The following is a 113,911-nucleotide window of genomic DNA, read 5'->3' on the forward strand; positions in this document are numbered from 1 at the left end:
CTCAACGAACCATAGATGGACGGCGTCGGCAGGCGACCACAAGGACATTTTCAAACCCGAACGGGCGTCCCACAAGAGACAAACCGGCTAGCTCGCAGTTGTGGTCGTTAAAACGGATTTTGGCGACAACAAATGCGACTCAGTTGGGAGGACGTGTTACGCCCAGGGAAGCACCCGGTCCGCCGCATCCCTGGTGGCCTCGATAAGCCGGGCGTTCGCTTCGTCTGTGCCCCCGGCCCAGGCCTCAGCCGCACTTCGATCCATGCCGAACTGGATGTGCCGTTCCGTGAGGCGCGCAAGGCGCAATTCCTGTGGTGTCTCGAGGAACCAGACCTCGTCCAGCTGGGCACGTACTTCCGGCCAGGGGGCGGGATCCGCCAGCAGGTAGTTCCCCTCGGTGATGACCAGCGGAATGGCTGCAGGGATCGCGATGGACGCCGCCACCGGCTCGTCCAGGGAACGCCTGAAATCCGGCGCATACACCACGTCTTCGTCGCGAAGCGCGAGGCGCCGCAGCAGCGACAGGTACCCGCCGGCGTCGAACGTGTCTATGGCGCCCTTGCGCTGCCTCAGCGGGGTGCCATCAATGATTGCATTGCCAAGATGGAAGCCGTCCATTGGCACCACCACTGCCTGGTCGGGGCCGAAATGCTGCCGCAGGAGCTCGGAGAACGTGGACTTTCCCGAGCCGGGAGAGCCGGTGATGCCAAGCAGGACGCGTCGCCCGCCAGCCATGCGGACTTCCAAGGCAGCAATAGCCTCCCCAACCTCGGGGGCCTGGAACGCCGCTGACTCCCGCAGATCGGCGGCTGAAACGTCTGTCATCACTGCAACCTCGCCCGGAGTCCGCCTATGATCACGTCCAGGCCGAAGTCGAACGCGTGGCCGCCCCGTTCCTCGGGCGATCCGGCGTGGGCGAGGGCGCGCTTAAGGGCGGGATATCCCTCGGTCGGAGGGTCCCAGACCACCTCCGGGGCGGCCAGGTCCAGTGCCGCACCCAGGGCGAAGCTGTCGATGGTGGAGATGGCAGCCACTCCGTCCCGCCCGCGGAACCCGGCGCTTTCGAGGCACAGGGCAAGGTCCTCGTAGAGCCCGATCACCTCCGGATCAGTGATGGTCTGCAGCACCAGCAGCGGGGCGAGCCGGGGATGGCGGGCGAAGGCGTTCCGGTAGGCGCGGATCAGGATCCGGAGCCCTGCCTCCCAGTCGGCATGGTCCACTGGCGGATACGGCTCTTCTGCGATGATCCGGTGGCGCAGGAGCTCGAGGATTTCATCCCGGCCGCTGACGTGGTTGTAGATCGAGGACTGGCTGACGCCGATCTTTTTAGCGAGCTTGGGGAAGCTGAAGTCGCCGTTTTCGTCGACCAGCTCAAGCGCGGCCGTTGTAAGGGCCTCCACGGATATCAGCGGGAGGAGGGGGCGCCCCATTGGTTCTCCTGACTGCAAGTTTTGAAGTGATTCCAGCCTAGTCTGCGACCGCGGGAGCTGCCGTTTTCAAAAAAGCCTTGTGCTCTGCGACACACGCCTCCATACTTAAAACGAAAGCCTTTCGTTTAATAGGGCTCCCAAGAAAGGACGGACTCGTGCCGGAAACCCAAACCAGACCCCCCACGTCGTCCGCCGACGGCGCCCTCAAGCGCAACGCCCTCGGCACGGGCGGTATCGCCTTCCTCGTCGTTTCGGCCGCTGCGCCCCTCACCGTCATGGCCGGTGTCGCCCCGGTTGCCATCGGCGTCGGTGGAATCGGCGCCCCGGCTGGCTATCTCCTGGCAGGCATCGTGCTGACCGTCTTTGCAATGGGCTTTATGGCCATGACCCGCCACGTCAAGGCGTCGGGAGGCTTCTACACCTACATCTCCCTGGCCATGGGCAGGACCATGGGGCTCGCCTCAGCCATCCTGGCAATCGTCTCCTACAACTGCCTGCAGATCGGGGTCTACGGACTGTTCGCGGTCCAGACCCACGACATGTTCAAAGTCCTCTTCGGCCTCGACGTTCCCTGGCCGGTTATCGCGTTTGCGGCCGTCGCGGCTGTCTGGTTCCTCGGTTATCGGGGGATCGACGTCGGTGCGAAAGTCCTGGGAGTGCTGCTCGTCGCAGAGACAGGCATCCTCGCCGTCATGGGCGTCGGCATTCTCGGCAGCGGGGGAGCTGACGGCATAACACTCGGCTCCTTCAGCCCTGAGCAGGCCTTCGGTCCCGGAGTCCTGGCGATCCTGGGTATCTGCTTCGCGGCTTTCATGGGCTTCGAATCCACGGTGCTCTACCGGTCCGAGGCCCGGAACCCGGATAAGACAGTCCCTCGGGCCATGTACATCGCCGTCGGCTTTATGTCGGTGTTCTACGCCTTCATCGTCTGGACGGTGGTGCAGGCCTACGGCGAAGGCAAGGCGGTGGAAGCGGCCGGTCAGTTGACCAGCGGGATGTTCTTCCAGACCATCAACCACTACGTGGGGCCTTGGGCTGAAGTAGTCATGTACGTCCTGATCGTCACCAGCGTCTACGCGTCCCAGCTCGCCTTCCACAATGCGATCAACCGTTACGTCTATATGCTGGCACGCGACGGCGTCCTGCCCGTCTTCCTGGGCAGGACTCACCGCAAGTTCAAATCACCGCATCGCGCCGGCCAGCTGCAGACGCTCCTCGCAGCCGTGGTGATCAGCATTTGTGCCATCCTGAATGCCGATCCGTACCAGCAGCTCCTGAGCTGGGTCAACACCCCTGGCATCTTCGGCATCGTGGGACTTCAGGGGCTGGCATCTGTGGCGGCGTTCCTCTACCTGCGCCGCAACCCGGCGGCCGTGAACCACAGGCTGCTGGTCCCCCTTAGCCTCGCGTCGGGCATCCTGCTTTTCGGCGCTGTGCTCCTGATTGCCGTGAACATAGAGCTGCTCACCTTCGCCGACGCCCTCACCAACACGATCCTCATCCTTGTGACTCCGGCGGTCTTCATCGCCGGCCTCCTCATAGCCCGCTGGGTGCGCCTCCGCCGTCCGGCTACCTTCGACCGCATTGGAAGCTTCGAAACCCATGACGCCTGACCTCATCCTCCTCGCCGATACCATCCACACCATGGACGCCCAAACCACGGACGGTGGCACAAGTGGCACCGGTGGCACTGCCGTCATCGAAGCCATCGCGGTCCGGAACGGGGTGATTACCGCAGTCGGAACGCGTAAGGAAGCTGCCGGCTGGCAGGCCGACGAGGTCATCGACTTCGGCAATGCCGCCATCACACCCGGCCTGGTGGACTGTCACATCCATCCCGTCTTCGGCCTGGAACTGACCCGCGGCCGGGGCCTCTCCGGCGCGCGCAACCTGGCCGAGATGCGGGCGATGCTGCAGGACGAAGCTGCTGCCACCGGCCCGGGAGAGTGGGTGCGGGCCTGGGGCCTGGACCCCAACATCTTCGGCATGGCGCAGGCCCACCGCGAGCTCATTGACGACGTCGCCTCAGGCAAACCGTGCCTCATCCGCCTGCTTGACGGGCATTCGGCGCTTGCCGGTTCCCGCGCCCTTGAGCTGGCAGGGATCAATGGGCCGGCCGTCTTTGACCAGGCCGCCGAGGTAGTGTGCGACGGAAACGGCAGGCCAACAGGCCTGCTGCTGGAGGCCGCCGCCGTCGAACTCGTCACGCGGGTGGTGCCGCGGGAATCTTTCCAGGAGAGGAAGGCGAGGCTGGCGGAGCTGCTGGGCCGGTTTTCACGGGCGGGGCTGACGGGGGCGCACGTCATGGACCTCGGCGAAGGATCTTTCGAGCTCTACCGCGCGGTAGAGGAGGAGGCCCTGGAGAACGACGGCGGCCTGCCCCTGAAGCTCCGCATCTCGCCTTGGTGCATGCCCGGCACCGGGGAGGAGGACTGGCAGCGCCTCGCTGAGTTCATTCGCCAGGGTGGGCGCCGCTGGGAGATCGCCGGCATCAAGCTGTTCGTTGACGGCACGGTGGACAACGGTACGGCGTGGCTGTTCGAGCCCGACATCTACGGCGCGTCCACGACGTCGTTCTGGCCGCGTCCGGAGGAATATGCTGCGGCAGTGCGCTTCTTCGCAAGTCGCGGAATTCCTACCTCAACACATGCAATTGGCGATGCAGGAGTTGCCTGCGTCCTTGACGCGTTCGAAGCGCTCCCGGCTGATACGCCGCGGGCAGTTCATCGCATTGAGCACCTCGAAACAGTGCCGGACGAACTGGTTGACAGGCTGGCACGTTCGGGCCTGGTGGCCAGCATGCAGCCGACCCATTGCACGCACTATGCCAGCGCGGATCACACAGACAACTGGTCCACCCGGCTGGGCGCGGAGCGTGCCAATAATGGCTGGCGCTGTGCGGATCTCCGCTCTGCAGGCATTCCCCTGGGACTTGGCTCCGATTGGCCGATTGCGCCGTTCGAACCCCTGCCGATCATGGCGGACGCCCAGTTGCGCCGGCGGGCGGGCCACCCCGCCGAACAGCCCATTGTTCCCGGCCAGGGCCTCACGGCCATCCAAGCGCTGGAAGGCTACACCTCCCATGCGGCGAGGGCTGCCGGGGAAGAGGAGATTTCCGGCTCAATTACCGTTGGCAAGCGTGCGGACTTCACAGTGTTCGATGTCGATCCTCTCGCCGCCGATCCGGACCGGCTCGCACACGCGCAGATCCTGGCCACAGTCGTCGACGGGAAAATGCAGCATCTTGCACTAGACATTGCCCGATAACAGCTCGCCTCGCTAGCTGGCCTCGCCGGTGCGGGCGGATTCGGCGGCCGCGGCCTTACGCCGGGAATCAGCCCGCAGTTCGTGCGCGAACTGGTCAAGGAAGGCAGTGCACTGGCGGTCTTCGGCCGATTCAACGAGATCACCGGCGAGGCGTGCAAGTTTGGTGTTGGTGTTCTGGCTGCGATTGAGGAGGAGATGGAACGCGGTTTCGGAGTCGACACGGAAATAGCCCATGAGGAGGCCTATGGCCCGTTCAATGACGCCACGGCTCACCGACGAGCGCTGCACCGCTTCCCGCGATGCGGCCTCGACTTCACGCTGCAGGGTCGAAGAGAAGTCCACTACGTAGCCGTGAACGGACTCAACAGAACCACTCGGCCCCAGGACCCCCTCGCCCGAAGTCAGGATGTGGCGCTCCTTCTTTGCGGCGTCGATGATGCGGTGGTAATTGCAGAACTGGCCGCCGCTGGTGCAGGCATCTGTCCAAAGCTGGCGGCTGTGCGAAAGATCTTCGGGATGCTTGTGGGAAAGCATGAGTTCCAGGGTCGGGACGATCTCGCCACGCTGGTAGCCGTGGATTCGGAACAGGTCCTCCGACCACAACATCTTTCGGGAACGGACATCGTAGTAGAACGTTCCGGCCAGGCACGCGCTTGAGCCAAGGGCGCTTGAGTAGACGTGGACGGGCTTTGACGTCATCATTGGGCATCTCCAACAAAACGACACTGGGGGACGGCCTTTTCGTGACCACTTCTTCTCAGGGTAGCCCGGGAAAGGGCACGGCGGCGAGAGCCTGGCTCTCCACCTGCCGGCGCGTCACCACCGTACTTCAGTGAAGGATTGGTGGCAGTCCTTGATCGTATCTGTGTTCATTGAGTGCATGGGTGAGGATGAGGGTCTCGATGGAACTCAGCGGCGTGAGTCCGTGCAAGTAGCCATCCAGCTCAAGTTCCGTTGCGTTGCCGGTGATGTTGTGGCACGCCAGCCACAACTCCTGCAGCGTCAGGCCGCTCATCAGGAACGCGTCCTGAAGCAGCAGCCTTTCGAGGTTCCCCGGTTCTTGTTCCATGGCCCTGAGACCGTCCGTGCTTGTCATGCCCTGTGCGGAATCCTTGTATCCGTCTCCTAACTGTGACCCCCTTCGGGGGGACAGGTCAACGGGGAATGGCAACTTCGGGCGATGATTGCGAACCGTCCTGGCTCAACCGTCCTGGCTCAACAGCACGGACGCGTTGGGGACTCCAATGAGGGTCGATTGCTCGCCGTTTCGGCCCTCCAGCTCAAGCAGGATGAGTTCCTGTTCCTCTCTTGCGGCCACTACCCGAAAGTTGTAGTCCTTGAGCCGAACGGCATCGCCGGGCCGCACTTTCTTGAGTTTGCGTTTCATGGTCATCGTTGTTGTCTCCGGCATGGCGCTTTTCCCTGGACTCAGGCTAGTAGGAGATGAACTCCACGAGTTCTCCCACCCGCTCCTCCGGGTAGTTCCTCGCAATGTCCGCCTGGCTCAGCATGCCCACCAGGTTATGCCCGTCAATGACAGGAAGCCTGCGGACCTTGTGCTCCTGCATGGTCCGGATTGCTTCCTCCACGGTGTCATCGGCGCCGATGGTGACAGGCTTGCCTTCACCGAATTGGCCGGCTTTGGCGGTCCGTGGATCACCGCCCTCGGCTATGCACTTGACCGCAATATCCCTGTCCGTGAGCATGCCCTTGAGCCTGTTGTCCTCGCCGCAGATCGGCAGGGCTCCAACGTCAAGATCCCTCATCTTCCGTGCGGCCACCTCCAGCGTTTCGTTCGCGCCTATGCACTCGACGCCGCCGGTCATGATGTCACGAGCCAAGGTTGCCATCACCAAACACGCTCCTTGTCCATTGATACTCTGAATGTTCCGGCTTCAATAATCAGCCTACTTACTATCATCACCTTGCCGATCTGCCTTGAAAAGGCTATTCCCGGTTTGGGTCAGCCTTCCTTGGGCTTGCCTTTGCCCTTTTCGGCATTAGCGCTTCCCTTTTCAACGTTGCCAGGGGTGTCTGCGGACGGTACTGCAGGGGCAGGAGCGGCGGGAGCCGGAACAATCAGGGTCTGGACGGGACCGGGAATCTCGACAGTCTGAATCGGGGCGGGGGTAGGTTCCGGGGTGGGAGTTGGGGTTGGAGTCGGAGTCCCATCTGCTCCGCTGGTACCAATGACCGATGATCTGTCCCCGGTGTCCTGCCCAACCCCCTGGATGGTCGTGGTCATCCAGAGCATCCCGACGGCGGCGGCAATGCCGCCAACCAGAACTGCGGCAACTTTTCCAAGCCTCGATGCCGCCCGGCGTCGTGCCTGCCTTTCATGGAACCTGAGTGAAGCCGTTTCAGCCATATGCTGCGGGGGTGTCGGGACGTGGGGGAGCGCGGGAAGGGCCGCCGTCGGCACGTCGTAGTTCAGGAGGCGCTCCTCCATCGCGGCGAGTTCCGACAATTCGGTGGAAACCTGCTCAGCGGAAGGGCGGTACTCCGGCCTGATATCTGTCATGGAGGCGAGGAGTTCGGCGTAACCGGCCGACAGTCCGGGCGGAATTTCGGGAGCCCGATGAAGTCTTGCAACGGCCGACTCTACGGGAGTTCCCGGATATTCCGGCCGTCCTGTCAGGCATTCGATCAGGACCAGCCCGAGGGAGTAGATGTCGCTGGCGGGAGTCAGTGCGGATCCCGTTGCCTGTTCAGGGCTAAGGTAGGTGGCCGTACCTACCGTGCTTCCCGTGGCAGTGAGTCGGCTTCCTTCAATCAGCCGGGCGATTCCAAAGTCCGCTAGCTTCGGCCCGGCGGAAGCTTCACCGGCGGGAAGGATGATGTTAGCGGGCTTAATATCGCGGTGGATGACCCCATGGTTGTGCACATGCGCCAAGGCGTCCGCCACCGCTGCCCCCAGCAGGGCCGTTTCAACAGCCGGGATTGGCCCCTCGGAAAGCCGTTGGCGAAGGTCCGGGCCATCTACCAGTTCCATGACCAGGAAGGTGTGGGGCGACGCCGGGTCGCGGTAATCAAGCCCGGCGTCGTAGAGCCGGACCAGGCCGGGGTGGTCGAAGACGGAGAGTATCTGGATTTCGGTCTGCTGCCGGAGGGTATGCTCCTCGTCGGCAGGGCCCGAGGAGAATAGTTTGACGGCAACTTCTCGGCCTAGAACCTCGTCACGGGCACGGTAGACCACCGCCATTGCCCCGCGGCCAATAACCTCACCTAGGGCATAACGTTCGCCCAGTGGGCCGTTGCTGTCCGGGTCTCCTTGGAGGCTATGCGGCAGTTCATTCGTGTCCATCAAATCCGCTTCCTCCACGCCATGGCTGAGGTCATCTGTTGCTCAACCCATAGCAGGCGCTATAGCTTGTCAGCACCATTCTCCCTTGTGGCAATACTTGACTATACCTAACTGTAAGCATGCTTAGTAGTTCTGTGGGATGAAAAATGGCACTTCTGATCGAGCGTAGACAAGAAGCCCGGCTCGGAATAGATTCGAAGAAGGACCGGGTACTTTTCTACACCGGATTTCGAATTTTGGGCTCGCCGAATGGCTGGCGTGCCCAGGCTGCTGAGGCAGACCGGCGGCAACAGGACGTCGAGCTTGAAGGGGCAGCCATGAGCCAATCACGCTTTAGAAAGTTTCTTGCGGACTGCATCGAGAAGGACGGGGATCCTTCTGTAGGACTGACGCCTGATGAACTGTATGGGGTCTATACCAGCTGGTGCCTGATTCAGAGGCTGGAGCCGGAATCGGCCAAGGCGTTTTGGGCCGGGATGAGGGCTAACGGCATCGGCCCCCACCAGGTAAATCACCGCATCGTCTGCCCCACCCTGCGCATGAGGGGGCCCGCGGCGGCGGACTATATCCTGGCCAGCCAGCCGGACCTGATCTGAGGGGTTCATCCAAGCATGACGCAGGCGCGGATGTTGGGCGCGCCAAATGGTGGAGGGGGAAGCAGTGAACGAACAGCCGCAGCCGAGAGACCCGGGCAGTGAGGAGCCCGCGCGCCGGGGCTCCGACGTCGAAAACGGGAGTGTCGAAAACGGGAGCGTCGAAAACGGGCGGTCCGGGGCCGAAAGCCCGGAGGACCTGTCCACCAAGCTGGACCCGGACTTCGTGCCGCAGGACAGCGAGCCGCCCGAGGAAAAGAAGGCGCGCGAGCACCCGGAAGAGACCGGAAGCTAGGCCGCAGAGGGCCCTAACTTCCGGTCTCTCGCTCCGGATTAGTCTTTTCCGAGACCGGCCGCAGAGACCTTCTTTCCGGTCGCCTCATTGAGGGCCGAGAGATCGAAAATCCCGCTGATATCGGCGGACTTCGTCGTGCCGGCGGTCACGCCTTCCTCAAGGAGCTTCTTGTAGCTTCCCGCCAGCGGATCAACCGTGAAGACGATGTTCTTGAGCGACCGCTCAATGACGTCTGCGCTGAGGGCTGCACCGGACGCTTCCTTGAGGGCTGCATTGATTGCCTCGGCCTTATCGCCGGCGGAGGCGGAATTCAGCCAATCCACGGCTTCTGCATGGCCCTTGAGGAGGGCCTCGACCGTGGCCGGGTGCTCTGCCGCGAATGTCTTGCTCACAATGAGGATCGTGGTTGGGAACTCCCCGGGTTTGCCGGTCTGGGAGCCGTCCCACAGGTCTTTTTCGTCCACCAGGACTTTGGCTCCGGCCTGTAGTACCAGCCGCGAGGCCCACGGCTCGGGCAGCCACGCGCCGTCGAGCTTTCCGTCCTGGAAGAGTTTGAACGTCTGCGCGTTCTCAGTGGGGTTGACGGCGACATCGCCGCCGCCGTCGGTTGTGGTCTTGTACCCCTGGGACGAAAGCCAGGCGCGCAACGCCACATCCTGGGTCCCACCCAATTGCGGCGACGCCAGCGTCTTGCCCCTGAGGTCGGCGGCGGAGGAGATCTCAGGCTTCACCACGAGCTGCGCACCGCCGGCAGCAGCTCCGGCGATGATGCTGATGGACTCGCCCTTGCTCTTGACGAACGAGTTGATGGCCGGGTTGGGGCCAATGTAGGCGGCATCGATTGCTCCGGCATTGAGGGCTTCGATGGCAGCGGGTCCGGCGTTGAAGACCTGGGTGCTCAATTTGGTGTCGCCCAGGCTCTTCGCGATGGTGCCCTTGCTGATGCCGATCAGGGCCGGGGCGTGGGTGACGTTGCCGAAGTAGCCCAGCTTCAGCTCTGCGGCGGGGCTGCCTTGGGCCGCAACCTGGGCATTGGTGTCATTGGCGGAGCCGACGGCGGTGCCCGCCACGACGGCTCCCGCCACGACGACGGCTGCTGCGCCACCGAACCAGAGGATCCGACGGCGGCTGGGTTTGGGACGTTCTCCCGCGACGATACGGGTGCTTCCTGGATTATTGGGAGGAGTCGACATGCATATTCCTTGGGATGCGGGCCTTTTGGACGGCCGGAGAAGATGGCGGCGGCCCGGGTAGTCCGGACGATTCCGGGTCGATGGCTCGACACTACGGAGCGGATAGGACGACCCACAACGAGAATGAAACGTGGGGTAGCCGGACGTCGCCGGAGGCAATCAGGGCGTCACGCAGCGCCATCTTTTTTCGCAAAAGGAAAAGTCCGGCCTCCTTCCAATGAATGGGATAGGGGCTGGCGGGAAGCGAGCACTTCTCCTAGGATGTTCGTATGATGAACAAGCGTGCAGTACTCGAACTTTTGGTATAGCCTAACTCACATAGCTTGAGTTCTCGTCGATGCGAGCAAGTTTGTGCGGACCCTAGGAGCAGGAATGAGCAATCGCTCGGAGTCTTATCTGATCGGCCTGATTGGAGATGGTGTAACCCCCTCCCTCACCCCATCCATGCATGAGCGGGAAGGCGATGTCCAAGGTCTTCGCTACCTGTACCGGCCCATCGACCTTGCCGAACTCGGGCTTCCCGCATCCTCGATCGGTGAACTCCTGCAGTCCGCCTACCGTCTGGGCTATAACGGCTTGAACATCACCCATCCCTGCAAGCAGCTGATCCTGGAGCACCTGGATGAAGTCTCGGCGGATGCGCGACGCCTCGGAGCCGTCAACACTGTGGTCATCAAGGACGCGCGCTTCATCGGCTACAACACCGACTTCTCCGGATTTGGTAGGGCCTTTGAGGCGGGCCTCCCCGGCGCCGCCCGGGACCGCGTCGTCCAGCTGGGTGCCGGCGGTGCCGGTTCAGCAGTGGCCTATGCCCTCCTCAGCTCCGGTGTGAAGACCCTGGACCTTGTGGACATGGACCCGGACCGGGCAGTGGCCAGGGCTGCCGAACTCGCCGGGCTGTTTCCGGACCGCACCATTACGGGCCAGTCGACGGCGGAGCTGGCCAGGATCGTGCCGCTCGCCGACGGCGTCGTCCATTGCACGCCTGTTGGCATGGCCGCGCACCCCGGACTGCCGCTGGACATGGAGCTCGTGGAACCGCGGCATTGGGTTGCGGACATCGTCTACCGTCCCATCGAAACGCAGCTGGTCCGCGAGGCCCGCGCCAAGGGTTGCCAGGTGCTCGACGGGGGCCGCATGGCAGTAGGGCAGGCCGTGGATGCCTTCAGGATCTTCACCGGGATGGAGCCCGACCGGGAGCGGATGCGCGCCCATTTCCTCGAACTCATCGCCGCCGAGGATGCTGCCAGGGATGAATCCCCGGCGGCGCAAGGAGCCGGAAAATAATGCGCACTGGCACCGCCACTGTGTGCCTCTCCGGCACTTTGAAGGAGAAGATGCAGGCATGCGCGGCTGCGGGCTTTGACGGCATCGAGATCTTCGAGCAGGACCTTGTCACTTCCCCGCTGAGTCCCGATGACGTTCGCACGATGGCGGCGGACCTGGGCCTGGGCCTTGACCTCTACCAGCCCTTCAGGGATTTCGACGGCGTTGAGCCGGGCCTGCTGCAGGCCAACCTCCGCCGGGCCGAGGCGAAGTTCCAGCTCATGTCCCGCCTCGGCATGGACACTGTCCTTGTCTGCTCCAACGTGGCTACGGCCACCATCGATGATGACCAGCTTCGAGCGGAACAGTTGAACCGCCTGGCTGAGCTGGCCAAGGACCACGGCGTCAAAGTGGCCTATGAGGCCCTGGCCTGGGGAAAATACGTCAGCGACTACGAGCACGCCTACCGGCTGGTGGACATGGTGGACCATCCAAACCTGGGGACCTGCCTGGACTCCTTCCACATCCTCTCGCGCGATTGGGACACCGCGCCCATCGAAGGCCTTAAAGCGGAGAAGATCTTCTTCGTCCAGGTGGCGGATGCCCCGAGGCTGTCCATGGACGTACTGTCCTGGAGTCGCCACTATCGCGTCTTTCCTGGCGAGGGGCAGTTCGAGCTCGCCAAGTTCATGGGCCATGTGGTTCGTGCGGGCTACTCCGGGCCCGTCTCCCTGGAGGTCTTCAACGACGTCTTCCGTCAGTCCGACGTCCACCGCACCGCTGTGGACGCGATGCGCTCGCTCATCTGGCTGGAGGACCAGAGTGCGCGCTGGCTCGCCGAAAATCCCGCCGCGCCGGGCAGACCTGCCGCCGGCTCCGACGCCGCCGCCCGCCGTCGTTATCCCATGGAACTGGCCACGCTGCCAAAAGTGTCCGAGCCCGGCGGATTCAACTTTGCCGAGGTCAAGGCGGACGACACGGCCCGGCTGGAAACCCTGCTGGGCCAGCTCGGCTTCGCCTTCGAGGGCCGCCACCGCACCAAGGACGTGCAGCTCTGGACCATGGGCAAGGCCCGTGTGATCATCAACGAGCAGGCCGCGTCACACTCGGAGCCCGCCATCGCGGCGCTGGGATTCGACGTCGATTCTCCCGTGATTGCCTCCGCCCGCGCCCAGCAACTCAAAGCCCCCGTGGTGCCGCGGAAGGTGCAGGCAGACGAGGAAGTGTTCCAGGGGATTGCTGCGCCGGATTCCACTGAGATCTTCCTGTGCCAGGGCAGTCCGGACGGGACGGCAGCGTGGACTCGTGAGTTCGGTGAGGGCCTGGAACATTCTGCAGCGACGACTGGCTCAGCCGTGATTGACCATGTGAACCTGGCCCAGCCCTGGCAGCACTTCGACGAAGCCGTCCTCTTCTACACCAGCGCCCTGGCCCTCGAGCCGCAGCCCTTTGCCGAGGTACCGAGCCCCAGCGGGCTGGTCCGGTCCCAGGTGATGCAGACGTCCGACCGCGCCGTACGGCTGGTGCTGAACCTGGCCCCCGTCATCCAGCAGGAGGGCATCCAGCACGGAAGCCGCAAGACCTACCAGGAGCACATTGCCTTTGCTGTAGACGACCTCGTCGGCACGGCCCGCGCCGCAAAGAAGCGTGGCCTGGATTTCCTGCAGATCCCGGCCAACTACTACGAGGACCTGGCAGCCCGCTTTGACCTGGAGCCCGGCTTCCTGGCCACGCTCAGGGAACTGAACCTGCTCTACGATCGCGACGCCGATGGCGAATTCCTCCACTTCTACACCGCCACCGTAGGCAGCGTGTTCTTCGAAATGGTGGAACGCCGCGGCAACTACGACGGCTACGCGGCGCCGAACGCCCCGGTACGGCACGCCGTGCAGTATGACTCCCTCCACCCGCACTTGAGCCCTGCACCAAGGGCCTAAGAAACTGCCAGACCCGCACACAGCAAACACGAAAGGAGCCAGCCGTGCTGCAAGAAGTTAATCCTGAGAACGCCGGGCAGATCGAAGCAGATGAGCTCGTGTCCGCAGCCGAGCCGCAGGCCGCGCATTCAAGGCCGGACAAGGCCGTGGAAACGCAGCAGGACCTGAGCAACGAGATCCAGGCAATCGGCGAGGCGTATCGTCGCGCCCTCAAGGACGGGGCGAAGCCGGAGACCCAGCCGCGCCTGGACTATGCGCCGTACCGCAGCAGCATCCTGCGCCACCCCACCAAGAGCTTGCATCATGCGGACCCGGAAACCATCGAGCTGTACTCCCCGGCGTTCGGGCACCAGGACGTGCACGCCTTGGAGTCCGACCTCACCATCCAGCACAACGGTGAGCCGCAGGGTGAGCGGATGATTGTCCAGGGCCGGGTGCTCGACGGCGATGGCCGCCCCGTGGCCGGGCAACTGGTAGAGATCTGGCAGGCAAACGCCGCCGGCCGCTACATCCACAAGCGGGACCAGCACCCCGCGCCGCTCGACCCGAACTTCACCGGCGTCGGACGCTGCATCACCGGCCCGGACGGTACTTACCGGTTCACCACCATCAAGCCCGGCGCCTATCCGTGGAAGAACCACCTCAACGCCTGGCGGCCTGCACACATCCACTTTTCCCTGTTCGGCACGGAGTTCACGCAGCGCATCGTCACCCAGATGTACTTCCCGGGCGACCAGCTCTTCCCGCTGGATCCCATCTACCAGTCGATCGTGGACCAGGACGCCCGGGACCGCCTCGTGGCGCAGTACGACCACAGCCTCACCAGCCCCGAATGGGCCCTTGGCTACAACTGGGACATCATCCTGACCGGGTCGAAGCGGACCTGGACCGAAAACGAAGCCTTTGCCGCTTCAGGCGACGACGAGGAGTAGGCAACAATGAGCAAGCTGACAGCAACACCTGGCCAGACGGTCGGCCCGTTCTACGGCTACGCCCTGCCTTATCCCAAGGACAATGAGCTCCTGGCCCCAGGCAGCCCCGGCAGCATCCGGCTCCAGGGCACGGTGTATGACGGTGCCGGCCACACCATCCCGGACGCCATCCTGGAAATCTGGCAGCCCGACTCAGAGGGCAACATCGTCCAGAAGACCGGATCGCTGGTCCGCGACGGCTACACCTTCACCGGCTGGGGCCGCGCATCTGTAGGGAACTCCGGTGTGTACACGTTCACCACGGTCAACCCAGGCCCCACAACAGCCGGTGCGGCACCCTTCATCTCTGTCGCTGTTTTCGCCCGCGGCCTCATGAACCGCCTGTTCACGCGTGTCTACCTGCCTGAGAACGAGGAAGCGCTGGCCAAGGACCCGTTGCTGAGCTCGCTTGATCCCGAGCGCCGCAAGACCGTGATCGCCCGCCGCGATCCTGACGGCGGACTGACCTGGGATGTGCGCCTGCAGGGCGAAGGCGAGACCGTGTTCCTTGACTTCCACGGCGAAGACGCCGACGGCAACGCCCAGGGTGACGAGGCCGGAGGCGCATCCAAGTGACCCCCTCCGATGGCGACTTCGGGCTGCTGAGCCCCGTGTCGGCGTCGCCCCTGGTGGCGGCGCTGACCGGGGATCATGCAGTCATAGCGGCAATCCTGGCCGTTGAGGCCGCGTGGGCTTCAGTCCTGGAGGACGCCGGCCTCGTCCCCGACGGGGCTGCCGCTGTAGTGGCCCATGCCGCCGATCCCGCGCGCTACGACGTCGCCGCCATCGCCGAGCGGGCCCAGGGCGGCGCCAATCCTGTCATCCCGCTCCTCGCGGAACTCAGGAAGAACGTCAACGCCGCCGATGCCGACCGCGCCGACGGGCCCCTGGACGCCGGTGCCGCAGTGCATACCTCCCTGACCAGCCAGGACGTGCTGGACACGGCGCTCATGCTGCTGGCCCGCAACGTCCGCACTACGCTTCTCGCCGAGGTGAGGAGCACGACGACGGCGCTCGCCGCCTTGGCTCGCGGGCATGCGGACACGCTGTGCGTTGGTCGGAGCCTGACACAGCACGCCCTCCCGTACACGTTTGGCCTGAAGGCCTCCCAGTGGTTCCACGGCCTTGCCGCCGCTGCCCGCCGGCTGGAAGCACTCGAGCTTCCAGTGCAGTTCGGCGGAGCGTCGGGGACCCTGGCAGCAGGCTCCGTCCTCAGCGTGCGGGCTCTGACCGCGCAAATTCCAACCGCGCGAGCGGACGGGGCCAGGGACATTACGCCTTTCAGCCTGGCCGATGGTCTTTCCATAAAGCTGGGCCTCGCGCCGGCTCCCGCACCCTGGCATACTAATCGGCTGGCAGTCACGGCACTGGGCGACGCCGTCGCGGCCGTGGTTGACGCAATGGGCAAGATGGCCTCGGATGTCCTCTTCCTCAGTCGCCCGGAAGTGGCCGAACTCGCCGAACCGCGGGCCGCCGGACGAGGCGTTTCCTCGGCCATGCCGCAGAAACAAAACCCGGTCCTGTCGGTCCTGGTCCGCAGCGCCGCCTTGCAGGCGCCCGGACTGGCCGCCCAGCTCCACGTGGCCGCCGCCAACTTCAATGACGAACGGCCCGACGGCGCCTGGCACAGTGAATGGCCGGCACTGCGCCAGCTGCTGCGACTGGGCCTCGGGGCCGCCATGCAGCTGAAGGAGCTCGCCCATGGGTTGCAGGTGTTCCCCGAAGCAATGCGCCGCAACCTGGATCTCTCCGGCCCGCTGCTGCTCAGCGAGGGCGTGATGGCCGCCGTCGCGCCCCTGATCAGTGCCAGCAAAGACAGTGGACTGGCGGAGGCGAAAGCCCGCCTGCAGGACGTGGTGGACCGGACGCTGCAGGCTCCGGCGGGCGAGCAGTCGCGCATTTACGCCAAGCTGCTGCTCGAGGCAATTCTCAAGGACAAGCTGTCCGATGAAAAGCTCACGCAATTGCTGGACCCTGCCAATTACGTCGGCGAGGCGAGGGAAATCAGCCGGCGCATCCTTGCTGCCTACCCGGACTATGCAACTCCCGACGCATACAACACTGAGGCCTCAGACATCGATCCGAAGGGAGCCCACCGTGGCTAGACCAGGCATCAAGGCGGTCCTGCTTTCCCCGCCGCGCCCGCTCGGGGAGAAGCCCCTGCTGGTGGCAGGACCGTCACTGGGCACCTCCACAGTTCTGTGGACTGAGACCGGTGCGCTCCTCGGAACCGATTTCGACGTCGTTGCCTGGGACCTGCCAGGCCACGGCGTTTCCCCGGCGGCCACTGAGGGTTTCGACGTCGCCGAACTGGCGGACGCCGTGGTCGACCTCGTTGATTCGATCGCCCCCGGCGCCACCTTCCACTACGCCGGCGTTTCGCTCGGCGGCGCTACCGGCCTGCAGTTGGGCATCAAGCACGGCGAACGGCTCAAGAGCCTGTCCGTTCAGTGTTCGGGCGCCAAGCTCGGGACGCCGGATGGCTGGCTGGAACGCGCCGAGTCCGTTCGCGCCCAAGGCACGCCAGTGATGATCCAGGGCTCGGCCCAGCGCTGGTTCGCGCCGGGGTTCATGGACCGCCAGCCTGAAATCAGCAGCCGCCTGCTGCATGCGCTCCGTGACGCCGACCGCTTCAGCTACGCGTTCTGCTGCGAAGCCCTTGCAGCCTTCGACGTGCGCTCCGAACTCGGCAGCATCACAGTCCCCACGCAGGCCATTGCCGGGGTCGAGGATGGCGTGGCACCGCCGTCGTTCGCGGAGGAGATCGCCGCAGGCATCAATGCAGGAAGCAATGCCGGTGGCGGGAAGGCCACCCTGGTGACGCTCGACGGCGTCGCGCACCTGGCGCCCGCCGAGGCGCCTGGCCTGGTCGCGGACCTCATGCGGAAATTTATCGCGGAGGTGGGGGAATGACCGTCGAAGAAAATGGCGCAGAGCGCAACGGTGCGGTGCAGCCTGGCGCCAGTGCCCAGGAAATCTACGACGCAGGCATGGCGGTCCGCCGCGAAGTTCTCGGCGACGCCCACGTGGACCGGGCCAACGGCGCCAAGGATGCCTTCACCGAGGACTACCAGGACATGATCACCAGGATCGCCTGGGGCGGGATCTGGACGCGGCCGGGGCTCACCCGTCAGATGCGCTCAGCTGTCACCCTCACGGCCCTGGTGGCGCATGGCCATTGGGAGGAGCTCGCCATGCACATCCGGGCGGCCCTGAATAACGGGCTCGGCAGGGAGGAAATCAAGGAAATCCTGCTGCAGACCGCCATCTACTGCAGCGTCCCGTCGGCCAACTCGGCCTTCAAGATCGCCCAGAAAGTCTTTGCGGACATCGACCAAGCGGCAGAAGCCGAACCCCACGCCGCTGAGCAGACCACTTTTGACCAGGAAAAAGAGGAAACCCCATGAACCAGGCCTTTGTGTACGACGCCGTGCGAACGCCCTTTGGCAAGTTCGGCTCCGGCCTTGCCGCCGTCCGCCCCGACGACCTCGCCGCCCATGTGGTGCGTGAGTCCGTGAAGCGGGCTCCGAAGCTCGACGTTGAGCGTATCGACGAGGTGGTGTTCGGTAACGCGAACGGCGCGGGTGAGGAAAACCGGAACGTGGCCCGGATGGCCACGCTGCTGGCGGGACTTCCGACGTCGATCCCGGGCACCACAGTCAACCGCCTCTGCGGCTCCTCCCTGGACGCAGCCATCATTGCCTCCCGCCAGATCAACGCCGGCGACGCCGAGCTCATGCTCGTCGGCGGCGCCGAGTCCATGAGCCGGGCCCCGTGGGTGCTGCCTAAGACGGAGAAGCCCTACCCTGCCGGCGACCTGAACCTGGCTTCCACCACGCTGGGCTGGCGGCTGGTGAATCCGGCCATGAACAAGGACTGGACCATCTCCCTGGGCGAGGCCACCGAACGCCTGCGCGAGAAGTACGGCGTCACCCGCGAACGCCAGGACCAGTTCGCCGCTGACTCCCACAACCTGTCGGCCGCCGCCTGGGATGAGGGCTTCTACGACAACCTTGTGGCCCCCGTTCCGGGCACGGACCTGGTCCGTGACGAGGGCATCCGCCCGGGGTCTACAGCCGAGAAGCTGGCCGCGCTGAAGACTGTGTTCCGCCCGGAATCCACCGGTTCTGAGGGCGGTACGGTGACGGCCGGGAACGCCTCCCCGCTGTCCGACGGGGCCTCCGCGGCCTGGATCGGCAGCGAGAACGCCGCCGACATCCTTGGCCTGGAGCCGCTGGCTCGGATTGCCGGGCGCGGAGCGCACGGCAACGACCCCCAGTACTTTGGCTACGCTCCGGTCGAGGCCGCCAACAAGGCCCTCGCTAAGGCGCGCATCGGCTGGGACCAGGTGGGCGCCGTCGAGCTCAACGAAGCCTTCGCCGCCCAGTCCCTGGCATGCATGGGCGCCTGGGGGATTGATCCCACGATCGTCAACCAGCATGGAGGAGCAATTGCGATGGGTCATCCGCTCGGCGCCTCCGGAACACGCATCCTGGGCACTCTGGCACGCAGCCTCCAGGCCTCCGGGCAGCGCTGGGGCGTTGCCGCCATCTGCATCGGCGTCGGGCAGGGCCTGGCCGTGGTGCTTGAAAACGTGACCACATCCCGTAACACCGCCGGAACCAAAGGCTAAGGCAGATGCTGAATTTCATTGACACAGTCGGCGAGGCAGTCGCCGGTATCCAGGACGGCTCCACGGTGATGATCGGCGGCTTCGGCAACGCTGGCCAGCCGTTCGAGCTCATTGACGCACTGCTCGACGGCGGAGCCACCGACCTCACTGTGGTGAATAACAACGCCGGGCAGGGCGACCAGGGCCTGGCCTTGCTGATTAAGGAAGGCCGGGTCCGCAAAATGATCTGCTCCTTCCCGCGGCAATCAGATTCCTGGCACTTCGATGCCAAATACCATGCGGGAGAGATCGAACTGGAACTCGTCCCGCAAGGCAACCTTGCCGAGCGCATCCGTGCTGCCGGCGCCGGCATCGGCGGCTTCTTCACACCTACCGGATACGGCACCATGCTGGCCGAGGGCAAGGAAACACGCATCATCGACGGCCGGGGACAGGTCTTCGAGACCCCCATCCACGCCGACGTTGCCCTCATCAAGGCGCTCAAGGCCGACGGCAAGGGCAACCTTGTCTACCGCAAGACCGCCCGGAACTTCGGACCCATCATGGCCGCGGCGGCGAAGCACACCATCGCCCAGGTTTCCGAGATCGTCCCCATCGGCGGCCTCGACCCGGAAAACATCGTGACCCCCGGCATCTACGTCAACAGCATTGTGAAGGTGGCCTGAAAATGAGCCTGCAGTCAACGTCCCTCCAGACCCGTGATATGCCGCTGGGTCGCGACGATCTCGCCCGCCTGGTAGCCCGCGACATCGCCCCGGGTTCATTCGTGAACCTCGGCATCGGCCAGCCCACGCTCGTGTCCAACTACCTCACGGAAGAGCAGAACATCACGCTGCACACCGAGAACGGGATGCTGGGCATGGGACCGGAGGCGAAGGGCGACGAGATCGACGAGGACCTTATCAACGCGGGAAAAATTCCAGTCACCGAGCTGCCTGGCGCATCCTACTTCCACCATGCCGATTCGTTCGCGATCATGCGCGGCGGGCACCTGGACATCTGCGTACTGGGCGCCTTCCAGGTTTCCGCGACGGGGGATCTCGCCAACTGGCACACCGGGGCTCCGGGCGCAATCCCGGCCGTTGGCGGTGCAATGGACCTGGCCAGCGGGGCCAAGGACGTCTTCGTGATGATGACGCTCCTCACCCGTGACGGCGCCTCAAAGCTCGTGGAACACTGCACATATCCGCTCACCGGAGTCGGCTGCGTGACCCGCGTCTACACAGACAAGGCCGTGTTCCTGACAGGGCCCGACGGCGTCATCGTCCGCGAGACCTTCGGCTGCACCCTGGAGGAACTCCAGGAACTGGTGCCGCTGCCGCTACAGTCCGCGGCCGCCGTCGGCGTCTAAGAACAGCGGCGTCTGATATCAGCGGAGTCTGGGGTAGCAGGAGCCCGATTAGGATAGAGAGTCGTACCGACGGGGGTAGAAATGAGTGAAGCAGCAGTAGCCGGGCCGCCACAGGCGAGCGACCAGTATGTGCAGTCGCTGGCGCGTGGCCTGGCTGTGATTCGCGCCTTTGACGCCCAAAATCCCGTCATGACGCTGACCGAGGTGGCGGCCCGCACTGGGCTGACAAGGGCCACCGCGCGGCGGTTCCTGCACACGCTCGTAGAGCTGGGCTATGTGCGTACCGACGGCAAAACCTTCGCGCTGACAGCCATGGTCCTGCAGCTCGGCTACGCGTACCTGTCCGGATTGTCCCTGCCGCAGCTCGCCCAGCCCCACCTTGAAGAACTGTCGCTCAAACTGGGACAGTCGACGTCGGCCGCAGTGCTGGACGGCACGGACATCGTGTACGTCGCGCGCGTGACAACACGACGCATCATGAACGTGGGCATCACTGTAGGCACCCGGTTCCCGGCGTATGCCACCTCCATGGGCCGCATCCTCCTGGCCGGGCTGCCCCAGGACAAGCTCGACGAATACCTGGCTAAGGCGGAAATCAGGAAGATCACGCCACGGACAGTGTCGTCGGCTGAGGAGCTGCTTGCCATCCTGGACCAGGTCCGTGAGCAAGGCTGGTGCCTGCTGGACCAGGAGCTTGAGCTCGGGCTGATGTCGGTGGCCGCACCCCTGAGGAACAACGTCGGCAAGATCGTTGCTGCCGTGAACGTGTCGTTGCAGGCCCAGCATGTAGCCAGCCAGGCGGACCCGAAGGCGTATCTGGACTCCGTGCGCAAGGAGATCATAGCCACCGCCGAGGCTATATCGGCCGACATCTCAGCGAAGCGCTAGGCCCAGCGCTCACGACTCTGGAGACTTTGCCTCCCTGGCCGCCGGACTTCAATGTGAGGATCATCCGCTAGGGCTCACTCAGATTCAAGTTTCGTGGATTCGCCCGGCGACGGTTCGCCAGGCGACGGCTCGCCAGGCGACGAATCGCCAGACAGGGTCCCGCTGGCCGGGTAAGCCTTTTCCGGCCGGTCACCGTAGTAACGCGCGAGCCAGCGACACAAACCGTCGAGTCCTGGAAACAAGACGCGCTCGGTCACGTTCGCCTGGTCGAGGTGGTTGCGGATGGACCATTTAAGCTCCGCGGGGATCACCACCTTACGACACAGCTCCGGATGTTCGCCGAACCACTCGCCGAGCGATGCGTCGGGCGAGGTCATGATGGAGAAGACCGCCGACTGGTTGATGATCCGGTCATCCAGCGAAGGCGGTTCGAAGAACAGTGGTGTGCCCGTGCCGTCCGGTGGATTGAACTCGTCGAAGAGTTCAAGGCTGTCAGCTGCAGATTTGAGGATTTCCGTCGTAAACAGCCCATGGCCCAGCGGCTCTACGTGGTCCTGGAGGCCCTTGGGCAGGAGCTTGTGGGCAGCTACGTAGTCTACGCACCACACCACCCCGGGGCGTGAATAGGAACTGGTATCGGAGGTGGCGAAGTGCAGGGCCACATAGGGCGAAAAAGTCCAGTCCAGCAGTCGCGTGGGCAGGCCGTGATGCTGTGCAACACTGAGCCAATTCCAGACAGAGTCGCCGGGAGTAGCATCCCGGTGAGCGTATTTCTTGAAGTTCCGCAAGAGGTGCTGCTCGAGGTCTTTCGCCGACTCGCCAGCTAAACGTGCCAGCCCCGTTTCAAGAGTGTGGACGTCCCGCGACAGCCCCCTGTAGGCGACGTTGATTCGGTACTTGGCCTCCGTAGGCTGCCATTCATCCTGGGTCAGTACGAAGATCAGTTCCTGCAGATCAGAAACCTGGATTTCGTGCGCTTTCTGCATGGACGGAGGCTCCTCTGCCGCCGAAAATTTCACTCTTCGGGGTTGGGGCTCCGGACGTCCTTTTCACCGATATCCGCCGCCCCGAGGATGTCCGCAGCGGGAGTGTGGACCGGCTCATGCACGCGCACCCTTAGCTCGGGGTGGTGCAGGTCCAAGGCCGGACGCTCAGAGCGGATACGCGGAATCGAGGTGAAGTTGTGGCGGGGAGGCGGACAGGAGGTGGCCCACTCCAGCGAGGCGCCAAAGCCCCAGGGGTCGTCCACCTCCACCTTCCTGCCTGCGCGCCAGGTGATGTAGACGTTCCAGAAGAACGGCAGGGTGGAAGCGCCAAGAACGAACGAGGAAATGGTGGAGAACTGGTTCATCCACGTGAAGTTATCCTGCGGCATGTAGTCGGCGTAGCGGCGCGGCATGCCTTCGACGCCCAGCCAGTGCTGGATCAGGAAGGTGCCGTGGAAGCCCAGGAACAGCAGCCAGAAGTGGATTTTGCCAAGGCGTTCGTTGAGCATGGTCCCGGTCCACTTCGGCCACCAGAAGTAGAAGCCGGCGAACATCGCGAACACCACGGTGCCGAAGACCACGTAGTGGAAGTGCGCCACCACGAAGTAGGAGTCGGAGACGTGGAAGTCCAGCGGCGGGGAGGACAGGATGATGCCCGTCAGTCCGCCGAAGAGGAAGGTGACCAGGAAGCCCAGGCTCCACAGCATGGGGGTCTCGAAAGTGAGGGAACCCCGCCATAGAGTGCCGATCCAGTTGAAGAATTTCACGCCCGTGGGGACCGCGATCAGCATGGTCATGAAGGCGAAGAACGGCAGCAGCACCGCCCCGGTGACATACATGTGGTGGGCCCACACGGTCATGGAGAGGGCGGCGATGGCGATTGTGGCGTAGACAAGGCCTTTGTAGCCGAAGATCGGTTTGCGGCTGAAGACCGGGAAGATTTCGGACACGATGCCGAAGAACGGCAGCGCGATGATGTACACCTCGGGGTGGCCGAAGAACCAGAACAAGTGCTGCCAGAGGACGGCACCGCCGTTTTCCGGGTCATAGATGTGGGCACCGAACCGGCGGTCGGCGCCGAGTCCGAACAGGGCCGCGGCCAAGGGCGGGAAGGCCATGATCACCAGGATGGAGGTGACCAGCGTATTCCAAGTGAAGATCGGCATGCGCCACATGGTCATACCGGGAGCGCGCATGCAGATGATGGTGGTGATGAAGTTGACCGCACCGATGATGGTGCCGAAGCCGGACAGCGCCAGGCCGAACACCCAGAGATCACCGCCTACACCCGGGGTGAAGGTGGTGTTGTTCAGGGGCGCATAGGCGAACCAGCCGAAGGAGGCGGCACCCTGCGGGGTGATGAAGCCGGACACCGCAATGGTGGAGCCGAAAAGGAAGAACCAGAACGCAAGGGCGTTCAGTCGCGGGAAGGCAACGTCCGGCGCGCCGATCTGCAGTGGCATGATCGCGTTGGCGAAACCGGCGAAAAGCGGTGTGGCGAACATCAGCAGCATCATGGTGCCGTGCATCGTGAACATCTGGTTGTACTGTTCCTTGGTCTGCAGGACCTGCATGCCAGGTTGGAACAGTTCCGCACGGATCAGCAGCGCCATAACGCCGGCGAGCAGGAAGAACACAAAGGACGCGATCAGGTACATGAACCCGATGGTTTTGTGGTCAGTGGACGTGATCCAGTTAACTACTATGCTGCCCTTGGGCCGCCTCACCACCTGCGGGGAAGCTGTAGCGGCAGTTCCGGAAGCCTGTGTTTGATATCTAGTCACGACGCTACTCCTGCGCCCGCGAATTCATGGATAAGAAGCTGGGTATGCAACAACATCATGGCTCCCCCTTCAAAGGAGCGGCTAACGCTGCAGAACCACTGATCTGAGCGTAACCACGCCGCTCTTCAGCATCAACCCTTCCCGCAGAATCAGCTACGAACCACGCCTCTTCGCCAGCAGCCAGCTGAGGATCCAGGCGACTTCAGCTACGGCGTCGAGGAGGTACATTTTGCTGATCCTTCCCCGAGGCGCATAGGCGACGTCGATCGCTGCCAGTGTTGTAGCGGTGCCGAGCCCCACATTCCTCGCCTGTTCCAGGGAGTGAGGCGTGTCCCGTGCGGCGAGTTGGACGAGGCCGTTCGCCACGAGCAGCCCAGCGACGGTCCGAACGAGCCACTTATCCTTTTTGGGGCCGAAAACGGCTTCGAAGCTCCTCATGTGGATGAGCGGCCACAGGCCGTTAACCACATTGAAGGTTCCGTGGAGACGGGCCGTGGTGAGCTGCAGCATGGAATCCCCTTCCTCAGGGCCCGGCACCCTGTCCGGAGCTTTCAACCGGGGAATCACGATACCTCCCGAAGCAATTGAGGCGGCTTTCAGCGCATCCTACTCCTGCCCTGTCGGTCGCAGCAGTGGCTCCTTCCGAAAATGCTTTTGGAGGGTTACCGTCAAACCAGCGGGTAATGCCGCTCGCCGGGATCACAAGGACGCAGCCGCCGGATGGTGGCTCATTGGCTGAGGAGGAACCGTCATGGCTTCGGAATCGCACACCACCACAGATCACGATGAAATCCGCAAGTGGGTTGAGGACAACGAGGGCAAGCCGGCCAGCGTCAAGGACACGGGTGGCGGCGACGATCCAGGCGTGCTGCGCATAGACTTCCCGGGCGGGGCAGGGGAAGACCGCCTGGAGCATATCAGCTGGGACGAGTGGTTCGACAAGTTCGAAGAGAGCAAACTCGCGCTCTTGTACCAGTCCAAGAAATCAAGCGGTGAAGGCAGCACCTTCTTCAAGCTGGTCAAGCGCTAGGAGCACGTGAGCTAGCGCGGTATTTCCATCTGGAAGCCGCACGCGCATCTCAGGACGCGCGTGCGAAGATACACGTCCAGGAGATTGCCCGGTGTGGGGGAGGGCTTGTCCGTGCTGATCGGGACGTAGATGCTGCGCAACTCGGTCCCTGCGACAGTCATGGGCGCACCGCAGTGAATGTAGAAATTCCCGAATTTCAGCACGGCAGTCTTTGACGCTTCGCTATTCAGGATCGCGGCCACATCTTCTACACGGGCCTCGTGCGTATAGAGTGAGCCGCATTGCGCACAGGCGTATGTGACCATCACTATGTGGGGGTCATCTGTGGAGGCGGTTTCTATGGCGTCGATCTTGAGGCGTTTATCAGATTGGCAGACGCCACACCAAGGACGTTGTTCAGGGTGCTGACCAGCCGGATTGGGGAGGCGGGCACTGGAACTGATCGACATCGACGTTTCCTTGAGAAAGGGAAAAACGACGCCCGTGTCTGCATGAGCCAACTTCCCTACTTCAGGCTAGCCCTGGGCAGCCCTACTGGCAATACTCGGCAGTAACCTGCCTCCGCCCGGAGTCCCTGCCATCACGTGAAATGGGTTTCCACCCGTCCTCCACCGGCAGATTCCACAATCGCCGCGGCTACCTCCCGGAGCTTCACATTCCTGTTACTGGATGCCGCCTTGATGAGCTCGACGGCCTCCTGCTGGCTGCAGCGGTTCTGCGCAATGATGATGCCGACGGCCGTGTCGATAATCGTCCGGGACTCCATGGCGGACTTCAGGTTCGCGGCCATTTGGCTGTGCTGCCCCAGCAGGACGGCGAGTTGGAGGCCTTTTGAGGCTTGGCGAACGAAGCCCTCGGCTCGAACCACGGCGTCCTGGTCAAAGGCGTGCGGACTGTCGGAATAGAGGTTGAGGCCGGCACGCGCGGCGTATCCGCTCAGCTCAAAGGGGACTGCCAGGATTGACCCGATGCCCTGCCTCAGCGCTACCTCGGTGTAGTCGGGGAAGGTGTTGTCGCGCCTGAGGTCAGGGATGTGCACCTGCACGCCCTCGCGGCAGCATCTCAGGCAGGGGCCGTCGTTGAACTTGTATTGCAGCTCATCGAGCACGAGCGCGCGTTCTCCGCTGCTGGCCACAGTCGCTGCGGTGTGGTGCCGCAAGAGCGTAATGCCGCAATAGACCTCACCCCGCGGACTCGAAAGATTCTCTGCGGAGAATCGGGCCAGTTCGTTGAGGAAATTCTCTACGTCCTGGGTATCCAGGAGAAGGTCCTGGATTTCCTCGACCAGTGATGACTCGGTTTTTTGCTGTTCGCCCATGCTGGCGCTCCGATCTTGCGGCACTCAGCAGCTGCAGTGCCCACGACAAAAGTCGCTTCATTGGGGCAGCTGCATAACCCTCATCTCAGGCTACAGCGCCGAGGCGACTCTGGCTTGAAAAATCTTGCAGGGCCACACCAGCGACTTTCGGGTTCTTCACCTCAGCGTCAGCCGACGTTTAGCCGCAGTCCGGATTCCGGCCATATGGGGTGGAAAGCATCGAAGGAGATTACCCCTACGCCAGGAGCTACAGCCATGTCCTTCCGCCTGCCAGTGTCCCGTCGCACCGCCCTTGCCGCAGGGGCACTGGGCGTCGCCGGCGCCGTCGCCGCCCAGACTGCCCACGGCGCACCCGCCGCAGCCGGAACCGCTGCCCTGATTGGCGCTGCCGGCCAAAGCGACCTCCATGTCATGAGCTTCAATATCCGTTACGACCGCAGCGGAACCTTGCCTGGCCAGGCCGATTACTGGCCGGAACGCATCCCCGCGCTTAAGGCAGTGCTTGAGCTGGAGAAGCCCACCGCCGTCGGCATCCAGGAAGCACTGTTCCACCAGCTGGCCGCCGTCGAGGACGCCTTCCCGGCGCACTACCGGATGATCGGCTTTGGGCGCGACGGCGGCAGCGCCGGCGAATACTCGGCGATCTTCTACGACGCCCGCCGGCTTGAGGTCATCGCCTGGGACCAGTTCTGGCTTTCGGACCAGCCGGACCTCATCGGTTCAGCGACTTGGGGAAACACAGTGACCCGAATCGTGACGTGGGGACGCTTCACCGATCTCAGCACCGGCAAGGAACTAATCCTGGTCAACACCCACTTCGACCACCAGTCGGAGAACGCGAGGGTCCTGGGCGCCAAGGCCATCATCGCCCTCATGGACTCTTTCAACCCCAAGCTGCCCACCATCCTCACCGGAGACTTCAACGCCCCTGCAGAGGCTTCCGGCGCCTACGACTCCCTGGTGGGAAGCGGCGTTTTCCGGGATACCTGGACTATTGCGGGACAGCAGCTAACTCCCGCCTACGGCACCTTCCCCAACTATAAGGATCCCGTTGCCGGCGGCCTCCGCATTGACTGGATCCTCACGACGCCGGGAATCACCGTGCGCAAGGCGACCATCAACACCTTCACGCTTGACGGCCGGTACCCCAGTGACCACACTCCCACCCAGGCCCTCGTGAACCTGGCTTAAGGGAGTTCAACCCGCGTTGATCGGAACGCCCTACTGCCGCGCCGGGCCGGTGGGCCATAGACTCTAGCCAACCACGTGCAGCAGTGCCGCTCCGCGAGACTTTGGAAGCAAGCGCGAACCTACGGCTGGGCAGCCAGGGCCGCGATTTCCACCAAGGGCACCTGCTGCACTCGTCCAGGAAGGTAGTGACGGTGAAGCTAGGCATAGCGCGGGAACGCCGGGCCGGTGAGCGGCGGGTGGCTGCGACGCCGGAGACGGTAAAGCAGCTGGTTGGGCTGGGCCTTGAGGTCCTGGTCGAGACCCAGGCCGGAGCCCTGGCCGGCCACGGAGATGAGGAATACCGTCATGCCGGCGCCAAAATCCTCCCCGAACTGGACCTCGCCGAACTGGACGCCTACGCCCATGTCCGCCCAATGGAACCATCGACGGCGGCGTCCCTCCGCCGCGGGGCCATTACCGTGGGACTGGCCTCGCCGTCGTCGGAACTGCCTACCGTCCGGGCGCTAGCCGAAGCCGGTGTGACATCGTTCGCGCTCGAGCTGGTTCCGCGTATCTCCCGAGCCCAATCCATGGACGCCCTCACCTCCCAAGCCTTGGTCGCCGGTTATCGCTGCGTACTCGAGGCGGCGATGCGCCTGCCGCGCTTCTTCCCGCTCTATATGACCGCCGCCGGCACAATCCCGCCTGCCCGCGTGCTGGTACTCGGCGTGGGTGTTGCAGGCCTGCAAGCCATTGGAACCGCGAAGAGGCTGGGCGCCCGCGTCTCCGCTAACGACATACGCCCGTCCTCCGCGGAGGAGGTGGCCTCGATGGGCGGGACGTTCATCCGGCTCGACCTTGAGACGGCGGAGGCCGCCGGCGGCTACGCCAGGGAACTCAGCGCCGATCGCGGAGCCCTGCAGCGCCAGCTTCTTGCCCCGCACGTCGCCGCTGCAGACGTACTGATCACGACGGCGGCCGTTCCCGGACGCCCGGCCCCGCTCCTGGTGACGCAGGAGATGGTGCAGGGCATGCGCAACGGGTCGGTCGTCGTCGACCTCGCCGCGGAATCCGGCGGCAACGTGGAGGGCTCTATTCCGGGGCGGGACCTTCACGTTCCCACGGCCGACGGCGAGGGCACAGTCACAATTGTGGGCATGAAGGACGCTGCGTCGGCCATGCCCGCGGACGCGTCGCGCCTCTACGCCAAGAACGTCGCCAATCTGTTGGCCCTCATGACCCGCGACGGCATCATGGCCCCGGACTGGGAGGACGAGGTGGTTGCCGGGACCTGCCTGACGCACGACGGCGAAGTGCGGCATGCGCCCACGGCGGAGGCGGTAGCGGCGCTCGCCGGAGCATCGAGCGGGACTGACAACGAGGGGGTTTCCTGATGGACGGAATAGGACTGCTCACGATCACCGTGCTGGCGGTCTTTGTGGGCTTCGAAGTAGTTTCGAAGGTTTCCAGCACCCTGCACACACCCCTCATGTCCGGAGCCAACGCCATCCACGGCATCATCCTGGTGGGCGCGATCATCGTCGCGGGACAGGCCTCGGGCCCCTGGGTGCTAGCGGTGGCCCTGCTCGCCGTCGTGCTGGCCACAGCCAACCTGGTGGGTGGATTCGTGGTGACTGACCGAATGCTGGAGATGTTCCATGGACGCGGTCCCGGCAAGGCGCTGAGCACAAGGGACAGGGCCAAGGCCGTCAAGGATAAGGCGGAGGACCGACGATGATCCTCTTCGACCCTGTCTGGACCGCGCTGCTCTATCTCGCTGCATCCGTCTGCTTCATCCTCGCCCTCAAGGGACTCAGCTCGCCCAGGACGGCCCGACGCGGCAATCTCCTAGGCGCTTTCGGCGCGCTCGTGGGCGTCGCCACTGTTTTCCTGTCGGTCAGGCTGGACAACATTCCGTGGATCCTGGGCGCTATTGCCGTTGGTTCGGTCGTGGCCGCGCCGGTAGCCCGACAGGTCAAGATGACGCAGATGCCGCAGCTCGTGGCCCTATTCAACGGGGTGGGAGGTGGCGCCGCGGCACTTGTGGGCCTCCTCGAACTGGCCCATGCGGACGATCCCTGGGTGCGACTGGCCATCGTGTTCGCGCTCCTGGTGGGGGCGGTTTCCTTCGCCGGTTCCGGTGTGACGTTTGCCAAGCTGCAGGAACTCATGACCACCCGTCCCGTGGTCTTTCCGGGGCTGCCCGTCCTCATGGCGGCGGTGCTGCTCGCCGCGGTGGGTGTGGGTGTCGCCGTCGTCCTCACCGGCTGGCTGCCGCTGGCCCTGCTGCTGCTGGTGCTGGGACTCGTGGCTGGCGTCCTTTTGGTCCTGCCCGTGGGCGGCGCCGACGTTCCGATCGTCATCTCGCTCCTCAACGCCTTCACTGGCCTGGCCGTTGCGGCCTCAGGGCTGGTGCTGGGCAACGTGCTCCTGCTCGTAGCGGGCACGCTCGTCGGGGCTTCGGGTACCATCCTCACCCGGGCAATGGCGGCCGCCATGGGTCGAAGCGTGGCAGGAATTCTCTTCGGCGCGTTCCGGGGAGGTTCGACGGCGGGTTCGACGGCGGTCAGTGACCGCCCCGTCCGCTCGTCCAGCTCCGAGGACGTAGCGGTGCTGTTGGGATATGCGCAGCGGGTGATCATCGTCCCCGGCTATGGCCTTGCAGTTGCCCAGGGCCAGCATACGGCGGCCGAACTGGCACAGGCACTGGAGGAACGGGGCACGCGCGTGGACTTCGCAATCCACCCGGTGGCAGGCCGCATGCCCGGACACATGAACGTTCTGCTGGCCGAGGCCAACGTGCCTTACGAGTCGCTGAGGGAGATGGGCGAGATCAACTCCGAGTTCCGCACCGCCGACGTCGCGCTCGTGGTGGGAGCGAACGACGTCGTCAATCCCGCCGCGAAGACCAGTGCCGGCTCGCCGATCTACGGCATGCCAATCCTGGAAGTGGCCGATGCCCGGCAGGTGGTCTTCCTCAAGCGCTCCATGAGGCCGGGCTTCGCGGGGATCGAGAATGAGTTGCTGTACGAGCCCCAGACCACGCTGCTGTTCGGGGATGCAAAGGATTCCCTCACCAAGGTGCTGGCAGCGGTCAAGGGACTGTAGTGTGCTTGCTGAGTCGTTGATGCCTGAGCGAGGCTAGGCTCCAGTGATCGCTTCACGGATGTGTTGCAGGGACTTGATTGAGTCACCGTCCGAAGGGGTGTACTCGAGCCCAATGCCGCCGCTGTAGCCGACTGCCTGGAGCGCATGGATCTCCCTTTTCCAGTCCACGCCGCCTGATCCCGGCTCATGGCGACCCGGGTGATCGGCGATCTGCACATGTCCGATGAGATGCCCTGCTCCCCGAAGGACCTCGGCCGGATCTTCATCCATCACCACCGAATGGTAGAGGTCATACAGGAGCCGAATGTTGGGGGAATCCACGTCATTGAGAACATCGAGCGCGACCTTCGTTGAGTCGAGATAGTTCCCCACATGATCGACTCGGGTATTCAGCGGCTCAAGAATGAGCGTCACGCCGGCTTCTTCGGCTAAGGGCGCAGCCGCCCGCAGCGCCTCGGTCAATGCTTCCCTCTGCTCCAAATCCGGAACACCTTCACGGGCGTTTCCGGAGAGAACCACCAGGTTGGGGATTTCCAGGCGCTTCGCAACAGGGATCGATTCCCGCACGCCCTGGAGGAACTCATTTCGCTGTGCCGGGTCTACGAGGTGGCCTTGGGGCTGGCTGACCATCGACAGGACCGAGAGGCCCGTGTCGGCCAGGGACCGCTCTATGGCATCAATGTCTTTGTTGCGCCACAGCCAGAATTCGACCTTGTTGATGCCTGCGGTTTTCGCTGCCGTGAGTTGCCTGGCCGACATCGGATCCCCGAATTCGCGGAAGAGCATTTCGACGCAGACTGATAATTCGTTCCTCATTGAGGTCTCTCCTCTGTCGGGATGCCTTTGGTGAGACAGTACCCCTACGGGTTCTTGTCGTATAAGTCCTCAACTTATACGATGAGTTAGATACAGCGTCAGAGAGGACACTTTCCATTGGCTACGAGCACCTTTACTTCCTTCACCCATGCCGAGGCCACCGCGGCGAATGAGCAGCACTTCGCCGGGCTGCTTCCGGGCGAGGCCACCACGGACCGCATTACCGGCGTCGAACTTTCCCTGGCGTTCCTGCCGCTCAAGACGGCGATCAGCGACGCGAAGGTGCTGACCGGACGGCAGAAGCCGCTGACCGAAGTCGCGTTCCTTTTTGCCGAAATCCGCACAGAAGCGGGGCTGTCCGGCGTCGGCTACAGCTACTCGAAGCGGGCCGGCGGCCAAGGCCTCTTCGCCCATGCCAAGGAAGTCGCGCCTGAACTTCTGGGTGAAGACCCCAATGACATCCAGCGGCTCTGGACCAAACTGGTCTGGGCCGGCGCCTCGGTGGGGCGTAGCGGGCTCTCCACACAGGCCATTGCCGCAATGGATATTGCGCTTTGGGATCTCAAGGCCAAGCGCGCAGGACTCCCGCTGGCCAAGCTCCTGGGGGCGCATCGGGATTCCGTGCAGTGCTACAACACTTCGGGCGGTTTCCTGTCCTCGTCCATTGAGGAGGTCCTGTCCAACGTGCAGGCCGCCGTGGAGCAAGGCATTGGCGGCATCAAGATCAAGGTGGGCCAGCCGGACGCCGCCGTCGACATCAAGCGCGTCCGCGCCGTGCGGGAAGCCCTTGGCGACGCATTCCCGCTTATGGTGGATGCCAACCAGCAATGGAACCGCAGCACCGCCATCCGCATGGGCCGCAAACTGGAGGAATTCGACCTTGTGTGGATCGAGGAACCCCTGGACGCCTACGACGCCGAGGGCCATGCCGCCCTGGCCCGTGAACTGGCCACGCCGATTGCGACCGGCGAGATGCTGACCAGTGTTGCCGAGCACCGCGCGCTCATCAGTGCGGGCTCGGTGGACTTTATGCAGCCGGACGCTCCGCGCGTGGGCGGCATCACCCAGTTCCTGAAAATCATGGCGCTCGGCCAGGAGGCGGGAGTTCGCATGGCGCCGCACTTCGCGATGGAAATCCACCTGCACCTGTCGGCCGCCTATGAGATCGACCCCTGGGTGGAGCACTTTGACTGGCTGGAGCCGCTCTTCAACGAAAAGCTCAAGATCGCCGGAGGCCGCATGATTGTCCCGAACCGACCGGGGCTTGGCTTCTCGTTGAGTGATCAGGCGCGGGCCTGGACCACGGATACTGCCCGATTCGGCAGCGGCTCGTAGCTAAAGTTACTTCTCGTCCGGCTCCTGCACCTCTGCGTTAGCCGTCATGGTCTCGGCGTTCACCATCCAGGCGAGCTGTTCCAGCCGGGCGATGAACTCGTGCAGCAGATCGGCCGACGTCGGATCCTCTTCGTCCACCTCGTCATGGACATCGCGCATAGTCTGCACCGTACGCTCCAGCCGCTCCGTAATGAGCTTGACGGCCTCCTTGGTGTTCGTCAGGCCCTCGGGGAACTGGGACAGCCGCGTTGCTTCGGCGATGGTGGCGCTCCGGCCGTCGGGCAGGGCGTGCAGGGAGCGCATGCGTTCTGCGGTGTCATCCGCGAACTGCCGGGCGGCTAGCACGATTTCGTCCAGTTGGAGGTGCAGGTCCCGGAAGTTCTGGCCCACGATGTTCCAGTGCGCCTGCTTCCCCTGCAGTTGTAGTTCGATGAGGTCCGTCAGGACGGCCTGTAGATTGCCTGCCAGGGTCTGGGATGCTTTCACTTTTTTCCTCCGTAGCGCAGAAAACAAGGGACGATCGTCAGTCTACTTACCAAAAACGTTCCTTCAGGAACGGTTCCGCCAGGGGAGGAACCGAGTGGTGACTTCAGACACACCAACGTACACTCAACTAAAGGTCAAGCAGTTGGCTCCTGGAAAGTTCTTTTAAGGGGACTTCATTGCCACGCACATCGAGTGTGGCGGCCACGCTGGACCACAATTCACAGGCTGCCACGCATACCGCAGAGGGTTGGCTGCCGCCGATTCGTTTCCGCACTTCCCCTTCAATCCCATCTAATCGGGGCGTCCAGCAGATGAGGCGCACCTTGATGACATCGATGGCTATTTGGGGCAGTCCTGCCGCCCTCCTCGCCTCCATGCCCGATCGCGAACTACTGAGGATCACGGATACCTGCTTCAGCCTGCTGGATTCGGATTTCCCGGATGCCGAATGCCGCCAATGGTACGAACTTGCCGTCGAGGAGGCCCAACGACGGCGGCTCGCACCACCCCGACGCGGCTTTATCGGCGCCGGTGCCAGCAGATTCCGACGATCCCGGCCCAGCGTGCGATTGCGACGACGGACCCCGCGGGAATAGCGCTTTCGGGACATGCCATGACAGGCCTTTTGCCGGAGGTGCTCCGCGATGATTCTGAGCCACGGGGGTACCTCCGGGATCTAGTCATCAGCCACCTTGACCTGGCTGACACCGTCGCCTCGCGGTTTCATAAGGGTGGGCCCGACGCCGACGACATCCGCCAAGTAGCCCGCCTTGGACTACTTAAGGCAGCACGTCGCTATGAGGCCGCTCGGGGCGTGCCGTTCAAGGCGTTCGCCGAGCCGACCATCGTTGGCGAAATCAAACGCTATTTTCGGGATTCGTGCTGGCTTGTGAGGCCCCCGCGAAACTTGCAGGACGTGCGGGCCAAAGTCCGGGGAGTGTTCCCCGAGCTCATGCAGCAGCTCGGTCGGGAACCGTCACTGAAGAACCTCGCCGAAACCCTTCAATGCCACAAAGATGTAGTGTCCGAGGCCATGCAGTGCAGTGTGCTGCGGAAGCCGGCATCCCTCGAGAGCCAGTGGGGCGAGTCCCTGGACGCTGGCTCCCTGACCAGCGCCACAGCCTTCGACGACGAAGGATTCGCCCATGTGGAGGACCGGCTGTTCCTGGGGGCGGCCCTGGCGACCGTCAGCCAGGCCGAGCGGAGACTGCTCTACCTGCGCTTCGTCGAGGGACTCAGCCAGCAGCAGGTCGCAGCTGAGCTTGGCGTCTCACAAATGCAGGTGTCGCGCCTGCTAAAGGTGACACTGGCCAAACTGCGGCGGCTCCTGACCACATAACGGGCAGCCAACAGGCCGGGGATTCCTTCGTTGCGTAGCGCGTCGATCTGCCGGTCGAGGCCTGCTCCCCTGAAGCGCCCGATGTGGGGAACGTCGAGCCTGTTCAGTGCATGAAGCCACCCGCGTTCCTGTCGCGGTCGTATTTTCCGCAACGCGTGCAGCGCCTATAGCGGCCGCTGCCATCCTCGCTGCTTTCGATGTGCCAAACGTGGCGCAAGTTCAGTTTGCACATCAGGATCTGGAGCATGGCGCTCTCCGTTCCGAACCACGCTTAACAGGCCAACCGCTTTGGCAACGTGATCAACCCCAAGTGTATGCGCGGCCTCCTGCGGCTACTAGTGGGCGATGACGTCTTCCAGGTTCTTCAGTCCTTGCTGTGACTTAGTTGGCTGGTCGAACTCGCTCGGTCCATCGGGTGAGTTCGGCTGTGAGTGGTGCTGGTGCGTCGAGTTGGATGAGGTGTCCAGCGTTCTCTATGGTTGCGAGCGTCGCGTGGGGGATTGCCGCCTTGAGTCGATAGGCCCGGTCAATTGGGATCCATGTGTCATCTGCGCCCCACACGATGTGGGTCGGTTCTGTGATCGAGTTGTATGCCGGTTCGATCTCGTCGGTGAAACCCTCATCAGCTTGAGCGATCTGACGGTAGAACGCTGCCTGCCCGGCAGCATCTCCCCACGGCTCCATGAGCATGCTGAGGTCGTCATCACGGAGCCCGCGGTGACTCGCGCCGCGCACATATGCCTCGATGGCCCCGCGGTGAACAGCAGCTGGAAGCTGGGCGAACACCTCAGAGTGTTGCTTCACAAGAGTAAAGAACGGTGAGCCCCAGGGACTGAACGCTACAACATCTACGAGGCACAGCGACGCGTACCAAGCGTCATGAAGGAGTCGTGCCCGAAGCGCGACTGCGCCACCGAAGTCGTGGGCGATGATGTGGGGCCGCTCGAGGCCCCACTCAATGAGCAGGTGGGCGAATAGCTCACCCTGAACTCCGAGGTCGACGTCGTGCTCGGGGTCCTTGGATGAGGCGCCGTAGCCAGGCATGTCCCACAGGTAGACGGTGAAACGGCGTGCGAGGGTATCGGCGATCGGACGCCATAGGGCCGATGACCAGGGAGTGCCGTGCAAAAGCACCAGCGGCGGCCCATCGCCGAAGCGGTCCCACGCTACAGTGCGCCCCTGCCATTCAAAGGTTTCGGTCAATCGATGCCCAGTCACTGTCCCATGATGCCAGCCGAGTCGAACCCCTAAAACGCCCACACCCACACAAACCGTTCCCACAGTAGGCATCAATGCCGCGCGGGCACAACCACCACCCACTCGGGTTCAACAGCCAGCGCATGTTCAACAGCCAGCGCATGAATGGCCCCTTGGGATGGGCCGGCCGCCAAAGTTTTGGCTCAAGAATTGTTTAGCCGGCCACCGAAACGGGAACTTACTGTTTATGGAAATCAGGATCGCCACAAGTCTGACAAGCCTCCCCAATGGCCGGGAACCTGTGAAATCCCGCCAGCCGAGGGGCCCTCGACGACAGCGCGGCTCCGGAATGGCGGTGCTCTTCGACTGCGATGGGACGCTGATAGAGACGACAGCTTCCAGCGGGGACCCGGACGCGATCACCCCGCTTCCCGCCGCCGCTGCCGTGCTGGCAGGGCTCAGGGCGCTGGGCTACCGGACGGGTATCCTCAAAAACCAGCCGGAGATCGGTCGCGGTCTGTTGGCCTGGCACGAGGTGGAGGCGGCTAACCGGAGAATAGAGGCTCTGCTCGGCTCATTCGATGTGTGGCGAATCTGTCCCCACACTCGGGACGAAGGGTGCCCATGCCGGATCCCAAAACCCGGAATGATCCTTAGCGCCGCAGCAAAACTAGGACTTCCGCCACGGAACATCATCGTCATCGGAACAACCGGGCGGGACATGGTCGCGGCAGCTGCCGCCGGTAGCCGTGGGATCCTGATTCCCGGTGCATCCACCCTCAGGGCAGACATCGCAGTCGCAAAGGAAGTAGCCCAAGATCTGCATCAAGCCCTGGAGCTCATCGTCGGTAGCCGCGGCCAGGAGCGGTCGCCAAGGCGTGTTTCGCGGCCACGGCCAACCTCCAGGGCGGCGGGCGCTTAGCCGGCCGCTCGGAGAGTCTTATTCATTGAAGTGGCTTACCGCCGGGCCCTTGGCCAGGCCCCGGATCAGCTCCTGGGCCAGGACCCGAAGCTTGACGTTCCTGTTGCTGGACACCCGCTGCAGGATGCGGAACGCCTCTTCCTGCGAGCAGCGGTTTTGTCCCATGATGATGCCGCAGGCAAGGTCGATGTCAGTCCTGGACCTCATGGCTTCCCGCAGGTCATCGGCCAGTTGCTGCTTGCTGCCGATCCTGACTGCCAGGCGCATCGTTCTCTGGGCCTGAGCGGCGAACCGCTCCATTTGCGCCACCGTGTTCGCGTCAAATGCCTCAACAGTGGGCGCAAAAACATTCAGCGCCGCCGCAGCCCCCTCATCCAGTTCCAGGGGGACACCGAGGACGCTGAGCTGTCCCCTTTTAGCGATGGTTGTGCAGTACTCCGGCCAGCGATGGTCGCTTCGGGTGTCGCTTACCAATGTGGTGGCACGGGTGGCCATGGCATGCAGGCACGGTCCTTCACCAAACGCCTGCTGGACCTCGTCGAGGAATATAGCTTCGGGACTGCTGCCGGCGATTGTTGTGGTCCGGCGCCGACGACTCAGCGTGATGGCACAAAGTGTCTCCTCGCCTACCAGGGCGCTCGCTGCGGCCGCCGCGAGCTGGCACAGTTCTTCAAGGAAGGCATTCACGTCGTCGCTGTCGATGACCAGGTCCTGCAACTGCTCGGCGACAGAAAGCCCGAGATCATCACTTGTGTCCATATCGTCACTGTAGGCTTCTCCCGACCCTTTGCGTAAGCATGCTTGTAAATTTGTGAAGGAAGGCGAAAACGTGAGCCAACCAGTGTCCTCCCCAGCCAACGGTCGCACCTGTGCGGTCCTTGTCGTTGACTTGCAGAATGCCTATTTCGAGGCTCCGCCGCTCAAGGAACAACGCTCGGCAATCACTGCCGCCTGCAACAGGCTCACAGCCGAGGCAGCCCGCCGCGGGCACCGGATCCTGTTCATCGGCACAACGCATGAGCGCGACAAATCCACCTGGACGCTGAACATGTTGGAGGAGAACCAAGGCTTCGCCTTCCGCGGCTCCGAGCAGGCGGGCTGGCTTGAAGGGCTAGACACCTCGCGATTCCCCGAGCTGTGGAAAACCCGTGACAGTGCCTTCTTCGGGACTGACCTGTACCTCCGGCTCAAGAACTGGAACGTCGACTCACTCATCCTCGCAGGCGTGGACACCGAGAACTGCATCGCACAGACGGCGGCGGACGCCTTCGCCCACAATTTCGACGTCGTCATCGCCAGCGACGTTGTGGCGTCACCTGACCCCCAAGCCGCCGAGGCCGCCTTGGCTTGGCTGGAGAAGAGCTATCGGCAAAAAGTCCTGGACCTGGCCGACGTCGAAACCTGGCTCTCAGGCGACGAGGCGTAGGGGCAGCTGGTCCAGGCAGTTACGGACCACCCTTGACCTCCGTGCGACGGGACCGTTAGCTTAACTGCGGAAAGCGCTTTCTCCCCCACTCCCCAAACAGAAGGATTCGAGGATGAGTCCCAGTAATGAAACGATTCAGCCGCGCCGGAGCAAATCCGAGGCTGGCAACCACCACGCAAGCTCCACCAAATGGCGTACTGCGGCGACATTCGCAGCAAGTGCAGCAGTGGCGCTGGCAGGACTAACGGCGCCGACTCCCGCCTTGGCGGCAGGACCAGAGGCCAGCCCCGCCGGGCACACCGAACGGGTCCAGCTGGAACACCTGGACCGCGGGCTTGTGGCGGCAAAAGCGGCCGACGGCGTCTTCCTGAGCTGGCGGTTCCTCGGCCATGAAGCCACCGGCTCCTCTGCCACAGGCCTTACCGGTACCGATTTCGCGGTCTATCGGAACGGACAGAAGATCGCGACGGTAACGGACAGCACCAACTTCCTGGATCGGGATGGAACGCCGGACGCGAAGTACTCCGTGGCCGCCGTCGTCGAAGGTGCTGAAGTGGACCGCAGCGCCGAGGCCACAGCCTGGAACCAGAACTTTACGGAGTTGCCCCTCAAGAAGCCTGCCGACGGCGTCACTCCCACTGGCCAGTCCTACAGCTACTCTGCAAACGACATGAGCGTGGGCGACATGGACGGTGATGGCAGCTACGAATACGTGGTCAAATGGGACCCGTCCAACTCCAAGGACGTCTCCCAGGTCGGCTATACCGGCAACACCTACATCGACACCTACAAAGCCGACGGTACGCTCCTGCACCGAATCGACCTCGGCGTGAACATACGTTCCGGCGCCCACTACACCCAGTTCCTCGTCAACGACTTCGACGGCGATGGCCGCTCCGAGCTGATGTTCAAGACAGCACCCGGGACCAAAACGACGTCGTACGACCTCGCCGGAAACGTCACCGGAGAGCAGTTCATCACCCTGCAGCCCGAGGACAAGGCGGCCGGCTACAGCAACACCGACGACTACCGGAAGAGCGCCGCAGATTACTATCAGCATGTCGCGGACATGTTCCAGGGCTGGACCGATCACCCTGAGGTCAAAGCCGGCAACTGGCCAGCAACGCTTGAGGAGGCCTTCGGCATCGCGCCGAAGTACCAGTACCCGCTGTCCCGAGCGGACGCAGAGGCACTCACGGACTACTTCATGGACGTGTACGCGCCCAGTCGCAGCGCCCGGAATAACCTGCGCGCATTTGAGGGCTTCATCCTCTCCGGCCCCGAATACCTGAGCGTGTTCGACGGCGCCACGGGCAAGGAACTGCAGAGCGTGAAGTACACGCCGGACCGCCACGATGACGGCCTCATGTGGGGCGACTACGCCATGGCACGCATCGAGCCGGGCAACCGCGTGGACCGCTTCCTCTCCGGCGTCGCGTACCTCGACGGCAAGAAGCCAGCCGCCGTTTTCGCCCGCGGCTACTACACCCGGACAACCCTGGGCGCCTACACCTGGGACGGCAAGAAGCTCGGCCAGGTCTGGAACGTGGATAGCGGTTGGACGCCCATGACCAACCCCTTCAACGATTCACCGCATGGCCGGAACGGGACGGATCCGCAGTACGGCACCCTGACCACCCAGGGCTTCCACTCGCTGAGCGCCTCCGACGTCGACGGGGACGGCAAGCAGGAAATCGTCTACGGCTCGGCAACAATCGACGACGACGGCTCGCTGCTGTACAGCTCCTTCGACGCCCTGCCGGCAGGCAGTGCGGCACCGGGCGAGCAGGCACGGTTGGGCCACGGCGACGCTATGCACGTGACGGACATCGATCCGGACCGTCCCGGCAAGGAAATCTTTACGGTGCACGAAGGCGCCACGTTCGCCCCCTACGGTTACGCCATGCGCGACGCCGCCAACGGCCAGGTCCTGTTCGGCGCCTACTCCGGCCGCGACACCGGCCGCGGCATGATCGGCGACGTCGATCCAGCGGTGCGCGGCATCGAGAACTGGGCCATTGGCATGCAGTCATCCGACGGCGACAAGCTCTCTACCACCGGTCCGGGAACGAACATGAGCATCAAGTGGGCGGCTGACATGACCACCCAGATCGTGAACGGTTCCGGAAACCAGACGGTGACAATTGATGACTGGAAGCGCGGCAGGCTCCTGACGGCCGAAGGCACCCGGAGCAACAACGGCACCAAGGGCAATCCAAGCCTTGTAGCCGACATCCTGGGCGACTGGCGCGAGGAGCTCCTGGTACGCACAGCCGACAGCTCGGCGATCAGGATCTACCTCAGCACTGACATCACCCAGCACAAGCTGTACACCCTCATGCATGATGCCCAGTACCGTGCCGAGGTGGCGCGGCAGCAGACCGCCTATAACCAGCCTTCCTACACGGACTTCTACTTCGCGTCCGACATGGACTTCACCAAAGTGCCGCTGCCCGAGCTGTGGACGCCGGGGAGCGCCGCGGCACTGCAGGCGATCGTGGGCGGGTTCGTCGACTCAGGGGACCTGGCGGGACCAGTGGCGGGGCAGTTGTCCGGCATCCTGCAGCAGGCGCAGCAGGAGGCGGAGCGTGGTGAGTTGAAGAACGCGTCTGCTACCGTCCAGCGTTTCCTGGCGCTACTGGAACAGCAGAAAAAACCTGGGCAGGTGTCTGATCCTGCGCGCGCAGCCCTGACGTACCACGGGGAGCATCTGCTGGAGATGCTCGCGTCGTAGCCACCCGTCACTGACAAAAAGGATGGCGGATCCCTGGGGATCCGCCATCCTTTCGGCTTGATTCAGCTTGGCTTGGTTCAGTTGAGGTGGCTTACTGCCGAATGCGACGTCGGCCGGGTGCCGCCTAGCCTGGTAATCATGTCGATCAGGTAGGAGCGCAAGTTCACGGGATCGCCGTCGTCAACCATCAACTGCCGCTCAACTGTCCGGGCCTCCGCGAGGACCCGTCGCCCGGTCTCAGTGATGGAGACCGATACGCTACGCCCGTCCGGCCAGCCGCGCTGGCGCGTGATGTGTCCGTGCGCCTCCAGCCTTCCGAGCGTCTTGCCCATGGTCTGGGACTGGACCCGTGACAGTGCCGCAATCTGATTCTGTGGAATACTGCCGCGCGCTTCCAGGATATCCAGCGCTATGAGCCCTGCATGCGTGAGTCCCAGAACGGCGAGTCCCTCGTTCCAGGAGTGTTCAAGCATCCGAGCTGCCGTGGAAAGCAGTCGGGGCATTGGCCAATTATTTGGATCCGGCACATTTCCCATTGTAGGGACAATCTGCCGAAAGTGAGACCTCTTGTCTCGTGAGTGGCGACTTGCCGTGCAGTAAGCGCCGAACCACTAGATTTAGGAAGTAGTGGAAGCGTGTGCCCGGCACTTTTTGGAGATTTCATGTCAGATGAGACAGTCGCGGCATTGTCAGGCCGCCCCGGACTGAGCCTTGCCCAACAGCTGGTGGAGCGGCTGGTGGACGAGATCCGGTCCGGTCAGCTGATGCCGGGCATGAAGCTGCCGTCCGAGAGCGGGCTCATGGATCGTTTTGGCGTGAGCCGCACAGTGGTACGCGAAGCGATTTCGAAGCTCCAGGCCGCGGGCCTCGTGGAAAGCCACCAGGGGAAGGGCACCTTCGTGCTCATGGCGCCGTCCGAGTCCCGCCACGCAATGGACCTGTCCGCGGTCAGCACGACGGCGGATGTCCTGGAGCTGATCGGCTTCCGCCTGGGCGTGGAAGTGGAAGCAGCGGCGCTCGCGGCGGCGAATCGCACCGATATCCAGACTGACAGCCTGTTCAAGGCCGTGGCACGGATGCGCCAGGTCCCGGCCCCCACCAGCCAGAGCGTGGAAGCTGACTTCGACTTCCATCTCAAAGTAGCTCGCGCCACCGGAAACCGCTTCTATCCTGAGCTGCTGGAATCGCTCGGACCGGCGATGATCGCCTACCCCGGCCACCGCCTCCCGCAAGCCGGAACAGCGGGACAGGACACCACCATCGGGCTGGATGAGGTTATTTGCCGGGAGCATGAGGCAATCGCCCAGGCAATAGCCGAAGGCGATTCCGATTCCGCCCGCGCCGCGATGCGGCTCCACCTTGCGAACACCAGGCGCCGGATCGCTGAACGAAAGTAAGGGTTACCGCAGCCGGTTGTCTCCGGGCTGCCATACCCGGAACCACCGGTAGCCGTAGGGCTCCAGGTCCAGGCTGAAGGAGCCGTCCTCGGACAGTTCGACATTACGGTTGCCCAACAGGTCCAGGAGGACGGCGTCCTTGGGAAGCTTGGGGTGGCCGGAGTCAAGGTTGAGGCCGCCTTCCACAGTTGCCTCCTCCGGGCTGAAATTGTGTGCCAGCACCATGACCGAGTCCTGCCAGTTGCAGCTGTGCAACAGCACGGAGGTGGCCCGCTGTTTCAGCACTTCGAAGCGGCCCCAACCCAGCTCTGGGCAGGCCCGGTAACGCTGGATCAGGCGCGCCATGAAGTGCCACAGCGAGTTCGGATCACGCATGGCCTTCGCCGCGTTGACGTTGTCCGGGCCGAACTCGCCTTCCACAAGCCGGGCTATGAGCCGATCGGCCGGGGCGTCGGAGAAGCCGGCGTTCCTGCCGTCGGTCCATTGCATCGGGGTGCGGACCGCGGAACGGCCGGGCTGCTCCAGGTTCTCGCCCATGCCGATCTCCTCGCCGTAGAACAGGGTGGGAGTGCCGGGCAGGCTGAAGAGCAGCGAGTAGACCATGCGCACCCGGTCCGGGTCGCCGTCGAGCATTGAGGGCAGGCGACGGCGCAGGCCGCGGCCGTAGAGCTGCATGTCCTTGTCTGCTCCGAAGGCGGCGAACACCTCAGCGCGTTCGTCGTCGCTGAGCTTGTCCAAGGTGAGTTCGTCATGGTTGCGTACGAACATGGCCCACTGGTTATCGGTGTGGATGGGAGGACGCCCGGACAGCACCTTGGCCAGCGGCCGGGCGTCCTGCCGCGCAAGGGCCAGGTACATGGATTGCATCGCCATGAAGTCGAACATCATGGTGAGCTCGCCGCCGTCGACCCCGAAATACTTCAGCTGCTCCTTGTAGGGCAGGTTCACCTCACCGAGGAAAATGGCGCCGCCCTCACGGCGGTTGATGAAGCGACGCAGCGCGCTCAAGTACTCGTGCGGCTCTGCGTCGCCGTCGTTGGGCTGGCCCTCCGTCTCCAGGAAGAACGGGACCGCGTCCAGTCGGAAGCCGTCCAGGCCCAGCTGAAGCCAGACGCCCATGGCCTTGGCGATCTCGTCCCGGACCTTCGGATTGGCGATGTTCAGGTCAGGCTGGTGCTTCGCGAAGCGGTGCAGGTACCACTCCCCGCTGGCCTCGTCCTTGGTCCAGATGGAGTCCTGCTCACCCGGAAACACCACCTGCTTCGAGGTGTCGGGCGGAGTGTCCTTTCGCCACACGTAGTAGTCCCGGTACGGGTTGTCCAACGACTTGCGGGCCTCCTGGAACCACGGATGCTGGTCCGAGGTGTGGTTGATGACGAAGTCGGCGATCACGCGCATGCCGCGGTCCTTCACGCTGCGGATGAATTCCACCACGTCGCCCAGCGTCCCCAGTTTCGGATCCACGCCGTAGAAGTCGGTGATGTCGTAGCCGTCGTCCCGGTCCGGCGAGGGATAGAAGGGCATGAGCCAGACGCACGTCACTCCCAAGGCCGCCAGGTAATCCACCCGCTGAATCAGGCCGCCGAAGTCTCCGCAGCCATCCCCGTCATGGTCGGAGAAGGTTTCCGGGTCCAGGCAATAGACGATTGCGTTCTTCCACCAGAGGTCCGAGGTTTGCGAAATCCTCATCCGGCCGCCTTCCGGCTGGTCGGTTCCGGGCCCACGGGTTCCGGGCTGGCGAATTCCGCGGAGGCCTGCTGCCTGGAGCCTGCCTCATGCCGGACTTGCGGGAGTACGTTTTCGGCGAAGGCCTCGATGAAAGGCTGCTGATGCTGGCCCACGAAGTGCAGGTAAAGCTCGTCAAAGCCAATCCCGAGGTATTCGCCCAGCCAGTCCACGTGTTGACTGGTGCTGGCGGAGATGTTGGCCGAGCGGCGGAGCTGCTCTTCCGACACGTAGGTGCTAATGCCGTCGAAGTGCCCGGTCGACGGGAGGTCGTAGCTGACCTCGGCCGGGAATACGTTGGTCCGCCACTGCTCGTGCGCGATGCCCACGGCCTCTGCTTCAGTGCTGGCCCAAGAGAGGTGGACCTGGAGGATCGCCTTCCCGCGTCCCCCGGAACTGCGGTACGCCCCCAGGAGTTCCCGCAGGGTGTCGGGTTCCTGGTTAACCGTGATGATGCCGTCTGCCCAGGCTGCAGCGCGCCTGGCTGTTGCCACAGACAGTGCCGGGACAAGAAGCGGCGGCTTGATATCCGGGATGTCCCACAGCCTGGCCTGGTGCACGGTGACGGTCCCCGCGTGGGTGACTTCATCGCCGTCGTGCAGTTGCCGGATGATCCGCACGCACTCCTCGAGCCGCAGCTGCCGTTCCTCCTTGGCCGGCCAGCCGTCGCCGGTGATGTGCTCGTTCATGAATTCACCGCTGCCTGGGGCCATCCAGAACCTGCCCGGAAACATGCTGGCCAGGGTGGCTGACGCGTGCGCGATGACGACGGGGTGATACCGCTGGCCAGGAGCCGTAACCACTCCGAAACGCAGACTGGTGGTGGCAAGGGCCGCCCCCAGCCAGGACCAGGCGAAACCGGAATGCCCCTGCCGGGCGGACCATGGTTCGAGGTGGTCTGAGCACATCGCGGCGTCGAATCCGGCCTGCTCGGCCAATTGGACGTCCTTGAGGAGCCGTGCGGGGCCGATCTGTTCATGGGAAGCGTGAAACCCGATGGTCGCCATCGTTAAGGTCTACCGAAGACTGCTTCGGCTGTCGAGGGTTCCTCCGGCCATGCGGCCGGGCCTATCCTGAAACCGCCAGCTCCCCTGAGGATTGAATCGAGGTTGAGCCATGACGGTGAAACTCAACAAAAAAGCCTACGAGCACGCCAAGAGCCTGATCCGCGACAACAAGTTCGTCACCGACAGCCGGGATGACTGGAGCGAGCATGCGCCCTCAACGCAGGAGGAGAGCAAGTTCCTGGACAAGAATGGGCAAGCGGACTATTCCAAGTGGTACCTGGGCGTAGATGACGAACACCGCGAGGACCAAAAAGGGCACTACAAATTCCCGTACGGGGACTTCAAGAAGATCCATCGTTGCGCGGTTATCTCCGGCGAAAGCCGGGCAAGCCAGAACAATTACCAGGACATTCGGGACGCGCTCGGGGACCTGCTCAAGAGGATCGACAACAGCTGAGCAGGCTTCGCGCCCGCAAGCGCCCCGCGCCGCGTTACAGGCTCCGCGCCCCGTTGATCTGCATCGATCAGCGCGGGGCGCGAGTCTTGCCTGCCGATTCTGCGTTCCGGCAGGTTCCCTCTGAAAGTTGCCTCAGCAGCCGACGCTAAGGAACCCTCGGGCCCCTGCGCCCGAACACCCAGCCAAGGACGGCCAGGATCAGCAGGATGATCCCCACCCAGAGCAGGAAATTAAGGGCCTGGTTGAAGCCTCCGACCAAGAGCAGGAGGATCGCGATGACACCGGCGATAATCAACAATGAATTCATTTTCAGCGCATCCTTTCGGGATATACGCGAGTTTGTGTTGAATGCGGCCGATCCCGGCTTCGACCGCGGATGGCAGGCGCCGCTGTAGCGGGCTGCCTATGAGGTGGGTCAGCAATAATCCTGCTGACCCTGCCACTGCTGCCGATGTTAGTCCCGGTCTACTGCGTCCTTGACGTCCTCGGCCGCATCTTTGGCCTTGTCGCCTGACTGCTTCAGGTTCGCCTTCGCTTGTTCGGCTTCGCCTTCGGCTTCCATGCGTGGGTTATCGGTGGCCTCTCCGACTTTGTCCTTGACCTTGCCCGCGGCTTCTTCAGCAGCATGTTCCATCTTGTCGCCAAGTCCCATGGTGTTCCTCCCTGGTATTCGACAGCCCCGCGCGGGTCCCGCGTGGGGACACTTTCATGATATTCATTCGCTAGCCGGGCGTATATGGGTTGGCTAGGCGGTGCTTGCCGCAGCCGGAGGCTCGCTGGGGGTTTAGGAAGGGGAGCAGCACAAAGCCGACGACGGGTACGCACGGCAAACTGGGGGGTGTTGCCGCGCTTCGCCGCCGTCGACCTCTTTAATTTTACGTCTAGTAACCGCAAGTTGTACGGCCTGAGCCTTGTCATTTGCGCAAGCTCTACTGGAACTCCCGGCCCTTTGACCAGGCTTTAGTGACGCAAACTTCGGCGCGTAGTACTTCACCGATCTATTGACACCCTTTGTGATGCCTGTCATATTTTCCAGTACGCACTATGCGCACCTGTTGTGTAATACGCGATTCAGAAGAAAGATTCCTCGATTCACACGATGCGCCCGCGACCAGCTTCTCGATGAAGGAACGGGCCGGTGTCGACACGCCACCCGCACGACGTACAAGGAGACTTTGCAGCATGACAGAGACTAACTACGACTACGTCATCGTAGGTGGGGGAAGTGCCGGCTCCGTGCTGGCCAACCGCTTGAGCGCAGGAGGCACGCACAGCGTCCTGGTTCTGGAAGCGGGACGCAGCGACTACCCCTGGGATCTGTTCATTCAGATGCCGGATTGCCCACGCCCGCGGCAAGGTACTCGGTGGGTCAAGCTCCATCAACGGCATGATCTTCCAGCGCGGAAATCCCCTTGACTATGAGCGCTGGGGAGCCGAGAACGGCATGGAGACCTGGGACTTCGCACATTGCCTTCCCTACTTCAACCGTATGGAGAACGCCCTCGCGGCAGATCCGGACGATGAACTCCGCGGGCATGACGGTCCGCTGGTCCTGGAGCGCGGACCTGCCACCAAGCCGCTCTTCCAGGCCTTCTTCAAGGCGGCCCAGGAGGCCGGCTACCCTCTGACGGATGACGTCAACGGTTACCGCCAGGAAGGTTTCGCCGCTTTCGACCGGAACGTCCACAAAGGCCAGCGCCTCTCCGCTTCCCGGGCCCACATCCGGCCCAACGCCGGCCGACCCAACCTGACCGTCCTTACCCGAGCCCTTGTCACCAAGGTCAACTTCAAGGGCAACGTGGCCACGGGTGTCACCTACCGCCGGAACGGCAGGACCCACGTCGTCAACGCCGGCGAGGTCATCCTGTCCGGCGGTGCCATCAACACCCCCCAGCTGCTCCAACTCTCCGGCGTGGGCGAGGCCGCACACCTGAAGTCCCTCGGGATCAAACCCGTGGTCAACCTTCCCGGCGTTGGTGAAAACCTGCAGGACCACCTCGAGGTCTACATCCAGCACGCCTGTACCCAGCCAGTGTCCATGCAGCCCAACCTGGATCTGTGGCGCTACCCGCTCATTGGACTGCAGTGGATCCTTGGCCGCAAGGGCCCCGCAGCAACCAACCACTTCGAAGGCGGAGGCTTCGTCCGCTCCAATGAAGAGGTCGCCTATCCGAACCTCATGTTCCACTTCCTCCCTGTCGCCGTACGGTACGACGGCCAGAAGGCGGACGCGAAGCACGGCTACCAGGTGCACATCGGTCCCATGTATTCGGACGCCCGCGGCAGCCTTAAGATCAAGTCCACCGATCCCACGGTCTACCCGTCCATGCTGTTCAACTACCTCTCCACAGAGCAGGACCGCCGCGAATGGGTGGAGGCAATCCACGTGGCACGGGACATTCTCGGCCAGTCCGCTATGGGCCCCTTCAACGGCGGCGAACTATCGCCGGGCCGGGCAGTCCAGACCGACGCCGAAATCCTTGACTGGGTTGCCCGCGACGCCGAAACGGCCCTGCACCCTTCGTGCACCGCGAAGATGGGCCCGGAATCGGATCCGATGGCGGTCGTGAACCCGCTGGACATGAGCGTCCACGGCACTCGCGGCCTCCGCGTGGTGGACGCCTCGGCCATGCCCTACGTGACCAACGGCAACATCTATGCCCCCGTCATGATGCTCGCCGAAAAAGCGGCCGACCTCATCGCCGGAAAGACCCCGCTTGCGCCCCAGCACGCCGAGTTCTACCGCCACGGCGTCAGCCCGCTTGACGGGAACGGCAGCACTGCTCCCGAATCCGTAACGGCAAAAGGCTAGGGGCCGGAAATGACGATAGATACTGAGCTCAAGCTGGCCAGGGGCGTCTATCGCGACGGCGAGTGGTCGCCGTCGTTCGCGGACCACACCCGCACCATCAGCTGCCCGGCCGACGGAACTGAAGTAGCCGTCGTCGCTGAGGGGACTGCGGCGGACGCCGAGGCAGCGGTGGCCAGCGCCCGGCGCGCCTTCGACGACGGCGACTGGCCGCGAACCGCTGAAAAGGAGCGCGGGCAAGTCCTGCAGCGGGTGGCCGAAATCCTTGAGCGGGACAAGGCCGCCTACGCCACGGCCGAGGCGCTCGACACCGGGAAGCGCTATGTAGAGGCCGAATACGACATCGACGACGTCATCGCCTGCTTCCGGTACTACGCCGGCATTGCCGGTACCGACGCTGGAAGGGTGATCGACACCGGGAACCCGGATGCCATAAGCAGGGTGGTGCACATGCCCGTGGGCGTCTGCGGACTCATCACCCCGTGGAACTATCCCTTGCTCCAGGTGTCCTGGAAAGTGGCCCCGGCACTCCTCGCCGGAAACACTTTCGTCCTCAAACCCAGTGAGCTGACGCCCTCCACGGCCGTACTGCTCATGGACACACTAAGCGAAGCCGGTGTCCCTGCCGGCGTCGCGAACCTCGTGACGGGTACCGGCCCGGAAGTAGGTGCTGTCCTCAGCACCGATCCTCGAGTGGACCTCGTCTCGTTTACCGGCGGCCTGGCCACCGGAAAACGCATTATGGCGGCAGCGGCAGGCACAGTGAAGCGGGTCGCCCTGGAATTGGGCGGCAAGAACCCCAACATCGTCTTTGCCGACGCCGACCGGGACGCCGCCGTCGATTTCGCCCTCACCGCGATTTTCCTGCACTCCGGGCAGGTCTGCTCTGCGGGCGCACGCCTGATCGTCGAAGAATCCATCCACGACGAGTTTGTGGCCGAGGTGGCACGCCGGGCACGCGAGATCCGGCTGGGCGGGCCCTTCGATGAGCACGCCGAGACCGGTCCGCTGATTTCCTTCGCCCACCGGGACAAGGTGCACGCTTACGTCCAGGCAGGAGTGGCGGAAGGAGCGCAGCTTGTCTGCGGCGGCGTTATCCCGGATGACCCGGCGCTCGCCGGCGGCAGCTACTACCCGCCCACCATCCTGGACGGCTGTAACAGTGCGATGAGCGTGGTGCAGGAGGAATCCTTCGGTCCAGTGCTCACGGTGGAAACATTTTCCACAGAGGGCGAGGCCATCAAGCTGGCCAACGACACCGTCTACGGCCTGGCCGGCGCGGTCTGGACCAGCGATGCCTCCCGTGCGCAACGCGTGGCGCAGGCACTGCGGCACGGCACGGTCTGGATCAACGACTACCACCCCTACGTGCCGCAGGCCGAGTGGGGAGGCTTCGGACAGTCCGGCAACGGACGGGAACTGGGAGCACTCGGTCTGGCCGAGTACCGGGAAACCAAGCACATCTGGCAGAACACCCGGCCCGGTCCCGGCGGCTGGTTTGGCTCTTCAGGGCCAGGTCAGGTGCAGGGTTAGGACGAGCATTACCGGCTAGGCATCACCAAGGGGGAAACCGGTCGGGAGAACGCTTCGCAACGACGCGACGCCCAGCTCCCGACCGTGGATAACGCCGTCGCCATCTACGGCGCCGGCCTTCACCATCGTGCTATTCGACTTAGGAGCTCAGATGTTAGAACCCAAAAAGAGTGCTGACTCCAGCGGCATGGACGAGTTTGGCTACGCCCAGACTCTTGACCGCAGCATCGGCAAGTTTGCCAGCTTCGCCGCCGGCGTCAGCTACATCTCCATCCTCACCGGCGTTTTCCAGCTTTTCTACTTCGGTTTCTCCACAGCCGGTCCGGCCTACGCCTGGTCCTGGCCAATAGTTTTCGTGGGCCAGCTGATGGTGGCCCTGTGCTTCGCCGAACTGGCCGGCAGGTATCCGGTGGCAGGTTCGGTCTACAACTGGGCCAAGAGGCTCTCATCGGGAACCTGGTCCTGGCTTGCCGGCTGGCTTCTGCTCATTTCCTCCATGGTGGCTCTTGGAGCAGTGGCCCTCGCGCTGCAGATCACCCTGCCGCAAATCTGGTCGGGCTTCCAGATCATTGGTGACGGCACGGGGCAGTACGACTTCGCGATCAACGGCGTCCTGCTGGCCAGCATCATGATCGGCATCTCCACCCTGATCAATGCCTTCGGCGTGAAGCTCATGACCAGGATCAACAGCATCGGCGTGTTCGTCGAGCTGGCAGCAGCAGTTCTCATGATCCTGGCCCTGGCCTGGCACGTCGTGAGGGGGCCCGAAGTCCTCTTCGACACCACAGGTTTTGGCGAGGAACATCCCCTGGGCTTCTTCGGGGTTTTCCTTATCGCGGCTATGGCTTCCGGCTACGTGATGTACGGCTTCGACACCGCCAGCTCGCTCGGCGAGGAAACGAAAGATCCCAAGAAGACTGCTCCGAAGGCCATCCTCCGCGCCGTCACCGCGTCCTTCCTGCTGGGCGGACTCCTTCTGCTCGGCGGAATCCTGGCCGCTCCGGACCTCAGCGACCCCAAGATCGGTGCCGCCGACGGAGGCCTTCAGTACATCGTGCTCTCGGTATTGGGCGGCCCCTTCGGCAAGGCCTTCCTGGTCTGCATCGTGGTGGCCGTTGTGGTCTGCACCCTGGCCGTCCATGCCGCCGCCATCCGCATGATGTTCGCCATGGCCCGCGACAACAACCTGCCGTTCAGCCGGCAGCTCGGCAAAGTGGACCCGGTCCGGAAGACTCCGACCGTTGCGGCTATCGTCATTGGGGTCCTCGCCATCATTCCCCTGATCGTCAACATCATGCAGCCGGCGATCTTCACCATCATGTCCAGCATCAGCATTGTCCTGATCTACCTGTCCTACCTGCTGGTCACCGTGCCGCTACTGCGGAAGCGATTCCTGAAGAAGTGGCCGCTGGCCGACGACGGTACGGAACCCGGCTTCAGCCTGGGCAAGTGGGGCGTCCTGGTGAACATCCTGGCCGTGCTGTGGGGCGGAGCCATGACGGTGAACCTGATCTGGCCCCGTCCGGAGATCTACAACTCCGTACCGCCCTTTGCGTGGTACCTCCAGTGGGGCGGCGTCATTTTCGTCGGGGCAGTCATCATTGGTGGCGTGCTGCTCTACCGCCTAAAGCTCAGGCACCAGACGGGCGTCCTGGCGGAGCACGCCGCCGCGGTGGCAGCCCACCCCTCGTCCAGCGCGGAAGCCGCCCCGCAGAAACCAGCCGGGCCCCAAGAAGAAACCGTCGAGCCGCAACGAGTCAGCTAGATTGGCAGCGGGTGCCGTTGCCAACGAGTCCTTCGGGACTCTGGAAAGGAACACAGGGAATATGGTGCACAAAGTAAAGGCCGTCATCGCGCGGGAGAAGAACGCCCCGGTGGCCGTGGAGACGATCCTGGTGCCGGACCCCGGTCCGGGCGAAGCCTTGGTGGACATCCTTACTTGCGGGGTCTGCCACACAGACCTGCATTACAAGCAGGGTGGAATCACCGACGATTTCCCCATCCTGCTCGGTCATGAGGCCACGGCTGTGGTCAGCGCGGTGGGTTCCGGCGTCACCGAGGTGGCTCCCGGAGACCGGGTCATCCTGAACTGGCGGGCCGTGTGCCGGGCAGTGCCGGGCCTGCGCCAAGGGCCAGCCGCAATACTGCTTCAACACCCACAACGCCCGCCAGAAGATGACCCTGGAGGATGGCACGGAGCTCTCGCCGGCCCTGGGTATCGGAGCGTTCGCTGAGAAGACCCTGGTGGCTGCAGGGCAGTGCACCAAAGTGGACGAGGACGCCGACGCGGCCGCCGTCGGGCTTCTCGGCTGCGGTGTCATGGCCGGCATCGGTGCAGCGATCAACACCGGCGAGGTAAAGCGCGGCGAATCAGTGGCCGTGATTGGCTGCGGCGGGGTGGGCATTGCCGCGATCGCCGGCGCCAAACTCGCCGGTGCCACCACGATCATCGCAGTGGACATCGATTCCAACAAGGTCGAGATGGCCAAGTCCCTCGGCGCCACGCACGGCGTGAACTCCAGCGAAGAAGACCCGATTGATGCGATCCGGGCCCTGACGGGGGGCAACGGCGCGGACGTGGTGATCGACGCCGTCGGACGTCCCGAGACGTACAAGCAGGCCTTCTACGCCCGCGACCTCGCCGGCCGCGTGGTGCTGGTGGGCGTCCCGGCGCCGGACATGAAGCTCGAGCTGCCCCTGCTGGACGTCTTCGGCCGTGGCGGCTCCCTGAAGTCCTCCTGGTACGGGGACTGCCTGCCCTCCCGCGACTTCCCCATGCTGGTCCAGCACTACAAGCAGGGCAACCTGGACCTGGACGCCTTTGTCTCCGAACGGATCACCATCGACCAGGTGGAAGAAGCGTTCACCAGGATGCACGAGGGCAAGGTGCTGCGTTCAGTCGTCGAACTTCCTTCGGCGAGGGTACGCTGATGGGCGTCACTATCGAGAACCTGGTCACCTCGGGCACTTTCTCGCTCGACGGCGGCACCTGGGACGTGGACAACAACGTCTGGATCATAGGGAACGACGACGAATGCGTCATCATCGACTCCCCGCACGATGCGGACGCCATCATCAACCAGGTCCGCGGCCGTAAGGTCCTGGCCATCCTGCTGACCCACGCGCACAACGACCACATCGGGGCGGCCCGGGCGGTGGCGGAGGCCGTGGGCGCCCCGATCTACCTCAACCCCGAGGATCTGATGCTCTGGGAGCAGGTGTATCCCGACGCCGGTCCGCACCGCTACCTCGGCGACGGCGACGTTTTCGAGGTTGCCGGCACCGCGCTGCAGGCCCTCCACACACCAGGCCACTCACCGGGCTCCACGTGCTTCTACCTGGAAAGCGAAGGCACAGTTTTCACCGGGGACACCCTGTTCAACGGCGGTCCGGGAGCGACCGGCCGGTCTTACAGCGACTACCCCACCATCCTGGCCTCGATCCGGGAAAGGCTGCTGGTCCTTCCGGCGGAGACCGTGGTCCGCACCGGGCACGGGGAGAACACCTCTATTGCTGCCGAGCGGGAGACGCTGGCCCAGGTGAACCAGTAGAGCAGGGTTTCCCACATCAAGCAGGACCCAGTAAGGCGCGCCAGGAAAGCTGGCGCGCCTTACTGGGCGGTCAAGAAGCACGATGCTAGCCGGTAAGAAAGTTGGAACAATGAAGTTCGGCAAACAGCCCGCCCCAGTCGCGGACATCAACGAGGACGCCCTCGCCGTCGGGAAGCCCAAGACGGAAGCCGCAGGCGTCAAGGCCGTGATGGTCGCGCTGGAGCGCGCTGTGGCCCAGGCCGGTGTCACCCGCACGGCCCAGTCACTGCTGCGCCTGAACCAGCGCGGCGGCTTTGACTGTCCGGGCTGTGCCTGGCCGGAGTCGGACAAGAAGCGCAAGGCGGCCGAGTTCTGCGAAAACGGGGCGAAGGCCGTGGCCGAGGAAAACACGCTCCGCACCGTCGGGGTGGAGTTCTGGGCCCGGCATTCCATCGCGGAACTGGCGGAGAAGACGGAGTACTGGCTGGGGAACCAGGGCAGACTCAGTGAACCGGTGGTGGTCCGGGAAGGCGACACCCACTATTCGCCGATCTCCTGGGCGGATGCCTTCGAGCTCATCGGTGAACACATCCGGCCCAGCACGCCTGACCGTTGCGTGTTTTACACCTCTGGCCGGACGGCCAATGAAACCGCGTTCATGTACCAGTTGTTTGCGCGGTCCCTGGGGACGAATAACCTGCCGGACTGTTCGAACATGTGCCACGAGTCCTCCGGGTCGGCGCTGAACCCGACCATCGGGATCGGCAAGGGGACCGTGTCCCTGGAGGACATTCATGATGCGGAACTGATTTTCGTGGTGGGGCAGAACCCCGGGACGAACCATCCGCGGATGTTGTCGGCGTTGAAGGAGTGCAAGGACAAGGGCGGCAAGGTGGTGGCGGTGAATCCGCTGCCCGAGGCCGGTTTGTTCAATTTCAGGGACCCGCAGACGGTTTCAGGGGTGGTGGGCGGCGGCACGCCGCTGGCCGACGAATTCCTGCAGATCAAGGTGGGCGGGGACCTGGCGTTGTTCCAGGCCCTGGGGCACCTGCTGCTGGCCGAGGAGCAGCGCCACCCGGGCACGGTCGTTGACCGGTCCTTCATCGAGGCGCAGACGGACGGTTTCGAGGCGTACCGCCGGGCCCGTCGGGAGCTGGACTGGGCGGAAACCGTGAAGGCCACCGGCCTGTCCCGTGGGCAGATCGAGACCGTGGCGTCCATGCTGGTGGCATCCAAGGCCACGATTTTCTGTTGGGCGCTGGGGGTGACGCAGCAGCCGCATTCGGTGGACACGATCAAGGAAATGGTCAATGTCCTGCTGCTGCAGGGCAACTTCGGCAAGCCCGGGGCGGGGGCGTGCCCGGTGCGCGGGCACTCCAACGTCCAGGGCGACCGGACCATGGGCATCTGGGAGAAACCGAAGGAATGGCTGCTGCGGGCCCTGGATGCGGAGTTCGGGATCGTCTCCCCGCGCGGGCACGGCTTTGATGCGGTGGAGGCCATGGAGGCGTTCGAGCGCAACGAGGTGGACGTGTTTGTGTCCATGGGCGGGAACTTCTCGCTCGCCTGCTCCGACACCGAGGCCCTGGAGGCCGGGATGCAGCGGATCGGGCTGACCGTGCATGTGTCCACCAAGCCCAACCGCTCCCACATTTTGCACGGCCGCACCTCGCTGATCCTGCCTACCCTGGGCCGGACGGACAAGGATGACAAGCACCCGACGGGCGCGCAGTTCCTGTCCGTGGAGGACTCCATGTCCGTGGTGCACTCCACGCAGGGCCGGCTGCAGCCGGTCTCGGAGCATCTGCTGGCCGAACCGGTGATTATTGCCCGGATGGCCGACGCCGCCCTGGGCGAGGATCACCCGGTGGACTGGAAGGCCATGGCCGAGGACTACGACGTGATTCGGGACCACATCTCCCGCGTCATCCCCGGCTTCCAGGACTTCAACTCCCGCATCCGGACCAAGAACGGCTTCGTGCTGCCCAACCCGCCCCGGGACACAAGGTCCTTCAACACGGACATCGGACGCGGCCGCTTCACCGTCAGCCCGCTGGAATACCTGACCCCGCCCCAGGGGCATCTGGTGCTGCAGACCATCCGCAGCCACGACCAGTACAACACCACCTTCTACGGCGTGGATGACCGGTACCGCGGCATCTCCGACGGCCGCCGCGTGATCCTGCTCCACCCCGAAGACCTGGCCGAGCACGGCTTCAAAGACCGGGACCTCGTCGACGTGGTCAGCACGTTCCAGGGACAGGACCGGCACGCCGAAAAGTTCCGCCTGGTCGCCTACCCCACCGCGAAAGGCTGCGCCGCGGCCTACTTCCCCGAAGCCAACGCCCTGGTCCACAAGGAAAACGTCGCCGCGAATCCAACACCCCCGGCTTCAAAGCCATGTTCGTCCGCTTCATACCGCACCAAGAGACTCTCTCAGCGGATTAGTTTTCTGCATTTCTGACCCTTATTAGCCCGAGATCGACGGCGACATTCCGGCAAGTCCGCAGTGTCGCCGTCGTTCTTTAACCAAACAGGGTCAGTTTTGCTGCAACCAGACAGGGTCAGTTTTGCCGATATCAGGATATCGTTATCTCGGCATTAGGATATCGTTATCACCCGGCACAACCGGGACCATCCACATCCAAAGGAGTATGCGAATGAACCCTGTTAACCCGGATCTTGGCCGCCGGGCCCTGCTTCAGGCCGCGGGTCTTGGGACGGTGGTCGGCGTAGTTCACACAGCGCAGGCACGGGCGGCGCAGGCCACACCTTGGGCGGGAGGACCCGTCGATCACGCCTATGTCATGACGGATGCCACTATGCCTGGTCCGGCCTTCGCCCACCCCGGCATCCTCCACCGGGCCGAAGACCTTGAGCGCATGCGTCGTGCTGTTGCCGGCAAGGAGCAGCCGATCTACGACGGATACTTGGCCATGGCAGCGAATGCCCGGTCCTCGTACTCCTACAAAGTGCAAAACACAGGCCAAGTCACTTCATGGGGCCGGGGGCCGTCCAACTTCCCGGGCCAGGCAGCCGGCGATGCGGCCGCTGCTTACCAGAACGCGCTCATGTGGGCTGTTACCGGAGACAAGCGCCATGCCGACAAGTCTCGCGACATCCTCAACGCCTGGACACGAAGCCTTACCGCCATCACGGGGGCTGACGGACAGCTCGGGTCAGGCCTCCAGGGCTTCAAGTTTGCGAACGCCGCTGAGCTCCTGCGGCACAGCGGATACGACGGGTGGCCGGAGGAGGACTTCCAGGCCTGCGTGCGCTCCCTGCGCACCGTCTGGTACGAGTCCCTTTCCGGCTATGCGCTCTTCGCCAACGGAAACTGGGACGACGCCGCATTGCAAACGATCCTCGCCGTCGCCGTGTTGAGCGACGACAGGGTCATGTTCGAGAATGGCCTCCGGTGGGCAGCCTTCGGCTCCGGCAACGGCTCGGTGCTCAATCGTGTAGTCAACGATTCCGGCCAAGGCCAGGAAAGCGGGAGGGACCAGCCGCACGAGCAGCTCGGACAAGGCCTGCTCGGTTATTGTGCCCAGGTCGCGTGGAATCAGGGTGTGGACCTTTTCGCCCTGGCCGGACGGCGGATCCTTGCCGGATACGAGTACAACGCCCGCTACAACCTGGGCTATGACGATGTCCCCTTCGTCGCCGACCTTGACCGCACGGGCAAATACCTCAAGACGGCGATCTCACCGAGGGGGCGCGGCGAGTTCCGCCCGATCTACGAACTGGCCTACTCCCACTACGTCAGCCGGCTCGGACTGTCCGCACCCAACACCCAGGCCGCGGTTTTCCGTGGCGTGGACGGCTCCCGCATTATCGAAGGCTGGCATGAGGATGATCCGGGCTGGGGAACCCTCACCTACGCCCGACCGGCAGCAGGCGGCAGCACGCCGTCGTCCGTTCCCGGGGGCCCGGGCGGTCTCCGCGCTGTCGGCGCAGAAGGGCGGATCACCCTGACCTGGATCGGGGCAGTCGAACCGAGCAGCGGCGCTCCGGCGCGCAGCTATACCGTCAAGCGCTCCGAAGCAGGCGGCGACTACAGCGTGATAGCTGCCGACGTGACTGCCAATGAGTTCATTGACGTCGCAGTGCGCCCGGGCCGAACGTACTTCTACATGGTCACGGCCGTCAATGAAACAGGCATGGGCCCGGACTCTGCGGCGGTGGCCGGCATGATCGGACTGCCCACGGGCTGGGCATCTATGGACATTGGTTCCGCGTCCCCTGCAGGCAGCACGACCTTCGACGGCGAGCACTTCGTCGTCGAGGATCTGGGAAGCGACATCGCGGGCGCAGCGGACGACTTCAGGTTCACTTACACGCGCTTGAAAAGCGATGGCGTCATCACGGCCCGCATTGGCCACCCCATCAGCTCCCAATACGCCAAGATCGGCGTCATGGTCCGATCGTCCCTCGACGCCGGCTCCCCGCATGCAGCCATGCTCATCCAGGGCCTTCCCCTGCATACGTGGAGCGGCGTCTGGACCACTCGAAACACCACCGGCGCTCCCACATCGGGGACGGGCAGCACTCCCGTTCCACCCACCCAAAAGGAATGCATCACGGTCAAGGCCGGATTCCCCATCACCGAGCACGGTTCCCTTCCGGATTCCGCGACCCCGCTGCGGGCCCCTTACGTCGAGGCAGCGGGCGATGGCTACCGGCTACGCATGCCGTATTGGGTACGCCTGACCCGGAGGGGCAGCACCCTGACGGGCGCCATCTCACCCGATGGCCGGGAGTGGACGGACGTCGGCTCCACGGAAATCGATCTCGGTGGTGAAGTTTATGCCGGCCTGGCCAGTTGCTCCTGCCTTGGTGCCACCAAATCGGGCTCGACGACGGAGTCCGGTACTGCGACATTCGACAACGTCACTGTCGGCGGGTGGTCGGTAGCAAAGCCGGCGGGCACCGCTTCCGGCCTCACTGCTGCAGCCGGTGTGGGCGCCATTCAACTGGCGTGGGCCGATCCTGATCCGGCGGCCCGCTACACCGTCAAGCGCGGGCTCCAGCCCCTCGGTCCTCACCAGACGATTGCCAGCGACGTCGGTCCTGTGGGCTTTGGAGTTCGGATCCGCTACGCGGACCCCACCGGCACGCCCGGCCGCCAGTACTACTACTCAGTGGCGAAGACCAACACGGCAGGGGAAGGCCCAGCTTCGGTTGAGGTCTCGGCCGTGATGCCTGCCCAAGTGAATCCGGTTCTGCAGGGCTCCCCGGCAGCATTCGGGAACGTCGGATTGGCTTTCTCACACCGCATCCAGGCAACCCCCGACCCTGCAAGCTACTGGGTCCGGAACCTCCCGCCCGGTCTGCTTCTCGACGACCGGACCGGCGTCATCTCGGGCATCCCCAGGCAGGCGGGGGCTTTTGATGTCACGGTAGGTGCCGGGCGATCAAGCGCCGCACTGAAAATCGCCATCGGCGTCGCACCTGCCGCACCTTGGTCATACTCAGACTTCGGCGACTATGTGCTCGACGAGCGGCAACTCGGTGCGTACGGCGTTGCCGCCCTCCGTACAGCGGGCAGCGCGAGCGCTGATGGCAGTCGTCTCATCGTCCGCGGAGCAGGGTCCGGACTGGACGTGAACGGTCAGGGAATGGTTGGCCATGTCCTCTACCAGCCGGTGACCGGCGATCACACCATCATTGCGCAGATCACCAGTCGGGAGAACGCCGGGAGTGCTGCACGCGTAGGGGTAATTATGTGCAAGTCACTTTCTCCCTTCGACCTCATGGCAGCATCCGTCCTCAGCGCCTCCAGCGCGCAGTTCTCCCGGAGGCTGGCAGTCGCTGGCAGGGCAACCTCCATCGGCAGCGGCTCGGGAACCTGGGTGCGCCTGAACCGTACGGGAAGCACCTTCGCGGCTGCCGTTTCCTCCGACGGGAGTACCTGGACCACCACCGGGGAACAGGTGATTGCGGACTTCGGCGCCGCCCCTTACTACATCGGCCTGGTTGTGTACTCTGGCGATTCGTCGACTCTGACTACGGCGACCTTCGACGACGTGGCCATTAGCTAAGCCCTCCGCGCTGCAGTTCTGAAACTGTTTGATCCGAGATCGACGGCGACATTCCGGTAAGTCCGGGGTGTCGCCGCCGTTCTGTCCCCAAAGAGGGTCAAAGTTGCGCCCAGGTGCTGGGAGGGCTGCCGGGCGGTCACAATCCGATTTTGGGAAGACTCTTGAATTTTTGGGATCCCAAACTGTAATCTGACTCACATTCCTGTATGCGATAGCAGTATTTCGCATCATGGAAATGCGTCCGTTGAGGCGCGGACGGGGGACTTCAGAGCTCAGTAAGGAGCGCACTGTGGATAAAGAGCTTGCAGGCGAGGCAACGGCATCGCCGGGGATTGGATCACCGGCGAAAACGCTGGCAAAACAAATCGAGGGCGCATACCAGCGGATCGGCGTCACGGGCGCTCACCGACAAATCGTCTTCATGATTCTTTTGGGTGTCTTCTTTGACGCCCTCGAACAAAATGCCGTAGGCATCACCGGCCCCGTCCTGCGGGAAGCATGGGGCCTGGGCGGCACCGAAATCGGCTTTTTGAACACCATGACGTTCACGGCCACGGCCCTTGGCCGCCTGGCCACCGGGCTGATCGTAGACAAATACGGTCGGCGGCAGATGCTGATCATCAACCTGATCATCTTCGCCGGCGGTTCGTTGTTATGCGCCGTGGCACCCAACTACCCCATCCTGGCTGCGGGTCGCTTTATTGTGGGCTTCGGCCTGGGCGGCGAGATCGCTGTAGCAGTGATCATGATGGCCGAATTCTTCGCGGCCAAACACCGCGGTACGGCGGTCGGACTCATCAATGTCACGGCTGCCGGTCTTGGCAACATGCTCGCGCCGGCCTTCGGCATCCTGGTTTTCACCCTCTTTGACGGTCCGGACAAGTGGCGCTGGGTATTCGGCCTGCTCTTCATCCCGGCGCTGCTGGTCATGTTCTTCCGCCGGTTCGTCCCCGAAACTCCCCGGTTCCTCGCATCCAAGGGCCGGATCGACGAGGCGAACCTGGTGATTACCCGCCTGGCCCGGGGCAAGCTCTCGGGCCCGATCAGCGATCCCGAACAGTTCATCACTGCCGGGCCGGATCCTGAGGCAGCAAAGTCCTCGGGCCACTGGAAGGACGCCCTGCGCGGCAAGCTGCTGAAGCGGACCGTCCTGCTCTGCATCGCCGTCTGTATGTCCTATGCGGCCCAGATCTCCATGCTCACGCTGATGCCCACCATTCTGGTTTCGCAGGGCTACGCCGTGAACACCAGCCTGTGGTTCACCCTCATCATGCAGTCCGGCTCCCTGCTGGGCGCGGGGACTGCCGCATACCTGGCCAGCCGCCTGCCGCGCAAGAAGGTGCTCACCGCGGCGGCTGTCCTGGGCTGCGCCGCCGGACTGTCCATGGCCTTCCTGGCCACTGATATTGTGCTGGTGGTCATCTTCGGAGTCCTGTTCAACTTCGCCGTGATCATCCTGAACACAACAATCTGGCTGTTCGCGCCGGAGCTCTACCCTACGAGCACCCGCGGCTTCGGCACTTCAATCATCCTGGCGGCGGGCTCCCTTTCGGGCGGCCTCTTCCCGTTGATCTCAGGGGCGGTCTTCGACGTCGCAGGATTGGGTGGCATGTTCACCACGCTCGCTGTGCTTTTCTGCATCCTGGCAGTCGCGGTGCAGTTCCCGCCCGAGACGTTCGGCAAGCCGCTCGAAGAAGATGCCGACGGCGGTTCCGGTTCCGATGACGAGGAGGCTGCGATCTATGGGCACTAACGTCCCAAACATTGTCCTGCTCGTGAACCCAAACACGAACAGCAAAACGACGGCGATGATGGCCGAGCTCGCGAAGGAGACCCTCGCACCCCACGGCTTCGAGGTTATCGGCCTCACGGCTGCAGCGGGGCCTGCCATGATCGTAGACCCCGCAGCCCTGGCTGAATCACAGCAGTACGTCCGAGCAGCTGTCCTCGACCATCTGTTGGGGTCCAGTGACGGTGCGTCGGAGTCCAGCGGCGGTGCGATAGCAGCGGTAATAGTAGCCGCCATAGGGGACCCGGGTCGCGAGCAGCTCCACGAGGAACTCGCCGTTCCAGTCCTCGGTATCGGCCAGGGCTCCATCCTGGCGGCGTCGAGGAGCAATCGCCGGTTCGGAATGGCTACCAGCACGCCGCTCCTGGCCTCATCGTTGGCCAAGCTCGTAGCAGCCCACGGCAAATCGGAGTGCTTCACCGGGGTCCGGTTGACCGAGTCGGAACCGTTGGTGCTGGCCGCGGACCCGGAACGGCAGTACCGGGAGCTGGCAGCCGCCGTCGAACTTTCCACGCAGGACGGCGCCGAGGCCGTGATAATCGCCGGTGGTCCGCTGAGTTCCACGGCCGCGCGTTTGGCGAGGACCACAAACGCCGAGATTATCGAGCCGGTACCCAGCGCCTGCCGACTGCTGTTGGAGATGCTCGGCTAACTGCGGGCACAGTGCGGCGGCCCGGTCGCTAAGTCTTTGGGCGCAATCTGGCCTGTTCCACCAGATTTGCCATCGGCGGCCGGGCTCCGTGGTGGAACACCATGCCCTCGGGCAGCCCTTCGATGGTGGCGGTGGAACCGGAAATATCGATGGTGATGCGTCCTCCGGCCATGGGGGCGTTGGTGATATGCAGGTAGCCGTAGGACTCCGGAAGTACTGGATTCAGCCACACGGCGCCGAGGGCAACATCCGGCTGGTAGCCCATCAGGCTCTTTATCAGCATAAGTGGCGTGCTCGCCGCCCAGGCCTGCGGCGAACACGCCGTCGGGTAGGGGACAGGCTGGGCGAATTGCTCCCGGCTGAAGCCGCAGAACAGTTCCGGCAGCCGACCACCCGAGTACTCCGCCGCTTCCAACAGGGCGGTGGTGATCCGCTGCGCCTGCTCCACGAAACCGTAGCGCCTCAGTCCGCCCGCAGCGATTGCAGTGTCGTGGGGCCAGACCGATCCATTGTGGTAGCTGGCGGGATTGTAGGCAGCCATGTCGCTCGCCAGGGTTCGGACTCCCCAGCCGCTGAACATCTCGCGGGACATGAGCCGTTCGACCACCAGCGGCGCCTTGTCCTCATCGACGATGCCGAACAGCAGGCAGTGCCCCATGTTGGAAGCGCAGGCATCGACGGGCCTCTTGTGACGGTCCAGCGCGACAGCGTAGTAGCCCTTGTCTGGCAGCCAGAACTGTTCGTTGAACTGCCTTTTCAGCAGCGCGCCGCGGTCCCGCAACTCGGCCGCCAAGGCCAGATCACCGGCGTCGTAAGCTATCTTGGCGCGGGCCTGGTACGCGCTGTAGACATAGGCCTGGACCTCGCATACTGCGATTGGCGGCTCAGCCATCCTGCCGTCCGCGAAGTTGATGCCGTCCGAGGAATCCTTCCAGCCCTGGTTGATGAGCCCGCGGGGGTTCAGGCGCTCGTACTCGACAAAGCCGTCCCCGTCCTTGTCGCCGTAATCCCGGATCCAGTCCAGAGCGCGATCGGCATGGGGCAGCAGCGCTGCGATAGTGTCGCTGGCAAAACCCCAACGGCTCACCTCGCCAAGCACGGACACGAACAGGGGAGTGGCGTCGACACTTCCGTAGTAGGCCGACTTCCCGCCGAGCGCCAATCCGCTGGAAATGTCCAGCCTGACCTCGTGCAGGATCCTGCCCGGCTCCTCCTCGCTCAAATTGTCTACCACTTTGCCCTGGCGGTCGGCCAGGGTCTGCAGTGTGCCAAGGGCCAGGGACGGGTCCACCAGAAGCGACATGATCGAGGCCCATATGGAGTCCCGTCCGAACAGGGTCATAAACCATGGGGCGCCGGCGGCCACAACAACGCGATCCGGATGTTCAGGATCCTCAATCCTAAGGGCGCCGAGGTCTTCATAGCTGCGCTGTAGGGTGTGTTCGATGGAGGCATTGCCCATGTGCAGCACCGGGATCTTGGCCACCCACTCCTGGCGTCTCCGGTCGCTCAAGGACATTTCGCCCTCAGCAGGACGCCCAATGGGTGACACTGGGCCAGTTCCATCAAGGGCGGGTACCACGCTTAGCAGTCCGGTCCAGTGTCCATGGGGCGGGACGGTGATACGGAAAGTAACGCCTTCCGGTCCAACCTCGCCACCGCTGGCTTTGACGACGACGCCCTTCCGGACGTCCCGCCAGACGCCCCGGATGGTCAGCGAATCGCCGTCCGGCTGGCGGGACTCTTCCCAGTGTCGTGGGACGCGTGCCTCCTTTACTTCGAAGAGGTCCGCGAAATCCGATTCGGCCACCAAGGCAACATTGCACTTCGCAGCATGCGATGAATAGTTCCGGACCGTGATCTCCTCCAGGATTCCGGCACGCACTTCGCGCAGGCGCTCCACGATCAGTGGGCTGTCCGCATGTCCGTCAGAGCGGGGAACACGGCAGGCAAAAAGGGCACGGTACGGTTGCTTCATCTCCGCCGCGAGCGGCTCCAGCGGCTTGCCATTGACGGTGAGATTCCAGCGGGACAGGATGCGGGTGTCTTCCTGGAAAACCCCGTGCGAATATTCCGGATGGATGTCTCCGTTTGCGGAGGAGATACAGAAGGACGTCCCCTCCACCAACGTAACCGTCCCGGTGCCCCAAGGCCCGGCAGCAGTATCGGCATTCCATCCAGCCATCCCCCCTCCTTCACGGGATTGCAACTGTGCCCGACATGGGACACCGTCCACATTCGTGCGACGCTTTTCATTTTCTGATCCGACGCTACGCTTGCGTTTCCTGGGATGCCAGCATCCTCTTGGCACCTTTCTTCCCCGAGACCTTGACGACAAAGTTATCGATAACAAACAATTGCGTTATCGATAACTTTTACTCAGGGTCGATTCGGACAGGGCAGCCCAACGCCTTCTGACGAATTTACGTCCTTAATCAGGAAGCCGGGAATGACAACGCAGCAAACAGGCCCAGAAGAAAACCACCCCCTGCGCGTCGGGATTATCGGCACGGGCGGCATCGCCCATGCCCACGCCGGGGCGCTCCTGCAGCAGGAAGGGATCGAACTCGCAGTCGCCATCGACGTCGAACCCTCGCGTTCCGAAGCGTTCGCGGACAAGTTTGCCATCGGCCGGACAGCCGTGAGCCTGGCTGACGCCTTGAACAACGGCGCCCTTGACATGGTGGCAGTGTGTACGCCGCCGTCGAGCCACCAACCCCTCGCGCTGGAGGCACTGTCCTATGGCCTTCACGTGGTTATCGAAAAGCCCCCGGCGCTGTCCCTAAGGCAAATGCGCGAGCTCCAGCACGCCGAAGCCGCCTCGGCAGGCTCCGTGAGCTGCATCTTCCAGCACCGCTTCGGCTCGGCAGCGCAAAGGCTGGTGAGCCTGCAGAGCTTAGGGCTCCTGGGAAAGCCGCTCGTCGGAGCGTGTAACACGTTCTGGTTCCGCGACCAGGCCTACTTCGACGTCCCCTGGCGCGGCCGCTGGGATGTCGAAGGGGGAGGCCCAACGATGGGTCACGGCATCCACCAGTTCGATCTGCTCACCCATGTTTGGGGGCCGTGGGCTGAAGTGACAGCCTTCGCGTCCAAGCTGGCCCGGCAGACCGACACCGAGGATGTCTCGGCAGCGATCGTTCGCTTCGAATCCGGTGCCATCGCGACCATCACCAGTTCCGTGATTTCGCCACGGGAAACCTCGCAGCTCCGGCTCGACTACGAGTTCGCGACGGTCGAACTCGAGCATCTCTATGGCTACAGCAACAACAACTGGTCATTCACTCCGGCCCCCGGCAGTGAGGAACTGAGGGCGGCCTGGGCCTCCGACGACGACGTCGCAAGCGGTCACTTGGCGCAATACAAGGCGATTGTCGACGCTCTCAGCACAGGGAGCCCGGCTTCGGTGTCGCTTCAGGACGCCTACGCCACCATGGAACTCGCGGCCGCCATCTATGCCTCCAGTCTGACCGGAATGCCCATTGAACGTGGGCAGATCGACGAGGCGAACCCCTTCTACTCGCGCATGGACGGGCATCTGGAACCGTGGAAGCAGCAGGAGGCATCAAAGGCATGAACATCACCAGCAATCTGGACTGGCAGGACGATTCACAGGCAGGGACAGTCAATGTCAACCTCGGCGACGTCGACATCCTGAGCTACACATACAAGTCCGACGACGAGCAGCGGGAATCGCCGAGGCCGTTCTTCCACCCCGTGCGCACCCCGGCTGGGGACACCGTGAGCATCTATCGGCCTCACGATCACGTCTGGCACAAAGGGATCGCCTGGTCCCTTCCCCATTTCGGGGATGACAACTTCTGGGGAGGCCCAAGCTATCGGAGGGGACGGGACTACCAGTGGCTGCCGAACAACGGCCGCATGGATCACGTGAAGATCCTGGAGTCGGGCATTGTGGGCGATACCTTCCGGTTTTCCCATGAGCTGTCCTGGCAGGCACGGTCCGGGCTGAAAGTTGTTGAAGAAACCCGCTCGTTTGAGGTCGCTCCCGGGGCCGACCGCGACTCCTGGATCCTGCTTTTCGAGTCGGCCATGACCAACGTTTCAGGCCAGGATGTGCAGATCGGTTCCCCCACCACGGAGGGCCGGGACAATGCGGGCTATGGCGGTCTCTTCTGGCGGGGCCCTCGCTCGTTCACTGGGGGGAGCATTTGCGGGCCTTCGGAGTCCGGCGGCGAGGAGTTGCGCGGAGCACGATCGCCCTGGATGGCCTTTGTAGGCCAGCACGATGAGACCAGCCGCTTCTCCACGGTACTCATGCTGGATGATGACCGTAACGCCCAGCACCCGCCCCAGTGGTTTGCCCGATCGGAGCCCTTCGCCTGCCTTGGTCCCGCACCCTTTTTCAGTGAGGAAGTCACCTTCGCCGCCGGGGGCACCATGGTGAACCGATACGCCGTCGTCATTGCCGACGGCGAGTCCACACCGGAGCGCCTGTCGGACCTGGCGGAGGTCGCGGAAGCTGCCGTCCGGCATTACCAGGTTTTCACCGCGTCATGAGCGGTGAGCAGATGCTGCCCTCGTTTCCGGGAGGGACGGCCTTAACGCGGCTCGGCGTTTACGACTGGGAAGCCTCGGACGGCCTCTGCGGAGGATCGCCGCACATGCACACGGCCTCCACCGAGGCCTATCTGGTCCTGGCGGGAACCGGCCAGGTGGAGACAATTCGCCCCGCCGGCCATGCGGTTCATGATCTCGCTCCTGGGGACCTCCTCTGGTTCAGCCCGGGAACCATTCACCGGCTCATCAACACTGATGGGCTCGACCTGCTGGTCATCATGCAGAATGCGGGACTCCCGGAGGCCGGGGATGCTGTGCTGACTTTCCCTGCCGACATCGTGGGAGACCGGGACAATTATGCCCGTGCGGCGCTGCTGCCCGGACCGGAAACCGGCACTATCAACGTTGGGAAGGCAGCGCGGGCACGGCGGGATGCCGCCATGGCGGGCTATGTCCGGTTGAAGAAGGCGGTGCTGGCAGGCGACGCGTCCGCCGTCGAAGAGTTTCATCGCGACGCCGTCCAACTGGTCAAGTCCCGGGTCCCGGACTGGCGGGCCCTATGGAGCCGAACTGTTGCCGCCGAAGCTGTCCGGACCGAGGAATGGCTTAATGCCCTGGAGGAGGGCGACTACTGTCACCTAAAGCGGGCAGCTGTAGCGCGATCCCGGCAGGCTCCGGTGGAAGGGAGTTTCGGCATGTGCGGCAGGCTGCACACCTGGGAGCCTGGGGAGATGGCGGGATAGGGCGGTTGAAGCAGGGGCAAGGCGGCCACCCGTCTAGGCTGGTGGGAAACAGGGACGAGCGGGCAGGAGGCCGGGATGGCGCAAGCCGGGGTCGGGCAGGACAGGAGCAAGCCTGCCACGATGTACGAGGTGGCTGCCCTGGCCGGGGTTTCCCATCAGACCGTGTCCCGCTACCTCAAGGACAAGGGCGGGCTGAAGCCGGCAACCTTGGAACGGGTAGAAAAGGCGATGGCGGAGCTCAAGTATTCGCCTAATCTGGCTGCCCGTTCCCTGCGCACGCGGAAGCAGTATCGCGTGGTTGTCCTCGTGCCCGAGGCATCCCTGTACTTTCCGCTGCGGATGCTCAATGGTGCGGCAAAGGCTGCCCACGCCGCCGGGTATCGCGTCGATGTGGTGTCGCTGGAGGGAACCGCGAAGGAACGCTCGCAAAAGATCAGCGATCTGCTTGCGGGCGAGGATCTTGCCGGCCTCCTGTCCTTTGCTCCGCTGCCCGGGAACTCTGGTTCCCTGCAGTCGTCTGTTCCCGTTGTGGTGGCGGGGGAATACGACGACAAGATGCGCGGCCGCGGGAGCCTGGCGGACGGCACCTTCGAAGCGAAGATCGTTGAGCACCTTGCTGGCCTCGGGCACCGGCATTTTTTCCATGTGGCCGGCCCCGAGGCCTGGCTTTCGGCGCGCAACCGCCGCGACGCCTATGAGGATGCGATCCAGCGCCTGGGCCTGACCTCTCACGGCATCGGGCTCGGAGACTGGTCCGCGGCCTCGGGTTACACCGCTGCGCAGGAGATTGTGAAAATTGCTGGGGTAACGGCCGTGGTGGCAGCCAACGACCAAATGGCCTTCGGCGTGCTGCGTGCCCTCCACGAGAAGGGCATTGCAGTCCCCGGGCAGATCAGTGTTTTCGGTTGGGACGACCTGGCGGAGTCCAGGTTCTTCGTCCCGTCACTGTCGACCGTGAGCATGGACCTTGAGGCGCTCGGGGAGCGGAGCATGGCCGAGCTGATCGCCGCCGTCCAAGGCGTCCCGCCCCCGGACAACCTCCCCTCGACGCCAACGATGCGGCTGGTTATCCGGGAGTCGATCGGGCCCGCACGGACAAACTGACGCAGCAGGACAGTTTTGACCCTCTTTCAGCCCAAAACGACGGCGACACACCGTGGAATCCGAGTGTGTCGCCGTCGAACCTTCGGCAAAGAGGGTCAATTTCGCCGGCAGGCCAAGCTGCGGCCGCCGATCAGCCGCGCAGACGCTCCATGCCCGGGTCAAACAGGGGCTCGGCCGTGACGGTCGCCGCAACCCGCTGCCCGAAGTACTCAATCTCCACAGAATCGCCCTCAGAAATGCCGGCCGGCAGCCAGGCGTAGGCGATCGGCTTGCGGATTGAGTAGCCGTAGGCCGCGCTGGTGACGTAGCCGGAAGCCGATCCTTTCACGTACACCGGTTCCTTGCCGAGGACCACGGACGTCCCGTCGTCGACGGTCAGGCAGCGCAGCTCCCGAGTGGCAGGCTCCACCTTCCGGGCCGCCAGCGCCTCGCAACCCACGTACCCTTCCTTGTCTTTCGCCACGGAGAAGCCGAGCCCTGACTGGTACGGGTGGTGCTCCGAGGTCATGTCGGTGCCCCACAGCCGGTACCCCTTCTCAAGCCGCAGGCTGTTGAAGGCGCCACGCCCCGCCGCGATGATGCCATGCTCCTGGCCTGCCTCGTACAAAAGGTCCCAGAGCTTCAAGCCGTACTCGGCCGTGGTGTACAGCTCCCAGCCGAGCTCGCCCACATAGGACAGGCGCATGGCCGTCACGGGGATGCCGCCAATGCTGATTTCCTTGGTGCGGAAGTAGCGCAGCCCGTCGTTGCTGAGGTCGTCGCCGCAGACCTTGCCGATCACCTCGCGGGCCAGCGGTCCCCACAGGCCGATGCAGCAGGTGCTGCCCGTGATGTCTGAGACATGGACCCACTGGGCTGGCTCGGCAGCCGACTGCTTCCGGGCCTCCGCTCGAAGGTCGTCGAAGTCCACATTGCTGTTGACGCCCAGCTGGAAGTCCTCCTCCCCAAGCCGTGCCACCGTCACGTCGCTGCGGATGCCGCCGTCGTCTGCTAGCAGGAGGCAGTACGTCACGGCGCCGGGCTTCTTGGCGATGTTACCGGTGCTGAGCCGCTGCAGCAGGGGCAGGGCGCCAGGACCGGTGACCGCCAGCCGCTTGAGCGGCGTCATGTCGTAGAGGGCGACGGCGGTGCGCGTCTTCCAGGCCTCGGCGGCCGAGATGGGGGAGTGGAACATCGCGGACCAGGAGTCCCGCTCCGGTGCCCGCCACTCAGCAGGCAGTTCCTCAAGCAGTCCGCGGTTGGCTTCGAACCAGTGCGGGCGCTCCCAGCCAGCCGATTCCAGGAAGAACGCGCCCAGTTCCTTCTGCCGGACGTTGAACGGGCTGACGCGCAGGTCACGCGGGGATTCCTTCGGCTGCAGCGGGTGCAGGACGTCGTAGATCTCCACGAAGTTCTGTTGGGAGGTTTCGCTGACATAGGCGTCGCTGGTCTGCACCTTTTCGAAGCGGGTGAGCTCGCAGCCGTGCAGGTCCGTGCGCGGCTGGCCCTCGATGAGCAGCTCGGCCATGGCCTTGGCGACGCCAGCCGAGTGGGTCACCCATACGGCTTCGGCTACGAAGAAGCCCTCGACGTCGGGCGACTCGCCCATGAGCGGGCCGCCGTCGGGGGTGAAGGAGAAGATGCCGTTGAAACCGTCGTCGATCTGTGCCCGATGCAGGGCGGGCAGCAGGTCCTGGCTGTCCTCCCATGAGGGGGCGAAATCCTCCAATGTGAAGTCCAGGCGGGATGGCATCCTGTGGTCGGACATCTCCCCGGCGCCAACATTGGGGAGCCGCTCCATGTCTACGGGCATGGGCCGGTGCGCGTAGCTGCCGATGCCGATCCGATCGCCGTGTTCGCGGTAGTAGAGGTCCTTGTCCTGATAGCGCAGGATTGGCTTGCTGGCGCCGTTGGGAAGCTCGTTGCGTCCGGCGAGTTCCGGGAGCGGCGTGGTTTTCACGTACTGGTGGGCAAGGGGCAGCAGCGGCACCTTCATGCCCACCAGCTTGCCCAGTTCCCGACCCCAGAAGCCGGCACAGGAGACCACGATGTCGGCTGGGATGACGCCTGAGGAGGTCTCGACGCCCGTGACCTTGCCCGCCCATTGGGAGATCCCGGTGACGGTGGTGGAACCGAGGTAGGTAACGCCGGCTTCCCGGGAACGGCTGATGAGCAGCTGCACCGCTCGGGCGGCCGAGGCGAGGCCATCCGAGGGGACGTAGAGGCCACCAAGGATCTTGCGTCCATCCGCGAAAGAACCCGTGTTCAGCAGCGGCCAGTGTTTCTCGCACTCGTCGGCGTCGATGAGCCGGCCCTCGATGCCCCAGGAGGTGGCGTAGCCGAGCTTGCGCTTGAGGTCCTGAAGCCGGGTTTGGGTGGTGGCCAGTTCCAGCCCGCCCAGCTGGTTGAAGCAGGACACCCCGTCGGCGCTGAGGGAGAGCAGCTTATCCACTGTGTAGCTGGCGAATTCGGTCATGGTCTTGGATGGGTTTGTCTGGAAAACCAGGCCGGGGGCGTGGGAGGTGGAGCCTCCGGCCAGCTCCAGGGGCCCCTGCTCGACGACCGTGATGTTGGTCCAGCCCCGGCTGGCAAGTTCATCCGCAAGGTTGGTGCCGACGATGCCGGCGCCGATGATGACGACGCGTGGTGATGCGCTCATGGTGTGTGGTTCTCCTGGTTTACGTTAGCGGAATACGACTGTGCGGGTGTTGTTGAGCAGGACACGGTGCTGGCAATGCCAGCGGACGGCGCGGGACAGGGCCTGGGATTCGGCGTCCCGGCCCACCGTCACCAACGCATTGGGGTCCAGGCTGTGGTCCACGCGGAAGACTTCCTGCTCGATGATCGGGCCTTCGTCGAGGTCCGCCGTTACGTAGTGTGCGGTGGCACCCACCAGCTTTACTCCGCGGTCATAGGCCTGGTGATAGGGCTTGGCGCCCTTGAAGCCGGGGAGGAACGAGTGGTGGATGTTGATGGCGCTGCCCCGCAGGGACTGGGACAGCTCGTCCGAGAGCACCTGCATGTAGCGTGCGAGGACCACCAGGTCAGCCTCGTATTCTGCGACGAGTTCCAGCAGCCGTGCTTCGGCCTGCGGCTTGGTGTCCGGCGTTACGGGGACGTGGATGAACGGCAGTCCGGCGGCCTCGGCCATGGGGCGGAGGTCCTCGTGGTTGGAGACGACGACGGCGATCTCCGCGCCCAGGCTGCCTGCACGCCAGCGGAAGATGAGGTCGTTCAGGCAGTGGCCGAACTTGGAGACCATGACCAGCAGGCGCTGCGGGCGGCCGTCATGGATGGCGAAGTCCATGCTGAACTCGTCGGCGATGTGCGCGAATTCGGTGGTGAGGCTTTCTGCCGTGGCCTCTGTGGGAACGATGCCGCTTCCGGTGAAAGCGGTGCGAAGGTAGAGCTTGCCGCTGACGTGGTCATCAAACTGCTGGTGCTCCACAATGTCAAAGCCGCGGTCGGCCAGGAAACCGGTGATCGCCCGGACGATTCCCGGCCGTTCGGGGCAGGCCAGTGTGAGGACGAATTCGGCCGGCCGGGGCTTGGTCCCCGCCGTCACGGCCCCGGCTTCGGCCGTTGCCCCGCCGACGGGACGGCTTTCAAGAGCTGTGGTCACGGTTCTCTCCTAGTTGGTGGATGCGGCGTTGGCAGCTGAGTTGGAGCCGGCTGAGTTGGAGGCTTCGCCAACGCAGCGCCCGTCCGCAGAGCACCGTTCGTCGCATTCATGCTTGGTCACGAGGTCGAACTGGACCCCGCCGTGCTCACTCACGCCGCTTCGAATGGCGCGTTCGACGACGGAAGTGGCCAGCCGGCGTCGCAGGGACAACGGATCCCTGCGAAGGTCCCGGGTGAGGGCGAAGCACAGCAGCAGCATGACCAGGACGAACGGCAGGGCCGCGACGATGGTGATGCGCTGGAGGCCTGACAATGCTTCAGAGGGGACGTCGCCCCCCGCCAGGAGCATGACGGCAGCCACGGCCCCGGTGAGGAGCCCCCAGAAGATGACCAGGCCCCGGGACGGCTCATTGGAGCCGTTGGAACTCAGGCTGGACATGACCAGGGAGGCCGAATCGGCGCCGGTCACGAAGAAGATGCCCACCAGCACCATGGCCAGGACTGCCACGGCCGCCGCGATGCCGCTTGACAGGGGCAGGTTGCGCAGGAGGTCGAAGAGGGCGCCGTCGAAGGAAATGGAGGGTGCGCCGTCGACCATCTTGACCAGGCCGTCGGCCGGGTTGTCCGTCTTGTCCGCGTTCGCTTGGATGTTGAAGGCGGTTCCGCCAAAGATTCCGAACCAGATCACGCTGACGATGCTCGGCACCAGCAGGACGCCGGTGACGAACTGACGGATGGTGCGGCCGCGGCTGATGCGGGCGATGAACATGCCAACAAAGGGAGTCCAGGAGACCCACCAGGCCCAATAGAAGATGGTCCAGCCGGACATCCAGGTCCGGAGGGCCTCGTCGCCGACGGCTTCAGTGCGGGATGACATTTCGGCTAGGTCCCTGGCGTAGTCGCCGATCGCGGCAGGAATCAGGTTGAGGATGAAGAGCGTGGGCCCGGCGACGAAGACGATGAGCGCCAGTACCACGGCCAGGACCATGTTGATATTGGAAAGCCACTGGATTCCACGCCGGATGCCGGAAACTGCGGAGGCTACGAAGCAAACGGTCAGCACAGCGACGATGGCCACAAGCACCGGGGTGGCCAGTTCCCCGACCCAGCCGTTGGAAGCCAGCCCGCTGCCGATCTGCAGGGCGCCCAGGCCAAGCGATGCGGCGGTGCCGAAGAGGGTGGCGAAGATGGCCAGGATGTTGATGAATTTACCGACGGGGCCTTCGACCGTCTTGCTGCCAAAAAGGGATGTAAACGCAGCCGAGATCAGCTGCTTGCGGCCCAGCCGGAATGTTCCGTAAGCCATGGCGACGCCGACTACCGCATACATTGCCCATGGGTGCAGGGTCCAGTGGAAGATGGAGGTGGCCATGGCGGTCTGGATGGCTGCCGGAGTCTGGCCGTCAACCGTTCCCGGCGGCGGGGAAACGTAGTGGTAAAGCGGCTCCGCGACGCCGTAGAACATCAGCCCGATGCCCATGCCTGCCGCGAACATCATGGCGATCCAGGAAACCGTCCGGAACTCCGGCTTCTCACCGTCCCTGCCCAGGGGAATGTTGCCGAAGCGTCCCAGGGCAAGCCACAGCACGTAGACCACGAACAGGGATGCCAGCACCATAAACAGCCAGCCCGTATTCTGCATAACCCAGTCCAGGGCACCTTGCGATGTGCTCGCGAGGCTGTCCCTGCCGAGGAAGCCCCACATCACAAACGCCAGTGCCAGGACGCCTGTTATTCCGAAAATCGTCTTGTCCAGTCCGAGGACCCGGCGGCCTCGGCGCAGCGCGGCCTGCTCGCCTTCTGTCTGGCGAAGTTCCTGCAGGATCTGTTCGCAGTCTTCGGTTTCGAGCAGCGGAGCCGGCGTAGCCGAAGACTGTGCCACCGGAGCTTCCGGAAGGCTGTCAATCTCTTCGAGGTCACTATTCAATGCCATGAGGAAGTCCTTTGTTCGGATTCATGGGCTGCTTTTAGACGTGGCCGTCAACTGTCAGGCCAGGGGGGAGGTTGGGGACCTCGTTGGATTCGATGACCATGATGTCGCCGTCGATGACGGTCACTTCATGGCGGCGGACGGGCAGTTTGGCCGGGGGTGCATCCACGCCGCCGGTCCGGAGATTGAACTTGGACGCGTGCAGGGGGCACTCCACCCAGCAGTCCTCCACCCAACCGTCGGCCAGGGAGGCGTCCTGGTGGGTGCAGGTGTCGTCGAGGGCAAAGAGCTCGCCGTCTTCTGTGTGGAAGACGGCGATCGGCGGCGCGGTGTCAAGCCGCAGTGCTTCCCCTGGTGCCAGTTCACTCAGCGGGCATGCCTTGTGCATGGGGGACCTCTGTTTCAATCGGGAATCCTGGATGCAATAGCTGGTTCGTTCCGCAAGGATCAACAGCAATCGCGATAAGCAACAGAGTGCTTTACCTCACATGGCTTGTCAAGGTTTTTCTTCTCTATTGCGACCCTTGACAGCGAGCGCATAGATCACGCTGTTGCATATAGCGATTGTTGTTGCGTAAGAAGTAATTGAAACGAGGACGTCGAAATGCAGACGCTTGCGATTGTGGGAGCCTCCCTGGCAGGACTTTCTGCCGCCCGGGCAGCCCGCGCCCAAGGCTTCTCCGGACGGCTTGTCATTATCGGCGACGAGCCGCACCGCCCGTATGACAGGCCGCCGCTGTCCAAGGACTTCCTGCTCGGCAGCATCACCCAGGAGGACCTGTACCTGGAGTCCGACGGCGATGAGCTGGATGCCGAGTGGGTGCTGGGAACCGGGGCTGCGTCCCTGGATGCCTCCTCACGCACGATCGTGCTGGAGGACGGGCGCACGGTGCACGCGGACGGCATTGTTATTGCCACGGGTGCGCGGGCGCGCCAACTGCCCGCCCTCGCCGGCCTGAGTAATGTCTTTTCCCTGCGGACCCTGGCCGACGCGCAGAGCCTTGCCCCCGAGCTTGTGGCCGGCAGCAGGATGGCCGTCATTGGGGCCGGCTTCATCGGTGCCGAAGTGGCCTCTGCCGCCGCCTCCCGCGGTATGGAAGTCACGATGATCGACACGAAGCCCGTGCCTTTCGCCGCCCAGCTCGGCACGGAGATGGGTGCCCTCGTGGCCGGGCTCCACGTTGCCAAGGGCGTGGAGCTTATTTCTTCGGCCGCCATCGAGGACTTCTACAGCGGCGAAGGAAACGTCAACGGGCTGAGGCTCGCCGACGGGCGCTACCTCGCCACGGACGTCGTGGTGGTGGGCATCGGAGCGGAACCCAACATCGAATGGCTTGAGGGCTCGGGCGTGGAACTTCAGGGAGGTGTTCTCTGCGACGCCATGGGACGCACCAATGTGCCGGGAATCGTGGCAGTGGGTGACTGCGCTGCCTGGTTTGATGAAGGGGTGGGCGCCCACCGCCGCGTTGAGCATTGGACCGGCGCCCTGGAACGTGCCGCGCTGGCTGTTCAAGCACTGCTCGACGACGGCGCCCCGCGCCAGCCGCTGAAGCCGTACTACTTCTGGTCCGATCAGCACGGCGTGAAGATCCAGTTCGCTGGACACTCGAGCGGGTATGACCGCCTGGAGATCGAGGCCGGAGACCCGTTGGAGCACAGCTTCCTGGCCGTGTATTACCGCGGAGATGTTCCGGTGGCCGTTCTAGGCATGAACCAGCCCCGGCTCTTTACCAAGTGGCGGCGAAGCCTCGCGGCGACGCCGCAGGCGAAATCGCACCCGACGCCCAGGACCGGAGAGTCCGACCGGGCGGGAGAGCCCGCCCTGGTGGGGGCCGCCGTCGCGTCCTAGGCCGGCGGTGAGGGCGGTCGTCGAGCCCTTACCCAGCCGGTATCCCCGAATCAGTTTTTTGGCTTTGTTGTTTGTTGATTTGTTGTTTGTTAGGAGGACAAATTGTCTGTTGAGGTAAGTGCCCCGAGTCTGATCCCCACGCTGCCGGGATATACCTATGTGGATGAGGCCGTGTTTCGGGCCGAGCAGGAGCGCATTTTTGAGCAGATGTGGTTTTGCGCCATCCGTTCTGCCGACCTGGACAAGCCCGGTGCCTGGCGGACCGTGCAGGTAGGCCGTGAGAGCGTCCTGATTTCCCGCACGCGCAAGGGCGGCATCCGTGCCTTCTACAACATCTGCCGCCACCGCGGCGTGAAGCTCTGCATGGAGGAACAGGGCGAAGCCGCCCGCTCCTTCCAGTGCCCGTACCACGCCTGGACGTACGACTTCGAGGGCAAGCTCATCGCCGCGCCCAACCTGACAAAGATGCCGGATATCGACCGGGACGAGTACGGCCTGGTCAAGGTCCACATCCGCGAATACCTCGGCTACGTCTGGGTCTGCCTGGCCGATGAGCCGCCGTCGTTCGAGGAAGAAGTCATGGGCGCCATCGAGGAGCGCCTCGGCGACCTGCGCGCCATTGAGGGTTACGACGTCGCGAACCTCAGCCTTGGGCGGCGCATCCGCTACGACGTGAAGGCCAACTGGAAGCTCATTATTGAGAACTTCATGGAGTGCTACCACTGCGCCACGATCCACCCGGAGCTCACAGAGGTGCTGCCGGAGTTCGCCGACGGCCTGGCCGCGCAGTACTTCGTCGGCCACGGCGCGGAGTTCGGCGAGGACATCAAGGGCTTCACGGTTGACGGCTCTGAAGGGCTGGATCTGATCCCCGGCGTGAGCGAGGACCAGGACCGCCGGTACTATGCCATCACCATCAAGCCGACGGTGTTCGTGAACCTGGTTCCGGACCACGTGATCATCCACCGCATGTTCCCCATGGCCGCGGACCACACGATTGTCGAATGCGATTGGCTGTATGTTCCCAGCGTGGTGGAGAGCGGCAAGGACGTTAGCGCCTCGGTGGAACTGTTCCACCGCGTCAACCAGCAGGACTTCGACGCCTGCGAACGCTGCCAGCCCGCCATGGGCTCGAAGGTCTACGCCAAGGGCGGTGTGCTGGTGCCGAGCGAGCACCACATCGGCGCCTTCCACGACTGGGTCCAGGAGAAGGTAGGAGACATCACGCCCGGTGCGTAGCTAGCTCATCAGAGAGTCGGTGGCCGGGTCTGTCCGAAGGGGCAGGCCGGGCCACCTTCTTGTTTCCGGACTTGTTCGTGTCGCCTATCCGAAACTGGGTGAAACTCACTAAACTCACAAAGGAACCCAAACTCACAAGATTCACAGGAACTCATAGGGGCTATTGATGATCGACAATCCGTTTCGGCCATCGGCCGGTGCCACTCCGCCCGAGATTATCGGCCGCGCGGGTGTGCTGGACGAATTCGACTATGGCTTGCGCCTGGGTTCGGGAGCACCCGGTCTGCTGACCATCTTCACCGGTGCAAGGGGCATCGGCAAGACCGTCATGCTAGGCGCCGCCCATGATATCGCCCGGGATCACGGCTGGGCCGTGGTGTCGGAGACGGCAACCGCGGGCTTCATGGGCCGGATCGGGGAAGCCATGCGAGCCTTGGCGGAGGAACTCGGGAAAGGTCCACAAACTCGTCGCATCACCTCTATCGGCGCCGCCGGTTTCAGCATCACCACGCAGCTGCCGCCGGATCGGCAGGTCGCCTGGCGGGCCATTGCGGAGGAGCTGCTGCGGCTCCTCGATTCCCGTGGCACTGGGCTGATCATTACGGTCGATGAGATTCATGCGGCCGACCGGAACGAGCTGGCCCAGCTTGCCGCGAGTGTGCAGCACTTCATCCAGGACCGACTGCCCATTGGGCTGGTCTTCGCCGGGCTGCCAGCCGCCGTCTCCGACCTGCTCAACGAGGGCGTTGCCACGTTCCTTCGCCGGGCCGACAAAATCGACCTGCACGCCGCGGCGATCCTTGATGTTGAGAAGTCCTTTACGGCAACCTTCGCCGGGGCAGGTTTCAGGATCGATCCCGAGCTGGTCGCCCGTGCTGCCCAAGCCACCGACGGCTATCCGTTCCTGATCCAGCTGGTCGGCTACTTCCTGTGGCGGGAAGCGGAAAATAACCAGGGGTCGGTAACAGCCGAAGCCCTTGAGCGGGCTGTTGAAGCAGCCCACAGGCGTAATGCCCGCACCGTCATCGAAGCCGCCCTCTCCACGGCCTCGCCCAAGGACCTGGACTTCCTCCATGCAATGGCTGAGGACGACGAACCCTCAACAGCCAAGGACATTGGCCAGCGCATGATCGCCAGGACAAATGTGGTCGCCAACTACAGGGCACGGCTCCTGGCCGCCGGGCTCATCCAACCGGTAGGACACGGCAAAGTCGACTTCGCCATTCCGGGCCTTCGCCAGCATCTCCGCTCGCGCCCCCGAACCTAGTGGCCCGAACCTAGCGGGCCGGTGGGCTCCGGGCGCCAGGCCAGATTTAGCGCCGCGTGTACCCCATTTTCGCGCTGATCGAGAGCCCTGCCTGGCTGAGCGCCTCGATCAGTCCCAGCGTCTTCTCCGGGTCAAAGCGGAAGGCCGGGCCTGAGATGCTGACGGCACCGATCACCGCTCCCACATGGTTGTAGATCGGCACCGCCATCGAATTCAGTCCTATCTCGAATTCCTCGCGCGTCACCGCATATCCGTCCCGTACGACGTCGAGCAGTTGGTTCTCCAGCTCGTCCCGCTTGGTGATGGTGCGCGGAGTCCGGGCCTGAAGGCCCGTCTCCTTGAAGATCCGGTTCCGCTCGTCGGCCGAGAGAGCGGCAAGCAGGATCTTCCCGCTCGACGTCGCGTGAAGCGGCGTGAGGCTGCCAACCCAGTCGTAGGTGGCCAGCGTCGAGGGCCCCATGGCCTGGTCCACGTTCACCGCATAGTTGGAGCGCAGGACGGCCAGGTTGACCGTCTCCTTGAACTCCTCCGCCAGGCTTTCCAGGACCGGCCGGGCCTCGCGGACAAGGCTGAGCCTTCCCGGAATGGAGCTGGCCAGTCGCAGGATGCCGAAGCCCAGCTGGTACTTTCCACGCTCGCTGTTCTGGTGGACCATCTCCCGGGTGACCAGGGATCCCAGCAGCCGCGAGACGGTGGACTTGTGGATGCCCATTTCTTCAGCGATTTCGCTCACGCCGGCATGGCCGTCCCGCGCCAGGATCTCAAGGACCTGCAGCGCCCGGTCCACTGACTGCACGCCACCATGTTGTCCTGCATCGGCGTCGACATCAGGTTCAACATCACTGTTCGAAGCCATGACCCATACTCTCAAGTAATTTCTGCGGCTCACATACCCGCCACAAGGCCGCCAGTAGCGTCCTCTCGGTTAGTTCACAATTCCGATCCTAGACGGGGAAGTGTGACGAAGACGACATTGCGTTAAGCGGGTTAACGCAGGCCCTTGTTCAGCCCAGGTTAAGGCGCATGAGGACGCGCGGGAAGCCGTTGATTACGGAGTCGGTGTCGGCGGCCTTGACGAACCCCGCTCGCTCGAAGAGTTGCCGGGTGCCTACGTAGGCCATCGTGAAGTCCACATGGTTGCCCTGGTTATCAACGGGGTAGCCCTCGATTGCAGGCGCGCCGTAAGCGCGGGCAAAGTCGACCGCGCCTTGGAGCAGGTGGTGGGAGGTGCCCTTGCCACGATGCCCGGGCCGCACCCTAATGCACCACACAGACCAGACGTCGAGATCATCCACATGGGGAATTTTGCGATTGTGCGCAAAGCTGGTGTCGGCGCGCGGATGGACGGCGGCCCAGCCGACCACCTCATCGCCGTCGTATGCAAGTACCCCCGGCGGGGGATCATGGCCGACCAGTTCCTTTACCAGTTCCCCGCGCTCAGGGCCATGCAAGGCCAGGTTCTGTTTGGAGGGGATGCGGTAGCTCAGGCACCAGCAGACGTTTGCGTCGGGCCGCTTGGGCCCGACCACCGCCTTCACATCTTCGAATTGGGTCGCCGGACGAATCTCGATGGCCATGTGGCCACCCTGTCACCCGCTTCCGACGGCGGCAAGTATCGTCGGCGGCGCGGCTTAGCGCAGGCCGTTACTATGTGCCATGGCGATGGCTTCGGTCCGCGAGGAGGCACCGAGCTTCCGGAAGATGTTCCTCAAATGGAACTTCACGGTGTTCTCGCTGATGTGCAGTTTTGCGGCAATTGCACGGTTACGCTGTCCGGCGGCAAGCAGCTGCAGCACCTCGAGTTCCCGTTCGCCAAGCTTCCAGTCGGCGACGCCGGCCAGCTGTCGGACTGGCGGGTCCAGCGGAAGGACGACGGCGACGTCGGCACCCCACCCTGGCATGACGTCAATCGAGATCCTGCCATCGAGCGCGTCAACCCTCTGGGCCAGCCTCACGATGTTCGGTGCCTCCGACGACAAAGCCCCCAGCCCGTCGTCGCGGACGTTGATCAGCAGGTTTTCGCCGTCCAGTCCCATTGAGTGCGGACGCGACGGACGTCGGGCTGCTCCACCATCGCCAGCAACACTCCGCGTACGATCGCGCGGGCGGCGTGGGCTACTTCGCCGGGCAGGGCGCGGCCGTTCACGGGGGGCTCGATGAACTGGACGTCGATTCCGCTGAAATGCATCAGGGGCCGCAGGTCGTCGCGGAGCCGCTGGAAGGCGGTGGCCACCGGTTCCTCCACCAGGTCCGTGGTGCGGTCATTCAGGGTGCGGAGCCCCACGAGAGCCTGGGCGGCGACGTCGGTTGCCGACTTGCGCGCCGCGGCGTCGGACAGCGCAGGGGACCGCAGGGCGGCCAGCAGCGTTTCCAGGGTGGTTGAATGCCGGTCGACCAGCTCTGCGGTCACCCTCACCCGTTCGGCGGAGGCGGCCCGGGATTCAATGAGGTACGACGGCGGCGCATCCGCCACCTTCTCCCGGATGCGCTCGGCTGCAAGGCGCCAGAGGTAGAGGAGCATCGACAAGGCTGCTTCCTGTTCTTCCAACCGACCGGACAGTTCCTCCTCCGGCGCAAACAGCGGCAGTGGCAGCGGGTCCGTCAGGACCAGCAAGGCGTTGCTGGCTGACGACAAGGCGAGGACGGGGCGGCCCTCGCCGCCGAGCACCGCTTCGCCCTGCCACGGTTCGTCCTCACCGGCGTCCAGCTGCGAAGACTCGGCCTCTGCCAGGCAGATCCGGAGCTGGTCGAGTTCGGCGATGGAAACCTTGCTGATGATCGCTTCGTCGCCGGCCTTTTTCTGTGGTCGCCCCGTGCAGTCCTCAGTGAAGATGATCAACGCGCTGCTTCCCACATAGGGGAGGATTGCCTCCCGCAGCCGCTGCGCGATCTCCGTCAGGGGCGCCGTGGAAAGGGCGTAGATGGCATCCAGGACGGGAGTCGCGTCGGCAAGCAGGTTCCCTATGGACAGGACTGAGCGAGCTTCGGGAGAGGGGTTCACCCGCCCAGTCTACGGACTTCCGGAAGCGATCCCTATCCCTTTGGGCAGGTGAAACTGCTCGACAACGTCGTTGGCCCCACCCTTTTGGCGCGACACGATGAATAGGCAACAACTTTTGAAGGAGGTACACCCATGAGTGTCATTGCAGAAACCGATCCGGCCGCCCTGGCCGATACAGCCGAGGCGGTGACCCGGAACCTGCTTCTGATCCAGGACGAAATACAACGGACGGGTGCCGGGGTTGACCCGGCACAGGTTGCGGCGCTCGCAGCCGAACTCAAGGCGGCCGACAGGATTTTCGTGACGGGAGCCGGTCGCAGTGGACTGGTCCTGAAAATGGCGGCCATGAGGCTCATGCACCTTGGCCTGACGGTGCATGTCGTCGGAGAAACAACCGCCCCCGCGATCCGAACCGGAGACCTGCTGCTGGCCGCCTCCGGCTCAGGCACCACGCCCAGCGTGGTCAAGGCGGCGGAGACTGCCGCCAGCCAGGGAGCCCGAGTGGCTGCCTACAGCACCAACACGACGTCGCCGCTGGCCGCCGTCGCCGATGTCGTAGCCGTCATCCCGGCAGCCCGGAAGACCGATCACGGCTCGGCCGTCTCCCGCCAATACTCAGGAAGCCTCTTCGAGCAGGTTCTGTTCCTGGCAACAGAGGCGGTGTTCCAGAGCCTGTGGGACGAGGACGCAGCAGCTCCCGAGGAACTCTGGCTGCGCCACGCGAACCTCGAATAAGCACCAGGCCCCACCATTCCAATCTCAAAACCCCAAAGAAAGTGATCTCCACATTATGAAACTGCAAGTCGCCATGGACGTTCTCACCGTCGAAGCCGCCCTCGGCCTCGCCGGCAAAGTTGCCGAATACGTCGACATCATCGAGCTCGGCACGCCGCTGGTAAAGAACGCCGGGCTTTCCGCTGTCACGGCAATCAAGACCGCGCACCCGGACAAGATCGTCTTCGCCGACATGAAGACCATGGACGCCGGCGAACTTGAAGCCGAGATCGCCTTCGGCGCCGGCGCGGACCTGGTGTCCGTCCTCGGCAGCGCGGACGACTCCACGATCGCGGGCGCAGTGAAGGCGGCCAAGGCCCACAACAAGGGCATTGTGGTTGACTTGATCGGCGTCGAGGACAAGGTGACCCGGGCCAAGGAAGCCCGCGCCCTCGGCGCAAAGTTCATTGAGTTCCACGCGGGCCTGGACGAGCAGGCCAAGCCTGGCTATGACCTGGATGTGCTGCTGAGCGCCGGCGAAGAGGCCCGTGTGCCCTTCTCCGTGGCTGGCGGAGTGAACCTCTCCACCATCAGTGCTGTACAGCGCGCCGGGGCTGACGTCGCCGTCGTCGGCGGCTCCATCTACAGCGCTGACGACCCCGCAGTGGCCGCCAAGGAGCTGCGCGCCGCCATTATCTAACCGTCCCCCAACAAATGCCGACGGCGGCCCGCACCCTATGGGCGCGGGCCGCCTTTTTTGTGGCCCCGATGCTGTTCCCTCCAAGCCCATCCCATGCCACACTTGGACGACAATTCGATTGGCTGGGGGATTACAGTCAGGAGATTTGTCATGGCCGGTTGGGCCTATCTGATGGCAGGGATAATAACGATTGACGGGCTCTTGTTGGGGCTCTTGCTGATGAACGTGAGCTGGCCGCCTAAACGGTGGAAAAGGGTTGCTGTCCGACGAACGACCAAGCCTCCTCGTTAACCTGCCCCGGCAGTTTCACCCGGGCAGTCGTCCCGGTGGGCACTTCGATGGCCGCGGTGTAGGTGTAGCTGCCGTCGGTGCTTTATTCGGAGGTTGCGCTAAGAACCCTTCGTCCTGGGAGCGTATTCGAGTTCGATCAGCCCATGGTCGTGCGACTTGGCACTCAACAGGTTCAGCAGCTTCGGTTCCTGCCCGGCGGGAAACACGCCGCGTCCCGCTCCGATGGCAATCGGCATAACAACAAGTCGCACCACGTCCACTTCGCCCGCTGCCAGGAACGCCCCGGCAAGGCTAAGGCTGCCCCAGACCACAATGTCGCCGTCGATCTCGCCTTTGATCCGGCGGATCGCGTCGATTGCGTCGGAGGATTCAATGGTCGCCTCCGGCATGTCTCCCCAGGGAGCGCTGGTGAGCTGTTGGGAGAAAACGAAGCGCCGGAGCCCGTTGAGCGCAGGCGCGATGATCTCGTCCTTTGAGGCAGGTGTCGGCCAGTACTCGACGAACATCCGGTACGTGTTTGCCCCGAGGACCATGGCATCCACGCCGTCCAGCCACTTCAGTTGGCTCCGATCGAACTCTGCCGTGCCGCCGTCGAGCAGTTCATAGAATGTGAATTCGTTGTTGGCATCGGCGGCGAAACCGTCGGCGCTTACGAACTCCTGGACGACTAATTGCCCCATGATCGGCCCCTCGCTTCTGTGGTTCCAGTTCCAGGCTTGTGCGGTTCGACGGACTCTACGCCGAGCGTGGGTCCCCATCAACCCCTGAAGCCTATGCAGTCCGGACACGGATTCACAGCCTCCTGACAGTATCCGAACAGGGGCGCCTTATCTTGCTGCCCCATGTTTGTATCAGGGCGATGCAACCAGCCGTCCGTCCGTAAAGAGCCGTTTCGCACGGCGGATTGAGGAGACAGCACATGTCACGCAAGAAGAGAATCACACTCGGCGTCGCGGCCGGGGCACTGGTACTGGGTGCCGGCCTGGGAGTGACCAGTATGGCATCCGCGGCCACAACCCCCAGCCCCAGCCCAAGCGCCAGTGCCTCGGCAGACAGCACCGCGCCGGCCGACGGCTTCGGCAAGCGCGGCGGACACAAGGGCGACCGGGGCCAGCTGGCCGCGGACCTTGCCAGCAAGCTTGGCGTCGAAGAGTCCAAGGTGACCGAGGCGCTGAAGGCGTTCCGGGAGGCCAACAAGCCAACAACTCCGCCGGCCGAAGGCACCAAACCGGACCGTTCCGCGATGGACGCGGCACTGGCCAAGTCCCTCGCGGAGTCGCTCGGGGTTGAGGAGTCCAAGGTCACCACGGCCCTGGAGGAAATCCGGGCAGCGTCCCAAGCGGAACGCGCCGCGGCCCTGAAGACGCGGCTGGACCAGGCCGTCACTGACGGGAAGCTGACGCAGGCGGAGGCCGATGCCGTCACCAAGGCCGTAGAAAACGGCATCATCGGCGGCGGTCGCCACTAGGCTGCCGCTAAAACGACGACGACGGTCCGCACCTTTCGGGCGCGGGCCGTCGTCGTCTCCTGTGTGAAGTGCCTATTGCCTTTCAGGCAGCGCCCATCCAACGGCTGTGAAAAGTTCGGCGCGAAGCCGTAGAGCGAACGTGCATTTCTCGCGCGCTGGCATGTCGTCCTTCCTGTGTTTGTTGGACGGAGGGTGCTTGGGCAGGTGCAGCCGGTGAACCCGTCCGGGCCTCAGGGCAAAGGTCGGTGATCAGCCCCCTGCCGGCGTATTCACGTACGGAAGTGATGCCTGCAACCGCGGCGGCCTTGTCGCCGAAAGGCTTGGAAACGGCCATCACCGTCCCGTCCGGGGCTTTTAGCCGGAACCTGAAGGAGGCGTCCGCATCAACGAAGAGCTCAAAAATACCGGCCATGACCATGCTCCCGTTCTGCGGGTCACCTGTCGGCTGCGCCTTTGCCACAGCTCAGTAGGATGCGCATTCCTGCGGTCCGTTCCCGCTGGTTGTTTGAATGTCTATTGATCCATTCGTTTCGTAACCAGAGTCTCCTCCCCGTTCTTCACGTCCACGGATCATCCAAGTAAAAGGTAAGTAAACACACGGCGCGCCTCGTCCTGCCACACCCCTACAGCACCTCTGGATGGTCTCCTCGAAGCTCGCCACCTGGTGGAGTCCTGAGTCGGGTCTCTTCCGGAAACCCATCGAATGGAGCTACAGTTGATTTCCCGGAAATACGTGCAGGGGGGAAGCGGTCAGGCAGGGGCCGTTCACATTTAGACGGAGACCACAATGACCATCCATCCAGACCTCAATCCAAAGCAGTCACCTATCAGGGATTCGATGCCGCCTCTCGAATCCGAGCTGTTGGGGGTGTACGTTCCGCCATCCGGACTGTTCCAGGACGACCTCGGGCGTGAATTCTTTGTCACGGCAGTCGAGTTCTGGGACGGGATGACCGTGGTAAGCCTCTGCTGGAAGCGTAGGCCGGTGGCAGGACAGGGCGGTCCGCCCTTGACCGTAATGGATGAAAACGGCCTGGTGCTTGGAGTCAAGCGCATCTGGGCAGCCGGATCGCGCTCCGTGCAGCATTTCGAACCCATTCCGAAGACGGCGCGTGCCTTGACCGTGCTACTCGCCAGGGGCTCCGGAACCCAGGAACTCTTCAGCTGCAGGACACCGCCGCCCAAGACCGCGCCTGTTCAGTGAGCCTGCGCAGGTGACGTCCGGTTCCGCTGAGAATCTCGATGGCCTTGTTGGGGTAGCCGCCCGCGCCATTGACGCGATGGGCGAGTGGGGAGTAGGGCTGTTCACCCTGGCGGAAACGATCTTCCCGCCAATTCCCAGCGAAGTTATTCTCCCGTTGGCGGGTTTCCTGACAAAGCAGGGAACCATGAACATGGTCCTTGTCTTTTTCACCAGCACCTTGGGTGGCTACCTTGGCGCCCTGTTCCTGTACTGGCTGGGCGCGCGGCTCGGCTTGGAGCGTTCAATCCGCTGGCTTTCCAGGCTTCCCCTCACTGAGCGCGAGGATTTCGAGAAGGCCGCCGACTGGTTCAAGCGACATGGCCGCTCGGCGGTTTTCTTCGGCAGGCTGGTCCCCGGCGTCCGCAGCCTCATTTCCCTGCCAGCCGGCGCCGAGAAGATGAACCTGCTCACCTTCAGCGGGTTTACATTGGCCGGTAGCGGAATCTGGAACGGCCTCCTGATTGGCCTGGGCGCTTTGCTCGGAGCCCAGTACCGGCTCATCGAGCAATATTCACGCTTCCTCAACTACGCCGTCTACGCCGCTCTAGCGGCTACCGTAACTTGGCTGGTGATCCGCAAGGTCAGGAAACGGAAGGTGCGGGACGGCGGCCAGGCCAATCCGGATGAAGCGCAGGATGAAGCGTCCTATGAAGCGTCCGACGAGTCACCAGACGAGACGCCGGAGGGCAAAGCCCGCACCGAATAGCTTCGGGAGACGGCGAGGCCGGCGGCTTCCCCCGCAAGGACCGTAATCCTTGGCCAATCCTGGCCCTCGACGGCGTCGCCCGGGGTCAGCCAGCTGCCTCCGACGCAGCTGACGTTGGCCAGTTGCAGATAGTCTGGCGCCGTCTTCAGGCTGATACCTCCGGTGGGGCAGAATTGAACGGCGGGGATGGGGGCCCCAATGGCCGCCAAGTAATCGGGTCCTCCGGCGGGCCCTGCCGGGAAGAACTTCATGGCGCTCAGGCCCTCTTCCAGGACGGCCATGGCTTCCCCTACGGTGGCTACTCCAGGAAGCACCGGCAGGTCCATGCCCACTAGGTGCCTGAGCAGCGACGGTGTAACTCCCGGGCTGACGAGGAACCGGGCTCCGGCAGCGGCTGCGGCATCTGCCTGCCCTGGTGTCAGGACGGTACCGGCGCCCAGCATCATGTCCGGAACCTCCGCCGCGATGAGCTTCAGCGATTCCAAGGCACTCTCGGTCCGCAGGGTCAGCTCGATGATGCGGATGCCGCCGTCCACCAAGGCCTGCGCGACGGGCACTGCGGATGCCGGGTCGTCGATGGTAACCACCGGGATCACAGGGGAAACGTTCAGGATGCTGGTGGCGTCAGCCATGGTTGATCTCATTTCTCAGGCCATCGAGTCCGTGGGCGTCGATGGCGCTGTACCAGTGGGTGAGGAGGTCCATGAAGGACGAGTTGGCGGCGAGCTGCCCGTCGAAGACGCTCCGGCAGTTCAGGAGCGCCGGTACGACGGCGGCGGCCGAGCGGGCGGAGGGAAGGGCTGCCTGGAGTTCGGCGGCGAGGGGATCATCCAGTTCCGCCGGGCTCACAGACGCCACCCGATGCATCCAGGCGGCGACGGCGAGCGACGCCCAGCGTGGTTCGCGACCGGCGTCGAGGTTTGCCCGGACCGTGGTGAGAAGCCTCAGGCCGATTTTCTGCGAGCCGTCACTGCCCACCTTGGCCGTTGTGTGACCCAATGCGGGGTTCGCGAAGCGGCTGAGCACCTGCTCGCAGTACGCTTCGCCCTCCAGTCCCTTGGGGAGCTCGACCGTGGGCAGCACGTCCTCGATCATCATTCGGCGGCAGGCTACCAGGAAGGCGTCCTCGCCCACCGCCTCGCTGATGGTGGCCTTTCCTGCGGCCAGCCCGAGGTAGGCGAGCATGGAGTGGCTGGCATTGAGAAGGCGCAGTTTGGCGGCCTCCCAGGGAGCCACGTCGTGGGTGAACACCGCTCCGGAGTCCTCCCAGCGGGGCCGCCCCGCCGCGAAATTGTCCTCGATGACCCACTGCAGGAACGGCTCGGCCACCACGGCGGCTTCGTCCCGCAACCCGAGTTCGCGTTCGACGGCGTCAAGGTCGGCTGCCGTCGTGGCCGGAACCATTCGATCCACCATGGTGCTTGGAAAGGCGACGTTTTCCTGCACCCAGGAGCGCAGCCGCTCGCCCTCCAAGGAGGGCAGTGCAGCCGCGAACGCGAGCACCAGCTTTTGCGTGAGTTCGCCGTTGGCCGGGAGGTTGTCGCAAGAAACCACGGTGAGCGGTCCGGCGTCGGCGAGGGCCCGGCGCTGGAGTCCCCGGGCCAGCTGGCCGATCGCTGTCCGTGGTGGTCCACCAGCGAGGTCCGACTGGACCTGCTCGTCGGCGAGGTTGAGGCCGCCGCCGGCTGGGTCGATCCGGTACCCCTTCTCCGTGACCGTCAGCGTGACGAGGCTTGTCCGGCCTGAAGCGATGCGTTCGATCACCGTTTCCGGATTGTGGCGGCCGGAGATTGCCTCGGTGATGCTGGAGACAAGCCTAAGGGGAGCGGCGCCGCTGCCCCGTTCGACTACCGAGAACAGGCCATCCTGCGGCGCAAGCTGTCGCGCCACAATGTCAGAGCGCTGGGTGACTCCGGTGATCCCCCAATAAGAATCGCCGGAGGCCAGCATGGCGTCTTCGGTGAAGACGGCGGTATGGGCGCGGGCAAAGGCGCCCAAGCCAAGATGCACAATGCCGGGCCGGAGGGTGCCCCGCGCCAGCAGTGCGCGGTGGTTTCCCCTCTCGGCGAGAGTGGCGGCGTTTAGGCGTGCGATGACAGTTCCCCTCCTCTGATGGCCTCCTGGGCATGCGCCCGGGTCTGCTCAAAGCTGGGGATGAACCCCGTGCCGCCCTTTCCGCCCACCACGAGAGAGGCTGCGGCAGCGCCGTAGCGTGCCGCTTCGGCGAGTGTGTCGCCAAGGACCACGCGCGCGGTCAGGGTTCCGACGAACGCATCGCCGGCCCCAGTCTGATCCACTACAGCAGGCGCAGGAATCGCGTCGATCCACAGCGACTCCAAGCCTTCCAGCAACCGCACACCTTCGGCACCACAGGTCACGGCCACGTTGGCCGCCCCCAGGTCCCGCAGTCGGGCGGCAGCATCCTCGGCGGAAGCGCACTTCAGGAGTGCCGAGGTCTCGCCGGGAAAGGACGGCGTGACCAGGAAGGCCTGCGGCGCCAGGGCTTCGAGCCCCGAGGCGGCGTCCGCGGCAGAAGAGAGCCGAGGCCGGAAGTTGGGGTCGAATACGAAGCGGCCCGACAACGACGCAGCCTTGGCTACTGCCGCACGCGAACTTTCGGAGATGGCACAGGCGATCCCGCTGGCGACCACTGCTCCCGCCGTAGCAAAGACGGCGGGGTCGACGTCGTCCGGGCTCAAAGTGGAACCCACGCTTCCGCTGCGCGCGTAAGAGAACTCCCGCTGTCCGTCCGGGTCACTGTGGACCAGGTACACGCCCTGTTGGCCCTTCCGGAACCGGAGTAGCGCAGTGGAGATTCCCAATTCTGCGATCCGGCGGGCGATCGCCTGGCCGAGGTCGTCGTCCGTCAGGACGGCGAGGAGGCCCACGCGGGCACCTGCTGCGGCGGCCGAAGCTGCCACATTCAGGGCATCGCCGGAGATGCCCAGCCGGGCAGGAACGCCGTGCCCGAACGGATCGTCCGTGGCTACTTCAACGAGGATCTCGCCCAGCACGACGACGTCGAAAGGCTGGCTCTGGTTCTGCTGCATTGAGGTGTTCACCAGTCGTGCACCGAGCCGTCGAGCCGGCGATTGATGGGCAGGTACTTGGGATCGAACGGGTACAAGGCTGCGGCCGCCTCATTGAACTCCACGCCCAGGCCGGGCGCATCACCGGGGTGCATGTAGCCGTCCGTGAAGGTGTAGGAGGTTTTGAATACCTCGCCGGCCGGTTCACGATGGCCCATGTATTCCTGGACCCCGAAGTTGGGAATGCCCATATCCACGTGCAGCGCTGCTGCGAAGGACACCGGCGACAAATCACCGGCGCCGTGGGAACCCGAACGGACGCCATAGAGGTCTGCCAGGGAGAAAATACGCCGCAGGTGCGTGATGCCGCCCGAGTGGGACACCGAGGTGCGGATGTAGTCGATCAGGCGTTCGGTGATCAGTTGCTGGCAGTCCCAGATCGAGTTGAATACCTCGCCGACGGCGATGGGCGTAGTGGTGTGCTGCCGGATGAGGCGGAACGCCGACTGGTCCTCGGCGGGCGTCGGATCTTCGATCCAAAAGGGGCGGTACGGCTCGAGCGAGGCACCCAGCCTGCCTGCTTCGATAGGGGTCAGCCGGTGGTGGACGTCATGCAGGACATGGATTGCGTAGCCGAACTCCTCCCGGACGTGCGCCATCATCCTGGGCGCAAAATCCAGGTACGCGGTGGTCTCCCAGGTGTCCTCCTGGGGCACGTTGCCGCTGGCGGGCTCATAGGTTTTGCCGTCCACCGGTGCGATCCCGTAGGTCTTTTCCAAACCGGGGATGGCTGCTTGCGCCCGGATGGCCTTGTAGCCGAGGTCCAGGTGATGCTGGAAGTCTGCGCTGAGGTCCTCAAAGGTGGAGCCGCTTGCGTGGCCGTACACCATCACGCCCTCGCGGGCGGCCCCGCCCAGGAGTTCGTAGACTGGCATGCCGGCGGCTTTCCCCTTGATGTCCCACAGGGCGACGTCGATCGCGGCGATCGCCGTCATGGTCACCGGGCCGCGGCGCCAGTAGGCGCCCTTGTAGAAGTACTGCCAAGTGTCCTCGATCCGCCGGGCGTCCCGGCCGATCAGCAGCGGGCAGAGGTGTTCCGTGAGGTAAGCCGCCACGGACAACTCGCGGCCGTTAAGAGTTGCATCCCCGATGCCGGTGATCCCGTCCTCGGTTTCGATGACGAGGGTGACGTAGTTTCGTCCCGGAGACGAAACCACTACCCGTGCGTCGGTGATTTTCACTGGATTTATCCTTCAAGTAGGTCGCAGTAGTCGTCGTTATGAGCCCTCATAACGACGACTACTGTCAGTTAGCTGGGAGCGAGGCGGAGCATGACCTTGCTGCTGCCGGAAGTGGGATCAGCGGAGACCTTCATGGCCTCCTCGGCCTGGTCGATGCCGAATTTGTGCGTGATGATGGGCGAAACATCCAATCCGGCGGACATCGCGGCGATCGCGTCACTGATTTCGTCCACAAAGCGGTAGGAGCCTATCCAGGTGATTTCGCGGGTCACGAGGTCCCCAAGGGCCGCCGGAGCGGCGGCCCCGGGGAGGTTGCCCACCTGGACCACTGTTCCGCCCCGGGCCGTGGCGCGGAGGACTTGGCCCAGCACACCGAGAACTCCGGACGCCTCGAACACAAGCTCCACATCTTCCGGCAGCGTGTCGGGCCCGGCGACGTTCAGGACTTCATCCGCGCCCATGGCTTTGGCGATCCGCAGCGAGGAAGGGTTGATGTCTGCCGCCGTAACGGATCTGGCGCCGGCATACTTTGCCGCAGCCATCACCAGGGAGCCGATCGGCCCGGCGCCATTGACCAGGATGTCCCGTCCGGCGAGTGAACCGGCCCGAGCCACTGCATGCATGGCGACCGCCAGGGGTTCGGCCAGTGCGCCCCGCAAGGTGTCTACGCCATCGGGCAGTGGACGGACCTGGGAGGCGCCGACTGTCTTCCGCTCAGAGAAGCCGCCGTCCGTGTGGGGATCGAAGGCAGCGGAGCCAAAGTACCTCACCTGTGGGTAGAGGTTGGTCCGGCCTGCCAGGCGTGCGGGCATCGAGCCATCTCCCACCAGCTCCGCAGGATGCACCGTGACGGGCTGGCCGACTTCCAGGTTGCGGACGCCGTCTCCCAGTTGAGCGATGCGTCCCGCCACCTCATGCCCAAGGACCAGGGGTGCCTTCAGAAATGCCGTACCGGAGGCACCGTGCTTCCAGTAGGAGAGGTCCGAACCGCAGATTCCGCCCCATTCGACGTCGATCACAACCTCGCCGGGACCGGCGACGGGCTCGGGGCGGTCGTCGACGCGAAGGTCATTGGCCCCGTGCACTACTACCGCTTTCACGCGGCATCCTCGAGGCGAACCAGGTCGCGTCCGCGGACTTCGGGTCCGACGGCGGCGGAGACAAGGGTGATGAGCGAGTAGCCGATGAGCATCGCGGCCAGCGGCCACCAGTGCCCGGTGACGGCCGTGAGCGTTGCAGCCAGGATCGGGCCGATGGCCGTGGCGAGGATGCCGCCGATTTCCTTGGCCAGTGCCAACTGGGTGAACCGGGTGCGGGCGCCGAAGAATTCGGCCATGGTGACGCTTTCCATGGAGAACAAGCTCAGGACTCCGAGGTTCAGGCCAATCACCATGGCCACGGTGATGACTGCCGTGTTGCCGCTAGTGATCATCAGCATCATGGGGATGGCGAAGAGTGCGGTCAGCGTGCTGAGTGCAAGGTACAGAGGGCGGCGGCCGAAGCGGTCCCCCAGGATTCCCATCAGAGGAATGGTCAGGAAGCCCAGCAGGGAGCCGTACATGATGGCCGTGGTTCCCACAGTCTTGTCAACGAGAAGCACAGTGGCGAGGTAGCCCACAAGGAATGTCTGCACGAGGCCCGAGTTGCCTGCCTGCCCAAAGCGGAGGCCCAGGGCGATGAGGAAGGCCTTGCCCTTGCGCTGGTGAAGGGCCTTTTCAATGGTGCTGGCACTCTTGGTGTCGACGCCCGTGTTGCCAGCCGCGACGGTGCTGGCAGCGGCCTTGGCCCCGGTGATTTCGCGCCTGGAGAGAGCGACGCCGTCGACGACGTCTTCGCGCTGCTCGAAGACCGGGCTTTCCTTGAGCGAGCGGCGGATCCATACCGCGAAGATCATCAGGAGGAAGCTGGCGAGGAACGGAATACGCCAGCCCCAGCTCAGCAGCTGGTCTTCAGGGAGGAGGCCGACAAGGATGGCCCAGAGGGCGGAAGCCGCGAGCGTGCCGGAGTTCGTTCCGAGGCAAACAAGGGAGGAGATGAGGCCGCGGCGGCGTGCTGGAGCGTACTCCGCAAGCATGACAGTGGCACCGGCGATTTCGGCGCCCGCGCCGAAGCCCTGGACCAGTCTCAGGGCTACGAGAAGGATGGGCGCCCAGATCCCGATCATTTGGTACGTGGGAAGGACACCGATCAGGGTGGTCGATGCGCCCATCAGGGCGATCGTGATGAACAGGACTTTCTTCCGTCCGATCTTGTCTCCCATGCGGCCGAAGTATACGGCGCCGACCAGGCGAGCCACATAACCGACGCCGTAGGTAGCCATAGCAGCAATCAGGCCGACCACCGGGCTCACGTCCGGGAAGAAGATCTTGTTGAAGACGATGGCTGCCGCCAGCGAGTAGAGCTGGAAGTCCATGAATTCCATGGCGGTGCCAAGCCATCCGGAGACAGCGGCTTTGGCAAGGTCGCGGGTAGTCCGTGATGCCGGCTTGGCCGACGGGGGCGCGATGCTCTCAGTCATCAGGTGCTCCTTTGCATGCGATGAGACGTTTAGGTAGTTGGGGAGGCATCTAATGGGGATCATCGTCCCGCCTAGGGGGAGTTCTGTCCCGCCGCTGAGCGGCCTCGGTAGCGATTACAACTACCATACAAGCACTACCATTCTAGTGTGTCAAGGAATTAGACTTAGTCCATGCAAGGGATGAACACAGGACGTGCCAGGCGTTCTTCGGTGCGGGACATCGTGTTGGAGGCTCTACGCCGGCGAATCATCTCCCTTGAGATGAAGCCCGGAGAGCCGCTCTCCGAAAACGATCTTGCAAAGGAACTTGGGGTAAGCCGTACCCCCGTCCGGGAAAGCCTCATCCTGCTTCGGGAGGAAGGGCTGGTAGAGGTCTATCCTCAAATCGGCTCATTCGTTTCGCTGGTGGATATCGCGCGGGTTTCAGAGGCACAGTTCATTCGGGAAGCCATAGAGTGCGCCTCCCTGGCTGGCATCGCGTCGCCCAATGACGAGGCAATGAGCAGGCTTCGCGCGAACCTTGAACAGCAGCGCGAGGCCGCGGAGGCAAAGGACGTAGAGCGCTTTTTCGAACTTGACGAAGTGTTCCACAAGGAGTTGCTGCGGTTGGGGGGCCACGAGTCGGCATGGGTTGCTGTCAACTCGGCGAAGGCTCATCTTGACCGTGCACGGAGGCTCAGCCTGGTCACGACCCGGCCGCTTGGTGTGCTGCTTGAGCAGCACGCCGCCGTAGTTGACGCCATCGCTTCAGACCGTACTGGCGCAGCCGTGGACGCTCTACGAGTGCATCTCCGGGCCGTTTTCGAGGACGTCGAGAGGATCCAGGCGGAGTCGCCGGAGTTGTTCGCAGGCGCCGAGCCGCCGAAGCCGACGCGGAAGAGCGTTGCGCGGCTCGGATAAGCGCGCCCTGAGAAACGTCATGGCTGCCCGGGGGGAGTTAGCTGCCCGGGCGAGTTAGCGCGGCTGGGACGGATTCGTTGGAACGCCCTCATGTGGGGGGTTTACCGGCGGGCCCGCAGTGGCAGGTGAGACCGGTGACCCTCCCTGGGTATCACTTTTTTCCGGCATGGTCGGGACGGTCGGTCCGCTCGGTGTCGCTCCATTCTGAAGGTTGTTGAGCCGGCTTTCGAGGATCTGGATGACGCCGAGCCGATTCGCATGGGCCTGTTCGTAGGCGAGCAGTTGTTGGACTCCTTCGGAATCCAGTCCTTGGATGCGTGTTGGCAGTGTTCCTGTCGGGATGTGGTCGTAGTCGGGAAGGGGCAGCTCGTCGTGCTTCGGTGAGTCGTTCATTGGATTTCCTCCTTGGGTGAACCGACGATTTCCTAGAAGCAAAGCATGCTTACAATTTTTGCCACTTTTCGGTCTTTAGGGAAGCGGAATCTTGAGCCAACTTTGATCCGATCATGCGCTGATCCCGGCAGTTTCCTTGGTTTCCGGGCGGACAGTGTCAGGTGGGAGCCGCGAAAGCGGACACCGGCACAGGTCTGGAAGTGGGGGACATCATGGACAAGTCGGGCGAGGAAGCCAACGGCAGCAAGGAGGCGGCGGATATGGCTGAAGCTAATGGCCAGGAAGGGCAATCCGAAACGGCGCCTGCCGACGAACAGGAGCAGGCTGAGGCGTCCGAGGTCCACAAGTACTACCACTCGCAGTTTATGGGAGTCTCCGAGATCTGGCCGTAGCGAAATCCCTGGTGCGGATTCGCCTAGGGTGGATCCGTGAGAGCCATCCTTCAACGCGTCACCCGAGCCGAGGTCACAGTCGACGGCGAAACTGTGGGAGCCATCCACCGACCGGGTCTGGTGGTGCTCGCCGGAGCAACGCATACAGACACCCCGGACGACGCCGCGGCCCTCGCCTCCAAGATATGGACGCTGCGCATCCTCGACGGCGAGAAGTCGTGCGCTGACGAGAACGCGCCCCTGCTGGTGGTCAGCCAGTTCACGCTCTATGCGGACACGAGGCGGGGAAGGCGGCCTTCCTGGTCCGCTGCCGCTCCCGGTCCAGTTAGCGAACCGCTAATAGTCGCCTTGATATCCGCGCTGCGTGACCTGGGCGCCGAGGTGGAGACCGGGCAGTTCGGAGCCATGATGCAGGTGTCCCTGGTCAATGACGGTCCGTTCACGATCAGCCTTGATACCGCGGAGTTCTCAACGCCCCGCCGGGGCTAACCAACGCTCTGGGAAGCCATCAGGACAGCACCATCGAACTTTCAGGGACTATCATCTCGTTCGAGACTGAAACTTCATGGTTGTAAAGGAGTTAGGTGATGGGCCGCGACCTTGGTCCGCTGTTCGTGGCTATCGGGCTGATGGTCGTCGTCGTGGGAATACTGGCATGGAACGGCTGGCTGTCCTGGTTCGGCCATCTGCCCGGGGACGTCCGAATCGAACGGGAGAACATGCGCGTTTACATTCCCTGGGTCTCCATGATCGTGGTTTCGGTTGTAGTCAGCATCGTGATTTCCTTGTTCCGGCGCTGACTTCTTGCCGGCAATGTGGGCGAGGTTGCATATGCTGACTCGGATCCGGCGTTGCGATCACGCAGCCCGGTCCATCTGCGTCGCAGGGTGTGGGCGGCTGCCTTGGGGCGGCGGTCGGCGAAGTCCGTGACCTCCTCGGCGTAGGGGTAGTGCGAAGTGCGGAAGGAGTTGTCCCCCACCCAGTCGAGGAGCTGGAAGTCGTTGACCATGTGCTCGGCGCTGTGGCCCTTGCCGACTGTGACGTGGTCCTCGTGCATGCCGAAGCCCATAAAGTAGAAGGGCCCGCCGTTGATAAGGAACTGCTTGCCGCGCACCTCGATGGTGTGCACACCGAAGGGCTGGCTGTAGGAGTCGACCAACCGGCCGCCGCCGCGGACTTCGGCGACCAGGCTGTAGAGGTAGCCTTTGCCGGGCTGCCACAGGACGACGTCGGGGATCGCGACTGTGCCCTCGGCACCGTGAGCGGGACCACAAATCGAGTACAACTCGATTTTAGAATCCCCAATGCAATAACAAGAAAGCGTTTGCCATTTATTGCCAGATACTGCTTCTTCGCTGGGTCCCTGCGCCTTTTGCGCTAGAAGGGGGCAATAGTTCACTTGGCGGCAAAAGCCCTCAACGCCTCCACCACGAGTTCGTGGTCAGCCTTTTGGGGGAGCCCGGACACGGTGACGGTGCCTATGGGGCCGGTTCCAGAGACATAAATCGGGAACGAGCCCCCGTCTGCCGTATATTGCTTCACGTCGAACCAGGCGAAGTCCTCGATGCGCCCACCGCCGACGCGGTTGCGAAGACCGACGAGCAGGGACGGCAATGCATAGCGTTCGGCTGTGCGGCTCTTGCGTTCGATCCAGCTGTCGTTGTCCGGGGTGGCGCCTGGCAGTGCGGCGTGGAAGAGGATGTGATCGTGCCGCCTGATATCGATGGCGATTGGCAATGCGCGGGTGCTGCCGAGTTCCACGAGGAGCAGTCCCAGTGATACAGCGTCCGCCTGGCTGAAGGCAGGGAAATGCAGCTCCTGAATTTCCTGCTCAATGCGCGTGATGAGGGCCTGCAGGGCTGTTTCCGACTGTTGCCCTTGGTACTCAGGATCGTATTCACGCTCGGCTTCGGGTGCTGTATAGGTCTTCTCGGCACTCACAGGAAACTCCTTGTTTGCAGGGCCAGTGGTTTCAAGCGGCATTTTGCGGGCTGTATCGCAATGTTGCAGCTCAATCACCAGCGGTCGACTCTAGCCTTTAGTAGCTAATCATTCTGCCGGGGAATGAGCCACACGCCACGCAAGTCCAGATACCCGCGCAAACAGACTGCGGCCCCTCCCGCAAACGGAGGGACCGCCGTCGTTTCCTGCCAAGGCTGTTCCCGCCCCGGACAGTTCTTGCCTGGGCGCGCGCCTCCCGACGCGCGACCCCACTATGCTGGCAGGCCGGCTAGGTCCGGTCCGCCAGCAGCCGTCCCCACCTCGGTGCGAGCAAGGGGGAACCGGCAAGCTTCAAGCAGTGCCATAGCGTCACGGCCACGGAATCCAGCACCGGGACACCGGTGGTTTCCTCCACATCCGCGGTGATGTTGGCACCGTACAGGTTGGTACAGAGGAAGACGAGGGCATCCGGCGCGGACGCTGCCAGCTCCAGGGAGCCGGGCAGCATCTCGGCATCCGTGACCCGGGCGAACGACTCGTTGTCGCTCAGGTCCAGGTGCCGGTGGTCAACAGTCTTGATCCCGCAGCCGGCGTACGACTGAATGACGGCCTCGTTCACATCCGCCGTGTACGGAGTGAAGAGTCCGATCCGCTCCGTACCGAAGGCCCTGAATGCGTCCAGGTAGGCCAGCGTGGAGGTGGTGGCAGGAATGCCGGTCGCATCGGTGATTTCCTCCACAAGCTCGCGGTCATGGGCAGCACCAAGCCAGGATCCCGAAGTGCCGTTCCAAGCGATGACGTCCACGTCCGCCGTCCCAAGTAATTCAGCGGCGGCACGCATCCCTGCGGCATCGAACTGTTTGTCCGACGAGTCGTCAAGGGCAATCCGGGTGACGGGAATGCGGGTGAAGTGCAGGGTGACGTCACGGCGCTCGCCGAGGATCCGGTAGCTTTGCGGCTCCAGGCAGGTGTTCGACGACGGCACAATCATCCCGATGCGGGTGGGGCGGTTGGTTGAAGGCATCGAAGGCTCCTAACGGGCGGCGAGGGCGGAAGGACGGGCAGGGGACGGGATGCCTTCAAGGGGAGCGACGGCGTCGCGGTGGGCCGTGAACCCGTTGCGGGCCACGAACCGACCGACGGGGCCGGGATCCTGGAACCCGCCCTCGTCCACCACCACGCGACCGGCGGAGATGACGACGACGGGCCAGCCGCGCAGCGTCTTCCCCTCGAACGGTGAGAAGTCCGTGCCCATGTGGAGGGCGCCGCCGTCGACTGTCCGTTCATCCGCAGGGTCGAACAGCACGAGGTCGGCGTCGAAGCCTTCGGCGATGACGCCCTTGCCGGGAACGGCGTTAATCCTGGCGGGGCCGGCGGAGAAGACCTCCACGAAGTCCTCAACGGAGGCTCCGGCGTCGAGCATGGCGGTCAGCGTGACGGGCATGCGGGTTTCGACGCCGGGCAGGCCGTGCGGCATAAAGCGGATGTCGTCCTGGCGCTCGCGCTTTTGGGAAAGGTCATAGCAGGAGTGGTCCGAGGCCACAGTGTGCACAGCCCCGGCAGCAAGCCGTTCCCTCAGGGCCACGACGGTTTCGGCATCCCGCATGGGAGGGCAGCAGGCGAACCACTCCGGGAAGCGGCCGGAGTAGACAGTATCGTCCAGGGTGACATAGTGCGGGCACGTCTCCGAATAGGCTTCCTGGCCGCGATTCCTGGCCTCCGTAACCAGGTCGACGGCGCCCGGCGTCGACTGGTGCACGAAGTACACCGGCGCACCCGTGTACTCGGCCATGGCGAGGGTCTCCTTGACGGACACCTCCTCCGCGAGTTCGGGCCGGGTGCGGTGCAGGTGCTCGACGGCGATCCGGCCGTCCGCGGCATGCTGTTCAGTGCAGTCCACGATGATGGGATCGTGCTCGGCGTGGATGTAGGTGAGTCCGTCCAGCCGCACCATTTCCCGCATGACTTTCAGGATGGTGTCTCCATCAGCCATGGTGGAGCCGCGGTTGGTGGTGTACATCTTCACGGAGCGCACCCCCTCGGCCGCGAGTTGCTCAAGCTGCCACGGAACGGTTTCGTCCCAGCTGACTACGGAGCCGTGCAGGGCTACGTCGCAGCGGGATTCCCGGGCGAGTTCCTTCTTGTTCCGGACGGCTTCGAGCGGGGTTTCCTGTGCATCGCGGGGGATGCCGAAATCGATGATGGTGGTGGTACCACCCCACAGGGCAGCCGTGGACGTGGTGCGATAGTCATCCAGCGTGCGGTACCGACCGGTCACCTGGGCGACGTGGCAGTGACCATCAACTCCGCCGGGGATCACGAGCTTGCCGGTGGCGTCGATGCTGCGGGACGACGTCGGGACGGGTTCGGTAGCGTCAATAAGCTGCTCAATCCGGCCTTCATGGACGACGACATGCGCGTTGTGCCGACCGAAGCTGTTCACCACGGTGCCATGGGCGATCACAAGATCGGGGATATGGGACATCGTTGTCCTCCTAAAGATTCGCGGCGGCGGCCGGGTGGGTGGTGGAAGCGGCAGCCGCATCTGCTTGAGCAGTCACTGACTGGGTGACCTGCGACTGGGCAGCGGTCAGGGCGGCGTCGAGGTTTTCAGACAATCCGCGACGGCGCTTCACCGGCGGCGGCGCGAAGGCGCCCTGGCGGTGGAAGCCCGACTGCAGGGCCACTACGGCTTCGGTCATCCGGATGCCGGCCGAGATGCCGTCTACAACGGGGACGGGGATCTGTCCGTCGAGCTTGCGGGCCAGGCCGGCCAGCGGCGCGCCTGCCAGGATGACGACGTCGGCACCGTCTTCGGTGACTGCCTTGCGGCTGAGTTCCAAAAGGGTGTCCTTGAAATCGTGCTGCACCGAGCCGATGCCCTTGAGGCTGTGGTTGATGGACCGGATGGAGGCGAGCCGGCCGGCAAGGCCGAAGTGTTCCACGCAGTCCCGGTACCAAGCGGTGATGCGATCCGAGATGGCGATGATCGAGAAGCGGTGTCCCTGCAGTGCGGCGGCGCACAGGGCTGCTTCGGTGATGCCGATGACGGGGACGTTGGTGAGTTCCTTGAGCGCGGGCAGGCCCGGGTCGCCGAAGGCCGCGACCACGACGCCGTCGACCTTCCCTTCATCCTGCCCGGAACAGTGTTCGGCGATGATCTCGGCCACGGCACCGGCAGCGATGAGGGATTCGAAGCGGGTCTCGATGTATTCGACACCGTGACCTGCGGTCCGGACAATCAATTCGGTGTCCGGCCCGGCCGAGCGGAGGGCTTCCGCCTCGATTAGCGCCGTGACGTCGTCGCTGATATTGGGATTGATAACTAGCAGTTTCATGGTCGTTTCCGTTGCTTGGGCTCCGCGGCGGACTCCTGCGGGAACTGTTCGCGGTACTTGCCAATGTGCCACGCCGATTGGGCGGCGGCTCGTTCGGGGTCGCCGCTGGCGATGGCAGCGTAGAGGTCGCGGTGTTCCTGGATCAGTTCCGGCAGGTCGCTCACGTGGCGGAAGAGCCAGTGCATACGACCCTGCAGGGGTTCCAGCGCGGAGCGGAGAAAGTCATTGTTCGCGATCCTGGTAATCGCATCGTGGAATTCGCTGTTGGCCCTGTGCGCGTCCATGATGGCGCCCTTTGCCAGGGAGCGTTCGGCCTCGTCCAGGAGTCCTGAGAGGTGTTCCAGATCCTGGGCAGTGGCCCTGGCTGCCGCGAGGCGGCAGGCAAGGACCTCGAGGGACGTCCGGACATCGAAGAGGTCCTCCACGTCCTTGGCGCTCAGGCCGCCAACCTCCATGCCGCGTGAGGCGCGGTCCCGGATGAGGCCTTCTTGCCGGAGCATCCGGAGGGCTTCCCGGACCGGGAGCCTGGAGACGTTGAATTCGGCGGCGAGGTCGCGTTCCACCAGCCGGGTGCCGGGCGCATAGTGGCCTTCGAAGATGCGTGAACGGATGGTGTCCCGCACGGCTTCCCGCAGGGGGCGGTCCGAGGTGGGGGTTTCATCTGTTGTCAGCATCTTTGCTCCATTCGAGTTTCGGAAGGTCTTGCTATTGAAGGCTATGCGCCCGGCAGGCCGGCATGCTGGGCCGGCACCGGGGGCCGGTGGTCAGACCGGCAGTCGCTTGTTGTAGTCCAGCACCAGCACCGAGATGCCCATGATGACTGCCGATCCCACGAAGTACAGCAATGCCCACGTGTAGGAACCGGTGGCCCCGACAATCAGGCCTACCACAATCGGGGTGACAAAACCGGCGATGTTGCCGCTGAAGTTCATTGCGCCGCCCAGGACGCCGGCGTTGGTGCGGCCACCCAGGATGGAGGGGATGGACCAGAACAGGCCAACCCAGCGGAGGAAGAACAGCACCACGGACAAGAGGACGACGGCGGTAATCGGGTCGGCCACGACCGTGACACCCACGAGGCCGCCCACCACCGCGACACTGGACGCGCCCAGGAGGGTGCGCATGACGCGGTTTGCTGAGGCACCGGCGTCGCGCCACTTGTCCGCGATGGCGCCGCCCAGGATTTCGCCCACGAAACCTGCGCCGAAGATCACGAACGTGGACCAGCCAATGGTCTTCAGGTCGAAGCCCTTGGCCTGCGCCAGGTAGAGCGGGCCCCAGGTGAGGAGGCCGTAGAACACGCCGTTGAAGCCCAGCCAGCCAAAGCACATAGCCCAGAAGGAACGGAATTTCAGGTAGGGAAGCAAGGCACGCTTGCCCTTGCTGCCGGCCTCTTCGGCAGCGGCGTCTTCCTCGGCGTGGGAAGCCTCGATGTACTCGGCTTCGGCGTCGTTGACGCCGCGGTGCTGGCGGGGGTGGTCGCGGACGTACCACCATACGGCGAGGCCCATGAGGACGGTGGCGACGCCGGCGATGATGAAGGCCGTGCGCCAGCTGCCGGTAGAGGCGATGAGTCCGGTGATGATGATGCCGCCGAGGCCTGCTCCCAAGGGAGCGCCGGCGTCGAGGATTGTGGCGCCACGGCCACGTTCCTTCTTGTGCATCCAGATGGCGTTGAGCTTGCCTCCGGCGGGCATGACGCCCGCTTCCGTGACGCCGATGCCGAGGCGGGCGATGAACATGCTCAGGAAGCCGCCGGCCATGCCGGAAGCAGCCGTGGCTGCGCCCCAGCCGACGCAGGACGCCGTGACGACCTTGCGGGGGCCGAACTTGTCGATCAGCCAGCCCACTGGAATCTGCATGAGCGCGTAGGTCCAAAAGAAGGCGGAGAGAAGGAGGCCCACAAGCTCGGGGGCGAGGTTGAATTCCTTCTGGATGATCGGAAGCGCCACCGAGATGGAGCCACGGTCAATATAGTTGACGGCCACGAGGACCAGGAGCAGCAGGAAGAGTTTCCAGCGGACATTGGTGCGTCGTTGCACCCCGTCCTTGCCGGGTTTGTCGGTGGTAACTGTTTCGGTGTTTTGGAGCGACACAGTTTCTCCTTCGGGGGAGTCGTGCGAGCGGAGGGAAAGGACCTTCTGTTCAGCTGGGCGGGATGCCGCTGCAGCCAGACCCGTTCCGGCGGCACTAGCGGTCCTGGTCCCTGCTTCGAGTTGAGGATCACTGCCGGTGTTGGGGAGTCTCTTTTGGGATCCCGCTTTGGGATCCCAAATCAAAAGTAAGTGTGACGGACGGCACTGTCAAGGTTTTTCTTTTTTACTATGAAGCAACCGATTGTGACCCAGGTCGGAATCCGGTGAATGAGCCTGTCGAAGTGGTGATTGAGCCTGTCGAAATCGCCGTTAGGCTTCGCGGTCGATCTGCAGATAGCTGAGCCCGCGCACATCGAGCCAAAACTGGGTCGGAGTCTCCACCAGCCTGAGCAGGACGCCCTCGCATGAACTGCAACGCACCACGATTCCGGGGGAGTCCGCGTAGACGGTGGCCTCCCCGAAAGCCCTTACAGCCCCGCAATGGTTGCAGCGGCCGAGGGCCGCGATGATATCGATGCGGAAAAGTTCCCCCAGGGGCCCGGCCACGGAGTTCCCATCGAGGTGCGATATGGGGTTGCCGCCCACTCCGGCGATGTCCAGGTCATCGGGCTGCTGGTCGCCGTCCGGCTGCTGGCCGTCCGGCGCCGGAGAAGGGGAGTTGTTGTAGCCGGTCACCGGGTTCCTCCCGTTCCGCCGAAGCGCTCGGTCCTGATCGAAGCAGCGGGATAGCCGGCCTGCACCAACCAGTCTGCGACCGTTTCAACAAATACTGTTTGGCCGCAGATGTAGATGCCAGGCATGGCATCTACAGCCAGGATTTTTGCCAGCAGCGTCTCCGCCGTGAGCCGCCTCGGTTCGATGGGCCATCCCTGCGGCGCATTGCGCGTGTACACATAGTCGAGGGTGAATCTGCGGGATTCCTCGTGCAAGTTAGCGAGTTCCTCACGATAGAACACCGCTTCCGGGGACTTGACGGAGTACAGCAGCCGGAACTGGGACGGATTATCGGACGCCTTGTGCGCGCGGATCATGGCCATAAGCGGGACGATTCCTGATCCTCCTGCTATCAGCTGCACAGGATTTAGGTCGGTCGGCCGCCAAATGAACCATCCGCCCACAGGCCCGCGGATCTCCAGGCGGTCGCCGACTTCCAAATCCCGGACAAGGTAGGGGGAGACTTCACCGTTGGCCAGTTCATCGACCGTGATCTCCAGGACGTCGTGGTTGCCTGCCGAAGCCACTGAGTACGATCGCACGGCCGTGTAGCCGTCATCGGCCGTGAGGCGGATGTCGATGTGCTGGCCGGGGAGGCTGCCGTTTAGCCCGGCAACCTTGAGGCCAATCGTCCTGGAGGTCTCCGTTTCGGGAGTGCCGCTCACGACTTCCGCGACCCGCCATAGGCTGCTCATGATTCACTCATGAGTATCGCTCTTCGCGCCAGGGATCGCCGTGGAGGTGGTAGCCGTTGGATTCCCAGAATCCGGGAACGTCGTCTGGCATGAGCTCAAGCCCATTGACCCATTTGGCGCTCTTCCAGAAGTACAAGTGTGGAACGAGCAGGCGAGCAGGACCTCCGTGCGCGCGCTCAAGTGGCTCGCCGTCGAATTCCCACGCCACCCAGGACTGACCGTCAAGAAGGTCGGACAGCGGGATGTTGGTGGTGTAGCCGCCGTAGGAATGGGCCATCGCGAAGTCAGACGTCGTTTCCACGTCTTCGAAGAGTGTGTCCAGGGATACCCCGCGCCACGAGGTATCCAGCTTGGACCAGCTGGTTACGCAGTGGATATCGGTCCGGAAATCAACCTGCGGCAAGGACATGAACGCGTCCCACGACCAGCTGTGGCGTTCACCTGTTTCAGTGGTAATGAAGAATTCCCAGTCTTCGGCAGCGACGTCCGGCGCAGGCCCTGCCGTGAGGACGGGAAAGCTCTCTGTCTCGTACTGGCCAGGTGGTAGCGCGGGATTCCCGGCACGTCGTTTTCCGTGAAAACCAGACGAGATGATACCCATCATGTACCTCCGATGCGGAGCTCCACCAGTTGGCCTGGGCCGGTCCCCCTACAGTATGGCACCTGCCGGAACGGGTCCAGAGATGCCCGCCTAAGCTCGGCGGCAGTTACGATGACAACCCCGCCAACTTCACGCCGTCGAAGACAAGAGGACCCACATGGCACAGCCAGATTCCGACTCTGCCAAGCGGGCAGCCGTCATCATCAACCCCTCCAAACCGTCGTCTGTTGGAGTGCGGGAAATAGTCGAAGCCGTGTGCCTCGAGGCCGGCTGGGACATGCCGTTGTGGCTGGAAACCACCATCGAAGACCCGGGCCCTGGACAGGCGCTCACTGCAATTGAGGCGGGGGCCGACGTCGTTATTGCCGCTGGCGGGGACGGCACCGTCCGCTACGTGGCGGAGGTCCTTGCCGGAACGGGCATTGCGCTGGGAGTGATTCCGCTGGGCACCGGGAACCTGCTCGCGCGGAACCTGGGCATTGACGTCACGGACGTCGCGGAGGCCGCCCGCGAATGCCTGATCGGCAAGGAGAAGCCCATCGATGTGGTCCGGGCCCGGGTAGACAACGCCGGCGAGGAGTTGCTCTTCCTGGTGATGGCCGGAATGGGATTCGACGCTTCAATCATGGCCGACACCGATGCCGACCTGAAGGACCGTGTGGGCTGGCTGGCGTATGTCGACGCCGGTATCCGCAACCTGGCCGGGAAGCCTGTGCGGGCGAAGATCAGCATAGACGGGAAGCCGCCTGTCCGCCGTCGGGTCCGCAGCGTCATGGTGGGCAACTGCGGCAAGGTCCAAGGAGGGATCGAAATCTTCCCCGGAGCCTCAGTCAATGACGGCATCCTGGACCTGGTGGTCATCGCTCCCAGCGGGCCCTTCGGTTGGTTTGGGGTGCTGGCCGGCCTGGTGGGTGCCCTGCTGGGCAAGGGCCGCGGGAAGGATCCGGCCGTGGAATACTTCCAGGGCACCTCTGCCGAAATCAGCATGGCGGTGCCTCAGGATTTCCAGCTCGACGGCGACCACTCCGGCGAGGGCTCGCGCCTGACTGTGTCCATGGATCCCGGCGCCCTCATGGTGCGCTACCCGGAGCCCTGAGGACACGCTCTTGGCCTGAGGACAGGGGCCCGGCTCGGGGACGCCCGGATCGGACAGTCCGTGGGCCAGATCCGGTTCCTGGCGCAGGATCCGGTTCCTCAGGCAGGTTCGAAGCTGGTACTGCGGGCCCGCTCGATGACCCTCAATACCTCGACGCTGTCTCGAGGGTCCACAGGCGGGCGGCTCCCCGTCTGCAGGGCGTGCGCCAGTTGGGTGTAGAACTGCGGATAACTGCCGCGTTCGGCCAGCACGTGCCTAGTGGAGCCGGTGGTTCCGAGCCGGCCCCAGGTGTCTGAGGCTTCGATTCCATAGGCCGAATCCGTCGGCAGAACCCCCGCAGCCAGGGCAGGTTCCTGTCCGTCCAGGCCCCACTTTGTGTAGCCCGCCTTGGAACCAAGGACATGGAACCGCGGTCCCGGCTGGGCGGCGTGGCCATTCATCCAGAGTCGGGAGCGTACGCCCGACTCATGAAACAAGGAAACAAAGGCTGCTTGGTCGGCATCCGACTGCGCATTCTCGAACCGGGACGTCTCGCCATAAACATCCACAACCGGTCCGAATAGTTCAAGAGCCTGATCGATAAGGTGGGCACCCAGATCATGCAGGATCCCGCCGCCCTCTTCCAAGCTGGCCCGGTCACGCCAGTTTCCAAATCCCTCAGGCATCCACCATTCAAACCTGGACTCGAAGCTGCGGATGTCTCCCAGCTCTCCGCTGGCGATCAACCGCCGGAGCGTCAGGAAATCGGCGTCCCACCTCCTGTTCTGGAAGACGGTCAGGGTCACTCCCTCTTCAACCGCCGCTTCAATCAGTTCCTCGGCTTCGCTTGACGATGGTACGAACGGCTTGTCAACAACGACAGCGAGCTTGCGCCGAAAAGCTTCCAGCGCGAGCTCCTTGTGCGTGGCCGGCGGGGTTCCCAGGATCACGAGATCCAGCGCGAGTTCTCCGGAATCGATACGCCCGAACAGCTCTCCGGGAGATGGGATGACGAGGCTGTCCGGATAGGTGGCTCGGGCAATGCCGGCCCGCTCGGGTTGTGAAGTGACGATCGCGTCAAGCGAGTACGAGGCGTCGGCGGCGATCAGGGGTGCATGAAAAACTCGACCGGAAATTCCAAATCCCAGGATGGCCGTGCGAATGGGATGCGTCTTCTTACTGTCCATCGAAGCGCTCCGGACGGAATGCCGCGAGCATCGGATGCTTTTCATCGGTGAGAATTTCACTGGAGAGAAGTTCGCCCGCGATCAGTCCAACGGTTGCCCCCGAATGGGAGAACGCCACGAAGCAGCCGGGAAGCTTTTCAAGTTCCCCGAACACGGGCTCGCCGTCCCCTGGGATTGGCTTCCGGCCGATCTTCCAGCTGGCCGCCTTCAATTCAGGATTCCCTGCAAGCAGGCGCGAGGCTTCCTCTGTCAGTTCATCGATCACTTCCCGGGGAATCGAGAAGGAGCCATCTGCAGCCTCAACGATCCTTTCCTCGTACCAGCTGTGGTCAATGGCCAGGGTGCCTCCGGGGTTGGGCCGAACGGCAGCGCGAGGGGTGTTGAGAACGGCCTTCAATTCCGAATCCGCCGGTTGAGTGATCACCAGAGCAGAGACGGGAGAGCCGTCCGCGATATGAATACCATGCTCCCCTACGACAGCCGGCGTTGCGGCGCCGCACGCAACCACAACATGATCGGCCTCGTAGACCGTGCCGTCCTGGGCAGCAATACCGCTGGCCCGGCTGCATGTAGTAACAACCCGGCTCCTGCCAGCGCCGGTAACGAGCCTTCCTCCCCTGGACTTGAATTCCTCCATCAGGAAGTCCACAAGGTGTGGAAGGCTGACCCAGCCTTCGCCCGGGTTGAATACTGCGACGTCGGCCACAGCCGTTGGATCGACACCGGGTGTCAGGGCGGCAATTTGTTCTGGCTTGACCAGGCGCGAATCGTAGCCGTGGGACTGCTCATAGGCGTGGCGGGCCTCTGCCTTCGGTGCCTCACCGGCCGCCGCCCAGTACAGGCCGCCACCGAACTGAAGCCACTCCCGGCTGGGGTCCTGGGCAAAAAGGGTCCTGTACCTGTCGATTCCGGCAACGCGCAGATGATGGTAGGCGTCAGAACGGTTGCCAGCCGAATTGAGCCAGGACAGCGAGCGTCCCGTTGCCCCGCTGGCTAGTTCTCCTTCGGTGACAAGGACCACCGATGCCCCTCCTCGCAGGAGATGAACTGCGGTGGAAACTCCGAGAATGCCGCCTCCCAGGATGGCAACGGTTTTTCCGCCTTGTGGGGAAGTCATGCGTGTTTACTCACTTTCTTGAATTACTGACGCTTGCGCTATTGACGCTGTATTACTGACGCCGAAGGGCTGCCGACGGCGTCGACATGTGCTGGGGCGACAAACGCCCATTGGACCGGCCGACTGGAAGCGGTGGGCATCATCTGGCCCTCCAAAAGCAGGACCGTTACGTCCCGGCCCTCCACTGTGGCGGACCAAAGCCCTGAAACGGGGCAATGGGTACCCGTTGCTGTCGCTTGCGGATGGGAACGCGATCTCAGGTTCCAAGGGAAAGCCTGTGGCGTTTCATGGAACTGGGGCCCAGTGACGGAGCGAGGGCTAGAGACCAGCGGAACTCGTCTCTTCACGAGAGTGCCTTTCGATAGAACTTGTGTCGAAAAAAGGGGAACGTTCCCATCAGGGTGTGATCGAGCATACATTCCTCGATAAAGAGGCGTCAATGGGGCGATCTAATTCGCTCGGTGCGGCAACGCGGTCCTCGGGGAATAAGTTTCAAGGAGCGGGATGGGGCACCGGACCGCCTGCCAACAAATTTTTTGAGAACGGTCCCAAAAACACCATTGACGTGTGACTCAGATCATGCCTACACTCGAATTCAGTCAGCTGTGGGAACGTTCCCCAAACAGGCGGGATGCCCACGGTGGTAAATCTTCCTCTCACCCATCCAGACGAAATACAGCGGTCGAACCAGCCAGGCAGGAAAAACATGAGTCTACGAATCGGCGTCGATACCGGAGGAACCTTCACGGACCTCTGCGCCTTCGACGAAGCAACAGGACAGGTCCACGTGCGCAAGGTGTCGTCCACCCCGGATGATCCGGGACGGGCGATCATTCAGGGCCTGCAGGAACTGCTCGAGCAGATCGGTGGGCGGTCCATCGATGAAGTCACCTACTTTGCACACGGCACTACCGTTGGCACCAACGCCCTCCTGACCGGACGCGGCGTCCGGACCGGCCTGATTACCACCAAGGGTTTCAGGGATCTCCTGGAACTTGGCCGGGGCCGCCGCCCGCATCTTTACGACCTGCAGGCGGACAAGCCTGAGCCGTTCGTGCCCCGGGATCGTCGCTACGAAGTCACCGAGCGCGTGCGGCATGACGGCCGTGTGGAGATCCCCTTGGATCTCGAAGAAGTACGCGGCGTGGTACGGGAGCTGAAGAAGCAGGCTGTCGAGTCCATCGCCGTCTGCCTTCTGTACAGCTATGTCCGTCCCGAACACGAGCAGGGAATCGGCCGAATCATTGCCGAGGAATTTCCGGAAGCATACGTGTCACTGTCCAGCGAAGTCCTCCCGGAATTCCGCGAGTTCGAACGTCTCTCCACAGTTGTGACGAATGCGTATGTGGGACCGGTCGTCGCAAAATACCTGGCCAGGCTCCGCCATAGCCTCTCCGAGGCCGGCCTGCGGTGCCAGCCGCATGTCACCCAGTCCAACGGCGGCATCATTCCCTTCCCGACGGCGGAAGAACTTCCGGTCCGCCTGGTGCTGTCCGGGCCGAGCACTGGGGTAGTGGGTGCAGCGGCCACCACGGCGGCTGCCGGCAGCCCGGACATCATCACCTTCGACATGGGCGGAACCTCCTCGGATGTCTCCCTTGTCCAGGACGGAAGCCCGAAAGTCACGTCAAGCATGGAACTGGACGGGCGGCCGATCCGCTCTCCCATGTTGGACATCCACACCGTGGGCGCCGGAGGCGGCTCCATAGCGTGGATCGACAGCGGAAACCACCTGCGGGTGGGTCCGGCGAGCGCGGGGGCCTTCCCCGGCCCGGCCTGCTATGGGAACGGCCAGGACCCTACTGTGACCGACGCCAACGTCGTGCTGCAGGTCCTCAACCCGGAGTACCTGCTGAACGGCCAGCTCAAAATTGATGCCCAGGCGTCCCACCGGGCCATCAAGTCCCTCGCCGATCCCCTGGGCCTCACGGTGCAGGAAGCAGCCCAGGGAATCATCCGCGTAGTCACGGCCAACATGGCACGGGCGATCCGGGTCATCTCGGTGCAGCGCGGCTACGATCCCCGCGACTATGTCCTTGTCCCCTTTGGCGGTGCCGGACCCTTGCACGCTTCCAGACTCGCCATGGAGTTGGGCTCGCGGCGAATCCTCGTGCCGGAGACTCCCGGCGCACAGTCAGCCCTGGGACTGCTCATGACGGATATCCGTAGTGACTTCATGCGCACCCAGATCATGCTGGCTTCCCCGGCGGCACCCGGTGACTTCAACAAGGTCTTTAGCGAGCTGACGGACCAGGCGAATGAGTGGTTTGAGGAAGAGGGCATCGAAACCGATCGACGCTCCCTGTCCCGTCGGGTCGAAATGCGCTACGCCGGCCAGAACTACGAGCTTGCCGTGGACGTTCCCGAGGGCGAGATCACCGCGGAAACGGTCAACGTCCTCATCGACAGCTTCCAGGCGGCCCACGACCGGATGTACGGCTACAGCGCCCATGACGAAGTAGTGGAAGCAGTGACATTCCGGATCCAGGCCGTCGCCTCGGTGCCCCGCGCCGACCTTCGGCGGTCATCGTTTGCCGGGCGGAGCGTTGAATCGGCCATTCTCGGACGCCGGGACGTCTACCTTCCGGAAGAAGGCGGCTACACCTCCTGCCCCGTCTACGAGCGCTCCCGCCTGGACGTCGGGCATCGGATTGTAGGCCCGGCCATCATCGAGCAGATGGATACCACCACCTTGCTGCTGTCGTCAGACGTGTGCGTCGTGGACGACCTGCGCAACCTAGTCATCGAAATCCGTAGGAGTATCAGTGAATAACCACCTTGCCAAGGCACCCGTGGTCCTGGACAGCGTCCTGGTGGAGGTCATCGGGTCCGCCCTGTCCACCGTCGTCGAGGAAATGGGCGGGACCCTGGTCCGCGCAGCCTATTCCACCAACATCAAGGAACGCCGCGACTGCACCGCAGGCCTCTTCGACGCGCAGGGCCGGGGCATCGCCCAGGACGAGGGCGGTTCGCCCCTGCACCTGGGATCCCTCATGGGCATCGTCGACGCCATTATGGAGCGGTATCCGCTGGAGGAAATCAATGACGGCGACACGTTCATCGGCAACGACCCGTTCAGCGGTGGCGGCTCCCACCTTCCGGACATCGTCCTGGCCACCCCTGTTTTCGTTGACGGCGTCCTGTCCGCCTGGGCTGCAAACCTGGCCCATCATGCGGACTTTGGCGACCGCGGGCATGCACACATCTTCCAGGAAGGCCTGCGTATCCCGCCTGTCCGCTTGATCCGGCGCGGGCACCTGCAGCAGGAAATGCTGGACCTCATCCTGCTCAACTGCCAGGTTCCCCATGAGCGAAAGGCTGATCTCCGCGCACAGCAGTCAGCCAACCGCCTGGCATCACAGCGGTACAAGGACCTCTGTGCCCGCTACGGGCGCGAAGTGATGGCGCAAGCCGCCGAGGAACTCCTCGACTACACAGAGCGCCGGACCCGTGCTGCGATCGAGAAAATGCCTGACGGCGTCTACTCCTTCACCGACAAGTTCGACTGTCCTGAACTGGACGAGGAACTTGACCTCCAGGTCAAGGTCACGGTGGAGGGGGACGAAATCCTGTTCGATTTCGCTGGCAACCCACCGCAGGTCCGGGCGAGCGTGAACGTGGTCTGGACGGCCCTCTACGCTTCCGTCTACTACTCGCTCAAGAGCCTTGTCGATTCCGACATCGTCGCCAATGCAGGGCTCTACCGCCCAGTGCGGATCGAGGCACCTCGCGGATCGATCATCAACTGCGAGGAACCGGCGGCCGTCAACGGACGCAGCGAAACCTGCCAGCGGATTGTCGACCTGATTCACGGCGCCCTCGCCACAGCCGTCCCGGAACGCGTCACGGCTGCAAGCAACGGTGCGAACACCGGAGTCCACTTCTCCGGCCGGAATTCCCGGACGGGCAAGGAATTTGTCTACCTGGAGACCATTGGCGGCGGCTGTGGTGCTCGAGCAAGCAAAGACGGCCTCGACGGCGTGCAGGTCCACATGACCAACACCTCCAACCTCCCGGTTGAGAGCCTGGAAACCGAGTACCCCCTGGTCGTCGAAGCATACGAGCTCATCCAGGACTCTGGCGGCGCCGGTCAGCACAGGGGCGGCCTGGGCATTCGCCGGGCTGTCCGCGTCGAGGACAAGAACATCCATTTCTGGCTCGACACAAGCCGCCAGAAGTCCCAGCCGTGGGGTCTCGACGGCGGGACGCCGGGCGCCAGTGCCAACGTTGCCCTCAGCCCCGGAGCACGTCCCATCGACCACGGCTACACCGTCCTGCAGCCCGGCGACAGGGTAGCTATCGAAACCGCAGGGGCGGGCGCCTACGGACCTACGTCCAAGCGAACACCTGAAGAGGTTGCCCGAGACTTGGCCGAAGGGAAAATCTCCGAGGCCACGGCCCGCCGCTTCTATCCACAGCAAACCGAACAAACCCCGGAAACCGGATCAGGCTCCGGATCCTCACCCACGCAAGGAAATTGATCATGTCCACTACCTTGAAGTCGTCTGCGGCAGTCGCCGCGATCGCGGCCTCGGCCCTGGTGCTCTCCGCCTGTGGCGGATCCAGCCCGACCCAGGCCCCTGAGCAGGAACTCCAGTTTGGCCTCTCCGGAGACGTCCCCAAGCTGCAGCCGCACCTGGACCAGGGCGCGTCCGCAATGCTCCTCGACTCCGTACTCCATCGCGGCCTCCTCGGCTACGATTCCAAGGGCGAAGTGGTCCCCGCCCTCGCCGAAAAGTACGAGCAGAGCGATGCCACAACCTACAAGTTTACCCTCCGCAAGGGCCTGACCTTCCACGACGGAACACCCCTCACGAGCGCCGAGGTCAAGACCTCATTCCAGGCGCTCGCGGATCCCAAGGCAGCGGCGAAGATTGTCGCCGTTACCCAAGGGATCCAGGCCATCGAGACACCCGACGCCGAGACAGTGGTCATCAAACTGAAGGCCCCAAACGCGGCATTCCTTAGCTACATCGCTGACACCACGGCCGCAGTTCTTCCCCCGGCCGCATACCAGAACGCGGGAGAAAGCTGGGTGGGCGCCGGCCCGTTCAAGCTGGCATCGCATGACAAGGGAGTCTCGTTCGTCGTCGAAAAGTTCGATGGGTACTACGACGCTGCCTCAGTGCAGCTGAACAAGATCGACTTCCCGATCTACACGGACGGCCAGGCACGAACAAATGCCCTGCTGGCAGGCGACGTTGACCTGATCGACTTCGTTCCGTGGGAGGAGTTCGACCGGGTCAAGGCCGATCAGAACATCACCCTGGATGCCCAGAGCGGCCCCTTCATGTACCTGAACTTCAACGTGACCAAGGGCCCGTTCGCCAACGCCAAAGTGCGCGAGGCTGTGGCGCTCGCGGTGAACAGGGACAACGTGGTCTCGGCCGCCCTCTCCGGAAACGGATCCCCCATCAAGGGCGTTCCCATTCCTGAGAGCAGCCCCTTCTACAACGAATCGCTGGCGAAGGGCTGGGAACAGAACATCGACAAGGCCAAGTCGCTGCTCGCCGAAGCCGGTTACGCGAATGGCTTTAGCGCCAGGATGCTCTCCACATCCCAGTACGCCTTCCACAGGGACACCGCTTTGTCTGTGCAGTCGGATCTTGCCGCCGTCGGGATCAAGCTCGATCTTGACCTCCCGGACTGGGCAACCAGGGTCTCCAAGGGCAACGCAGGCGACTACGAAATTGCAGTCTCCGGCTCTGCCGGCGTGGTGAATGATCCGTCCTTCCTGAGCAAGTTTGTCCAGGGCCCGGCAGAACACACCCGCTCCTTCGGCTATGACAACGCGAACATCAATGCGCTCCTGGCCCAAGGGCTGAGCGAGGCCGATGAAGCCAAGCGCAAGGCAGTGTACGACGACGTCTCCCGGACCATCCTGACTGACGTTCCGTTCGTCTCCCTTGCAGGCCGTGCACAGGCCTTTGCGTACCAGAAGTCCGTCACCGGGTTCAGCAACCTGCCCGGATTCCTGACCTTCAATTCCGGTTACACGCTCGCCACCACGTCCATCGTTTCCAAGTAACTGATATCTGGAGGCACCCCTTGTTGAGATTCATAGTGAAGCGATGCCTGCTGGGTATGCTCCTGGCGTTCATCGTCCTAACGTTGATCTTCCTTTCACTGCACCTTGTCCCCGGAGACCCGGCGGAGATTATCCTGACAGGAGAAGGCGGGGGTGCCGCCAGCCCGGAGGCTCTGGCGAAAGTCCGTGCCCAGCTCGGACTCGACCAGAGCCTCTGGAACCAGTACGTAAACTACCTCTCCGGCGTCCTGAGCGGGGATCTCGGATCCTCATTCAGGGACAACAGCCCGGTTACGCAGGCCGTCGCAGAACGGCTGCCGCGAACGCTGGAACTCGTGGCCGTCGCGGTACTGCTGGCGCTGGTGGTGGGCATCCCCCTCGGCAGCCTCGCAGCCAAGCGTGGTGGCGTCATCGACGCCACCATCAACCTGGTGACAAGCACCGGAATTTCAGTTCCCGTGTACGTGATTGGCACGGTCCTTGTCCTGGTCTTCTCCCTCAAGCTCGGATGGTTTCCAGCGGGCGGGTTCAGGGCGGCTGAGACCGATTTCGGA

Annotated in this window: 105 protein-coding genes and 4 pseudogenes (1 of these 109 cut by a window edge); 58 read left to right on the forward strand and 51 right to left on the reverse strand. The window is 63.7% G+C overall.

What is annotated here, in order from left to right; all coding sequences use genetic code 11:
- Positions 1–156 precede the first annotated feature (156 nt).
- Positions 157–825, reverse strand: a complete 669-nt coding sequence (locus J7E82_RS01700) for a nucleoside/nucleotide kinase family protein (protein WP_214859735.1) — start codon at positions 823–825, stop codon at positions 157–159.
- Positions 825–1,430 carry a TetR/AcrR family transcriptional regulator gene (locus J7E82_RS01705; protein WP_214859736.1) on the reverse strand — a complete coding sequence of 202 codons (606 nt, stop codon included), beginning with the start codon at positions 1,428–1,430 and terminating at the stop codon, positions 825–827. Before J7E82_RS01705 ends, J7E82_RS01700 begins: the two co-directional genes overlap by 1 nt.
- A gap of 155 nt (positions 1,431–1,585) precedes the next feature.
- Between J7E82_RS01705 and J7E82_RS01710 the strand changes: the two genes are divergently transcribed.
- Entirely contained in the window at positions 1,586–3,043 is a 1,458-nt protein-coding gene (locus J7E82_RS01710) for an APC family permease (protein ID WP_214859737.1), read from the forward strand.
- Complete coding sequence (locus tag J7E82_RS01715) at positions 3,033–4,697, forward strand: amidohydrolase (protein WP_214859738.1); 1,665 nt, start codon at positions 3,033–3,035, stop codon at positions 4,695–4,697. The genes J7E82_RS01710 and J7E82_RS01715 overlap by 11 nt, the downstream gene beginning before the upstream one ends.
- A 12-nt stretch (positions 4,698–4,709) precedes the next feature.
- On the opposite strand, the gene J7E82_RS01720 is transcribed toward J7E82_RS01715, so the two are convergent.
- The 5 genes from J7E82_RS01720 to J7E82_RS01740 form a co-directional block, all read right to left on the reverse strand.
- Positions 4,710–5,399 (reverse strand): PAS and ANTAR domain-containing protein, encoded by a 690-nt coding sequence (locus J7E82_RS01720; RefSeq protein WP_214859739.1) that lies wholly within the window; start codon positions 5,397–5,399, stop codon positions 4,710–4,712.
- Positions 5,400–5,526: 127 nt separating this feature from the next.
- The gene (locus J7E82_RS01725; protein ID WP_214859740.1) at positions 5,527–5,793 is read right to left on the reverse strand and encodes a hypothetical protein; all 267 of its coding nucleotides are present in this window, start codon (positions 5,791–5,793) and stop codon (positions 5,527–5,529) included.
- Positions 5,794–5,898: 105 nt separating this feature from the next.
- Positions 5,899–6,108: a hypothetical protein gene (locus J7E82_RS01730; protein WP_214859741.1), complete on the reverse strand. Its 210-nt coding sequence runs from the start codon at positions 6,106–6,108 to the stop codon at positions 5,899–5,901.
- Positions 6,109–6,130: 22 nt separating this feature from the next.
- Positions 6,131–6,547 (reverse strand): CBS domain-containing protein, encoded by a 417-nt coding sequence (locus tag J7E82_RS01735; RefSeq protein WP_214859743.1) that lies wholly within the window; start codon positions 6,545–6,547, stop codon positions 6,131–6,133.
- 113 nt (positions 6,548–6,660) lie between these two features.
- Entirely contained in the window at positions 6,661–8,001 is a 1,341-nt protein-coding gene (locus tag J7E82_RS01740) for a serine/threonine-protein kinase (RefSeq protein ID WP_214859745.1), read from the reverse strand.
- 146 nt (positions 8,002–8,147) lie between these two features.
- On the opposite strand from J7E82_RS01740, the gene J7E82_RS20455 reads away from it, so the two are divergent.
- Positions 8,148–8,597, forward strand: a complete 450-nt coding sequence (locus J7E82_RS20455; RefSeq protein WP_251041320.1) for a hypothetical protein — start codon at positions 8,148–8,150, stop codon at positions 8,595–8,597.
- 64 nt (positions 8,598–8,661) lie between these two features.
- Positions 8,662–8,889 carry a hypothetical protein gene (locus J7E82_RS01750; RefSeq protein WP_214859747.1) on the forward strand — a complete coding sequence of 76 codons (228 nt, stop codon included), beginning with the start codon at positions 8,662–8,664 and terminating at the stop codon, positions 8,887–8,889.
- A 38-nt stretch (positions 8,890–8,927) separates the two neighbouring features.
- Here J7E82_RS01750 and J7E82_RS01755 read toward each other — a convergent pair whose 3' ends face one another.
- Positions 8,928–10,082, reverse strand: a complete 1,155-nt coding sequence (locus J7E82_RS01755; RefSeq protein ID WP_214859749.1) for an ABC transporter substrate-binding protein — start codon at positions 10,080–10,082, stop codon at positions 8,928–8,930.
- Between the two features lie 372 nt (positions 10,083–10,454).
- On the opposite strand from J7E82_RS01755, the gene J7E82_RS01760 reads away from it, so the two are divergent.
- From J7E82_RS01760 to J7E82_RS01810, 11 genes are all read left to right on the forward strand, one after another.
- Positions 10,455–11,369 (forward strand): shikimate dehydrogenase, encoded by a 915-nt coding sequence (locus J7E82_RS01760; protein ID WP_214859750.1) that lies wholly within the window; start codon positions 10,455–10,457, stop codon positions 11,367–11,369.
- Positions 11,369–13,285, forward strand: coding sequence for a bifunctional sugar phosphate isomerase/epimerase/4-hydroxyphenylpyruvate dioxygenase family protein (locus J7E82_RS01765; RefSeq protein WP_214859751.1), 1,917 nt, complete (start codon positions 11,369–11,371; stop codon positions 13,283–13,285). The genes J7E82_RS01760 and J7E82_RS01765 overlap by 1 nt, the downstream gene beginning before the upstream one ends.
- A gap of 44 nt (positions 13,286–13,329) precedes the next feature.
- On the forward strand, positions 13,330–14,217 hold the full coding sequence (gene pcaH, locus J7E82_RS01770; protein ID WP_214859752.1) for a protocatechuate 3,4-dioxygenase subunit beta: 888 nt from the start codon (positions 13,330–13,332) through the stop codon (positions 14,215–14,217).
- Between the two features lie 6 nt (positions 14,218–14,223).
- Positions 14,224–14,832, forward strand: a complete 609-nt coding sequence (pcaG, locus tag J7E82_RS01775) for a protocatechuate 3,4-dioxygenase subunit alpha (protein WP_214859753.1) — start codon at positions 14,224–14,226, stop codon at positions 14,830–14,832.
- On the forward strand, positions 14,829–16,361 hold the full coding sequence (locus tag J7E82_RS01780) for a lyase family protein (protein ID WP_214859754.1): 1,533 nt from the start codon (positions 14,829–14,831) through the stop codon (positions 16,359–16,361). Before pcaG ends, J7E82_RS01780 begins: the two co-directional genes overlap by 4 nt.
- Positions 16,354–17,169 carry an alpha/beta fold hydrolase gene (locus J7E82_RS01785; protein WP_214859755.1) on the forward strand — a complete coding sequence of 272 codons (816 nt, stop codon included), beginning with the start codon at positions 16,354–16,356 and terminating at the stop codon, positions 17,167–17,169. The genes J7E82_RS01780 and J7E82_RS01785 overlap by 8 nt, the downstream gene beginning before the upstream one ends.
- Positions 17,166–17,663: a 4-carboxymuconolactone decarboxylase gene (gene pcaC / locus J7E82_RS01790; protein ID WP_214859756.1), complete on the forward strand. Its 498-nt coding sequence runs from the start codon at positions 17,166–17,168 to the stop codon at positions 17,661–17,663. The genes J7E82_RS01785 and pcaC overlap by 4 nt, the downstream gene beginning before the upstream one ends.
- Positions 17,660–18,889, forward strand: a complete 1,230-nt coding sequence (locus J7E82_RS01795) for a thiolase family protein (RefSeq protein ID WP_214859758.1) — start codon at positions 17,660–17,662, stop codon at positions 18,887–18,889. The genes pcaC and J7E82_RS01795 overlap by 4 nt, the downstream gene beginning before the upstream one ends.
- Before the next feature lie 5 nt (positions 18,890–18,894).
- Positions 18,895–19,554, forward strand: a complete 660-nt coding sequence (locus J7E82_RS01800) for a 3-oxoacid CoA-transferase subunit A (protein ID WP_214859760.1) — start codon at positions 18,895–18,897, stop codon at positions 19,552–19,554.
- Positions 19,555–19,556: 2 nt separating this feature from the next.
- The gene (locus tag J7E82_RS01805; RefSeq protein ID WP_214859761.1) at positions 19,557–20,240 is read left to right on the forward strand and encodes a 3-oxoacid CoA-transferase subunit B; all 684 of its coding nucleotides are present in this window, start codon (positions 19,557–19,559) and stop codon (positions 20,238–20,240) included.
- An 81-nt stretch (positions 20,241–20,321) separates the two neighbouring features.
- Positions 20,322–21,128: an IclR family transcriptional regulator C-terminal domain-containing protein gene (locus J7E82_RS01810; protein WP_214859769.1), complete on the forward strand. Its 807-nt coding sequence runs from the start codon at positions 20,322–20,324 to the stop codon at positions 21,126–21,128.
- A 74-nt stretch (positions 21,129–21,202) separates the two neighbouring features.
- On the opposite strand, the gene J7E82_RS01815 is transcribed toward J7E82_RS01810, so the two are convergent.
- The 3 genes from J7E82_RS01815 to J7E82_RS01825 all read right to left on the reverse strand — a co-directional run bounded on the left by J7E82_RS01815 (position 21,203) and on the right by J7E82_RS01825 (position 24,408).
- Positions 21,203–22,114, reverse strand: a complete 912-nt coding sequence (locus J7E82_RS01815; protein ID WP_214859770.1) for an FRG domain-containing protein — start codon at positions 22,112–22,114, stop codon at positions 21,203–21,205.
- Between the two features lie 29 nt (positions 22,115–22,143).
- The gene (gene ctaD, locus J7E82_RS01820) at positions 22,144–23,844 is read right to left on the reverse strand and encodes a cytochrome c oxidase subunit I (protein WP_308113557.1); all 1,701 of its coding nucleotides are present in this window, start codon (positions 23,842–23,844) and stop codon (positions 22,144–22,146) included.
- Between the two features lie 207 nt (positions 23,845–24,051).
- Entirely contained in the window at positions 24,052–24,408 is a 357-nt protein-coding gene (locus tag J7E82_RS01825) for a hypothetical protein (protein ID WP_214859772.1), read from the reverse strand.
- Between the two features lie 241 nt (positions 24,409–24,649).
- Here J7E82_RS01825 and J7E82_RS01830 point away from each other — a divergent pair, with 241 nt between their 5' ends.
- Positions 24,650–24,928: a hypothetical protein gene (locus tag J7E82_RS01830; RefSeq protein ID WP_214859773.1), complete on the forward strand. Its 279-nt coding sequence runs from the start codon at positions 24,650–24,652 to the stop codon at positions 24,926–24,928.
- Between the two features lie 11 nt (positions 24,929–24,939).
- On the opposite strand, the gene J7E82_RS01835 is transcribed toward J7E82_RS01830, so the two are convergent.
- Both J7E82_RS01835 and J7E82_RS01840 read right to left on the reverse strand, forming a co-directional pair.
- Positions 24,940–25,377 (reverse strand): hypothetical protein, encoded by a 438-nt coding sequence (locus J7E82_RS01835; RefSeq protein WP_214859774.1) that lies wholly within the window; start codon positions 25,375–25,377, stop codon positions 24,940–24,942.
- 131 nt (positions 25,378–25,508) lie between these two features.
- The gene (locus tag J7E82_RS01840; RefSeq protein WP_214859775.1) at positions 25,509–26,246 is read right to left on the reverse strand and encodes a GAF and ANTAR domain-containing protein; all 738 of its coding nucleotides are present in this window, start codon (positions 26,244–26,246) and stop codon (positions 25,509–25,511) included.
- Between the two features lie 255 nt (positions 26,247–26,501).
- Here J7E82_RS01840 and J7E82_RS01845 point away from each other — a divergent pair, with 255 nt between their 5' ends.
- The 4 genes from J7E82_RS01845 to J7E82_RS01860 all read left to right on the forward strand — a co-directional run bounded on the left by J7E82_RS01845 (position 26,502) and on the right by J7E82_RS01860 (position 30,524).
- Entirely contained in the window at positions 26,502–27,437 is a 936-nt protein-coding gene (locus J7E82_RS01845; RefSeq protein ID WP_214859776.1) for an endonuclease/exonuclease/phosphatase family protein, read from the forward strand.
- Between the two features lie 191 nt (positions 27,438–27,628).
- Positions 27,629–28,810 carry a Re/Si-specific NAD(P)(+) transhydrogenase subunit alpha gene (locus J7E82_RS01850; RefSeq protein WP_214859977.1) on the forward strand — a complete coding sequence of 394 codons (1,182 nt, stop codon included), beginning with the start codon at positions 27,629–27,631 and terminating at the stop codon, positions 28,808–28,810.
- Complete coding sequence (locus J7E82_RS01855) at positions 28,810–29,154, forward strand: NAD(P) transhydrogenase subunit alpha (RefSeq protein ID WP_214859779.1); 345 nt, start codon at positions 28,810–28,812, stop codon at positions 29,152–29,154. Before J7E82_RS01850 ends, J7E82_RS01855 begins: the two co-directional genes overlap by 1 nt.
- Positions 29,151–30,524: an NAD(P)(+) transhydrogenase (Re/Si-specific) subunit beta gene (locus tag J7E82_RS01860; RefSeq protein WP_214859781.1), complete on the forward strand. Its 1,374-nt coding sequence runs from the start codon at positions 29,151–29,153 to the stop codon at positions 30,522–30,524. Before J7E82_RS01855 ends, J7E82_RS01860 begins: the two co-directional genes overlap by 4 nt.
- A gap of 33 nt (positions 30,525–30,557) precedes the next feature.
- On the opposite strand, the gene J7E82_RS01865 is transcribed toward J7E82_RS01860, so the two are convergent.
- On the reverse strand, positions 30,558–31,340 hold the full coding sequence (locus J7E82_RS01865; RefSeq protein WP_214859783.1) for a hydroxypyruvate isomerase family protein: 783 nt from the start codon (positions 31,338–31,340) through the stop codon (positions 30,558–30,560).
- Positions 31,341–31,529: 189 nt separating this feature from the next.
- Between J7E82_RS01865 and J7E82_RS01870 the strand changes: the two genes are divergently transcribed.
- A complete protein-coding gene (locus J7E82_RS01870) occupies positions 31,530–32,675 on the forward strand; it encodes a mandelate racemase/muconate lactonizing enzyme family protein (RefSeq protein ID WP_214859978.1) in 1,146 nt (381 codons plus the stop codon).
- Positions 32,676–32,681: 6 nt separating this feature from the next.
- On the opposite strand, the gene J7E82_RS01875 is transcribed toward J7E82_RS01870, so the two are convergent.
- Entirely contained in the window at positions 32,682–33,161 is a 480-nt protein-coding gene (locus tag J7E82_RS01875; protein ID WP_214859785.1) for a Dps family protein, read from the reverse strand.
- 326 nt (positions 33,162–33,487) lie between these two features.
- On the opposite strand from J7E82_RS01875, the gene J7E82_RS01880 reads away from it, so the two are divergent.
- Positions 33,488–33,757, forward strand: coding sequence for a hypothetical protein (locus tag J7E82_RS01880; RefSeq protein WP_214859786.1), 270 nt, complete (start codon positions 33,488–33,490; stop codon positions 33,755–33,757).
- A 17-nt stretch (positions 33,758–33,774) separates the two neighbouring features.
- The gene (locus J7E82_RS01885; protein ID WP_214859787.1) at positions 33,775–34,500 is read left to right on the forward strand and encodes a sigma-70 family RNA polymerase sigma factor; all 726 of its coding nucleotides are present in this window, start codon (positions 33,775–33,777) and stop codon (positions 34,498–34,500) included.
- Between the two features lie 381 nt (positions 34,501–34,881).
- Here J7E82_RS01885 and J7E82_RS01890 read toward each other — a convergent pair whose 3' ends face one another.
- Complete coding sequence (locus J7E82_RS01890) at positions 34,882–35,718, reverse strand: alpha/beta fold hydrolase (RefSeq protein WP_214859788.1); 837 nt, start codon at positions 35,716–35,718, stop codon at positions 34,882–34,884.
- 226 nt (positions 35,719–35,944) lie between these two features.
- On the opposite strand from J7E82_RS01890, the gene J7E82_RS01895 reads away from it, so the two are divergent.
- Positions 35,945–36,619: an HAD-IIIA family hydrolase gene (locus J7E82_RS01895; RefSeq protein WP_251041322.1), complete on the forward strand. Its 675-nt coding sequence runs from the start codon at positions 35,945–35,947 to the stop codon at positions 36,617–36,619.
- A gap of 18 nt (positions 36,620–36,637) precedes the next feature.
- Here the strand turns inward: J7E82_RS01895 and J7E82_RS01900 are convergent, their stop codons facing one another.
- Positions 36,638–37,378 (reverse strand): GAF and ANTAR domain-containing protein, encoded by a 741-nt coding sequence (locus J7E82_RS01900; protein ID WP_214859789.1) that lies wholly within the window; start codon positions 37,376–37,378, stop codon positions 36,638–36,640.
- Positions 37,379–37,448: 70 nt separating this feature from the next.
- On the opposite strand from J7E82_RS01900, the gene J7E82_RS01905 reads away from it, so the two are divergent.
- A complete protein-coding gene (locus J7E82_RS01905) occupies positions 37,449–38,045 on the forward strand; it encodes an isochorismatase family cysteine hydrolase (RefSeq protein WP_308113542.1) in 597 nt (198 codons plus the stop codon).
- A gap of 112 nt (positions 38,046–38,157) precedes the next feature.
- Complete coding sequence (locus tag J7E82_RS01910; protein WP_214859790.1) at positions 38,158–40,779, forward strand: rhamnogalacturonan lyase; 2,622 nt, start codon at positions 38,158–38,160, stop codon at positions 40,777–40,779.
- A gap of 77 nt (positions 40,780–40,856) precedes the next feature.
- On the opposite strand, the gene J7E82_RS01915 is transcribed toward J7E82_RS01910, so the two are convergent.
- A complete protein-coding gene (locus tag J7E82_RS01915) occupies positions 40,857–41,282 on the reverse strand; it encodes a MarR family winged helix-turn-helix transcriptional regulator (protein ID WP_251041323.1) in 426 nt (141 codons plus the stop codon).
- Positions 41,283–41,441: 159 nt separating this feature from the next.
- On the opposite strand from J7E82_RS01915, the gene J7E82_RS01920 reads away from it, so the two are divergent.
- The gene (locus J7E82_RS01920) at positions 41,442–42,176 is read left to right on the forward strand and encodes a FadR/GntR family transcriptional regulator (RefSeq protein WP_214859791.1); all 735 of its coding nucleotides are present in this window, start codon (positions 41,442–41,444) and stop codon (positions 42,174–42,176) included.
- A 3-nt stretch (positions 42,177–42,179) separates the two neighbouring features.
- Here J7E82_RS01920 and J7E82_RS01925 read toward each other — a convergent pair whose 3' ends face one another.
- Together J7E82_RS01925 and J7E82_RS01930 are read right to left on the reverse strand one after the other, a co-directional pair.
- The gene (locus J7E82_RS01925) at positions 42,180–43,865 is read right to left on the reverse strand and encodes an alpha-amylase family protein (protein ID WP_214859793.1); all 1,686 of its coding nucleotides are present in this window, start codon (positions 43,863–43,865) and stop codon (positions 42,180–42,182) included.
- Positions 43,862–44,908, reverse strand: a complete 1,047-nt coding sequence (locus J7E82_RS01930; RefSeq protein WP_214859795.1) for a TIGR03885 family FMN-dependent LLM class oxidoreductase — start codon at positions 44,906–44,908, stop codon at positions 43,862–43,864. The genes J7E82_RS01925 and J7E82_RS01930 overlap by 4 nt, the downstream gene beginning before the upstream one ends.
- A 109-nt stretch (positions 44,909–45,017) precedes the next feature.
- Between J7E82_RS01930 and J7E82_RS01935 the strand changes: the two genes are divergently transcribed.
- Positions 45,018–45,365 carry a hypothetical protein gene (locus J7E82_RS01935; protein ID WP_214859797.1) on the forward strand — a complete coding sequence of 116 codons (348 nt, stop codon included), beginning with the start codon at positions 45,018–45,020 and terminating at the stop codon, positions 45,363–45,365.
- Between the two features lie 145 nt (positions 45,366–45,510).
- Here J7E82_RS01935 and J7E82_RS01940 read toward each other — a convergent pair whose 3' ends face one another.
- Positions 45,511–45,672, reverse strand: coding sequence for a hypothetical protein (locus J7E82_RS01940; protein ID WP_214859799.1), 162 nt, complete (start codon positions 45,670–45,672; stop codon positions 45,511–45,513).
- A gap of 147 nt (positions 45,673–45,819) precedes the next feature.
- Positions 45,820–46,017 carry a CsbD family protein gene (locus J7E82_RS01945; protein ID WP_214859801.1) on the reverse strand — a complete coding sequence of 66 codons (198 nt, stop codon included), beginning with the start codon at positions 46,015–46,017 and terminating at the stop codon, positions 45,820–45,822.
- Positions 46,018–46,547: 530 nt separating this feature from the next.
- Between J7E82_RS01945 and J7E82_RS01950 the strand changes: the two are divergent.
- The 9 genes and pseudogenes from J7E82_RS01950 to J7E82_RS01990 all read left to right on the forward strand — a co-directional run bounded on the left by J7E82_RS01950 (position 46,548) and on the right by J7E82_RS01990 (position 61,719).
- Positions 46,548–48,177: pseudogene (locus tag J7E82_RS01950) on the forward strand (choline dehydrogenase).
- A 9-nt stretch (positions 48,178–48,186) separates the two neighbouring features.
- On the forward strand, positions 48,187–49,707 hold the full coding sequence (locus J7E82_RS01955) for an aldehyde dehydrogenase family protein (protein WP_214859809.1): 1,521 nt from the start codon (positions 48,187–48,189) through the stop codon (positions 49,705–49,707).
- A 151-nt stretch (positions 49,708–49,858) separates the two neighbouring features.
- On the forward strand, positions 49,859–51,472 hold the full coding sequence (locus tag J7E82_RS01960; RefSeq protein ID WP_214859811.1) for an APC family permease: 1,614 nt from the start codon (positions 49,859–49,861) through the stop codon (positions 51,470–51,472).
- Positions 51,473–51,533: 61 nt separating this feature from the next.
- Positions 51,534–52,638, forward strand: a pseudogene (locus J7E82_RS01965) (S-(hydroxymethyl)mycothiol dehydrogenase).
- Positions 52,638–53,258: an MBL fold metallo-hydrolase gene (locus J7E82_RS01970; RefSeq protein WP_214859813.1), complete on the forward strand. Its 621-nt coding sequence runs from the start codon at positions 52,638–52,640 to the stop codon at positions 53,256–53,258. The pseudogene J7E82_RS01965 and the gene J7E82_RS01970 overlap by 1 nt, the downstream one beginning before the upstream one ends.
- Before the next feature lie 109 nt (positions 53,259–53,367).
- A pseudogene (locus J7E82_RS01975) lies at positions 53,368–55,685 on the forward strand (FdhF/YdeP family oxidoreductase).
- Positions 55,686–55,897: 212 nt separating this feature from the next.
- Positions 55,898–59,278, forward strand: coding sequence for an alginate lyase family protein (locus J7E82_RS01980; RefSeq protein WP_214859821.1), 3,381 nt, complete (start codon positions 55,898–55,900; stop codon positions 59,276–59,278).
- Between the two features lie 289 nt (positions 59,279–59,567).
- Positions 59,568–61,031 carry an MFS transporter gene (locus tag J7E82_RS01985; protein ID WP_214859823.1) on the forward strand — a complete coding sequence of 488 codons (1,464 nt, stop codon included), beginning with the start codon at positions 59,568–59,570 and terminating at the stop codon, positions 61,029–61,031.
- Positions 61,021–61,719 carry an aspartate/glutamate racemase family protein gene (locus J7E82_RS01990; RefSeq protein WP_214859825.1) on the forward strand — a complete coding sequence of 233 codons (699 nt, stop codon included), beginning with the start codon at positions 61,021–61,023 and terminating at the stop codon, positions 61,717–61,719. Before J7E82_RS01985 ends, J7E82_RS01990 begins: the two co-directional genes overlap by 11 nt.
- Positions 61,720–61,747: 28 nt before the next feature.
- Here the strand turns inward: J7E82_RS01990 and J7E82_RS01995 are convergent, their stop codons facing one another.
- A complete protein-coding gene (locus tag J7E82_RS01995) occupies positions 61,748–63,904 on the reverse strand; it encodes a glycogen debranching N-terminal domain-containing protein (RefSeq protein WP_214859827.1) in 2,157 nt (718 codons plus the stop codon).
- A gap of 264 nt (positions 63,905–64,168) precedes the next feature.
- Between J7E82_RS01995 and J7E82_RS02000 the strand changes: the two genes are divergently transcribed.
- The 4 genes from J7E82_RS02000 to J7E82_RS02015 all read left to right on the forward strand — a co-directional run bounded on the left by J7E82_RS02000 (position 64,169) and on the right by J7E82_RS02015 (position 68,084).
- Complete coding sequence (locus tag J7E82_RS02000; protein WP_214859828.1) at positions 64,169–65,293, forward strand: Gfo/Idh/MocA family protein; 1,125 nt, start codon at positions 64,169–64,171, stop codon at positions 65,291–65,293.
- A complete protein-coding gene (locus J7E82_RS02005) occupies positions 65,290–66,237 on the forward strand; it encodes a PmoA family protein (RefSeq protein WP_214859829.1) in 948 nt (315 codons plus the stop codon). Before J7E82_RS02000 ends, J7E82_RS02005 begins: the two co-directional genes overlap by 4 nt.
- A complete protein-coding gene (locus J7E82_RS02010) occupies positions 66,234–66,980 on the forward strand; it encodes a cupin domain-containing protein (protein WP_251041324.1) in 747 nt (248 codons plus the stop codon). Before J7E82_RS02005 ends, J7E82_RS02010 begins: the two co-directional genes overlap by 4 nt.
- A 75-nt stretch (positions 66,981–67,055) precedes the next feature.
- Positions 67,056–68,084, forward strand: coding sequence for a LacI family DNA-binding transcriptional regulator (locus J7E82_RS02015; RefSeq protein ID WP_214859830.1), 1,029 nt, complete (start codon positions 67,056–67,058; stop codon positions 68,082–68,084).
- A 130-nt stretch (positions 68,085–68,214) separates the two neighbouring features.
- On the opposite strand, the gene J7E82_RS02020 is transcribed toward J7E82_RS02015, so the two are convergent.
- From J7E82_RS02020 to J7E82_RS02035, 4 genes are read right to left on the reverse strand one after another with little or no spacing between them, the layout of a single operon-like run.
- Positions 68,215–70,722, reverse strand: a complete 2,508-nt coding sequence (locus J7E82_RS02020; RefSeq protein WP_214859831.1) for an FAD-dependent oxidoreductase — start codon at positions 70,720–70,722, stop codon at positions 68,215–68,217.
- Positions 70,723–70,746: 24 nt separating this feature from the next.
- The gene (gene purU, locus J7E82_RS02025; RefSeq protein WP_214859832.1) at positions 70,747–71,685 is read right to left on the reverse strand and encodes a formyltetrahydrofolate deformylase; all 939 of its coding nucleotides are present in this window, start codon (positions 71,683–71,685) and stop codon (positions 70,747–70,749) included.
- A gap of 9 nt (positions 71,686–71,694) precedes the next feature.
- Positions 71,695–73,617: a BCCT family transporter gene (locus tag J7E82_RS02030; RefSeq protein WP_214859833.1), complete on the reverse strand. Its 1,923-nt coding sequence runs from the start codon at positions 73,615–73,617 to the stop codon at positions 71,695–71,697.
- Between the two features lie 34 nt (positions 73,618–73,651).
- Complete coding sequence (locus J7E82_RS02035) at positions 73,652–74,002, reverse strand: bifunctional 3-phenylpropionate/cinnamic acid dioxygenase ferredoxin subunit (RefSeq protein WP_214859984.1); 351 nt, start codon at positions 74,000–74,002, stop codon at positions 73,652–73,654.
- A gap of 216 nt (positions 74,003–74,218) precedes the next feature.
- Here J7E82_RS02035 and J7E82_RS02040 point away from each other — a divergent pair, with 216 nt between their 5' ends.
- From J7E82_RS02040 to J7E82_RS02050, 3 genes are all read left to right on the forward strand, one after another.
- Complete coding sequence (locus J7E82_RS02040) at positions 74,219–75,463, forward strand: NAD(P)/FAD-dependent oxidoreductase (RefSeq protein WP_214859835.1); 1,245 nt, start codon at positions 74,219–74,221, stop codon at positions 75,461–75,463.
- Positions 75,464–75,565: 102 nt separating this feature from the next.
- On the forward strand, positions 75,566–76,702 hold the full coding sequence (locus J7E82_RS02045) for an aromatic ring-hydroxylating dioxygenase subunit alpha (RefSeq protein ID WP_214859837.1): 1,137 nt from the start codon (positions 75,566–75,568) through the stop codon (positions 76,700–76,702).
- A gap of 166 nt (positions 76,703–76,868) precedes the next feature.
- On the forward strand, positions 76,869–77,969 hold the full coding sequence (locus tag J7E82_RS02050) for an ATP-binding protein (protein ID WP_214859839.1): 1,101 nt from the start codon (positions 76,869–76,871) through the stop codon (positions 77,967–77,969).
- Positions 77,970–78,015: 46 nt separating this feature from the next.
- Here the strand turns inward: J7E82_RS02050 and J7E82_RS02055 are convergent, their stop codons facing one another.
- From J7E82_RS02055 to J7E82_RS02065, 3 genes and pseudogenes are all read right to left on the reverse strand, one after another.
- Positions 78,016–78,825 (reverse strand): IclR family transcriptional regulator, encoded by an 810-nt coding sequence (locus J7E82_RS02055; RefSeq protein ID WP_214859841.1) that lies wholly within the window; start codon positions 78,823–78,825, stop codon positions 78,016–78,018.
- Between the two features lie 148 nt (positions 78,826–78,973).
- Complete coding sequence (locus tag J7E82_RS02060; protein ID WP_214859843.1) at positions 78,974–79,546, reverse strand: GNAT family N-acetyltransferase; 573 nt, start codon at positions 79,544–79,546, stop codon at positions 78,974–78,976.
- 54 nt (positions 79,547–79,600) lie between these two features.
- A pseudogene (locus J7E82_RS02065) lies at positions 79,601–80,934 on the reverse strand (LuxR C-terminal-related transcriptional regulator).
- A 168-nt stretch (positions 80,935–81,102) separates the two neighbouring features.
- Here J7E82_RS02065 and hxlB point away from each other — a divergent pair.
- Both hxlB and hxlA read left to right on the forward strand, forming a co-directional pair.
- Positions 81,103–81,705 (forward strand): 6-phospho-3-hexuloisomerase, encoded by a 603-nt coding sequence (hxlB, locus tag J7E82_RS02070; protein ID WP_214859845.1) that lies wholly within the window; start codon positions 81,103–81,105, stop codon positions 81,703–81,705.
- 55 nt (positions 81,706–81,760) lie between these two features.
- Entirely contained in the window at positions 81,761–82,384 is a 624-nt protein-coding gene (gene hxlA, locus J7E82_RS02075) for a 3-hexulose-6-phosphate synthase (protein ID WP_214859855.1), read from the forward strand.
- A gap of 389 nt (positions 82,385–82,773) precedes the next feature.
- Here hxlA and J7E82_RS02080 read toward each other — a convergent pair whose 3' ends face one another.
- The gene (locus J7E82_RS02080) at positions 82,774–83,355 is read right to left on the reverse strand and encodes a dihydrofolate reductase family protein (RefSeq protein ID WP_214859857.1); all 582 of its coding nucleotides are present in this window, start codon (positions 83,353–83,355) and stop codon (positions 82,774–82,776) included.
- A 239-nt stretch (positions 83,356–83,594) separates the two neighbouring features.
- On the opposite strand from J7E82_RS02080, the gene J7E82_RS02085 reads away from it, so the two are divergent.
- Complete coding sequence (locus J7E82_RS02085; RefSeq protein WP_214859859.1) at positions 83,595–84,143, forward strand: hypothetical protein; 549 nt, start codon at positions 83,595–83,597, stop codon at positions 84,141–84,143.
- A gap of 82 nt (positions 84,144–84,225) precedes the next feature.
- Here J7E82_RS02085 and J7E82_RS02090 read toward each other — a convergent pair whose 3' ends face one another.
- A complete protein-coding gene (locus J7E82_RS02090) occupies positions 84,226–84,561 on the reverse strand; it encodes a DUF1508 domain-containing protein (protein WP_308113560.1) in 336 nt (111 codons plus the stop codon).
- Between the two features lie 369 nt (positions 84,562–84,930).
- Here J7E82_RS02090 and J7E82_RS02095 point away from each other — a divergent pair, with 369 nt between their 5' ends.
- Both J7E82_RS02095 and J7E82_RS02100 read left to right on the forward strand, forming a co-directional pair.
- On the forward strand, positions 84,931–85,347 hold the full coding sequence (locus J7E82_RS02095) for a hypothetical protein (protein WP_214859862.1): 417 nt from the start codon (positions 84,931–84,933) through the stop codon (positions 85,345–85,347).
- 10 nt (positions 85,348–85,357) lie between these two features.
- Positions 85,358–86,092, forward strand: a complete 735-nt coding sequence (locus tag J7E82_RS02100) for a DedA family protein (RefSeq protein ID WP_308113547.1) — start codon at positions 85,358–85,360, stop codon at positions 86,090–86,092.
- Here the strand turns inward: J7E82_RS02100 and eda are convergent.
- The 6 genes from eda to J7E82_RS02130 form a co-directional block, all read right to left on the reverse strand.
- Complete coding sequence (eda, locus tag J7E82_RS02105) at positions 86,032–86,724, reverse strand: bifunctional 4-hydroxy-2-oxoglutarate aldolase/2-dehydro-3-deoxy-phosphogluconate aldolase (RefSeq protein ID WP_214859864.1); 693 nt, start codon at positions 86,722–86,724, stop codon at positions 86,032–86,034. The genes J7E82_RS02100 and eda overlap by 61 nt on opposite strands.
- Positions 86,717–88,102: a mannitol dehydrogenase family protein gene (locus tag J7E82_RS02110; RefSeq protein WP_214859865.1), complete on the reverse strand. Its 1,386-nt coding sequence runs from the start codon at positions 88,100–88,102 to the stop codon at positions 86,717–86,719. The genes eda and J7E82_RS02110 overlap by 8 nt, the downstream gene beginning before the upstream one ends.
- A 71-nt stretch (positions 88,103–88,173) precedes the next feature.
- On the reverse strand, positions 88,174–89,142 hold the full coding sequence (locus tag J7E82_RS02115) for a PfkB family carbohydrate kinase (RefSeq protein WP_214859866.1): 969 nt from the start codon (positions 89,140–89,142) through the stop codon (positions 88,174–88,176).
- 8 nt (positions 89,143–89,150) lie between these two features.
- Complete coding sequence (gene manD, locus J7E82_RS02120) at positions 89,151–90,362, reverse strand: D-mannonate dehydratase ManD (RefSeq protein ID WP_214859867.1); 1,212 nt, start codon at positions 90,360–90,362, stop codon at positions 89,151–89,153.
- A 68-nt stretch (positions 90,363–90,430) separates the two neighbouring features.
- Complete coding sequence (locus J7E82_RS02125) at positions 90,431–91,462, reverse strand: L-idonate 5-dehydrogenase (protein WP_214859868.1); 1,032 nt, start codon at positions 91,460–91,462, stop codon at positions 90,431–90,433.
- Positions 91,459–92,880, reverse strand: a complete 1,422-nt coding sequence (locus J7E82_RS02130; RefSeq protein ID WP_214859869.1) for an MFS transporter — start codon at positions 92,878–92,880, stop codon at positions 91,459–91,461. The genes J7E82_RS02125 and J7E82_RS02130 overlap by 4 nt, the downstream gene beginning before the upstream one ends.
- 171 nt (positions 92,881–93,051) lie before the next feature.
- Here J7E82_RS02130 and J7E82_RS02135 point away from each other — a divergent pair, with 171 nt between their 5' ends.
- Positions 93,052–93,780, forward strand: coding sequence for a GntR family transcriptional regulator (locus J7E82_RS02135; RefSeq protein WP_308113549.1), 729 nt, complete (start codon positions 93,052–93,054; stop codon positions 93,778–93,780).
- A 54-nt stretch (positions 93,781–93,834) separates the two neighbouring features.
- On the opposite strand, the gene J7E82_RS02140 is transcribed toward J7E82_RS02135, so the two are convergent.
- The gene (locus J7E82_RS02140) at positions 93,835–94,173 is read right to left on the reverse strand and encodes a hypothetical protein (RefSeq protein WP_214859871.1); all 339 of its coding nucleotides are present in this window, start codon (positions 94,171–94,173) and stop codon (positions 93,835–93,837) included.
- A gap of 161 nt (positions 94,174–94,334) precedes the next feature.
- Between J7E82_RS02140 and J7E82_RS02145 the strand changes: the two genes are divergently transcribed.
- The 3 genes from J7E82_RS02145 to J7E82_RS02155 all read left to right on the forward strand — a co-directional run bounded on the left by J7E82_RS02145 (position 94,335) and on the right by J7E82_RS02155 (position 95,365).
- Positions 94,335–94,565, forward strand: a complete 231-nt coding sequence (locus J7E82_RS02145; protein ID WP_214859873.1) for a hypothetical protein — start codon at positions 94,335–94,337, stop codon at positions 94,563–94,565.
- Positions 94,566–94,601: 36 nt separating this feature from the next.
- Positions 94,602–95,054, forward strand: coding sequence for a D-aminoacyl-tRNA deacylase (dtd, locus tag J7E82_RS02150; protein ID WP_214859876.1), 453 nt, complete (start codon positions 94,602–94,604; stop codon positions 95,052–95,054).
- Between the two features lie 98 nt (positions 95,055–95,152).
- Positions 95,153–95,365, forward strand: coding sequence for a DUF2905 domain-containing protein (locus tag J7E82_RS02155; RefSeq protein ID WP_214859881.1), 213 nt, complete (start codon positions 95,153–95,155; stop codon positions 95,363–95,365).
- On the opposite strand, the gene J7E82_RS02160 is transcribed toward J7E82_RS02155, so the two are convergent.
- The 10 genes from J7E82_RS02160 to J7E82_RS02205 all read right to left on the reverse strand — a co-directional run bounded on the left by J7E82_RS02160 (position 95,293) and on the right by J7E82_RS02205 (position 103,950).
- On the reverse strand, positions 95,293–95,850 hold the full coding sequence (locus tag J7E82_RS02160; RefSeq protein ID WP_251041326.1) for a glycoside hydrolase family 2 TIM barrel-domain containing protein: 558 nt from the start codon (positions 95,848–95,850) through the stop codon (positions 95,293–95,295). The genes J7E82_RS02155 and J7E82_RS02160 overlap by 73 nt on opposite strands.
- Before the next feature lie 110 nt (positions 95,851–95,960).
- On the reverse strand, positions 95,961–96,506 hold the full coding sequence (locus tag J7E82_RS02165) for a heme-degrading domain-containing protein (protein WP_308113550.1): 546 nt from the start codon (positions 96,504–96,506) through the stop codon (positions 95,961–95,963).
- A 289-nt stretch (positions 96,507–96,795) separates the two neighbouring features.
- Entirely contained in the window at positions 96,796–97,530 is a 735-nt protein-coding gene (locus tag J7E82_RS02170) for an aspartate/glutamate racemase family protein (RefSeq protein WP_214859889.1), read from the reverse strand.
- Positions 97,531–97,539: 9 nt separating this feature from the next.
- Entirely contained in the window at positions 97,540–98,991 is a 1,452-nt protein-coding gene (locus J7E82_RS02175; RefSeq protein WP_214859891.1) for an amidohydrolase family protein, read from the reverse strand.
- Positions 98,992–99,001: 10 nt separating this feature from the next.
- Complete coding sequence (locus J7E82_RS02180; protein WP_214859893.1) at positions 99,002–99,844, reverse strand: aspartate/glutamate racemase family protein; 843 nt, start codon at positions 99,842–99,844, stop codon at positions 99,002–99,004.
- Complete coding sequence (locus J7E82_RS02185) at positions 99,841–100,518, reverse strand: GntR family transcriptional regulator (RefSeq protein WP_214859895.1); 678 nt, start codon at positions 100,516–100,518, stop codon at positions 99,841–99,843. The genes J7E82_RS02180 and J7E82_RS02185 overlap by 4 nt, the downstream gene beginning before the upstream one ends.
- Positions 100,519–100,608: 90 nt before the next feature.
- On the reverse strand, positions 100,609–101,940 hold the full coding sequence (locus J7E82_RS02190) for an MFS transporter (protein ID WP_214859897.1): 1,332 nt from the start codon (positions 101,938–101,940) through the stop codon (positions 100,609–100,611).
- A 309-nt stretch (positions 101,941–102,249) separates the two neighbouring features.
- Positions 102,250–102,615, reverse strand: a complete 366-nt coding sequence (locus J7E82_RS20460) for a DUF6510 family protein (RefSeq protein ID WP_214859899.1) — start codon at positions 102,613–102,615, stop codon at positions 102,250–102,252.
- Entirely contained in the window at positions 102,612–103,349 is a 738-nt protein-coding gene (locus J7E82_RS02200) for an FAD-binding oxidoreductase (protein ID WP_214859901.1), read from the reverse strand. Before J7E82_RS02200 ends, J7E82_RS20460 begins: the two co-directional genes overlap by 4 nt.
- Positions 103,350–103,356: 7 nt before the next feature.
- The gene (locus tag J7E82_RS02205) at positions 103,357–103,950 is read right to left on the reverse strand and encodes a sulfite oxidase-like oxidoreductase (RefSeq protein WP_214859988.1); all 594 of its coding nucleotides are present in this window, start codon (positions 103,948–103,950) and stop codon (positions 103,357–103,359) included.
- 157 nt (positions 103,951–104,107) lie between these two features.
- Between J7E82_RS02205 and J7E82_RS02210 the strand changes: the two genes are divergently transcribed.
- Positions 104,108–105,046: a diacylglycerol kinase family protein gene (locus tag J7E82_RS02210; protein WP_214859902.1), complete on the forward strand. Its 939-nt coding sequence runs from the start codon at positions 104,108–104,110 to the stop codon at positions 105,044–105,046.
- Positions 105,047–105,144: 98 nt separating this feature from the next.
- Here the strand turns inward: J7E82_RS02210 and J7E82_RS02215 are convergent, their stop codons facing one another.
- Both J7E82_RS02215 and J7E82_RS02220 read right to left on the reverse strand, forming a co-directional pair.
- On the reverse strand, positions 105,145–106,212 hold the full coding sequence (locus J7E82_RS02215) for a Gfo/Idh/MocA family oxidoreductase (RefSeq protein ID WP_214859910.1): 1,068 nt from the start codon (positions 106,210–106,212) through the stop codon (positions 105,145–105,147).
- Positions 106,202–107,329, reverse strand: coding sequence for an FAD-binding oxidoreductase (locus tag J7E82_RS02220; RefSeq protein WP_214859912.1), 1,128 nt, complete (start codon positions 107,327–107,329; stop codon positions 106,202–106,204). Before J7E82_RS02220 ends, J7E82_RS02215 begins: the two co-directional genes overlap by 11 nt.
- 706 nt (positions 107,330–108,035) lie before the next feature.
- Here J7E82_RS02220 and J7E82_RS02225 point away from each other — a divergent pair.
- The 4 genes in view from J7E82_RS02225 to J7E82_RS02240 are tightly spaced (at most 23 nt apart) and all read left to right on the forward strand, a layout consistent with a single transcriptional unit that may run on beyond the window.
- Positions 108,036–110,102 carry a hydantoinase/oxoprolinase family protein gene (locus J7E82_RS02225; protein ID WP_214859914.1) on the forward strand — a complete coding sequence of 689 codons (2,067 nt, stop codon included), beginning with the start codon at positions 108,036–108,038 and terminating at the stop codon, positions 110,100–110,102.
- The gene (locus tag J7E82_RS02230) at positions 110,095–111,810 is read left to right on the forward strand and encodes a hydantoinase B/oxoprolinase family protein (protein ID WP_214859916.1); all 1,716 of its coding nucleotides are present in this window, start codon (positions 110,095–110,097) and stop codon (positions 111,808–111,810) included. The genes J7E82_RS02225 and J7E82_RS02230 overlap by 8 nt, the downstream gene beginning before the upstream one ends.
- Positions 111,811–111,812: 2 nt before the next feature.
- Positions 111,813–113,357, forward strand: a complete 1,545-nt coding sequence (locus tag J7E82_RS02235) for an ABC transporter substrate-binding protein (RefSeq protein ID WP_214859918.1) — start codon at positions 111,813–111,815, stop codon at positions 113,355–113,357.
- A gap of 23 nt (positions 113,358–113,380) precedes the next feature.
- A protein-coding gene (locus tag J7E82_RS02240; RefSeq protein ID WP_285289679.1) for an ABC transporter permease crosses the window boundary here: on the forward strand, positions 113,381–113,911 show its 5' portion. It continues 420 nt past the right edge of the window; the window shows 531 of its 951 coding nt (coding positions 1–531); the start codon lies at positions 113,381–113,383; the stop codon falls past the right edge of the window.

This window comes from Arthrobacter sp. ISL-30 (genome assembly GCF_018613855.1).
Classification (GTDB): Bacteria; Actinomycetota; Actinomycetes; order Actinomycetales; family Micrococcaceae; genus Arthrobacter.

Coding starts and splice junctions, on each gene's coding strand:
- J7E82_RS01940 (WP_214859799.1), bottom strand. CDS start 45,672: ATGAATTCATTGTTGATTATCGCCGGTGTCATCGCGATCCTCCTGCTC.
- J7E82_RS01795 (WP_214859758.1), top strand. CDS start 17,660: ATGAACCAGGCCTTTGTGTACGACGCCGTGCGAACGCCCTTTGGCAAG.
- J7E82_RS02180 (WP_214859893.1), bottom strand. CDS start 99,844: ATGAAACTGCTAGTTATCAATCCCAATATCAGCGACGACGTCACGGCG.
- J7E82_RS02050 (WP_214859839.1), top strand. CDS start 76,869: ATGATCGACAATCCGTTTCGGCCATCGGCCGGTGCCACTCCGCCCGAG.
- J7E82_RS02115 (WP_214859866.1), bottom strand. CDS start 89,142: ATGCAGCAGAACCAGAGCCAGCCTTTCGACGTCGTCGTGCTGGGCGAG.
- J7E82_RS02185 (WP_214859895.1), bottom strand. CDS start 100,518: ATGCTGACAACAGATGAAACCCCCACCTCGGACCGCCCCCTGCGGGAA.
- J7E82_RS01935 (WP_214859797.1), top strand. CDS start 45,018: ATGACGGTGAAACTCAACAAAAAAGCCTACGAGCACGCCAAGAGCCTG.
- J7E82_RS01880 (WP_214859786.1), top strand. CDS start 33,488: ATGACATCGATGGCTATTTGGGGCAGTCCTGCCGCCCTCCTCGCCTCC.
- hxlB (WP_214859845.1), top strand. CDS start 81,103: ATGAGTGTCATTGCAGAAACCGATCCGGCCGCCCTGGCCGATACAGCC.
- J7E82_RS01945 (WP_214859801.1), bottom strand. CDS start 46,017: ATGGGACTTGGCGACAAGATGGAACATGCTGCTGAAGAAGCCGCGGGC.
- J7E82_RS02235 (WP_214859918.1), top strand. CDS start 111,813: ATGTCCACTACCTTGAAGTCGTCTGCGGCAGTCGCCGCGATCGCGGCC.
- J7E82_RS01955 (WP_214859809.1), top strand. CDS start 48,187: ATGACGATAGATACTGAGCTCAAGCTGGCCAGGGGCGTCTATCGCGAC.
- J7E82_RS01970 (WP_214859813.1), top strand. CDS start 52,638: ATGGGCGTCACTATCGAGAACCTGGTCACCTCGGGCACTTTCTCGCTC.
- pcaG (WP_214859753.1), top strand. CDS start 14,224: ATGAGCAAGCTGACAGCAACACCTGGCCAGACGGTCGGCCCGTTCTAC.
- J7E82_RS01805 (WP_214859761.1), top strand. CDS start 19,557: ATGAGCCTGCAGTCAACGTCCCTCCAGACCCGTGATATGCCGCTGGGT.
- J7E82_RS01720 (WP_214859739.1), bottom strand. CDS start 5,399: ATGATGACGTCAAAGCCCGTCCACGTCTACTCAAGCGCCCTTGGCTCA.
- J7E82_RS01700 (WP_214859735.1), bottom strand. CDS start 825: ATGACAGACGTTTCAGCCGCCGATCTGCGGGAGTCAGCGGCGTTCCAG.
- J7E82_RS01740 (WP_214859745.1), bottom strand. CDS start 8,001: ATGGACACGAATGAACTGCCGCATAGCCTCCAAGGAGACCCGGACAGC.
- J7E82_RS02010 (WP_251041324.1), top strand. CDS start 66,234: ATGAGCGGTGAGCAGATGCTGCCCTCGTTTCCGGGAGGGACGGCCTTA.
- J7E82_RS02155 (WP_214859881.1), top strand. CDS start 95,153: ATGGGCCGCGACCTTGGTCCGCTGTTCGTGGCTATCGGGCTGATGGTC.
- J7E82_RS02030 (WP_214859833.1), bottom strand. CDS start 73,617: ATGGCATTGAATAGTGACCTCGAAGAGATTGACAGCCTTCCGGAAGCT.
- J7E82_RS01860 (WP_214859781.1), top strand. CDS start 29,151: ATGATCCTCTTCGACCCTGTCTGGACCGCGCTGCTCTATCTCGCTGCA.
- J7E82_RS01830 (WP_214859773.1), top strand. CDS start 24,650: ATGGCTTCGGAATCGCACACCACCACAGATCACGATGAAATCCGCAAG.
- J7E82_RS01910 (WP_214859790.1), top strand. CDS start 38,158: ATGAGTCCCAGTAATGAAACGATTCAGCCGCGCCGGAGCAAATCCGAG.
- J7E82_RS01705 (WP_214859736.1), bottom strand. CDS start 1,430: ATGGGGCGCCCCCTCCTCCCGCTGATATCCGTGGAGGCCCTTACAACG.
- J7E82_RS01925 (WP_214859793.1), bottom strand. CDS start 43,865: ATGAGGATTTCGCAAACCTCGGACCTCTGGTGGAAGAACGCAATCGTC.
- eda (WP_214859864.1), bottom strand. CDS start 86,724: ATGGCTGACGCCACCAGCATCCTGAACGTTTCCCCTGTGATCCCGGTG.
- J7E82_RS01895 (WP_251041322.1), top strand. CDS start 35,945: ATGGAAATCAGGATCGCCACAAGTCTGACAAGCCTCCCCAATGGCCGG.
- J7E82_RS01735 (WP_214859743.1), bottom strand. CDS start 6,547: ATGGCAACCTTGGCTCGTGACATCATGACCGGCGGCGTCGAGTGCATA.
- J7E82_RS02090 (WP_308113560.1), bottom strand. CDS start 84,561: ATGGTCATGGCCGGTATTTTTGAGCTCTTCGTTGATGCGGACGCCTCC.
- J7E82_RS01995 (WP_214859827.1), bottom strand. CDS start 63,904: ATGGCTGGATGGAATGCCGATACTGCTGCCGGGCCTTGGGGCACCGGG.
- J7E82_RS02220 (WP_214859912.1), bottom strand. CDS start 107,329: ATGACTTCCCCACAAGGCGGAAAAACCGTTGCCATCCTGGGAGGCGGC.
- J7E82_RS01835 (WP_214859774.1), bottom strand. CDS start 25,377: ATGTCGATCAGTTCCAGTGCCCGCCTCCCCAATCCGGCTGGTCAGCAC.
- J7E82_RS01990 (WP_214859825.1), top strand. CDS start 61,021: ATGGGCACTAACGTCCCAAACATTGTCCTGCTCGTGAACCCAAACACG.
- J7E82_RS20455 (WP_251041320.1), top strand. CDS start 8,148: ATGGCACTTCTGATCGAGCGTAGACAAGAAGCCCGGCTCGGAATAGAT.
- J7E82_RS01885 (WP_214859787.1), top strand. CDS start 33,775: ATGACAGGCCTTTTGCCGGAGGTGCTCCGCGATGATTCTGAGCCACGG.
- pcaC (WP_214859756.1), top strand. CDS start 17,166: ATGACCGTCGAAGAAAATGGCGCAGAGCGCAACGGTGCGGTGCAGCCT.
- J7E82_RS01980 (WP_214859821.1), top strand. CDS start 55,898: ATGAACCCTGTTAACCCGGATCTTGGCCGCCGGGCCCTGCTTCAGGCC.
- J7E82_RS02175 (WP_214859891.1), bottom strand. CDS start 98,991: ATGTCCCATATCCCCGATCTTGTGATCGCCCATGGCACCGTGGTGAAC.
- J7E82_RS02060 (WP_214859843.1), bottom strand. CDS start 79,546: ATGGCCATCGAGATTCGTCCGGCGACCCAATTCGAAGATGTGAAGGCG.
- J7E82_RS02210 (WP_214859902.1), top strand. CDS start 104,108: ATGGCACAGCCAGATTCCGACTCTGCCAAGCGGGCAGCCGTCATCATC.
- J7E82_RS01715 (WP_214859738.1), top strand. CDS start 3,033: ATGACGCCTGACCTCATCCTCCTCGCCGATACCATCCACACCATGGAC.
- J7E82_RS01840 (WP_214859775.1), bottom strand. CDS start 26,246: ATGGGCGAACAGCAAAAAACCGAGTCATCACTGGTCGAGGAAATCCAG.
- J7E82_RS02020 (WP_214859831.1), bottom strand. CDS start 70,722: ATGAGCGCATCACCACGCGTCGTCATCATCGGCGCCGGCATCGTCGGC.
- J7E82_RS02095 (WP_214859862.1), top strand. CDS start 84,931: ATGACCATCCATCCAGACCTCAATCCAAAGCAGTCACCTATCAGGGAT.
- hxlA (WP_214859855.1), top strand. CDS start 81,761: ATGAAACTGCAAGTCGCCATGGACGTTCTCACCGTCGAAGCCGCCCTC.
- J7E82_RS01730 (WP_214859741.1), bottom strand. CDS start 6,108: ATGCCGGAGACAACAACGATGACCATGAAACGCAAACTCAAGAAAGTG.
- J7E82_RS02055 (WP_214859841.1), bottom strand. CDS start 78,825: ATGGCTTCGAACAGTGATGTTGAACCTGATGTCGACGCCGATGCAGGA.
- J7E82_RS02140 (WP_214859871.1), bottom strand. CDS start 94,173: ATGAACGACTCACCGAAGCACGACGAGCTGCCCCTTCCCGACTACGAC.
- J7E82_RS01800 (WP_214859760.1), top strand. CDS start 18,895: ATGCTGAATTTCATTGACACAGTCGGCGAGGCAGTCGCCGGTATCCAG.
- J7E82_RS01920 (WP_214859791.1), top strand. CDS start 41,442: ATGTCAGATGAGACAGTCGCGGCATTGTCAGGCCGCCCCGGACTGAGC.
- J7E82_RS02200 (WP_214859901.1), bottom strand. CDS start 103,349: ATGAGCAGCCTATGGCGGGTCGCGGAAGTCGTGAGCGGCACTCCCGAA.
- J7E82_RS01810 (WP_214859769.1), top strand. CDS start 20,322: ATGAGTGAAGCAGCAGTAGCCGGGCCGCCACAGGCGAGCGACCAGTAT.
- J7E82_RS02035 (WP_214859984.1), bottom strand. CDS start 74,002: ATGCACAAGGCATGCCCGCTGAGTGAACTGGCACCAGGGGAAGCACTG.
- J7E82_RS01845 (WP_214859776.1), top strand. CDS start 26,502: ATGTCCTTCCGCCTGCCAGTGTCCCGTCGCACCGCCCTTGCCGCAGGG.
- J7E82_RS01815 (WP_214859770.1), bottom strand. CDS start 22,114: ATGCAGAAAGCGCACGAAATCCAGGTTTCTGATCTGCAGGAACTGATC.
- J7E82_RS01915 (WP_251041323.1), bottom strand. CDS start 41,282: ATGCCCCGACTGCTTTCCACGGCAGCTCGGATGCTTGAACACTCCTGG.
- J7E82_RS01760 (WP_214859750.1), top strand. CDS start 10,455: ATGAGCAATCGCTCGGAGTCTTATCTGATCGGCCTGATTGGAGATGGT.
- J7E82_RS02130 (WP_214859869.1), bottom strand. CDS start 92,880: ATGACTGAGAGCATCGCGCCCCCGTCGGCCAAGCCGGCATCACGGACT.
- J7E82_RS01930 (WP_214859795.1), bottom strand. CDS start 44,908: ATGGCGACCATCGGGTTTCACGCTTCCCATGAACAGATCGGCCCCGCA.
- J7E82_RS02205 (WP_214859988.1), bottom strand. CDS start 103,950: ATGGGTATCATCTCGTCTGGTTTTCACGGAAAACGACGTGCCGGGAAT.
- J7E82_RS02015 (WP_214859830.1), top strand. CDS start 67,056: ATGGCGCAAGCCGGGGTCGGGCAGGACAGGAGCAAGCCTGCCACGATG.
- J7E82_RS02225 (WP_214859914.1), top strand. CDS start 108,036: ATGAGTCTACGAATCGGCGTCGATACCGGAGGAACCTTCACGGACCTC.
- J7E82_RS02080 (WP_214859857.1), bottom strand. CDS start 83,355: ATGGGGCAATTAGTCGTCCAGGAGTTCGTAAGCGCCGACGGTTTCGCC.
- J7E82_RS02085 (WP_214859859.1), top strand. CDS start 83,595: ATGTCACGCAAGAAGAGAATCACACTCGGCGTCGCGGCCGGGGCACTG.
- J7E82_RS02170 (WP_214859889.1), bottom strand. CDS start 97,530: ATGCCTTCAACCAACCGCCCCACCCGCATCGGGATGATTGTGCCGTCG.
- J7E82_RS01900 (WP_214859789.1), bottom strand. CDS start 37,378: ATGGACACAAGTGATGATCTCGGGCTTTCTGTCGCCGAGCAGTTGCAG.
- J7E82_RS02215 (WP_214859910.1), bottom strand. CDS start 106,212: ATGGACAGTAAGAAGACGCATCCCATTCGCACGGCCATCCTGGGATTT.
- J7E82_RS01960 (WP_214859811.1), top strand. CDS start 49,859: ATGTTAGAACCCAAAAAGAGTGCTGACTCCAGCGGCATGGACGAGTTT.
- J7E82_RS01725 (WP_214859740.1), bottom strand. CDS start 5,793: ATGACAAGCACGGACGGTCTCAGGGCCATGGAACAAGAACCGGGGAAC.
- J7E82_RS01865 (WP_214859783.1), bottom strand. CDS start 31,340: ATGAGGAACGAATTATCAGTCTGCGTCGAAATGCTCTTCCGCGAATTC.
- J7E82_RS02000 (WP_214859828.1), top strand. CDS start 64,169: ATGACAACGCAGCAAACAGGCCCAGAAGAAAACCACCCCCTGCGCGTC.
- J7E82_RS01765 (WP_214859751.1), top strand. CDS start 11,369: ATGCGCACTGGCACCGCCACTGTGTGCCTCTCCGGCACTTTGAAGGAG.
- J7E82_RS02005 (WP_214859829.1), top strand. CDS start 65,290: ATGAACATCACCAGCAATCTGGACTGGCAGGACGATTCACAGGCAGGG.
- J7E82_RS01855 (WP_214859779.1), top strand. CDS start 28,810: ATGGACGGAATAGGACTGCTCACGATCACCGTGCTGGCGGTCTTTGTG.
- J7E82_RS01825 (WP_214859772.1), bottom strand. CDS start 24,408: ATGCTGCAGCTCACCACGGCCCGTCTCCACGGAACCTTCAATGTGGTT.
- J7E82_RS02040 (WP_214859835.1), top strand. CDS start 74,219: ATGCAGACGCTTGCGATTGTGGGAGCCTCCCTGGCAGGACTTTCTGCC.
- J7E82_RS01755 (WP_214859749.1), bottom strand. CDS start 10,082: ATGTCGACTCCTCCCAATAATCCAGGAAGCACCCGTATCGTCGCGGGA.
- J7E82_RS02135 (WP_308113549.1), top strand. CDS start 93,052: ATGCAAGGGATGAACACAGGACGTGCCAGGCGTTCTTCGGTGCGGGAC.